Origin of the sequence: Rhodococcus sp. 15-725-2-2b (assembly GCF_002259075.1) — a bacterium.
Taxonomy (GTDB): domain Bacteria; phylum Actinomycetota; class Actinomycetes; order Mycobacteriales; family Mycobacteriaceae; genus Rhodococcoides.
Genome location: NZ_NPFL01000006.1, coordinates 57,672 through 173,014 on the forward strand (window position 1 = coordinate 57,672; position 115,343 = coordinate 173,014).

Annotated in this window: 106 protein-coding genes and 1 tRNA gene (2 of these 107 cut by a window edge); 60 read left to right on the plus strand and 47 right to left on the minus strand. The window is 65.3% G+C overall.

The annotated features are described in order from the left end of the window. The 3 genes in view from CH306_RS06045 to CH306_RS06055 are tightly spaced (each overlapping or abutting the next) and all read right to left on the minus strand, a layout consistent with a single transcriptional unit that may run on beyond the window. A protein-coding gene (locus CH306_RS06045) for an NAD(P)/FAD-dependent oxidoreductase (protein ID WP_094646013.1) crosses the window boundary here: on the minus strand, positions 1-264 show its start. It extends 879 nt beyond the left edge of the window; the window shows 264 of its 1,143 coding nt (coding positions 1-264); the start codon lies at positions 262-264; its stop codon lies beyond the left edge, outside the window. Continuing rightward, positions 261-458, minus strand: a complete 198-nt coding sequence (locus tag CH306_RS06050; protein ID WP_094646014.1) for a ferredoxin — start codon at positions 456-458, stop codon at positions 261-263. The genes CH306_RS06045 and CH306_RS06050 overlap by 4 nt, the downstream gene beginning before the upstream one ends. Further along, complete coding sequence (locus CH306_RS06055; RefSeq protein WP_094646400.1) at positions 455-1,657, minus strand: cytochrome P450; 1,203 nt, start codon at positions 1,655-1,657, stop codon at positions 455-457. Before CH306_RS06055 ends, CH306_RS06050 begins: the two co-directional genes overlap by 4 nt. A 158-nt stretch (positions 1,658-1,815) precedes the next feature. Between CH306_RS06055 and CH306_RS06060 the strand changes: the two genes are divergently transcribed. Continuing rightward, a complete protein-coding gene (locus tag CH306_RS06060; protein WP_094630495.1) occupies positions 1,816-2,484 on the plus strand; it encodes a TetR/AcrR family transcriptional regulator in 669 nt (222 codons plus the stop codon). 10 nt (positions 2,485-2,494) lie between these two features. Here CH306_RS06060 and CH306_RS06065 read toward each other — a convergent pair whose 3' ends face one another. The 3 genes from CH306_RS06065 to CH306_RS06070 all read right to left on the minus strand — a co-directional run bounded on the left by CH306_RS06065 (position 2,495) and on the right by CH306_RS06070 (position 4,137). Next, positions 2,495-2,707, minus strand: coding sequence for a hypothetical protein (locus tag CH306_RS06065; protein WP_032405338.1), 213 nt, complete (start codon positions 2,705-2,707; stop codon positions 2,495-2,497). A gap of 4 nt (positions 2,708-2,711) precedes the next feature. Further along, positions 2,712-2,855 carry a hypothetical protein gene (locus CH306_RS28990; RefSeq protein ID WP_179272789.1) on the minus strand — a complete coding sequence of 48 codons (144 nt, stop codon included), beginning with the start codon at positions 2,853-2,855 and terminating at the stop codon, positions 2,712-2,714. 520 nt (positions 2,856-3,375) lie between these two features. Then, complete coding sequence (locus CH306_RS06070) at positions 3,376-4,137, minus strand: lysophospholipid acyltransferase family protein (protein ID WP_094646015.1); 762 nt, start codon at positions 4,135-4,137, stop codon at positions 3,376-3,378. A 158-nt stretch (positions 4,138-4,295) separates the two neighbouring features. On the opposite strand from CH306_RS06070, the gene CH306_RS06075 reads away from it, so the two are divergent. Beyond that, a complete protein-coding gene (locus tag CH306_RS06075; protein ID WP_094646016.1) occupies positions 4,296-5,210 on the plus strand; it encodes an alpha/beta fold hydrolase in 915 nt (304 codons plus the stop codon). 70 nt (positions 5,211-5,280) lie between these two features. Here the strand turns inward: CH306_RS06075 and CH306_RS06080 are convergent, their stop codons facing one another. From CH306_RS06080 to CH306_RS06090, 3 genes are read right to left on the minus strand one after another with little or no spacing between them, the layout of a single operon-like run. Beyond that, the gene (locus CH306_RS06080; protein WP_094646017.1) at positions 5,281-7,071 is read right to left on the minus strand and encodes an FAD-dependent monooxygenase; all 1,791 of its coding nucleotides are present in this window, start codon (positions 7,069-7,071) and stop codon (positions 5,281-5,283) included. Further along, the gene (locus CH306_RS06085) at positions 7,068-7,994 is read right to left on the minus strand and encodes a fumarylacetoacetate hydrolase family protein (RefSeq protein ID WP_094646018.1); all 927 of its coding nucleotides are present in this window, start codon (positions 7,992-7,994) and stop codon (positions 7,068-7,070) included. The genes CH306_RS06080 and CH306_RS06085 overlap by 4 nt, the downstream gene beginning before the upstream one ends. 40 nt (positions 7,995-8,034) lie before the next feature. Next, on the minus strand, positions 8,035-8,670 hold the full coding sequence (locus tag CH306_RS06090) for a VOC family protein (RefSeq protein ID WP_032397229.1): 636 nt from the start codon (positions 8,668-8,670) through the stop codon (positions 8,035-8,037). Between the two features lie 118 nt (positions 8,671-8,788). On the opposite strand from CH306_RS06090, the gene CH306_RS06095 reads away from it, so the two are divergent. Next, the gene (locus CH306_RS06095) at positions 8,789-9,397 is read left to right on the plus strand and encodes a TetR/AcrR family transcriptional regulator (RefSeq protein WP_032396596.1); all 609 of its coding nucleotides are present in this window, start codon (positions 8,789-8,791) and stop codon (positions 9,395-9,397) included. Between the two features lie 271 nt (positions 9,398-9,668). After that, on the plus strand, positions 9,669-12,023 hold the full coding sequence (locus CH306_RS06100) for a transketolase-like TK C-terminal-containing protein (protein ID WP_094646019.1): 2,355 nt from the start codon (positions 9,669-9,671) through the stop codon (positions 12,021-12,023). A 165-nt stretch (positions 12,024-12,188) separates the two neighbouring features. On the opposite strand, the gene CH306_RS06105 is transcribed toward CH306_RS06100, so the two are convergent. After that, positions 12,189-12,620 (minus strand): type II toxin-antitoxin system Rv0910 family toxin, encoded by a 432-nt coding sequence (locus tag CH306_RS06105; protein WP_032396598.1) that lies wholly within the window; start codon positions 12,618-12,620, stop codon positions 12,189-12,191. Positions 12,621-12,760: 140 nt separating this feature from the next. Here CH306_RS06105 and CH306_RS06110 point away from each other — a divergent pair, with 140 nt between their 5' ends. Continuing rightward, a complete protein-coding gene (locus CH306_RS06110) occupies positions 12,761-13,963 on the plus strand; it encodes an oxidoreductase (RefSeq protein WP_094646020.1) in 1,203 nt (400 codons plus the stop codon). Positions 13,964-14,033: 70 nt separating this feature from the next. Then, the gene (locus CH306_RS06115; protein ID WP_052049861.1) at positions 14,034-14,699 is read left to right on the plus strand and encodes a TetR/AcrR family transcriptional regulator; all 666 of its coding nucleotides are present in this window, start codon (positions 14,034-14,036) and stop codon (positions 14,697-14,699) included. Here CH306_RS06115 and CH306_RS06120 read toward each other — a convergent pair. Next, on the minus strand, positions 14,696-15,451 hold the full coding sequence (locus tag CH306_RS06120) for a TspO/MBR family protein (RefSeq protein WP_094646022.1): 756 nt from the start codon (positions 15,449-15,451) through the stop codon (positions 14,696-14,698). The two genes, CH306_RS06115 and CH306_RS06120, sit on opposite strands and share 4 nt — an antisense overlap. 69 nt (positions 15,452-15,520) lie before the next feature. Here CH306_RS06120 and CH306_RS06125 point away from each other — a divergent pair, with 69 nt between their 5' ends. The 3 genes from CH306_RS06125 to CH306_RS06135 are packed head-to-tail and all read left to right on the plus strand — an operon-like array spanning position 15,521 to position 18,661. Next, positions 15,521-16,717: an alpha/beta hydrolase family protein gene (locus CH306_RS06125; RefSeq protein WP_094646023.1), complete on the plus strand. Its 1,197-nt coding sequence runs from the start codon at positions 15,521-15,523 to the stop codon at positions 16,715-16,717. Then, complete coding sequence (locus tag CH306_RS06130) at positions 16,711-17,574, plus strand: alpha/beta fold hydrolase (RefSeq protein ID WP_094646024.1); 864 nt, start codon at positions 16,711-16,713, stop codon at positions 17,572-17,574. Before CH306_RS06125 ends, CH306_RS06130 begins: the two co-directional genes overlap by 7 nt. Beyond that, the gene (locus CH306_RS06135; protein ID WP_094646025.1) at positions 17,564-18,661 is read left to right on the plus strand and encodes a M20 family metallopeptidase; all 1,098 of its coding nucleotides are present in this window, start codon (positions 17,564-17,566) and stop codon (positions 18,659-18,661) included. Before CH306_RS06130 ends, CH306_RS06135 begins: the two co-directional genes overlap by 11 nt. Here the strand turns inward: CH306_RS06135 and CH306_RS06140 are convergent. Next, entirely contained in the window at positions 18,622-19,647 is a 1,026-nt protein-coding gene (locus tag CH306_RS06140) for a LacI family DNA-binding transcriptional regulator (protein ID WP_094646026.1), read from the minus strand. The two genes, CH306_RS06135 and CH306_RS06140, sit on opposite strands and share 40 nt — an antisense overlap. 201 nt (positions 19,648-19,848) lie before the next feature. On the opposite strand from CH306_RS06140, the gene CH306_RS06145 reads away from it, so the two are divergent. From CH306_RS06145 to CH306_RS06180, 8 genes are read left to right on the plus strand one after another with little or no spacing between them, the layout of a single operon-like run. After that, complete coding sequence (locus CH306_RS06145) at positions 19,849-20,715, plus strand: BtpA/SgcQ family protein (protein ID WP_230596918.1); 867 nt, start codon at positions 19,849-19,851, stop codon at positions 20,713-20,715. Positions 20,716-20,718: 3 nt separating this feature from the next. Continuing rightward, the gene (locus CH306_RS06150) at positions 20,719-21,615 is read left to right on the plus strand and encodes a carbohydrate kinase family protein (RefSeq protein ID WP_094630510.1); all 897 of its coding nucleotides are present in this window, start codon (positions 20,719-20,721) and stop codon (positions 21,613-21,615) included. Next, on the plus strand, positions 21,612-22,625 hold the full coding sequence (locus CH306_RS06155; RefSeq protein WP_094646027.1) for a substrate-binding domain-containing protein: 1,014 nt from the start codon (positions 21,612-21,614) through the stop codon (positions 22,623-22,625). The genes CH306_RS06150 and CH306_RS06155 overlap by 4 nt, the downstream gene beginning before the upstream one ends. A 4-nt stretch (positions 22,626-22,629) precedes the next feature. Then, a complete protein-coding gene (locus CH306_RS06160; protein ID WP_094630512.1) occupies positions 22,630-23,412 on the plus strand; it encodes an ATP-binding cassette domain-containing protein in 783 nt (260 codons plus the stop codon). Further along, positions 23,409-24,443: an ABC transporter permease gene (locus CH306_RS06165; protein WP_094646028.1), complete on the plus strand. Its 1,035-nt coding sequence runs from the start codon at positions 23,409-23,411 to the stop codon at positions 24,441-24,443. The genes CH306_RS06160 and CH306_RS06165 overlap by 4 nt, the downstream gene beginning before the upstream one ends. Before the next feature lie 11 nt (positions 24,444-24,454). After that, entirely contained in the window at positions 24,455-25,468 is a 1,014-nt protein-coding gene (locus CH306_RS06170) for a phosphotriesterase family protein (RefSeq protein ID WP_256981065.1), read from the plus strand. Positions 25,469-25,477: 9 nt separating this feature from the next. Further along, on the plus strand, positions 25,478-26,230 hold the full coding sequence (locus CH306_RS06175) for a glutamine amidotransferase (RefSeq protein WP_094630515.1): 753 nt from the start codon (positions 25,478-25,480) through the stop codon (positions 26,228-26,230). Further along, the gene (locus CH306_RS06180) at positions 26,227-26,853 is read left to right on the plus strand and encodes a TenA family protein (protein WP_094646030.1); all 627 of its coding nucleotides are present in this window, start codon (positions 26,227-26,229) and stop codon (positions 26,851-26,853) included. The genes CH306_RS06175 and CH306_RS06180 overlap by 4 nt, the downstream gene beginning before the upstream one ends. Positions 26,854-26,951: 98 nt before the next feature. Here CH306_RS06180 and CH306_RS06185 read toward each other — a convergent pair whose 3' ends face one another. After that, positions 26,952-28,121, minus strand: coding sequence for a thiolase family protein (locus CH306_RS06185; RefSeq protein WP_094646031.1), 1,170 nt, complete (start codon positions 28,119-28,121; stop codon positions 26,952-26,954). Positions 28,122-28,214: 93 nt separating this feature from the next. Between CH306_RS06185 and CH306_RS06190 the strand changes: the two genes are divergently transcribed. The 4 genes from CH306_RS06190 (at position 28,215) to CH306_RS06205 (ending at position 29,822) form a co-directional block, all read left to right on the plus strand. Then, positions 28,215-28,682: a winged helix-turn-helix transcriptional regulator gene (locus CH306_RS06190; RefSeq protein ID WP_094646032.1), complete on the plus strand. Its 468-nt coding sequence runs from the start codon at positions 28,215-28,217 to the stop codon at positions 28,680-28,682. 61 nt (positions 28,683-28,743) lie between these two features. Next, on the plus strand, positions 28,744-29,280 hold the full coding sequence (locus tag CH306_RS06195) for a hypothetical protein (protein WP_094646033.1): 537 nt from the start codon (positions 28,744-28,746) through the stop codon (positions 29,278-29,280). Positions 29,281-29,313: 33 nt separating this feature from the next. Then, positions 29,314-29,430 (plus strand): CGNR zinc finger domain-containing protein, encoded by a 117-nt coding sequence (locus CH306_RS29825; RefSeq protein ID WP_217901388.1) that lies wholly within the window; start codon positions 29,314-29,316, stop codon positions 29,428-29,430. Continuing rightward, on the plus strand, positions 29,427-29,822 hold the full coding sequence (locus CH306_RS06205; protein ID WP_045200503.1) for a VOC family protein: 396 nt from the start codon (positions 29,427-29,429) through the stop codon (positions 29,820-29,822). The genes CH306_RS29825 and CH306_RS06205 overlap by 4 nt, the downstream gene beginning before the upstream one ends. Positions 29,823-29,991: 169 nt before the next feature. On the opposite strand, the gene CH306_RS06210 is transcribed toward CH306_RS06205, so the two are convergent. The 7 genes from CH306_RS06210 to dcd all read right to left on the minus strand — a co-directional run bounded on the left by CH306_RS06210 (position 29,992) and on the right by dcd (position 37,651). After that, positions 29,992-31,107, minus strand: a complete 1,116-nt coding sequence (locus CH306_RS06210) for a fused (3R)-hydroxyacyl-ACP dehydratase subunits HadA/HadB (RefSeq protein WP_032396614.1) — start codon at positions 31,105-31,107, stop codon at positions 29,992-29,994. A gap of 50 nt (positions 31,108-31,157) precedes the next feature. After that, positions 31,158-32,126, minus strand: a complete 969-nt coding sequence (locus CH306_RS06215) for an Hsp70 family protein (protein WP_032396615.1) — start codon at positions 32,124-32,126, stop codon at positions 31,158-31,160. 141 nt (positions 32,127-32,267) lie between these two features. After that, positions 32,268-32,555 carry an ANTAR domain-containing protein gene (locus CH306_RS06220; RefSeq protein ID WP_032396616.1) on the minus strand — a complete coding sequence of 96 codons (288 nt, stop codon included), beginning with the start codon at positions 32,553-32,555 and terminating at the stop codon, positions 32,268-32,270. A gap of 150 nt (positions 32,556-32,705) precedes the next feature. Then, entirely contained in the window at positions 32,706-33,788 is a 1,083-nt protein-coding gene (locus tag CH306_RS06225; RefSeq protein ID WP_094646034.1) for a hypothetical protein, read from the minus strand. 82 nt (positions 33,789-33,870) lie between these two features. After that, positions 33,871-35,313, minus strand: a complete 1,443-nt coding sequence (locus tag CH306_RS06230) for a CYTH and CHAD domain-containing protein (protein WP_045197225.1) — start codon at positions 35,311-35,313, stop codon at positions 33,871-33,873. Between the two features lie 55 nt (positions 35,314-35,368). After that, the gene (locus CH306_RS06235) at positions 35,369-36,967 is read right to left on the minus strand and encodes an Hsp70 family protein (RefSeq protein WP_179272788.1); all 1,599 of its coding nucleotides are present in this window, start codon (positions 36,965-36,967) and stop codon (positions 35,369-35,371) included. Between the two features lie 105 nt (positions 36,968-37,072). Continuing rightward, complete coding sequence (gene dcd, locus CH306_RS06240) at positions 37,073-37,651, minus strand: dCTP deaminase (protein WP_032396620.1); 579 nt, start codon at positions 37,649-37,651, stop codon at positions 37,073-37,075. Positions 37,652-37,791: 140 nt separating this feature from the next. Here dcd and CH306_RS06245 point away from each other — a divergent pair, with 140 nt between their 5' ends. From CH306_RS06245 to CH306_RS06270, 6 genes are all read left to right on the plus strand, one after another. Continuing rightward, the gene (locus tag CH306_RS06245) at positions 37,792-38,505 is read left to right on the plus strand and encodes a hypothetical protein (RefSeq protein ID WP_052049869.1); all 714 of its coding nucleotides are present in this window, start codon (positions 37,792-37,794) and stop codon (positions 38,503-38,505) included. Next, on the plus strand, positions 38,502-40,631 hold the full coding sequence (locus CH306_RS06250; RefSeq protein ID WP_094646036.1) for an Rv1355c family protein: 2,130 nt from the start codon (positions 38,502-38,504) through the stop codon (positions 40,629-40,631). Before CH306_RS06245 ends, CH306_RS06250 begins: the two co-directional genes overlap by 4 nt. Positions 40,632-40,748: 117 nt before the next feature. Next, positions 40,749-42,530 (plus strand): putative bifunctional diguanylate cyclase/phosphodiesterase, encoded by a 1,782-nt coding sequence (locus tag CH306_RS06255; protein WP_094646037.1) that lies wholly within the window; start codon positions 40,749-40,751, stop codon positions 42,528-42,530. Between the two features lie 31 nt (positions 42,531-42,561). Beyond that, positions 42,562-42,635 (plus strand) — tRNA-Gly (locus tag CH306_RS06260). Between the two features lie 374 nt (positions 42,636-43,009). Further along, positions 43,010-43,861: a glycoside hydrolase family 16 protein gene (locus tag CH306_RS06265; protein ID WP_032396624.1), complete on the plus strand. Its 852-nt coding sequence runs from the start codon at positions 43,010-43,012 to the stop codon at positions 43,859-43,861. Between the two features lie 168 nt (positions 43,862-44,029). Beyond that, positions 44,030-44,986, plus strand: a complete 957-nt coding sequence (locus CH306_RS06270) for an esterase/lipase family protein (protein ID WP_094646038.1) — start codon at positions 44,030-44,032, stop codon at positions 44,984-44,986. Between the two features lie 3 nt (positions 44,987-44,989). On the opposite strand, the gene CH306_RS06275 is transcribed toward CH306_RS06270, so the two are convergent. Next, positions 44,990-46,177: a PucR family transcriptional regulator gene (locus CH306_RS06275; protein ID WP_032396626.1), complete on the minus strand. Its 1,188-nt coding sequence runs from the start codon at positions 46,175-46,177 to the stop codon at positions 44,990-44,992. A 188-nt stretch (positions 46,178-46,365) separates the two neighbouring features. Between CH306_RS06275 and CH306_RS06280 the strand changes: the two genes are divergently transcribed. The 5 genes from CH306_RS06280 (at position 46,366) to CH306_RS06300 (ending at position 51,776) form a co-directional block, all read left to right on the plus strand. Next, positions 46,366-48,084 (plus strand): aldehyde dehydrogenase family protein, encoded by a 1,719-nt coding sequence (locus CH306_RS06280; RefSeq protein WP_045200508.1) that lies wholly within the window; start codon positions 46,366-46,368, stop codon positions 48,082-48,084. 32 nt (positions 48,085-48,116) lie between these two features. Further along, positions 48,117-49,703 (plus strand): GMC family oxidoreductase, encoded by a 1,587-nt coding sequence (locus tag CH306_RS06285; RefSeq protein WP_032396627.1) that lies wholly within the window; start codon positions 48,117-48,119, stop codon positions 49,701-49,703. A 163-nt stretch (positions 49,704-49,866) separates the two neighbouring features. After that, positions 49,867-50,553 (plus strand): hypothetical protein, encoded by a 687-nt coding sequence (locus CH306_RS06290; protein WP_045197236.1) that lies wholly within the window; start codon positions 49,867-49,869, stop codon positions 50,551-50,553. Between the two features lie 90 nt (positions 50,554-50,643). Then, complete coding sequence (locus CH306_RS06295) at positions 50,644-51,114, plus strand: hypothetical protein (RefSeq protein ID WP_094646039.1); 471 nt, start codon at positions 50,644-50,646, stop codon at positions 51,112-51,114. Then, complete coding sequence (locus tag CH306_RS06300; RefSeq protein ID WP_094630529.1) at positions 51,111-51,776, plus strand: methyltransferase domain-containing protein; 666 nt, start codon at positions 51,111-51,113, stop codon at positions 51,774-51,776. The genes CH306_RS06295 and CH306_RS06300 overlap by 4 nt, the downstream gene beginning before the upstream one ends. Here the strand turns inward: CH306_RS06300 and CH306_RS06305 are convergent. After that, positions 51,763-53,112, minus strand: a complete 1,350-nt coding sequence (locus CH306_RS06305; RefSeq protein WP_094646040.1) for a hypothetical protein — start codon at positions 53,110-53,112, stop codon at positions 51,763-51,765. The genes CH306_RS06300 and CH306_RS06305 overlap by 14 nt on opposite strands. A gap of 45 nt (positions 53,113-53,157) precedes the next feature. Between CH306_RS06305 and CH306_RS06310 the strand changes: the two genes are divergently transcribed. From CH306_RS06310 to CH306_RS28995, 5 genes are all read left to right on the plus strand, one after another. Then, positions 53,158-53,955 carry an S-methyl-5'-thioadenosine phosphorylase gene (locus CH306_RS06310; RefSeq protein WP_032397237.1) on the plus strand — a complete coding sequence of 266 codons (798 nt, stop codon included), beginning with the start codon at positions 53,158-53,160 and terminating at the stop codon, positions 53,953-53,955. After that, a complete protein-coding gene (locus CH306_RS06315) occupies positions 53,952-55,010 on the plus strand; it encodes an NAD-dependent epimerase/dehydratase family protein (RefSeq protein WP_045197241.1) in 1,059 nt (352 codons plus the stop codon). The genes CH306_RS06310 and CH306_RS06315 overlap by 4 nt, the downstream gene beginning before the upstream one ends. After that, positions 55,003-55,656 (plus strand): glycosyltransferase, encoded by a 654-nt coding sequence (locus CH306_RS06320; protein ID WP_094646041.1) that lies wholly within the window; start codon positions 55,003-55,005, stop codon positions 55,654-55,656. The genes CH306_RS06315 and CH306_RS06320 overlap by 8 nt, the downstream gene beginning before the upstream one ends. Next, positions 55,653-56,303: a TIGR04282 family arsenosugar biosynthesis glycosyltransferase gene (locus tag CH306_RS06325; protein WP_094646042.1), complete on the plus strand. Its 651-nt coding sequence runs from the start codon at positions 55,653-55,655 to the stop codon at positions 56,301-56,303. The genes CH306_RS06320 and CH306_RS06325 overlap by 4 nt, the downstream gene beginning before the upstream one ends. Positions 56,304-56,498: 195 nt before the next feature. After that, entirely contained in the window at positions 56,499-56,660 is a 162-nt protein-coding gene (locus CH306_RS28995; RefSeq protein WP_179272787.1) for a hypothetical protein, read from the plus strand. A gap of 3 nt (positions 56,661-56,663) precedes the next feature. On the opposite strand, the gene CH306_RS06330 is transcribed toward CH306_RS28995, so the two are convergent. Beyond that, a complete protein-coding gene (locus tag CH306_RS06330) occupies positions 56,664-57,098 on the minus strand; it encodes a MarR family winged helix-turn-helix transcriptional regulator (RefSeq protein WP_094646043.1) in 435 nt (144 codons plus the stop codon). Between the two features lie 159 nt (positions 57,099-57,257). On the opposite strand from CH306_RS06330, the gene CH306_RS06335 reads away from it, so the two are divergent. From CH306_RS06335 to CH306_RS06345, 3 genes are all read left to right on the plus strand, one after another. Then, positions 57,258-58,346 (plus strand): DUF4185 domain-containing protein, encoded by a 1,089-nt coding sequence (locus CH306_RS06335; RefSeq protein WP_094646401.1) that lies wholly within the window; start codon positions 57,258-57,260, stop codon positions 58,344-58,346. 23 nt (positions 58,347-58,369) lie between these two features. Beyond that, entirely contained in the window at positions 58,370-58,993 is a 624-nt protein-coding gene (locus tag CH306_RS06340) for a class I SAM-dependent methyltransferase (protein ID WP_094646044.1), read from the plus strand. A 79-nt stretch (positions 58,994-59,072) separates the two neighbouring features. After that, a complete protein-coding gene (locus tag CH306_RS06345) occupies positions 59,073-60,908 on the plus strand; it encodes an acyl-CoA dehydrogenase (protein WP_032396636.1) in 1,836 nt (611 codons plus the stop codon). A gap of 304 nt (positions 60,909-61,212) precedes the next feature. Here CH306_RS06345 and CH306_RS06350 read toward each other — a convergent pair whose 3' ends face one another. The 4 genes from CH306_RS06350 to CH306_RS06365 all read right to left on the minus strand — a co-directional run bounded on the left by CH306_RS06350 (position 61,213) and on the right by CH306_RS06365 (position 67,180). Then, positions 61,213-62,199, minus strand: a complete 987-nt coding sequence (locus CH306_RS06350) for a hypothetical protein (RefSeq protein ID WP_094646045.1) — start codon at positions 62,197-62,199, stop codon at positions 61,213-61,215. A gap of 510 nt (positions 62,200-62,709) precedes the next feature. Continuing rightward, on the minus strand, positions 62,710-63,201 hold the full coding sequence (locus CH306_RS06355; protein WP_045197252.1) for a flavin reductase family protein: 492 nt from the start codon (positions 63,199-63,201) through the stop codon (positions 62,710-62,712). Positions 63,202-63,351: 150 nt separating this feature from the next. Further along, complete coding sequence (locus CH306_RS06360) at positions 63,352-65,646, minus strand: VanW family protein (RefSeq protein WP_094646046.1); 2,295 nt, start codon at positions 65,644-65,646, stop codon at positions 63,352-63,354. Between the two features lie 229 nt (positions 65,647-65,875). Then, the gene (locus CH306_RS06365) at positions 65,876-67,180 is read right to left on the minus strand and encodes a PucR family transcriptional regulator (RefSeq protein WP_303396049.1); all 1,305 of its coding nucleotides are present in this window, start codon (positions 67,178-67,180) and stop codon (positions 65,876-65,878) included. A 148-nt stretch (positions 67,181-67,328) separates the two neighbouring features. Between CH306_RS06365 and CH306_RS06370 the strand changes: the two genes are divergently transcribed. Genes CH306_RS06370 through CH306_RS06390 form a run of 5 tightly spaced genes read left to right on the plus strand, consistent with a single transcriptional unit; the run spans position 67,329 to position 72,161 of the window. Next, entirely contained in the window at positions 67,329-68,183 is an 855-nt protein-coding gene (locus tag CH306_RS06370; protein WP_256980375.1) for an ABC transporter ATP-binding protein, read from the plus strand. Beyond that, positions 68,173-68,895, plus strand: a complete 723-nt coding sequence (locus CH306_RS06375) for an ABC transporter ATP-binding protein (RefSeq protein ID WP_032396639.1) — start codon at positions 68,173-68,175, stop codon at positions 68,893-68,895. Before CH306_RS06370 ends, CH306_RS06375 begins: the two co-directional genes overlap by 11 nt. 26 nt (positions 68,896-68,921) lie before the next feature. After that, entirely contained in the window at positions 68,922-69,800 is an 879-nt protein-coding gene (locus tag CH306_RS06380; RefSeq protein ID WP_032396640.1) for a branched-chain amino acid ABC transporter permease, read from the plus strand. Between the two features lies 1 nt (position 69,801). Then, the gene (locus CH306_RS06385; RefSeq protein WP_094646047.1) at positions 69,802-70,845 is read left to right on the plus strand and encodes a branched-chain amino acid ABC transporter permease; all 1,044 of its coding nucleotides are present in this window, start codon (positions 69,802-69,804) and stop codon (positions 70,843-70,845) included. Positions 70,846-70,859: 14 nt separating this feature from the next. Beyond that, a complete protein-coding gene (locus tag CH306_RS06390; protein WP_235386923.1) occupies positions 70,860-72,161 on the plus strand; it encodes an ABC transporter substrate-binding protein in 1,302 nt (433 codons plus the stop codon). Positions 72,162-72,297: 136 nt separating this feature from the next. On the opposite strand, the gene CH306_RS06395 is transcribed toward CH306_RS06390, so the two are convergent. Next, on the minus strand, positions 72,298-73,641 hold the full coding sequence (locus CH306_RS06395) for an acetyl-CoA C-acetyltransferase (protein WP_045197258.1): 1,344 nt from the start codon (positions 73,639-73,641) through the stop codon (positions 72,298-72,300). 83 nt (positions 73,642-73,724) lie between these two features. On the opposite strand from CH306_RS06395, the gene CH306_RS06400 reads away from it, so the two are divergent. Next, the gene (locus CH306_RS06400) at positions 73,725-75,071 is read left to right on the plus strand and encodes a 3-oxoacyl-ACP reductase (RefSeq protein ID WP_094646403.1); all 1,347 of its coding nucleotides are present in this window, start codon (positions 73,725-73,727) and stop codon (positions 75,069-75,071) included. Next, positions 75,068-75,925, plus strand: a complete 858-nt coding sequence (locus tag CH306_RS06405) for a MaoC/PaaZ C-terminal domain-containing protein (RefSeq protein ID WP_032396645.1) — start codon at positions 75,068-75,070, stop codon at positions 75,923-75,925. The genes CH306_RS06400 and CH306_RS06405 overlap by 4 nt, the downstream gene beginning before the upstream one ends. A gap of 77 nt (positions 75,926-76,002) precedes the next feature. Here the strand turns inward: CH306_RS06405 and CH306_RS06410 are convergent, their stop codons facing one another. Continuing rightward, a complete protein-coding gene (locus CH306_RS06410; protein ID WP_032396646.1) occupies positions 76,003-76,605 on the minus strand; it encodes a TetR/AcrR family transcriptional regulator in 603 nt (200 codons plus the stop codon). A 62-nt stretch (positions 76,606-76,667) separates the two neighbouring features. Then, positions 76,668-77,843, minus strand: a complete 1,176-nt coding sequence (locus CH306_RS06415; protein ID WP_094646048.1) for a glycoside hydrolase family 3 N-terminal domain-containing protein — start codon at positions 77,841-77,843, stop codon at positions 76,668-76,670. A 135-nt stretch (positions 77,844-77,978) separates the two neighbouring features. Here CH306_RS06415 and CH306_RS06420 point away from each other — a divergent pair, with 135 nt between their 5' ends. From CH306_RS06420 to CH306_RS06430, 3 genes are all read left to right on the plus strand, one after another. Then, positions 77,979-78,464 (plus strand): universal stress protein, encoded by a 486-nt coding sequence (locus CH306_RS06420; protein WP_373453549.1) that lies wholly within the window; start codon positions 77,979-77,981, stop codon positions 78,462-78,464. 103 nt (positions 78,465-78,567) lie between these two features. Then, positions 78,568-78,738 (plus strand): DUF2613 domain-containing protein, encoded by a 171-nt coding sequence (locus CH306_RS06425; protein ID WP_082073827.1) that lies wholly within the window; start codon positions 78,568-78,570, stop codon positions 78,736-78,738. Between the two features lie 22 nt (positions 78,739-78,760). Beyond that, positions 78,761-83,008: an alpha-(1->3)-arabinofuranosyltransferase gene (locus tag CH306_RS06430; RefSeq protein ID WP_094646049.1), complete on the plus strand. Its 4,248-nt coding sequence runs from the start codon at positions 78,761-78,763 to the stop codon at positions 83,006-83,008. On the opposite strand, the gene CH306_RS06435 is transcribed toward CH306_RS06430, so the two are convergent. After that, the gene (locus CH306_RS06435; RefSeq protein ID WP_179281798.1) at positions 82,986-84,131 is read right to left on the minus strand and encodes an acyltransferase family protein; all 1,146 of its coding nucleotides are present in this window, start codon (positions 84,129-84,131) and stop codon (positions 82,986-82,988) included. The genes CH306_RS06430 and CH306_RS06435 overlap by 23 nt on opposite strands. Positions 84,132-84,297: 166 nt before the next feature. On the opposite strand from CH306_RS06435, the gene CH306_RS06440 reads away from it, so the two are divergent. Beyond that, on the plus strand, positions 84,298-85,422 hold the full coding sequence (locus CH306_RS06440) for a DUF3068 domain-containing protein (RefSeq protein WP_094630542.1): 1,125 nt from the start codon (positions 84,298-84,300) through the stop codon (positions 85,420-85,422). Positions 85,423-85,494: 72 nt separating this feature from the next. Here the strand turns inward: CH306_RS06440 and CH306_RS06445 are convergent, their stop codons facing one another. The 3 genes from CH306_RS06445 to CH306_RS06455 form a co-directional block, all read right to left on the minus strand. After that, positions 85,495-87,213: a nitrilase-related carbon-nitrogen hydrolase gene (locus CH306_RS06445; RefSeq protein WP_094646050.1), complete on the minus strand. Its 1,719-nt coding sequence runs from the start codon at positions 87,211-87,213 to the stop codon at positions 85,495-85,497. Next, the gene (locus tag CH306_RS06450) at positions 87,210-88,652 is read right to left on the minus strand and encodes a purine-cytosine permease family protein (protein ID WP_094646051.1); all 1,443 of its coding nucleotides are present in this window, start codon (positions 88,650-88,652) and stop codon (positions 87,210-87,212) included. The genes CH306_RS06445 and CH306_RS06450 overlap by 4 nt, the downstream gene beginning before the upstream one ends. Before the next feature lie 170 nt (positions 88,653-88,822). Next, positions 88,823-89,260, minus strand: coding sequence for a MarR family winged helix-turn-helix transcriptional regulator (locus tag CH306_RS06455; RefSeq protein WP_094630545.1), 438 nt, complete (start codon positions 89,258-89,260; stop codon positions 88,823-88,825). Positions 89,261-89,353: 93 nt separating this feature from the next. Between CH306_RS06455 and CH306_RS06460 the strand changes: the two genes are divergently transcribed. Next, positions 89,354-90,430 (plus strand): substrate-binding domain-containing protein, encoded by a 1,077-nt coding sequence (locus CH306_RS06460; protein WP_094646052.1) that lies wholly within the window; start codon positions 89,354-89,356, stop codon positions 90,428-90,430. Here the strand turns inward: CH306_RS06460 and CH306_RS06465 are convergent. Beyond that, positions 90,411-91,625, minus strand: coding sequence for a polysaccharide biosynthesis protein (locus CH306_RS06465; RefSeq protein ID WP_179272786.1), 1,215 nt, complete (start codon positions 91,623-91,625; stop codon positions 90,411-90,413). The genes CH306_RS06460 and CH306_RS06465 overlap by 20 nt on opposite strands. 25 nt (positions 91,626-91,650) lie before the next feature. Here CH306_RS06465 and CH306_RS06470 point away from each other — a divergent pair, with 25 nt between their 5' ends. Continuing rightward, positions 91,651-93,387 carry a hypothetical protein gene (locus CH306_RS06470; RefSeq protein WP_373453967.1) on the plus strand — a complete coding sequence of 579 codons (1,737 nt, stop codon included), beginning with the start codon at positions 91,651-91,653 and terminating at the stop codon, positions 93,385-93,387. On the opposite strand, the gene CH306_RS06475 is transcribed toward CH306_RS06470, so the two are convergent. Further along, positions 93,334-94,554, minus strand: coding sequence for a glycosyltransferase family 4 protein (locus CH306_RS06475; protein WP_094646405.1), 1,221 nt, complete (start codon positions 94,552-94,554; stop codon positions 93,334-93,336). The two genes, CH306_RS06470 and CH306_RS06475, sit on opposite strands and share 54 nt — an antisense overlap. 82 nt (positions 94,555-94,636) lie before the next feature. Between CH306_RS06475 and CH306_RS06480 the strand changes: the two genes are divergently transcribed. Together CH306_RS06480 and CH306_RS06485 are read left to right on the plus strand one after the other, a co-directional pair. Next, positions 94,637-95,407 carry a class I SAM-dependent methyltransferase gene (locus CH306_RS06480; protein WP_256981069.1) on the plus strand — a complete coding sequence of 257 codons (771 nt, stop codon included), beginning with the start codon at positions 94,637-94,639 and terminating at the stop codon, positions 95,405-95,407. 9 nt (positions 95,408-95,416) lie between these two features. Then, positions 95,417-96,295, plus strand: a complete 879-nt coding sequence (locus tag CH306_RS06485) for an ROK family protein (protein ID WP_094646055.1) — start codon at positions 95,417-95,419, stop codon at positions 96,293-96,295. Positions 96,296-96,361: 66 nt separating this feature from the next. Here the strand turns inward: CH306_RS06485 and CH306_RS06490 are convergent, their stop codons facing one another. The 4 genes from CH306_RS06490 to CH306_RS06505 form a co-directional block, all read right to left on the minus strand. After that, positions 96,362-98,191 carry a phosphoenolpyruvate carboxykinase (GTP) gene (locus tag CH306_RS06490; RefSeq protein WP_032396654.1) on the minus strand — a complete coding sequence of 610 codons (1,830 nt, stop codon included), beginning with the start codon at positions 98,189-98,191 and terminating at the stop codon, positions 96,362-96,364. A gap of 310 nt (positions 98,192-98,501) precedes the next feature. Beyond that, positions 98,502-98,807: a DUF6802 family protein gene (locus CH306_RS06495; RefSeq protein ID WP_094646056.1), complete on the minus strand. Its 306-nt coding sequence runs from the start codon at positions 98,805-98,807 to the stop codon at positions 98,502-98,504. A 38-nt stretch (positions 98,808-98,845) separates the two neighbouring features. Then, on the minus strand, positions 98,846-100,381 hold the full coding sequence (locus tag CH306_RS06500) for a hypothetical protein (RefSeq protein WP_094646057.1): 1,536 nt from the start codon (positions 100,379-100,381) through the stop codon (positions 98,846-98,848). Then, positions 100,378-101,406 carry a hypothetical protein gene (locus CH306_RS06505; RefSeq protein ID WP_094646058.1) on the minus strand — a complete coding sequence of 343 codons (1,029 nt, stop codon included), beginning with the start codon at positions 101,404-101,406 and terminating at the stop codon, positions 100,378-100,380. The genes CH306_RS06500 and CH306_RS06505 overlap by 4 nt, the downstream gene beginning before the upstream one ends. A gap of 211 nt (positions 101,407-101,617) precedes the next feature. Between CH306_RS06505 and trmB the strand changes: the two genes are divergently transcribed. The 4 genes from trmB (at position 101,618) to CH306_RS06525 (ending at position 108,441) form a co-directional block, all read left to right on the plus strand. Then, a complete protein-coding gene (gene trmB / locus CH306_RS06510) occupies positions 101,618-102,376 on the plus strand; it encodes a tRNA (guanosine(46)-N7)-methyltransferase TrmB (protein ID WP_094630552.1) in 759 nt (252 codons plus the stop codon). Positions 102,377-102,390: 14 nt separating this feature from the next. Continuing rightward, positions 102,391-103,077, plus strand: a complete 687-nt coding sequence (locus CH306_RS06515) for an NYN domain-containing protein (protein WP_230596976.1) — start codon at positions 102,391-102,393, stop codon at positions 103,075-103,077. Continuing rightward, positions 103,078-106,203 (plus strand): MMPL family transporter, encoded by a 3,126-nt coding sequence (locus CH306_RS06520; RefSeq protein WP_094646059.1) that lies wholly within the window; start codon positions 103,078-103,080, stop codon positions 106,201-106,203. An 84-nt stretch (positions 106,204-106,287) separates the two neighbouring features. Then, on the plus strand, positions 106,288-108,441 hold the full coding sequence (locus tag CH306_RS06525) for an MMPL family transporter (RefSeq protein ID WP_094646060.1): 2,154 nt from the start codon (positions 106,288-106,290) through the stop codon (positions 108,439-108,441). A gap of 157 nt (positions 108,442-108,598) precedes the next feature. Here the strand turns inward: CH306_RS06525 and CH306_RS06530 are convergent, their stop codons facing one another. The 3 genes from CH306_RS06530 to CH306_RS06540 all read right to left on the minus strand — a co-directional run bounded on the left by CH306_RS06530 (position 108,599) and on the right by CH306_RS06540 (position 112,378). Further along, a complete protein-coding gene (locus CH306_RS06530) occupies positions 108,599-110,518 on the minus strand; it encodes a DUF2339 domain-containing protein (RefSeq protein WP_179272784.1) in 1,920 nt (639 codons plus the stop codon). A gap of 75 nt (positions 110,519-110,593) precedes the next feature. Further along, positions 110,594-111,244 carry a DUF1707 SHOCT-like domain-containing protein gene (locus tag CH306_RS06535; RefSeq protein WP_094646061.1) on the minus strand — a complete coding sequence of 217 codons (651 nt, stop codon included), beginning with the start codon at positions 111,242-111,244 and terminating at the stop codon, positions 110,594-110,596. Between the two features lie 21 nt (positions 111,245-111,265). Further along, positions 111,266-112,378 carry a glycosyltransferase gene (locus tag CH306_RS06540; protein ID WP_094646062.1) on the minus strand — a complete coding sequence of 371 codons (1,113 nt, stop codon included), beginning with the start codon at positions 112,376-112,378 and terminating at the stop codon, positions 111,266-111,268. Positions 112,379-112,487: 109 nt separating this feature from the next. Here CH306_RS06540 and CH306_RS06545 point away from each other — a divergent pair, with 109 nt between their 5' ends. Beyond that, positions 112,488-112,877, plus strand: coding sequence for a hypothetical protein (locus CH306_RS06545; RefSeq protein WP_032396662.1), 390 nt, complete (start codon positions 112,488-112,490; stop codon positions 112,875-112,877). A 2-nt stretch (positions 112,878-112,879) separates the two neighbouring features. Here the strand turns inward: CH306_RS06545 and CH306_RS06550 are convergent, their stop codons facing one another. The 4 genes in view from CH306_RS06550 to CH306_RS06565 are tightly spaced (at most 37 nt apart) and all read right to left on the minus strand, a layout consistent with a single transcriptional unit that may run on beyond the window. Beyond that, positions 112,880-113,101: a hypothetical protein gene (locus CH306_RS06550; RefSeq protein WP_032396663.1), complete on the minus strand. Its 222-nt coding sequence runs from the start codon at positions 113,099-113,101 to the stop codon at positions 112,880-112,882. A gap of 37 nt (positions 113,102-113,138) precedes the next feature. Next, entirely contained in the window at positions 113,139-113,798 is a 660-nt protein-coding gene (locus CH306_RS06555; RefSeq protein ID WP_032397249.1) for a response regulator, read from the minus strand. Next, complete coding sequence (macS, locus tag CH306_RS06560) at positions 113,795-114,964, minus strand: MacS family sensor histidine kinase (protein ID WP_094646063.1); 1,170 nt, start codon at positions 114,962-114,964, stop codon at positions 113,795-113,797. The genes CH306_RS06555 and macS overlap by 4 nt, the downstream gene beginning before the upstream one ends. Next, on the minus strand, positions 114,951-115,343 hold the 3' portion of the coding sequence (locus tag CH306_RS06565) for an AI-2E family transporter (RefSeq protein WP_094646064.1). Its footprint extends 816 nt past the window's final position; the window shows 393 of its 1,209 coding nt (coding positions 817-1,209); its start codon lies beyond the right edge, outside the window — the gene reads right to left on this strand; the stop codon is at positions 114,951-114,953. The genes macS and CH306_RS06565 overlap by 14 nt, the downstream gene beginning before the upstream one ends.

The following is a 115,343-nucleotide window of genomic DNA, read 5'->3' on the forward strand; positions in this document are numbered from 1 at the left end:
CACGGTGCGTCGATCGGTGTCGACCGATACGGCGCGATCGACGACGGCAGTGATGTCGAGATCGGACAGATCCCACGTTTCCGCCTCGGCCCCATCGCCTTTGAGCACGTGCTTCGACAGCGGCGGCCTGGCGTAGTAGCCGTCGGCGTCGGCACCGATCACGGTGAGTGCGCCGTCATGTCCTCGCGCGCGCACCTCACGGGCTGCGGTGCAGCCCGCGATGGAGTCTCCGACGATGACGATCCGACGTTCTGTGGTGCTCACTTGCTCTCTCGGAGCGCGGCCACCGGACAGACGCCGACGGCCGATCGTGCGGCAGCCTGTTGATCGTCCGGAATGTCGTTGTCGTCGAAGGCATAATGAAGCTCGCCCTCGTCATCGAGGCTGAAGACCTTCGGAGCTTGATCGGCACAGATTCCATGACCTTCACATCGATCCCAGTCGACGTCGATTCTCATTGCGGTGTCCCTTCTGCAGCCACCAATTTCAGCGGCAGGCGTTCGTATCGGTGAATGACGTTGTTGACGGCCCGTTTCGGTGTTCCCGAGGGGACGAATCTTTCGACCCTGCGCGCCAGTACCCGAAGCATGGTCTGCGCCTCGAGCCGAGCCAGACCCTGACCTGCACACCCGTGCACTCCGGATCCGAATCCGAGTTGCCGAGCGGCGTCACGGGTGACGTCGAATGCATCGGGGTTGTCCCACTCGCGTTCGTCCCGGTTTGCCGACGCGTAGATGACCAGCACGCGTGCACCTTTCGGGATTCGCGATCCATCGATCTCGACGTCGCGCACGGCCCGACGTGAGAACGCTCGGATGGGTGACTCGTATCGGACGACCTCGTTGACGGCGTTGGGGATCAGGTCCGGGTCCTGTCGGATGGCCTGCCATTGCTCGGGGTGGCGAGTGAACAGAGCGAGTGCGCCGGAGATCGCTCCGATCGTCGTATCGAGCGATGGGCCGAGGTAGTCGATCATCAATGCCGGACATGCGGACTTGCCGATCCTGTTCTCGTCGGCGGCTTTCAGCACGTCGTCGCCCATGCTCCCGGGGAGCACCGATCTCTGCCGCACCACCTTCTTGGAAAACGCGAGCATCTCGGTGGCGGCCTTCACGGCCGTGACGGAGTGACGATTGACGGGCCCGAGCGAGTCGAATGTTGCTCCAGCCCAGCGGAGAAGCTCCTCGCGACCGTCTTCGGGCCACCCCACGAGGTCGGGCACGACGGACATCGGCAACGCCGTGGCGAGATCGTCGACACCGTCGACGAACGTCTTGCTCAGGGCCGCATCGACGATGCTCTCCGCCTTCTCCTCCACTGCGGCCGACATCTTTCGCACGGCCTTCGGCGTCAAGCGGTGCGCGAGGACCGCACGCTTGGTCGCGTGCTCCTCACCGTCGCTGTTGAGCGTCGTGCCGCGTCCGAGCCTGTTGGCAACCGGATTGAGTGCGACTCCGTCGCCCGAAATGAAGGTCTCGTCGTCGAGCAGCACTGCCTTGCACTCTGCATAGCGTGAGATGGCGAACGCCTGCTGCCGTGGTAACCACACCACTGGGCCGAGCGCCCGGAGCCTCGCGTAATGCGGGTACGGATCGAGGATCGCATCGGTGGAGTAGATGTCGGTGCGGTACTCCGGGATCGTTGCGTTCGTTGTCATGGGGTCCTTCGCCAGGAAGAGTAAGTTCGCGCTGCCCAAACGGGTTATTGACGATATCGTCACCCATGACACAGCCGCCCGTCAAGCTTTTTGACGAATTCGTCATGATTCGAACGCGATAGGCTACCCTCACGCACACCGCAGAGCAGGAGCAGACCGTGACCGAAGGCAACCGCGTCGAGCGCCGCAAGGCACGCACCAGAGCCGCGCTGGTCCGCGCAGCTCAAGGGCTTCTCGCCAGCGGAAACACCAACGCACCGGTCCTCGAGATCACACAGGCAGCCGACGTCAGCAACGGATCGTTCTACAACTACTTCGAGAGCAAGGAAGAGCTGTGGCAAGCGGCCATCGACTCCGCCCTCGAATCGGCAGGTGACTATCTCGACTCGCTCACCGTCGACCTGGACGACCCGGTCGAAAAGTTCACCCAGTCCTTTCGATTGTCCGGACGGCTCTTCCGCCTCGAACCGGAACTGAGCCGTGTCCTGCTCAACTCCGAGGCCGCGGCGTTCGCCGCAGCCGGGGGCCTGGCCCCGCGTTCGCGTCGTGATATCGAATCAGCCGCCGCACAAGGACGATTCGATGTGGACGACGCGGATGTCGCACTTGCCATCGTGGCCGGTTCTCTGCTGTCGATGGGCCGACTGCTGCTCGCCCAACCCGAGCGCGACGAAGCGGCAACCGTGGACGGCACGACACAGCGCGTTCTACGGGCACTCGGAATCTCTGCAGACGAAGCCGAAATCCTCTGCAGCCGAGAACTTCCGACGTCGTACAGCGGCGGAGTTCACGCAGCGATCGACCCCTCGGGCCAGCCGATCACATAGCCGACCAGAGTCAGTCGTCCACGGCCCTGAGCGCGACGCTCAGCGCCTCTTGCGCCGATATGTCCGCGTCGATCGCACTGCGCAACTCGGCATCGTCGAGGTCGACCGACAACGGGACATCGGTGTCGGACTGTCCACGTAGATCGGCCAGTACGTGCTCCCGATCCTTTGCTCGCCGATAGTCGGCAAGGGCCTCGTCCTGCTTCTCTCGTGCGGTGGCCACGACGTCAGGCCCGGTGGTGTCGCGCGGGGACGTGTGCAGGCATCTCGACAGGCAACGGTGCGGCTCCGCGTTCGACCTCACGATCACTACCTCGCGTGCTCATCTTCATGAAGTTCTGCAGTTCGTCGTGGATAGGTGTGTCGGTCATGAGACTCGACCTTCTCGACCTACGTTGCGCAGGTCGGTTCGGTTTCGCTGAACCATTGTGTGCGCTGAACGAGCGGCGTGACACCGACCCTACGGCCTTTCCTCCAACTCGGTCCACGCTGCGCCGAACATCGTCGACCGGAACTCCGTTGCTATCGACGAGCGAGGGGCTCGGAGTCTACTGTCGTTAACACGTCGACTAGGTCGATCGCGAAGAAGCGGCAGTCGATGGCCGACCCTCCGTACACGGCGGACGGTAGCGGCGACTCGAACCTCGGCAAACCTTCCTACCGAGGACACATGCTGTTGGCCCGGCGCACGTGCGGCAGCGGCATTCGACGTACAGGATCGAGTCCAAGTGCTCACCTACAGTTTCAACCTCGATTACCGCGGCATATGCCCGATCTGTGAGCAGATCACGTTGGGAGAGAACGTCATCGATTCGCAGGCGGTCGGACCGACCAACAGCCGCATCTATGCCTTCTGTGACGCCTGCGGATGGGAAGGACCTGGCTGACGGCTCAGCCGATCACCGGCTTGCGGTCCTTCGTCAATTCGTCGAGCTCTGCCTGCATCGCCGAGTGAACTCGGTGCGCGAAATCCTCTGCGGACTCGTCGGGCTCGGGACGCATCGGCGCCAGAACCGACGTCTGAAGCTTCGTCGGTAGAGGTAGATACGGAAGCAACCCGACCACCCCCACATTCACGCCCCAGGGAATGGATACCGACAGCGGCAGCGTCTTGACCCGAAATGCCGTCTTGTCCAATCGGAGCGCCTTGGCGATACGACGTCCACTGCTGAGGACGAGGAGTGACTCACCCGCGCCCGCGGTCACGACCGGAACTATCGGCACCCCGGCTTCCATTGCGAGACGCGCGTAACCACTGCGTCCGGCGAAGACGATTTCGTTTCGGTGCCGCCACGACTTCAGCGCATCGAGGTCACCGCCCGGAAAGACCAGGACATTGTGCCCCTCTTCGAATGCGTCGAGAGCATTCTCTCGAGCGGCCGGCCGCGCGCCGAAGGGCTCGAGCAACTTTCCTGCACGCAGTGTCCACGCGATCTGGTGCGTCAACGCGATCACTTCCCTGGACAGGCCCAGATCGTCGTACGCTGCCGCGAACGCGAACACGTTCAGATCGATCACGCCCCCGAACCCGTGATTACACACGAACAACACCGGCTCATCGGGAACCGGTTGCGCGACGGACACTTCGAGGCGGTTGTAGAGACGGACCGCATTGATTCCCATGGCCCGAATCGCGCGAGGTACTTTGTGCATGCGCGCACTCTAGCGGGCGCCCACGCATTTCCGGGTTGGATCCATCGGAGTTCGGACCAGCCGGCGGCGACGAAGTGGCCCGCGAGCTCACGACGCGACGCACCGGAGCCTGGATCGAGTACTGCATCCGACGACACCCTCGACTAGAAAGTAGCGAAGTGACCGATTCCGAAATCCAACGATGGCAAGACATGAAGTGGAACAACCACACTCGTGACTTAGACGTGGACGGATCGCGTATCCACCTCGTCGACCTGAATCCGACCGCAGACGAGGTGGTGATCTTTCTGCACGGCATTTCGGCTAGCTGGCGCTGGTTCATCGAGATCCTGCCCGAGGTCGCGCGGTCGCGTCGAGCCATCGGCATCGACCTCCCAGGCTTCGGTGGCTCGCGATTCTCACGAGGGCACAGCAGCTTCGCCGCACTCGCCGACTCTGTCGCCGCAGCGTGCGCGAGCCTCGGTATCACGCGCGCAACGTTCGTCGGACACTCCATGGGTTCGATCGTGGCGACGCGGCTGGCGGCGGATCACCCCGGGCTGGTCGAGCGGCTCGTCGTCACCGGCGGACCGATCCTCTCGCTCACCGGCCTCACACGACGTCCGATCAGCACCATCCGTGATCAACCACGCGCGGTGGCGACCCTGTTGGCAGAGTTGGTCACGATCGGCCTCCCCATGCCGAACTGGTTGGCGCACAGGGCCGCACGATCACCCCTGCTCCTCAAGGCCGCCCTCGGACCGTTCGTGAACCGGACCGACCGACTCGACCCCGAGCTCATGGACCAGGTGATGTCCACACTGGGCGCACCCGGATCGTTCCCGGCGCTGCTGTCCACCGCATCCGCCGACCCGAGTGCCGGTCTGGACCGCATCACCTGCCCGACGCGGATAATTCGTGGACCGGGTGATCCCCTGTCGCCACCCACCGACGTTCAGCGGTTCCTCGACGCCGTTCCGACCGCCACCGCAGTCGAGATCGAGGGCACCGGACATTGGCCGCACATCGAGAAACCGACCGAGTTCCTGACCGAACTGACTGCCTTCCTGGACATTCCGACACAGCAGCGCTGACCGCTTCGTCGAGCACGACCGATGGTGCCCTGCCGAACGTAGGGCACCATCGGTTCGTGTCGCGCGAGGGCTACACGCCGGCGGACACCGCGAAGTAGTGCCCCCATTGCCGGCTCACGAACTCGCTCAGCTCCCGCCTGGCGTCCTCACCCGATGCCGATGAGCGCCAGGCGACATGACCGTCGGGCCGCACGAGCACCGCTCCGGTCTCACCCACCTCGTACAGTCCGATCAGCTCGTCCCGAGCGGCACCTGCCGGTAGTTCCGCAGAAATCAAGGTGACGCCGGGTCCGACCTTCTCGAGCTCGGACACCACGCTTGCCCACCTGTCGCCATCGAAAGTGAACAGCGACAGCGTGTTCGGGTCGAGTGTCTCGTGCACCGCCACCTGCGCACCACCCACCGAGACCATCGCGTGGGGGAGTCTTGCCCCCGGGTAGGTCGTGGGCAGGTAATCCACCACGTCTTCGGCTGGCTTTGCCGACGGGTCCCGTGCGATCAACGGACTGGCGTAGAGGTAACCGAACTGCAAGCCGATCGACACGAAATGCTCGACCTGAAGCGGGATGGCGTCGGCGATCTCGCGACGAAGCTGGGCGGACCCGGGTGCGTCGGGATCGACTTTGTGCGATCGCGCCATCTGCTTCCGGGTGGCAGCGGCAGCCAGTGGCGCGATCAACTTCCCCGGAACCTTGTTCAGCGGCGGCCGACCCACCACCTGAGTCGCTTTCGCCAACATCTTGTTGGTGATGCCCACCCTCTTCCCGATGTCGTCCATCCGGAAGTGGTTCGCCACACTCTGCTCGGCGAACTTCTCCACCACCGGACGACGCTCGGTCTCGTAGGTGTCCAACAGAGACGGGGACGCGCTGCCGGACAGAACGGCGTCGAGCTTCCAGGCCAGATTGTGGGCATCCTGAACACCCGAGTTCAGCCCGAAACCACCGGTGTGCGGAAACCTGTGCGCCGCATCGCCGAGCAGGAGCAGACGGCCACGACGGAACGCATCGGCGGTCTGCGATGTCATCACCCAGGTCCCGGTCGACTCCAGATCGAAGTCGTGGTCTCCCAACACCTTCGGCAGCGTGCGTGACCAGTACGCTCCACTGTCCTTGGCGATCTCCTGGTCGGGGTGCAGGTACGCCGTCATCAGAATGTATCGATGGTCGGCATGCGCGATCATCACTCCGCACAGGTCCGGCGTGTAGATCCAACTGAGCAGCGGCCGAGCATCATCGGGGAAGAGTGTCTTCGAGGTGAAGAAGGCACTGCCCATGTTCGCCAGGACAGGTCCGGTCAGTCCGACCCCGGTACCGTCTCGCGTCGCGCTGTTCGCACCATCGCATGCCAGCACGTACTCGGCCTCGATCTCGGCCACTCCGCTTGCGCAACGCCCACGCACACGTGCACCGGACGAGTCGGTGTCGACGGACTCGACAGCGCATCCGCGGCGAAACTCGATCAGCGGTTCGGCGTCGAGCGCATCCCACAGTGCCGGCATCAACAGATGCTGACCTATGTGCGAGACCAGGAACGGACTCTGACTCTCGACGATTGCCTTGCGCTCGGGGTCCGAGAGCAGGTCGATCGAACCGATGGCCTCGTCCGCGAGATTCCCGAACCAGCTGATGAGATTGACGGTCTCGTGCGGCGGCGACATCGCAGCGATCGAGCGCGCCAACTCGGAGCTGTATTCGTTCCAGATCTCGAGAGTGCGGGCGTTGATCACGTGCGCGGCGGGATGAAACAGCGGCGCGTTGCGGCGCTCGAGCACGACACTGCGAATCCCTCTGCGTGCCAACAGCAACGCGGCGGTACAACCGGCCGGTCCGGCTCCGACCACGGCGATCGGCACGGTCATCGGACCACCGTCTCCTGCATCCCCAGATCGATGGCTCCGTCGGCGGTCCTGATACCGGCAGTGATCACATCGTCGACCGAGAGGTAATCGGGATTCTTCGCCTGCCGGGCGAAGAAGAACTTCCACTTCAGCGCCGGCGGAATCAACTCACCGATCTTCTGCACGATCTTGGGCGGCGCGGAAATGGCGGTGCCGATCGGTGTTCCGGTGAGGAGTACGTCGCCGGCAGTCATGTTCTGGAAGCGGGCCAGCCTGGTGAGCGCCTCGGCCGGCGGAGTGATCAGGTCGTTGCCGATCGTCTGGTCCTGGCGCGTCTCGCCGTTGACCGCCAGCGTCATGTGCAGCTCGGGGATGCGGCGGAGCTCGTCGTTGTCCAACAGCACCAACCGAGGCCCCAACGGGGTGAACGTGGGATACGACTTGCTCTCGTACACCTGAACTTTCGTCAACTGGATCTCCCGCGCGGACACATCGTTCGCTACGATCACCCCGGCTACGTAATCCGAGAGGTTCTCGTCGGTGACCGTCGTACCGATGGGAATCTCGGCACCGACGACGATCCCCAGTTCGATCTCGTAGTCCAACAGCGCCACCTCGGGTGGCTGGCGGATGGGATCGAACGGACCACTGATCGACGCCGAGGACTTACGAAAGAACGTCGGCTGCAACGTGTTCGGATCGGAACCCGCATCGATCGCGTGCGACCGATAGTTGAGCAGCTGCGCCACCACCCGGCACGGTGTGGTGACCGGAGATACGAGCTCCAGCTCGTCGACACTCGACCCCGCACCCGACGCGCCGGTGATGGCCTCGCGGTCGGCAAGAAGTTCGCGGGTGGTCTCGGCCGTCGTCTCGATACGAATTGCACGGTCGCCGTCGAGGCGCCACCAACCGTCGATGGTCCGGACTACGTTGACTGACATGTGAGTCTCTATCCCCCTGGTTCGATCGAAATCGGCGCGGTCACAATGTTTTCGGTGTGATGGTCTTCTTGTTCGCGACCACCGGATGGCCCGGCCGAGTTCCGGCCTCGCGTCGGCGAAGCTCCTCGTGCGGCACGCCGTTGCGCAGCTGGCTGAGCAGGTAATCGGGGTCGATGTTGACGCCGATCGGGTTCTGGGCGAACTCCTCGGTGAAGAAGAACGCCGCGGTGTTCTCGGCGTCGAAGTTCTCGACCTGGAACTCGAGGCGCACCCCGTCGGGATCCTCGTAGTAGAGCGAGATCGTCGGTCCGTGATTGATCGACCAGACGGGGAGGATGCCCAACCGCTTGAGCCGCACGTAGTTCTCCAACAACCGCTCGAGCGAAACGAACGTCAACGCGATGTGATCGATCCCGTATGCCTTGCGCTTGAACTTGGAGAACGGGAAAAGGAACCTGACGGGCTTCGGAACGGCGATGATCGCCAGTCGATGCGACTCGTCGTCCCAGGTCAAGAACGTGATTCCCTCGTCCTGGTAGACGATCTCGGCACCGAACACCGCTCCGTACCAGCGCACCATCTCCTCGGTGCGAGCCGACTTGACCACCCAGTGGGCGATGAGATCGGGCGCAACCCTCGGCGCTTTCCGACTCCCTGCATCCTGCGTCGCACTCATCGAACGAGCCTTTCCTCGGGTCACCTGTTGTGACCTACGCTACGACCACTTTGACTGGCAGTCAAGAAATTGATCGACCGTCAGGAGAGATCGCGCCGCGTGGGCTAATGTCGGATCGGTGTCGAACAACTCGCCCACCGGTGCCGAGCGGTCTCGCCGTGCCCGCCCCCGACTGGACCGTCGGCAGGCCTTGATCGACGCCGCCATCGAGCTGCTGGCCGAGGGCAACAGCGCCGACATCAGCGCGGCCGCGATCTCCCGTCGAGCGGGCGTCGCACACGGACTGCTGTTCTACTACTTCACCGACAAACAAGGCCTGGTCGCGGCCGCCCTCGCCGACGTGCTGTCGAAGCTGGCCGAATTTCAGGAGCCCGCCGCCGACGAGACATCCGTGCGCGCACGCATGGAAGGTTTCGTGCGACGCCACATCGAATTTCTCGAGCGCCACCGTGCCCTCTACGTCCGAGTGGTCCGGGAAGGTGAATTGGGCGATTCCGTCGTCGAACATGCCGTCCGAGAGGCACGGGCCGAAGGCGCACGTCAGGTCGCAGCCCTGGCCGAGCTGCCCGATCCACTGTCCCCACTCCAGGCGGCCGCGATCTCCGGATGGACCGGCTTTCTCGACCGCACAGCAGACGCCTACTTCGACACTCCAGGGCTCGAACTCGATGCGATCGTGGCGCTGGTGGTCGACGCCTTCGAAGCGGTCGTCGACGCATCGAAGTAGACCCACCGGCGTCTCGGAAGAGGTCAGAACGACCATATTTGCCCACGCTCCTGCACCTGATATTGAGCAATATGCACCCTGCGGGGCTCAGCACTTGCGCAACAACGCAGGCTGCTGGTGCACTGTCTCCCATCGCAGCTCAGTTGCATCCTCTCGGCGATTCGAAACCCGAACGCCCGCCCGGACTGCAGAACCGCACTCGGTTCTCCCTCGTCCGCTCTACTTTCTTCGTGCCCCCGGCACATTCGACGTCGATTCAGGAGCACCTGTCATGACCAGCATCAGTCCCGCCGATCACCGCTCACCCACCGGTGATCACCACGATCTGCACGAGCTCGCCCAGCGGGTGCTGTGGCTGTCGACGTCGATGATTCACCATGCCAATCGAATTCGGCCCAACCCGACCGGACTCAAGGTCGGCGGCCACCAAGCCTCCTGCGCGTCGATGGTCTCGATCATGACCTCGCTGTGGTTCGAGCAGCTGCAGCCAGGCGACCGCGTGTCGGTCAAGCCTCATGCCTCGCCGGTGCTGCACGCGATCAACTACCTGCTGGGTGAGCTGGACCAGAAGTACCTGACGACACTGCGCGCATACGGCGGTCTGCAGTCCTACCCTTCGCGGGCCAAGGACCCGGACACCGTCGACTACTCCACCGGATCGGTCGGCATCGGTGCCACGGCACCGATCTGGGGAGCGATGTCCCGACGCTTCGTCGAGGACCGGTTCGGCCCGGAGGAATCCACACCGAAGACGCCCGGATTCAGCGGACGGCAGTACTCGTTGGTCGGCGATGCGGAACTCGACGAAGGCGCGGTCTGGGAGGCGATCATCGACCCGGGCATAGCCGAACTCGGCGAGATCGTCTGGATCGTCGACCTCAATCGTCAGTCGCTGGACCGAGTGGTCCCCAACATCGCCGCCCGTCGCCTCGAGAAGATGTTCGACGCCGCCGGCTGGCAGGTCATCACCGTCAAGTTCGGCCGGTTGCTCGAAGACCTGTTCGCCAAGCCGGGCGGCGACGCATTGCGCACGCGCATTCTGGACATGCCGAACCCGGAATACCAACGTCTGCTGCGCTGCACCGCCGAGGAGGTGCGCACCAGACTTCCGGGATCGGGTCCCGACGCCACCGCCATTGCCGACCTGATCGCCGATCTCGACGACACACTACTGACCGAGTCCATTCGCAACCTGGGTGGACACGATCTGGATGCGTTGCGCGAGGCCTACTCTCGCATCGACGACACCCGACCCACCGTGATCGTCGCGTACACGGTCAAGGGATTCGGCCTGCCGACCCAGGGGCATCCGCAGAACCACTCCTCGCTGTTGACCGTCGAGGAATACGCAGAACTCGCACGTACCCTCGGCACCGATCCCGAACAGCCCTGGGGACGCTTCGATTCCGACAGCGGACCCGGCCGGCTGTGTGCTGCCACCGCCGAACGGCTACGCCGCGAACCGATTCCGGCGTCGACGCCACCTGCCGTCCCCACCGACATCGGACGCACCCCCAAGGGCACGGCCACCACGCAGGCCGCGCTGGGACGCACCCTGATCGACCTCACCCGAGAAGCCCCCGACGCGGCTCGTCGTGTCGTCACGGTCAGTCCCGACGTCAGTTCGACCACCAACCTCGGTGGGTGGGTCAACAAGGTCGGCGTCTGGTCGTCGTCGGATCGCCACGACTGGTTCGGCGACGACGCCGAGACGATCATGCACTGGCGCGAAGGGCCGTCCGGTCAGCACATGGAACTCGGTATCGCAGAGACCAACCTGGTCGGCCTGATGGGCGAGCTCGGTGCCACGTGGAGCCGGTGGGGAGAGCCGCTGTTCCCGATCGGGGTCATGTACGACCCCTTCGTCGAGCGCGCACTCGAGCCGTGGTCGTACGGCATCTACGCGGGTGGTCAATCGATTCTGGTCGGCACGCCGTCGGGAGTCACCCTTGCCGCGGAAGGTGGTGCGCACCAGTCGATCAAGACCCCGTCCATCGGACTGGAGCAGCCCGGCTGCATCACCTACGAGCCCGCATTCGCCATCGACGTCGAATGGACACTGCTCGCCAGCATCGGCCGACTCGGACGCCCCGACGGCTCCTCGGCATACCTGCGTCTGTCGACGCGTCCGGTGGACCAGTCGAAGGCGGACGTCCCCAGCGATCCGGCTGCCCGGGAACGCAGGCGTCGGCAGGTCGTCGCGGGCGGCTATCCGCTGGTGCGTCGAGACGGAGCAACGGTGACCATCGCCGCCATGGGCGCGTTGATGACCGAAGCCCTGGACGCCGCAGAGCGTTTGGAGCGAATCGGTGTCATCGCCGACGTTCTCTGCATCACCAGCCCGGGCGAGCTCTACCGCGCGCTGCAGGCGCGGCAAGGACACCACGTCGGCGAATCCTGGATTCTCGATCAGCTGCTGCCCGCCGACCGAGCGACCCCGATGGTGACGGTGCTCGACGGGCATCCACACACCCTCGCGTTCCTCGCCACCGTCAACAGGGTTGCGTCGACATCGTTGGGCGTGAGCAGTTTCGGACAGGTGGGCTCACTCGACGAGGTGTACAAGCACCACCGAATCGACACCGATTCCATCGTGGGCGCAGCTCTCGATGTGACCGGTCGGTGACAGGGCTCCTTCGACAGCGAACGCAGCCATGACCGCATCGTCGACGGTGCCGCTTGCCACCTCGGCGATGTCGGGCTTGCTCGAAAAGTGTTACACAGCAGATCGTCTCGACTGATCAGCGAACATCTCGATCGCCCCGCTCGCACGTGCGGGGCGATCGGCGTTTCACGCGAGGTACTCCGCGAGTCCGTTCAGGGTGGCGGTGAGCTTCTTCCTGAACGTGCCCTGCAGCGCCTTGCCCACCACTCCGAACAACAACGGACTGGTCACCTCCAGCTCGAGGGTGACGGCGGAGCCGCCTCCGCGAGCGGCGCAGTTCATCGTCAGCCGAATCTTCGATCCGGTCGACCCGGCACCCACCAGGACCAATTCCTCCGGCGCACGCAGACTTTCGACCTGGAACTCGATGGTGTCGATGATGCTCGCGATCTTGATCTTCTCGACCATCGTCGACCCGACTTCGAGGTCCCTCGGGGGCGTCTCCACCCACTCCTCGTGCAGGGCATGCCACTTCTCGAAGGTGCTGACGTCGGACAGAGTTGCCCACACGTCGTTCTGCGAGGCAGGCAGTTCCTGCGTCATGGTGATGTTCAGCATCGGAGGTTCCTTCGCTCGAGGACGGTGTTTCACCACTACGCCTTAGGATTGATCGGAAGTCAATATTGACCTCAAGTCAAGTACCGTTTAGTTTCGTGACACACGCCTCACAGCCACGGGGCCGAACCGGAAGACGAGCCATGACGACGACCGAAGCGCTGCCCATTGCAACCGCCACCGATGTGATCGCCAACCTTCGAGCCCTCGTGCCCGACCTGAAGGCCGGAGCCGCCGAGAACGAGAAGGCACGACGCCTCTCCGAGGACACCGTCGACGCCCTCCGCCGCGCTGGCGCTTTTCGAGTCGCAGCACCGGCGAAGTTCGGCGGACTCGAAACCGACCTGCGCACCATGCTCGACGTGTCCGCGATCATCGCCGAAGGTGACGCCGGTGCCTCCTGGGTGACCACCTTGTCCAACGTGAACAACTGGGCTGCAGGCCTTTACAGTGACGCGGCTCAGGCCGAGATCTACGCCGACGGCCCCGACGCCATCATTTCCGGCGTCGTCACCCCGGGCGGCACCGCCCGGAAGGTCGAGGGCGGCTACCGACTGACGGGAACATGGCCCTACGCCTCGGCCAGCCTGCACTCGCAGTGGTTCACCGGCGGAATCATCGTCAACGACGACGACGGCGACATGCTCGACCAGGGAATGGCGCTGCTCCCGCGCACGGACTACCGCATCGACGACACCTGGTACGTGGCAGGCATGCGCGCATCCGGGAGCAACACCGTCGTCGCCGAGGACGTGTTCGTCCCCGAACACCGGATGCTGTCGATGATCCCCGCCTTCAGCGGTGCCAACGTGGCCGAACGTACCGACTCCGCCTTCGCCCGTTCGGCCTTCGGACCCATGCTCGTCATGGTCCTCGTCGGTCCACAGCTCGGAATGGGCCGCGCTGCAGTGGAACTGGTACGAAAGAAGGCCGCAGAGAAGGCCCTCGCCTACACCGTGTTCGACCGTCAGGCCGATTCGGTGGCATTCCAGATGCTGCTCGCCGAAGCAGCGCTGAAGGTCGACACCGCGCACCTGCACGCCTACCGCGCAGCAGAGGACGTCAAGCGGTGGGCCGAGGCCGGCGAGTACCCGGACCTGCTCTCCCGTGCGCGTGTTCGCGGCGACGCAGCCGTTGCACTACGGAGCATCAACGAGGCGCTGAACATGCTCGTCGACGCCACCGGTGCCGGAGCCTTCGCCGAAGTCAATGCTCTGCAGCGCATTTGGCGCGACTCCAATGTCGGGGCCCGCCATGCCGTCATGCTGCCACGAGTGTCGATCGAGACCTACGGCAAGGCGCTGCTCGGTTTCGATCTGCACGACCACATCACCCCGATCATCTGATGACGTCCTAGGCTCGTACCGAGCCCTCGGTGACAGCCGGACGGGCAGGCCAAGGCAGATAGGACTTTCGGTGCCAGATCGTTCCGCCAAACCGGTTGCCCGAGCCAACCGGGCCACCGCCCGAGCGGCCGAGACCCGGCAGCGAATCGTCGACGCAGCGGCGAGCCTGTTCGCCGAGGCCGACTACGACAAGGTCGCCGTCTCGGACATCGTCGAGTCGGCCGACGTTGCCCACGGCCTCCTGTTCCACTACTTCGGCAACAAGAGGGGCATCTACCTCGAGGCGATGCGGGCCACCGCCGCGGCCATGTCGGAGGCCTTCGCGGACATTCCCGACTCGACACCCGACATCCAGATTCGGGCTGCGCTGACCAGCCACCTGAACTATCTCAGCCGGCACCGAGGACTGGCGTTACGAATGGTGTTGGGCGGCAGAGGCGCAGACCCCGAAGCCTGGGAAGTGTTCGAGAACGCGCGAACCGCAGTGCTGGAGGCGGCGGCCACGCAACTCGGACTCGACGCGGAGAACGCAGGCGTCGGACTCGTCGGGCACAGCATCGTCGCGGCAATCGACGGCGCGACGGCCCGATGGCTCGAACAGGACGCCAGAATCGACGTCGAGCAGATGGTCGAATGGTTGGTGCACATCATCGTCGCGTGCCTGCGTACCGCACCGGTCCTGGACCCGGCCCTGAACGTCGACGACGCTGTCGAGGCGATCCTCGGACGCGGCTAGGTTACCGACCGACGCCCGCGAACCCTGGTCACCACAGTCGATACGACGACCACGAGGGCTGCGAGAATTGCGGTGTATCCCACCGTGGAGTTGGTCAGCTCGCCGGACAGGCGACCCTGCGCCAGCCATCCCAGTCCCCACCCGATCGACAGCATCGGAGCGATCGCTCCGCGCGAGTAGCGGGCGAGCAGCAGCCCTACTGCCGCTGCAACGACGAGCACCACGATCGCCCAGACGGTTGCACCTGCACCGCCGGTGAACCCGAGGCTCACCAACCAGGCAGAGATGTTCGCGATCGTCGCGACACACACCCAACCGAGGTAGAGGCCCATCGTGCCGTCGGTGATCACTGCGTCGGCGACGCCCTCGGGCCGGAACTGCTGCATCAGTACGAACACGCGCACGAGCGCCGCCAACAGCGCCACGATGACCAGCACGCTCAACCACACCTGGCCGAACTGGACCGCGAGAATCCAGGCCGGATTGAGCAACATCGACGCGATGATCGGTGCCCGCAGCGCATAGTGGCGTGCAGTGCGCCCGGGCAGCAGCTGCCAGACGGCATAGACGATCAACCCCGCGTAGATCACCGACCAGATCGAGAACGCGGGCCCTGCGGGTGCCACCAGAGTCGACGTGGCACTGAGCGCTCCGTCCGCCGCTTCGGCGATGGGCGTCCCGATCCATGCGCCCGACCCGAGAAAAGACACGACAACGGCCACGACCGCACTGAGAACGACGCCGATTTTCACAGTCGAGTTGATCCCCGATCGACGTGCAGTGCAAACACAGCAGCAGCCCGGTTCTGGTAGACACGCGGTGTGCATTCCTACTCGCGTTCGATCTCTGCTGCCGTCTGCTGCCTCGCGGTGGCCGTGACCGCCGGATGCAGTTCCACGCCGGAGCCCGCTCCCACGGAATCGACGTCTGCTCCGGAACCGCAGTACGAGTTCACAGGAGTGCCCGGCACCGTTCTCGATTCCGCGGACTTCGGTGATCGATCCCCCGCCCTCGCCGCGACCGGTGCCACGCTCTACCGATTCGTCTACGAATCGACATCGGGCGTCGACAATTCCCCCACCGCGGTCTCCGGGGTGGCAGCCGTTCCGGCGGGCACGCCGCCCGAGGGCGGGTGGCCGATCATCGTCTACGGGCACGGCACCACCGGTGTGCAGGCCGATTGCGGACCGACCCTGTATCCCGATCTGCTCGGATACCAATTTGCGGTGCAGGACTTCACCGCACTCGGGTACGTCACCGTGCTACCCGATTACCAGGGCCTGGGCACCGGCGGTGGCACCCACCCGTATCTGGAGCCGCGAACCACCGGAAACAACATGATCGACGCGGCTCGCGCGGCGCACACCGCGCTGCCCGACGTCTCCACGCGCTGGGCTGCCGTCGGCCTGTCGCAGGGTGGTCAAGCCGCCTGGGCTGCAAACGAACTCGCCGCTTCCTACGGTCAGGGCCTGGACCTGGTGGGATCGGTGTCGCTCTCGCCCCCGACAGATCTGAAGCCGCTGATTCGATCCAGCAACGACGGCACCCTGACCAGGCCGCAGAAGGAACTGTTGCCGTACCTGCTCTACGGCGCTGAGCAGGTCGACCCCTCGATCGATCCGACGGACTACAGCGGCAGTGTCGCCGAGAGCAACAACGAACTGCTGCTCACCTGCTCGGGCGGCGACACCGCAGGCAAGGAGCGAGCCGTTCAGGCGATGGCACCCGACGAGTTCGCGGCCGACTCCACCGAATCCGAGCAGAAGCTGATCGACGTGGTCGATCGCTACACACTCCCGCAGGTGCGAACGGAGGTACCGCTGTTCGTGGCGTACGGCGCGAAAGACGACGTCGTTCTGCCGCAGTGGACTGCCGACGGTGTCGAGAAGGCCTGCGCCCTTGGCGATTCGGTCGTCGCCCAGGAACAGCCCGAACAGGGCCACGACGTCAGCGACGAAGCGGCAATGCAATTCCTGGCCGCCCGGTTCGCAGGACAGACGGTACCCAGCACATGCTGACGAGTGGCTCTGCACCCGAACGAATCACCGAGTACACCCACGCCGGTCTCGTGTTCGACGTCCTCGACCAGGGACCGCTCGACGGCCCGGTCGTGTTGTTGCTGCACGGATTTCCCGAACGTGCATCGTCGTGGTCCGCGGTGATGGAGATACTCAACGAGCACGGGATGCGCACGATCGCACCGGATCAGCGCGGATACTCCCCACGCGCCCGGCCCAGGAGGCGACGAGACTATCGCGTCGGCGCACTGGTGGGCGATGTGGTCGCCCTGATCGACCTCATCGGAACGCCGGTTCACCTGGTGGGACACGATTGGGGAGCGAACATAGCCTGGGTCACCGCCGGTCGTCGTCCCGACCTGGTCTCGTCTCTGACGGCGCTCTCGGTACCCCACCCCGGCGCATTCATGACCGGCCTGCTCAGCTCGAAACAGATACTGCATTCCTGGTACTTCGCGTTCTTCCAACTGCCGGTGCTGCCCGAGAAGTGGATGACGCAACCCGGCCGCAGGGCCGAAAGATGGTACGAGAAAAGCGGAATGACCGAAGCCGATCTCGAACGCACGCAGACGGAGATCGTCGACTACGGCGCGCTGCCCTTCGCCGTCGACTGGTATCGGGGCCTACCGTTCTCGAGCCCGGGAATCGGCCGCCTGCGCATCACCGTGCCGACGTCGATGGTCTGGAGTGACGGTGACACCTTCATCGGACGCTCCACCGTCGAGAGTGCCCAACGGTACGTCGATGCGGCCTACACACTGACCGTGTTGCCCGGCGTCTCGCACTGGATTCCGACACAGGCACCCGATGCGGCTGCCGCTGCAGTGATGCGATCGAGTGCTCCCCATGGCACTTGACCGCACCACTGCCGTCGGCATGCTCACCGAACTGGTCACGCAACGCACCGTGTCCGGCGACCCTGCGCCCCAACGCTCCTCGATGGACGCCGTCGTATCCCTTCTGAGGGCGCGGACGACCGGCGTTGCAGTCGAGGGCGATCGAGACGGTGCGCACCCGTGGCTGCTGATCACCAACGACGCCCCTCCCACGACCACGCGACTGATGTTCGCCTGCCACGTCGACACCGTTCCCGCGGGCGATCTTTCGAACTGGCAGTTCGATCCGTTCGGCGCGGACGTCGAGGGCGGAGTGATGCGAGGCCGGGGTACGTCCGATATGAAGGCAGGCCTGGTGGCCGCCACGGCCGCCGTGCTCGCCGCCTTCGAGAACGGTGTTCCTGCAGCACTGTTGCTCACGAGCGACGAAGAGATCGGCTCACTCGGAGCGCTCGCCGCCCGTCACGCCGTCGCCGAATGTTCGGTGGGTGCCGTGGTGGTGCCCGAGGCGACCGGAAACCAGGTGCATCTGGGCCACCGCGGAGCATTGTGGGTCGATGTCACCACCAAAGGCATTGCAGCACACGGCAGCACACCCCAGCGAGGCGAGAGTGCAATCATGAAGCTCGTCGACGTCCTGGCACGGGCACGCGACGAGCTCCCGCTGTCGACGGATCCGTTCCTCGGTGCCGAGACGTTCAACGTCGGGTTGATCGACGGGGGTTCGGCCCCCAACATCGTCCCGGACACCGCACACGTCGTCGTCGATCACCGGACCGTCGGTGACGGCTCGGCACTGCTGTCGTGGTGGCGGGATCAACCCGAGGTCGACCACATCGAGGCACGGATCGACCTGCCCGGTGTGCGGACGGCCGGTGGCAACAGCTGGATCGACGAGCTGCCGCATTCCGTTGCGAGAGAACCGGTCACGTACTTCACCGACGCGTCCATCATCGCCGCGGCGGCTCCCGGTGCGCCGATCGTCGTGTGGGGACCGGGGACTCCGGCCCTGATGCATGCCGCCGACGAAACCGTCACGCTCGACGAACTCGATGCGGCCATCACCGCCTACACCGCAGTGACACGCGCCTGGCCGACCGTCGACTGACGGACCACCAACTCCGCCTGCAGAGCGATGTGCGCGGTGCCCGTCTCGTCACTGTTCATCGCCTGATCCAACAGCCGAGTGGCCTCGGCAGCAATCCGTTCCTGCGGCTGCCGGACGGTCGTCAGCGGCGGATTGCTCAACGCGGAGAACGGAATGTCGTCGAACCCGGTCACCATGACATCGGTCGGAACCGACAGTCCGAGAGCCTGGCAACTCTGCAACACACCGAGCGCGATCAGATCGTCGGCACACACCACCGCGTCGGGACGAGAGGCCGCTTCGAGTATGGGCCGAGACGACTCACGGCCCCAGTCGATCGAGTAGTCGCCCAACAGCGTCCACTCCTCTCGCGTCTCGATACCCACTCGCTCCGCGTGGCGAAAGAAGCCGGCTCGACGTAGCTCGGTCGACGAATTGGTCAGTTCGGAACTGATGAATGCCGCGCTCCGAACACCGAGACCGGCCAGGTGGTCCATCACCAGCGCCTGTGCGGCATCGTCGTCGACCCCGACCCAGTCGGTGTGGGTGTCGAGCGCGAACCGGTCGAGTTGAACGACAGGGATCGCGCGAGCCGTGGTGCGCACGGCCTCTGCGGACCGCTCGCCATGGCACGGGCTGATGATGATGCCGTCGACCTGACGCGAGACCAAGCTGCGCAGCCTCTGCGCTTCGACGTCCGGGTCGGATCGGGAGTCGCACAGAAACAACTGCAAGCCGCGCTGTGACAGCACATGCTCGACGTTGACCACCAGCGAGGTGAAGAAGGGATTGGCAATACTCGGCACCACCATGCCGACGGTGTCCGTTCTGTTGCGGCGCAGGGAACTGGCGATGATGTTGCCCGAATAGCCCAGATCCTCGGCCGCCCGTCGGATGGTGGCAGCAACGTCTTCCGAGACCGGACGTGAACCCGAGAGCGCTCGAGACACCGTGGCTGTCGAGACGCCTGCGCGCTCGGCAACGTCGCGAATGGTTGCTTTACGCATCCAACTCCTACTCTCACGTGTGGACCCGAGGCTATCGAACCGCGCGGTCGCTTGCGTTGCTGTTTACACAGTAGAGGCAATCGTTTACATAAACGACTCCGAAATTCCTTGACACGAACGGATACCGATCCCTTACGGTGCATACATGCGAGGTAATCGATTACATCATCTCGCCCGACGATCACCCGAGGAGTTCCCTACGTGAGTACGTCCCTGTCGGACCAGCACCCAGAGCAGTCGCTGGGAGTCTTTCCGACCAAGCCGTCGGCCCTGGCCGCGATGTTCACCTCGGCACCAGCACTCATCGGTGCCATCCACCTGCCCGCCCTCCCCGGCAGCCCGCACTACAAGGGCCGGCCCGTCTCGGAGATCTCCGAGTTCGCCCTGGCCGAGGCGCACGCATACATCGACAATGGTTTCGACGGAGTCATCGTCGAGAACCATTGGGACATACCCTTTCTCAAGCCGGGTGAACACGGATACGAAACCGCGGCCAGCATGGGCGTCGTCACCGCCGCCGTCGTCGGCGACTTCGGCGACCGCGTCGGCGTGAGCATCCTGTCCAATGCCGGCGAATGCGGCGTGGCCGCAGCGTGGGCAGCGGGCGCGAGCTTCGTCCGCGTCAACCAATGGGCCAACGCGTACATAGCCAACGAAGGATTCATCGAAGGCCAGGCCGCCAAGACCACCCGCTTCCGCCACCGCATCGGTGCCGACCCGGTCAAGATCTTCGCGGACGTGCACGTCAAGCACGGCGCGCATGCCATCGTCGCAGACCGCACGATCGCCGAACAGACCGAGGACGCCGAGTTCTTCGACGCCGACGTCCTCATCGCCACCGGCTCCCGCACCGGAGACGCCGCCTCCGTGGACGAGGTCTCGGTGATCAAGAACAACACGATGCTTCCTGTGATCATCGGCTCCGGAATCACCGCGGCCAACGTGGGCGAGCTGATGAAGGAATGCGACGGGGCCATCATCGCGTCGTCGGTGAAGGAGAACGCCCGCTGGTGGGGACGCGTCGCAGGCGAGAAGGTTCGCGCCGTCGCCCGCGCAGCTGGGAAATAGCCGATGATCGTCTTCTTCGGCTACGCCAACAACGATGTGACGGTGCATGTTCCGCATGTCCCGGTGCTGGGAGAGAGGGTGCAGGCAACGGCGATCGACACGATCGACGGCGGCATGAACGCCAACGCCGCGGTCTCCGCAGCCCGTATGGGTGCCCGCGTGGCCTTCGCCGGCGCAGTGGGCCCCGACGCCAGGTCCACCGAGTTTCTCGCCGGACTCGAGCACGACGGAGTAGACACCAGCTGGGCCCCGCGTGACGCTTTCCTCTCCACCGCAGTCGTTCTCATCGCCGAGGGCGGTGATCGATCGATCATCAGCCAGGACGACGCCAACGACGCACAACGGCTGGCAGCAGTCCTCGAGGCCCTCTCCTACGACGGCGGCCGACTGTTCGTCGACGGCTACCGAGCAGAGATGCTCCCCGCCGAACTGCCCGACAACGTCAGCCTCGCCATCGATCTCGACGGCTGCGACGATCTCGACGCCGCACTCCATGCGTTCGCCCTCGCCGATCACGTCATCGTCGGACGCAGCCTGTGGCAGAACAGCTTCGGCATAGATGCCGAACGGTGGTCGACGATGACCGCCGAGCACGACACTCACCTCGTCGTCACCGACGGCGAGCACGGGTGGACCCTGGTGACACCCTCGGGTGAGACGATCACCGAACCCGCAGTACAGGTCGACGTCGTCGACGCCGTCGGAGCCGGAGACTGCTTCTGCGGCACCTACATCGCCTTCGTCGACGCAGGCGAACCCCCGGCTCATGCAGCACGCCTCGCCGGGGCGTCCGCTGCTCTCGCATGCGCCACGGCCGGACCACGCGGCTGCCCCAGCATCACCGAACTCAACGAATTCACTGCCACCCTGGCCACTGTCGATCTTCAGGAGACCCGATGATCAAACGCGCACTCCCCCTCGTCCTCGGCACAGCACTTGCCCTCGGTCTCACCGCATGCGACTCCGCCGCCCCCAGCGACACCACGGGCGGCACTGACGCCTCCGCGTCGTCCATTCCGGATCCGTCCCGCGTCGCCGACACCTGCGACGGCAAGAACGGCACCCTCAAGGTCGGCCTGGTGACCATCAATCTGCAAGCTCTGTTCTTCAACCAGATCAACAACGCCGCCCAGAAGGTCGCCGACGAAGCCGGTGTCGACCTCCAGATCATCAGCGGCAACGACGATTCGGTCACCCAGGCCAACGCATTCGACAACCTCATCGCTTCCGGCGTGGACGCCATCATCGTCGACGCCATCGACACCGACGGCATCAAGCCATCCGTGTCCAAGGCCGCCGCAGCAGGTATCCCGGTGGTGGCCGTCGACGCCACCGTCGACGACCCGGGCATCTCGACCCAGGTGGGAACAGCGAACGCCGAGGGCGGCGCTCAGATCGGTAACACACTCGCCGAGCTGGCGAACGACACCGGCACCGTCGGTATCGTCGGCGCACTCAACAGCACGATCCAGCTCGAACGTCAGAAGGGCTTCACCGACACGGTCTCCGCCGCTGGCATGACCGTCGGCACGGTCGTCGACGGTCGCAACATTCAGGAGAACGCGCAGACCGCCGCAGAGAACCTGCTCACCGGCAACCCGGACATGGAATACGTCTACGCCACCGGCGAACCCGCACTCATCGGGTTGGTCGCGGCAGTGAACAGCCAGAGTGCACAGGACCGGATCAAGGCCGTCGGATGGGACCTGTCGGATCAGGCTGTCTCCGCCCTCCAGGCGGGCTGGCTCGAGGGCGTCGTGCAACAGAACACCTTCGAATTCGGCTACGAGGCAATGAACGCCGCGATCGATCTCGGTTGCGGTCGCACCGCACCCGCGGACATCCCGGTCCCGACGCAGATCGTCACCCCCGCCAACGTGGGCGACTACATGTACTACCTGGAGAAGTAGCCTTATGGCACACCATGATCCGACAACACCGTTGATCGAACTGTCGGGAATCACCAAATCGTACGGCCCGGTGAAATCGTTGCAGGGAGTCGACCTCCGGCTCTCACGCGGCGAAGTACTCGGAGTCGTCGGAGACAACGGCGCCGGCAAGTCGACGCTCATGAAAATCCTTGCCGGCGCCGTTCAACACGACGGTGGTGAGATGCGAGTCAACGGGGAACCGGTGCGCTTCTCGACACCGCTCGATGCGCAGCAGCAGAAGATCGGCATCGTCTATCAGGATCTGGCGCTGTGCGACACCCTCGATGTCGCGAGCAACCTGTTCCTCGGCCGTGAACCCCGCAAGGGACCGTTTCTGGACCGGCACGGCATGCACGAACGCGCCGCGAAGATCCTCGCGGACCTGCACGTCAAAGTGAAGTCGACGTACCAGGAGATCGGCCAACTCTCGGGCGGGCAGCGGCAGACCGTCGCCATCGCCAGGGCCGTCTCGTTCCGGCCCGACGTGTTGATCCTCGACGAGCCAACGGCCGCACTGGCCGTCGCCGAGGTGGAATCGGTCCTGAAACTCATCACGGACGTTGCGGCCCAGGGCGTCGGCGTCATCCTCGTGACGCACCGCCTGCAGGATCTGTTCCGAGTCTGCGACCGCATCACCGTCATGTACGAGGGACAGAGCGTCGACGACGTTCCGATCGGCGAGCTGAACATCGAATCGCTCGTCGGACTGATCACTCGCACTCCGGTTCCCCAGCGCTCACCGTCCTCGCCGGAAGGCCGCCCATGATCACTCTCGACAAGAACGCACAGCCCAGCGTCGCGAAACTCGCTGCGCGACCGACATTGTGGCAACAGACCAACAAGCCGACACTGGCCATGCTGGCCGTCACCGTCGCGGTGGCCCTCGTCTTCTCGGTGACCACGTCGTCGTTCCTGACGTTCACCAACATCTCCAACCTCGCCACGCAGATCGCACCGGTCCTGATCATCGCCGTCGCGATGACGTTCGTGATCACCACCGGCCAGATCGACCTCTCCGTCGGAGCGACGGTCGCATTCGTCGCCGCGATGAGCGCCGAGCTCATCCAGGCAGGCGTCGACTCCTCGGTCGTGTTCGTCGCGGCTCCACTGATGGGTGCGGCGTGGGGACTGGTCAACGGCTGGCTCGCTGCCTACCAGGGCATTCCACCGTTCATCGTCACACTCGCCACGCTCTCGATCATCCGCGGCATCGCGCTGTACCGCACCGAGGGCTTCTCGGTTCCCATCACCCCAGGCACCGCGTTCGCCAAGCTCGGCACTGCGTCGTGGCTCGGGTTCTCGGCGAGCGCCTGGATCGCCCTCGCCGTGGTCGTCATCGGCGCGGTTGCGCTGGGTCGCACCCGCTTCGGCCGCTACGTCACCGGAATCGGGTCCAACGTCGAATCCGTCCGACGCTCCGGCGTCAACACCCGTCGCGTGTTGATGATGACGCTGGTGTTCACCGGTCTTGCCGCCGGCATTGCCGGCCTGCTCATCGCCGCACGACTGGGATCGGGTTCCGCCAACTCCGCCAACGGTTTCGAGCTGACCGTCATCACCGCGGTGGTGCTCGGCGGAACCAACCTGTTCGGTGGACGAGGAACCGTGGTCGGTACCGTGATCGGTGCGGTCCTCACCGGCATCATCGCCAACGGCCTGACGCTGCTGGGCGTGAGCCCCTTCCTCACGCCCATCATCACCGGAATCGTTCTGCTCGTCGCCATCTGGATCAACATGCCTGGGCACTCGTTGGCGTCACTGTTCAAGCACCTGCAGAGCGCACCGGGCAAACAGTGATCGTCCGGACGGTGACCGGTCCGGTCGACTCGAGCGAGCTGGGGTTGGTGTTACCGCACGAGCACCTGCACAACGACGCCTCGGTGGCGTACTCGGAATCGCCCGATCCCGCTGTGGCGCAGGTTCTCTCCGGACCGATCTCGGCCTCGGACGCCTGGCTGTTGCACGACAATCCGTATCACAGCGCCGACAATTGCCGGATCGACGACGCGGCGGCCGTGTTGGCGGACCTGAAAACCTTTGCCGACCACGGCGGGACGACCGTCGTCGATCTGACACCACCGGGCATCGGTCGTCGACCCGAGATCCTGGAACGGTACTCCCGAGACTCGGGGGTCCGGGTCGTCATGGGCTCGGGCTGGTACCTCGAGGCCACGCACCCGGCCGAGGTCGCCTCGCTGAGCGTCGACCAACTCGCGTCGGGACTCGTTGCCGAGTTCTCCTCGAACGACGGGCCTCGCCCCGGGGTCATCGGGGAGGTCGGAGTCTCGCCGTCGTTCACCGCCGCCGAGAAGAAGGCGTTACGCGCCGCATGCGTCGCGCAACGAGAAGTCGCTGTACCACTGTTCGTTCACCTTCCGGGGTGGCAGCGGCGTGGGCACGAAGTGCTCGACATCGTCGTCGAGGAGATGGGTGTCGACCCGAGTGCTGTGGTGCTCTGCCACATGGACCCGTCGGGCAACGATCCCGACTACCAATGCGCTCTGGGTGATCGCGGGGTGTATCTGGAATTCGACATGATCGGCATGCCCTTCGAGTTCCCGGGTGAGGGTCAGTCTCCATCGCCCGCCGACACCGCCTTCGCGGTCGCCGGTCTCATCGGCGGCGGATACCGACGGCAATTGCTCCTCAGTCACGACCTGTTTCTCAAGTCGATGCTCCGCACATTCGGTGGCAACGGTTTGGCCTACGTACCAGTCTCTTTCGCAGCACGACTCGTGCGCAGCGGAATCGATCCCCAGCACGTGTCCTCGCTCATGCGAGACAACCCGAGGTCGCTCTTCGAGAGCGCCGGAAAAGGATAGAGAACCACCATGGGTAAGAAAGTTCTGATCGCCGGTGAAAGCTGGATGACCACCTCGACGCACGTCAAGGGCGTCGACGAATTCACCGTGCACTCCTACGTGGAAGGTGTCGGACCACTCAAGGACGCCCTGGCTTCCCGCGGACACGACGTGGTGCACATGCCGGCGCATCTGGTGCCGACACAATTTCCCGGTAACGCCGAGGCTCTGTCCGCCTACGACGTCATCGTCCTCTCGGACATCGGCGCCAACTCGATTCAGCTCGCACCCAGCGTCTTCGATCGTTTTCAGGCAGGCGAGGACCGCCTGGTCGAGCTCCGGAACTGGGTGCACGACGGCGGTGCGCTGCTGATGATCGGCGGATACCTTTCGTTCTCCGGGTTCCAGGCCCGCGCTGCGTTCCGGCAGACAGCACTCGCAGACGCTCTGCCGGTGACGATGCTCGCCGAAGACGATCGCGTGGAGACCCCAGGTGGCATGGTCCCCGTGGTCGTCGACGACAAGCACCCCACCGTGAGCGCCAGTGGGATCGAGTGGCCTGCACTCCTGGGCTACAACCGAGTGATCGCCAAGGACGGAGTTGCCGTCCCCGCCACCATCAACGGAGATCCGCTCGTCGCTGCGGGCACCTACGGCAAGGGCCGCTCGGCGGTCTTCACCTCGGACTGCTCACCGCACTGGGCACCGCCGGAGTTCTGCGAGCAGTGGCTCGGCTACACCGATCTGTTCGACGGCCTGATCACCTGGTTGTCCGCGGAATGAGTCGCTCCGCCGAACTGATTGCGCGGCAACAACGCAACCTCGTTGCAGCGCAGCGCGTCCCCTTCATCGTCGAATCGATCGACGGCACACTACGCGACGACCACTTCCGGCGTTACCTGGTGATCGAGGAGGCGTTCGTACTCACCGCGGTGCGCATCCTGGGACTCGTCGTCGCAGAGTCCGAGTCCTTGGACGACGCAACCGATCATGTGGTGTCACTGTCGAATCTCGTCGGTGAGCAGCGGGAGTACTTCGCCGGGCTACGTGAGCAGTTTCCGTACGACGGCGATACCGACGAGTTGATCGAGAGATCGTCCGTACTGTCCGACTACGCACTGGGACTTGCCCGTCGAGACGGCAGGGCCGCAGCACTCGTGGCGATGTTCGCCGCAGAGACCCTGTACCTGTCCTGGTGCCGCGCAGCACTCCATACGTCAGCCGATCGCGAACCGGCGCTGCAGGAGTGGATAGAAATGCATACCCGACCTGCTTTCATGGCGCAGGTCGACGCGTTGGCCCGAGAGGTCGACGCCATGAACGCTGTGGACGATGCAAGGCTGGACGAGTGGTTCGCAGGAATGTTGGCCGCCGAGAACGAATTCCACAACACGGCGATGGACTAGTGCCTGCGGCAGCGGTGTGACAAGGCCTGCGGGTCGTTCCGCAGGCTCCACTCCCATGTGCCGCCTGGGGCACTCGACCGCACCACTGCCGCAGGCATTTACAGGCGTTCGACGATGGTGGCGTTCGACAGGCCGCCCGCCTCGCACATCACCTGCAGCCCGAAGCGTTGCTCACGTTCGGCGAGGGCGTGGACCATGGTCGTCATGATGCGCGCACCGCTGCCGCCGAGGGGGTGACCGATGGCGATGGCTCCGCCGTTGACGTTCACCTTGCTCGGATCGGCCCCGGTCTCCTTGGCCCATGCGAGCACCACGGAGGCGAATGCCTCGTTGACCTCGAATAGGTCGATGTCGCTCATCGTCAACCCCGCCTTGGCGAGCACCTTCTGCGTGGCCGGGATGACGGCGGTGAGCATCATCAGCGGATCGTCACCGACCACGGCGAAGCTGTGCAGCCTGGCCATCGGCGTGAGGCCGAGCTCCTTCGCCTTCTCGCTGGTGGTGATCATGACCGCGGCGCTACCGTCGTTGATCTGGCTTGCGTTGCCCGCGGTGATGTTCCATTGGATTTCGGGGAACCGCTGCGCCATGGCGTCGCTGTAGTACGCCGGACGCAGCCCTGCCAGGGCCTCCAGCGTCGACCCGGTGCGGATCCCCTCGTCACGGTCGAGCCCGCGGATGGCGCTGATCTCCCTCTTGAAGCGTCCCTCTTCGGTTGCCGCCGCGGCCTTCGCGTGACTGGACAATGCGAATTCGTCCATTTCGGTCCGGCTGATACCCCACCTGGCCGCGATCAGTTCGGCACTGATGCCCTGCGGCACCAGACCGTCCGGATACCTCTCGGCGAAACCGACACCTGCCGGGTCCTCGGTACCGATCATGTTCGAGCCCATCGGGATTCGACTCATGGACTCCGACCCGGCCGCAATCGCCAGATCGTAGGCACCGGAGATGACGCCCTGAGCGGCGAAGTGAATCGCCTGCTGGCTGCTTCCGCACTGACGGTCCACCGTGGTCGCAGGCACGGATTCGGGATAGCCCGCCGCCAATGCAGCACGTCGAGTCATGTTCGACGCCTGATCCCCCACTGCGGTGACGACACCACCGATGACGTCGTCGATCTGGTTCGGGTCGATTCCACTGCGCTGCACAACTTCCCGAAGACTGTGGGCCATCAGGTCCACTGGATGTTCGGGATGCAGAGTGCCGTTTGCCTTGCCCCGTCCGACCGGGGTTCTGACTGCCTCGACGATGACTGCGTCTCTCATGACGGCTCCTTGTCCGATCGACCCGTTCCTATCGGATCGCTGACACCACGGTACGAGCTGGCTATAGTTTTGTAAAGTCAGTAGTATCGTGACATGCCCCTCCACATGGACGGCCCACTGTCCGACCTCGACTCCTGGACGGCCGGCGACCGCTGCTCCATTGCGCGCGCCTTGTCCGTGGTCGGAACCCGATCCGCCATGCTGATCCTGCGCGAGGCCTTCTACGGCACGACGCGATTCGACGACTTCAGCCGACGCGTCGGCATCACCGACGCCAGCAGCGCCGCCCGACTCAAAGAATTCGTCGACGCGGGCATCTTCGTCAAACAGCCCTACCGCCCCGACAAAGGACGAACACGCTACGAGTACATCCTGACGAAAATGGGGGAAGACCTGCTGCCCGTCGTACTCGGGCTGATGCAATGGGGCGACGAGTACCTACAGGATGATGACGGGCCCCTCGATGTGGTTGATGGACAAGGAAACCCAGTGCACGTCCGGATCACCGACAACAACGGTGCGGAAGTGCCGGTGGACGAACTGAGAGTGCGCATCGCCTAGCCTCCGGTGTTCGACTCGAAGAGACGCACACACAGCGGGCACGACGCGTAACCTGCTGCACGTGGGCAACGATCTACAGCGCGGCACCGGAGGCCGACCCGACAGGGCCTGGACCGCACTGGTTTTCGGTCTCACCCTGGCCGCCGCCCTGTCATCGCTGTGGCACTTCGCCGCGCCCCTCGCGCCCTTCGACCCGGCGGCTGTATCCGGCGAGACCGGAAGCGTATCGATCATTGGTTACGCGCAACTGTTCACCGAACAGGGGCCACCATGGTTTCCGTCGTCGCTCGTCATCGGCGCACTGACACTGTGCGTGGTCGCTGCGGCAGCACGGATTCGAGGATCTCGGCAGTCGCTGTTCTGGTGGCCCTTGCCGACGTCGGTGTTTCTCGGAGCTTCCTTGTGGGCCTCCGCCGCCGTCGGACCGCCGCAGGTCTCGGCCATTGCCTTGGTTCACCCCGACTCGATGGCCGCGCAGATGTCGGAGTCGCCGCTGTTCCGAGAATCGAGTCTCGTGTTCCTGATCGAATGCTTGGCAGTGTCGATCGTGATCGGCGCAGTTTTCGCGGGTGTTCAACACAGGGCCGACCGACGCTGAGGCCGAGTACGTTCAGGCCGTGACCGCCTGGCGTTGTGCGATGCCCCGCGATGCGGTCAACTGTTTCTGCAGGATCGATGGTGCTGCAGCGCATGCGGCAATCGGGCGCGCGCTGCACGACACCACGCCGTCAAGAAGGGCAGATCATGAACATTTCGGTACATCAAGTGGTCCTCGACTGCACCGACGCCCGTGAGTCCGCCGAGTTCTACCGGCAACTGCTGGGTTTCGAGTACATCCCCGGTGACGCCGAGACGATCGATCCGGATTGGCTCGCGATCACCGCGCCGGACGGTTCGTGGCGAATCGCGTTTCAACAGATCGACTCACTACCTGCCGCAACATGGCCGGACGGCGAGCACCCTCAGATGTTGCACCTGGACTTTCGCGTCGACACCGTCGAGCAACTCGACGAAGAGCACACGCGCGCACTCGAATTGGGTGCGCAACTATTGCGGGACCTGCGGGACGACCCGGAAGAGCCGATCCGAATCTATGCCGACCCGGCCGGCCATCCGTTCTGCATCTTCGTCGGGACGTGAAACGGCGCGCCCCGCACATCAGCTCCCCACATTCGGATACCCGACGCCGATCGGAGTCACATATCCACAACCGAGGAGCCGATCCGCGGACTACGGACGCCAACCGAGCATCCGAGTGGTGTGGTCGAGTGCCGCCCGGGGCACACAACCACACCACTGCCGCAGGCACTCAGCCCAATTGCACTGTGACCGTGGCGCGGTGACCGAAGATTCGCTTGCCCTCGAACGTGGCACCCAGTGAGATGACCGCAGTACGCGTCGCCTCGTCCTTGGACTTGATCTTGCCGGTGAAGACGATCTCGGCGGCCTTGTGGGTGTCCACCGGGATGGGGGTGGTGAAGCGGACGGTGTAGTCCTTCACAGCGCCCGGGTCGCCGAGCCACTCGGTGATGTACCCGCCGCCTACGCCCATCGTAAGCATCCCGTGGGCCAGCACGTTCTCGAGATCGATCAGCTTGGCGAACTGCTCGCTCCAGTGAATCGGGTTCGCGTCGCCGGCAACACCTGCGTAGTTGACCAGGTCACCGCGGGTCAGGCGCACCGTGCGGGGCGGCAGTTCGTCTCCGACGTTCACCTCGTCGAACTTCTGTGTGGGCCGACCCCGGTACTCCTCGACGACCAGAGGTTCGTGTTCCTGCGGAGTGGACAGTGTGCCGCTCTCGCCGGAATCGGCACCGCTGACGTCCGTCGTCGCGCCGAACATCACCAAGTTCTTCGCAGACTCGGCGATGGCCGGATCGATCTCGCCGGACCGACCGACGAGCAGCGTGGTGTACGTGGTCTGCACCAGTTCGTTCTTCTGGTTGGACACGACGTTCTTGGTGACCATCATGTCGCGTCCCATGACCGTCTTGAACGAGTCGAGCGAGACATCGCACGTCAGTTGATCGCCGGCGAGGATCGGCTTCTGGAACACCAGCACCTGATCGGTCTGGAGGATCTGGCTCAGGTCGTAGCCCTCGGCGATGGACTGGAGAAGCTTCTTCTGCGCAAGGGTGCCGACCAGCGACATGAACGTCAGAGGCGCGACGAGGGCACTGTGACCCAGCGCGGCCGCGGCATCTCCGTCCCAGTGGGCGGGGTGGAAATCCTGGACGGCGCGGGCGTACTCACGGACCTTCTCGCGGCCCACCTCGTAGTAGTCCTCGGTGCGGTAGTGATAACCGACCATGCTCCGAGCATGTTCCGCCGGATCGAATGCTTCACCGTCGGTTGCTGCCGTACCGGACTCCGCTACCTGCTCTGCCACTGTTGTCCCACCGTCTCGTACCCCACTGTTCACCATTACCCGAGCAACCTACCGAACAACGGCGTTCGTTGGCCAGGCCGGCGGGTTCAAGCCGAGCGGTGTCGCGGTGAGTCGTGGTAGCCCACCATGCCTACCATCGAGGCATGTTGCGACGGCGCGACGTTGGCGATCGTGGCACCCCGCGGGCGGTGTCGACGCGACGCGACCGCGTCGACGGCCATCAGAGCCGCACCGTGCGCGGTGAGAGACTCCGGATTGGCGGGTGCGACGACCGGCAGCATCAGATCACGACGGAACAGGCGCCGCAGCGTCGGAATGTTGGCGCAGCCACCGACCATCACCAGGGCGTGAACGGCACAGGGCGCGTCGACGATCACACTGGCCACCCAGTCCTCCAACGACCGAATGCTGCGTTCGAGAACATCATCGAAAGTGTTGCGCCACAACCTGACCGGACCACCGACGAAGGGTCCGGCAACTTCGGCCACCCGCAGTCGAGAAAGCTGCTCACGCGCCGTTCGGACCGATACCGTCAATTCTGCCCGTGCCCGATCGGACGCCAACTCGTCCGCTCCGTACGTCGAGAGCAGGTAGCGGGAGAGTTGCTCGTCGCAGCTGTTGCCTCCGAACAACGTGGTGCGCACCGAACTGAAGACCGTACCGGTGGCCGGGTCTGCCACGGACACCGTGGTGCCCGAAGCCCCGATGTCGCAGACCGCGACCGTACGAGCGCCCTCGAGCTGGCCCGTTCCCTGCAGATACCGCAGCTGAGCTCCGAGTTCGGAGGCGACCAGCAGTCGATCGGCCTCGTACGTGGAGTAGGCGGACGTACGCGCGCGAGCACCGGGATCGTCGGGTACCGCCAACACGATGTCCGTTCGGTCGACCATCTGATCGCGCGACATGGAGTCCAGCAAGTCGATGGCGACCTGAAGGTGATCGTCAGGATCGAACGAGTGAACGATGTGGGCCGACCGCACCGACTCGTCGATCGCATCGACTGCGACCCCTCGGGCAGTGGCAGAACCCACCGAAACACCAAGGACTGTTCTCATGATTCCTCGACTCGACTGGCTACTCCGACCTGCCGATAGTAGACCGCCGAACCGTCGTCTGGACAGCAATCTCGGTATCTGAATGAACTTTCGGTTTGTTTTGGGACATATAACAAGCAGCGAAACTTGAGCCGGCCGATCTCAGGCGACGTGATCGAAAGGATCTCGACGGTACGCCAGCAGCGGACCCCACTCCTCCTGCGCCGAGGTCATCGCCGCACAGGCGACGCCGTTGGCCGAGTCCATTCCGCGCGCGGCCGCGACGATGGACCGAGCCGACTGCACGAGGGAGACATCGAATCGGAAGCTGTGCGCCGCCAATTCGGCGAACGCGTCCTCCGGACTACAGCCGCGCAGCGCGATGAGAACACCCACCGCCCTGTCGATAGTGGTGCGAGTCAACGGTTCTGCTGCGGGATTCTCGGTCATCGAATACTCACCGTCTGCTGGTCGATGACTCGATGGTAGCCACGCATGAGCAGAAGTTCAGGTGTCGGAGTCGAATTCACATACCCGTCACGAGAAGGACTTGTCCAAGTATCAAAAATGCACGCTCACAAGGGAATCAACGAATCGATCTCACTCGACCGGACTCGCCGCCGGTTCTTCGTCGACGGTCGTGGGTTCGGTGGTGACCGGAACCTCCGTGGTGGTCTCGATCGGGCTCGTGGTCGTCGGAGGATCGGGGTCGGGTTCCGGCTCGACGGTCGTCGTTTCTTCTCCACCCGAATCACCACCGCCACCCGAGTTGCCGCCGCCCGACGCCCCGCCGTCCGCATCGCCCTCCGTGTCGCCACGACCTTCGCTGCTGCCGCCGCCGGAGACCACGCCGGGTCTGCCGCCACCCGATCCGGCCCGGGAGTCCCCACCCCCCGACGAGCTCATCGACGTGGGGACCGGACTCGCGGGGAGCGCTTCACTCCAGGTACCGACCGGCACCGGCCCGTACACAGGTGCCTCGAACACCCCGGCCTCGATGGACGGAACAATCGACGGCGCAGGCGGGGGGACCGCCGAACCCGCGACCACCGCCACCGACGACGACGCGACCCCGCTGCCCCCGGCCGACGGCATCTCGGTGCGATCCGCGCTGTCGACCACGGAATTCTGGGTCGGACCGGCCGCCGACAGCGCCCACACCGTGGCTCCGCTCAGCGCGGCGAGAACCGCGACGCCCAAACCGATCATCGTCAGTCGCGCACCGCGTGGAGTACCGGCCGCATCGCTGCCGGAACCGTTCCAGACCTCGTCGACCGACTCCGCAGGGACGTCGACCGGCCCGCCTGCCCATGCAGTGAGGGCGTCGACGGTGCCGATCAGTGCTGCTGCAACTCCCAGCGGAACCTCGGCGTTCAACCGCGGATCTCCGGCGTCGACCACCACGACATCGCGAACCTCATGGGCGGCGAGCGCTGCACGGACGATCCCGCAGAGCGCGATGCTGTCGCACACCACTCCGGAACCGCTGATCCGCAGATCGTTCTGGGCCGCTTGCACCCTCATGATTCCGAGCATCGTGGTGACGGCGTCACCCACGCCGCCGGGAACCGCCGCAACGGACACGGTGCGCGTGGAGATGGCTCCCAACTCGGGTAGATCGGCCTCGACCAGCACGGCCGACACTTCCTCGGCACCGACGTGTATCCCGAGCGCAATGGCCATGGTCGTCGACTCCCCCCGACTTCGATTCGGGCTCAGAGTACCCTTCGAGCCCGAACTCGGGGAAACAAATTGTTTTGCTCGATCAGAACTCCAACCTGCTCGCCTCGTCGCGGGCCGTCTCGGCGGCCCGGCGCTCCCGCTCGAAGAGCAGGCCGAAGGTGAATCCGTTCTCCCCCGCCGTCGTGCCTGCTCGCGCGCCGAGGGTACGCAGAATGTCCGCCGCGATCACCGCGTCCTGATGCTCTCCCAGCACCTCCTGAATCGTCTTGAAGTGCTTGATGTTCGCTTTCGAGACCTTCTTGTCCACCACCGGTGCAACCAACTCGGCCGCATACCGTGCTCGTTTCGATGCCTTTCGTGCCCGATGCAGCGCCTCGTCGTCGGTACCGCGCACGGCACTCTTCGTCCGATCGATCGCTTTCTTTCCTGCCTTGCGTGCCAGCTTGACCAACACGCGGTCGGTGACCTCGCCGTCGATCGGTAGCCCGCGCGACCACTCCGCCAGCGTCGTGAGCAGCGCGCGGTAGCGCTCTCCGTCGAGTTCGGTCATCGCCGCCTCGCGGTACCGAATCTGCTCGGCGAGCAGGTCGTTCTCGATGCGCGACGCGACCGGCCCGAGCACCAGTTCGGGCGGTAGTTCGCGCAACGCGGCGGCGAACCGGGCACGTTGCACCTGACGATCGCGCACTTCACCGAGAATGCTTGCATACCAGGACAGTTCGGCCTCGAGCTGGGCGGCGGGCTCGTCCTCGAACAGGCTACCGAACACACGAAGGGTACTGCGGTATCGCCGAATCGCCACCCGCGTGGAATGAATCGGATCCAGCCCTCGACGCAGATACACATCGCCTGCGACGATCGCCTGCGCCTGCGCGTCGAGATAGTCCGCCAACAGCACCACCCCGGGTTCGGCGGGTACCTGACGCACCACCGACAGCGCCCGATCCAGCTTCGACGGATGCGCCGACGGCCGGGCACCGGCAGCCCGCAGCACCTTGCCCGCCTTCTTCAGAAACGACTCCGACCCTGCGGGTCCGAGTTCCACCTCGACCTCCCGCCACCGCGGACCGGTCGCGCCGCCGATCAGGACGACGGAGACCTCGTCGTCGGCCACTTCCGCGACCACAGCCCCGTCGGCGTCGGACACGGTGTGAATCGTGCGATGCGTCGTCAGAGTCGCGACCGCAGACAACTCCGCGCCCATCACCGCACCGCGCAGCACGTCGTTCAGCTCGTCCGGCACCGCACCGTGCGCTCCGTTGCCGAGAGGGAGCCGAATCTCGGTCCGCGCCTTCTCCGCCGGGACCTTCGCATGCCAGCCGTTGTCGGAATCACCGGTACGACGCCGAACCGTGATTCCGCGTCGCAACAGGTCGTGGCCGGTCGTGTCGAAGTACTCACTGCTCAGGTCGGTCTCGCTCGACGCCAGAGCGCCGCCGGAGGGCACCAGTGAAGCGAGAGTGGGCAATCGGAAATCTGCGTCGACGTCGAACTTGTCTTCGCGCTCGGTCTGAATCGACTCCATACCTGTCATCCTGCCTCGAGTACCGGGGCCGATGGAGTCCGAAACTGCAGACCGGTCAGCGTCGCGGAAAGTCGAAGTCCGGCAGCGGAAAATCGAACGTCCGAGTGGACCGTGTGGTGGTCGGCGGACGCGTCGTCGTCGTGGCCCGGGTCGTCGTGGCGGGGCTCGTCGTGGTCGGACGAGTCGTGGTGGCAGGCGGGACAGCCGTCGGTACAATGGTCGACCGATCGGGGGTGAGCGTGTCGGGTGCCGTCGTCTGCTGAATGTCGGACGGGGCAGTGGTCGTGGCCACGGTGCGCCGCGCTGCGGTGGTGCTCGCCGCGTCGGAAGTGGTCGGCGCTGGGGCCGAGGGCGACGTTGCCGACGGGTCGACCGGAGGCGAGGTCTGCGCCGTCGTGATCGCGGGCGGCAACGACGACCCGGTGGGGTCGGCGGGTGATCCGTCTGCGGCAGGCACCACGAACTGCGACCGAGCGGTCGGTGAGGCGTCCTGCGAACTGTTCACCGACGGAGACGGCTCGTCGCCGCTGGTGCGTGCGGCCGCAGTGACCACGGTGCCGGCTGCACACACCGCCACGATCGCCGCGAGTGCGCCCCCGAGATGCCGAGACTTGTTGACCCTGGTCATCCGCTTGGAGGAGGTGTCGCTGTGCCGTGGGCGCTTGGAGACCACCGGGGCGACCGCACCCACCTCCACGTCTGCGGAGTCCCGATCCACGGCAGCGAACCGATCGGTAAGCACCTCGGGCGGTGCCGGGGTGGGCCGCCGACCCACCGTCCGAGCGATCCCGGCAGCGCCGTGCGCCGCCAGCAGTTCCGGCTGCTCGGGCACGTAGACCGGCATCGACACCGCGTCGAACAGGACCTGCCGAATTATCTGCATGTTGGCACCACCACCGACAGCGACGATGGCGTCGACGTGGATGCCCTGTGCACCGACCTCGTCGAGCACGTCCACGGCCATCGAGACGGCTCGGCGCACCGCGTCGCCGATGAGCTCGTCGAGATTGCCACGCCACAGCGATGCACGTCCGCCGACGAACGGTCCGATGATCGACACGCTGCGAAGCAGTGCCAGTTCGTGTTTCCCGGCGCGGACGTCGTGAACGAGCCGCCGCCGAGCCTCGACCGTCAGCGCCTCGGCCGCACCGAACGTCGCGATGAGGTGATCGCACAGCACCCGATCGCAGTCGTCACCACCGAGGGCGTCCGTACGACGCGACGCGAGGACATCACCGCTGTCGACATCCACCACGGATACCGAGGTACCGGATGCACCGACGTCGAACAGAGCGACGCAGCGCTCACCGGCGAGCACCCGCGTCTCCCGCAGCGCACCCAACTGGGCACCGAGTTCGGAGACGAGCACAACGCCATCGGAGAAGTCCTGGTCGTAGGCCGTCTTGGGGTCGCTTTCGCGCAGTGCGAGCACCGGATGGAAATCCGCGGACGCATACTCGCTCGCCAGATTGTGAACCGACGTGATGACGGCATCCCACGGATCGGGAGCGAGGCCGTTGGGTGCCGGCCGGGATGCGACGGGCTCGTGTACTTCCAGGACAGCACCGGAGCGAGCGTTGTCGCTGATCACGCTGCGCAGACCACTCGACCCCAACGAAGCGCCGAGTACGGACACATCGGGAACCGCGGACACTAGAAACCTCGCTCTGGTAGGCCCCAACCCACGTCGAGTTACCAGAGTACCGCTACAACCGGACATTCACCACGTTTCGCGGTGAGAAACAGACCTCGGGATCGTTTACTCGACGCTGGAGCGAACGAAGTTCAGGTAGGCCTTCGACGGTGTCGGCCCACGCTGGCCCTGATACTTCGACCCCACCGCGGCGCTGCCGTACGGATTCTCGGACGGCGAAGACAGCCGGAAGAGACACAGCTGCCCGATCTTCATGCCCGGCCACAACGTGATCGGCAGGTTTGCGACGTTGGACAACTCCAGCGTGATGTGGCCACTGAAGCCCGGATCGATGAAGCCTGCGGTCGAGTGCGTGAGCAGACCCAGCCGCCCGAGCGAACTCTTCCCCTCGAGCCGACCGGCCAAGTAGTCCGGCAGCGTCGTCAATTCCAGCGTGGAGCCGAGAACGAACTCCCCCGGATGAAGAACGAACGGCTCACCTGCGGCAGGTTCGACCAGCGTCGTCAATTCGTCCTGCTGTAGCGACGGGTCGATGTGGGTATAGCGGGTGTTGTTGAACACCCGGAAAAGCTTGTCGAGCCGCACATCGACACTCGACGGCTGAACCATCGACGGGTCGAACGGTTCGATCGCGAGGTTTCCCAAGGTCACTTCGGCACGGATGTCACGGTCGGAGAGCAGCACCTCTGCAGGCTACTGGTCCCGGGCGGTCCCTCGCGACACACCCGAACCCCGATCACGTTACGTAGCTCCACAAAGGAAAAGCCGGACAATCGAGCGGCACGACCATTCACATTCGGGCAACTCCTATCAGGAAGAGTGAAATGACAATTCCGTTCGACGTCCCCTCGTACTGGGACGACAGATCACAATGCCTCGTTCTGGCCACCACTCCCGCCGAGAATCCGACCTTGTGGGAACAATTCCTGGACGGCGCAGAGGAAAGCTATATGCGACACGGTGTGACCACCGCACTCGAAATGTCGACCATTCGCGACGGCAGCACCACCTCACTGTTCTTCGCCGCACTCGACCGAACCGGGCAAATAGTCGGTGGAGTACGAGTGCAAGGACCGTATTCCTCGGTCGATCAATCTCACGCACTGATCGAATTCGCCGAGTACCCCGACGGGCTCCGGCGCGTGCACACCATGCTCGACGAACGCATCGGCCACGGAGTCGTCGAACTCAAATCTGCGTGGGTCGCTCAGGGCGCACCCCACGGCCGGGCCGTCACCGCGATGATCGCGGAATCACCCGCCTACAGCACCGCGCTTCTCGGCGCGCGCTACGCGTTGGCCACCGCGGCATCCCACGTGCGCGCCGCATGGCTCGACACCGGAGCGGTCATCGCCACCCAGATCGCACCGATCCCCTACCCCGACGAGCGCTATCGAACCGAGGTGTTCTGGTGGGACAGAACCACACTCGCATTCAACGCCGATCTGGCCACCTGGCGCCGGATGCGGCAGAACACCGTCACCCTGCTCGCGCACCGCCGCGCAGCCGCCGAACTCCCGGAAGCAGTCGCATCATGAACGATCAACACCTACCCGGCCACCACTGGAAGCCTGTGATATTCGACGAGACGGACGCCACACAGCGCGCCGCTCTCGACGAACTCAGACGCGATCCGACCCTCACATTTCTGGACGAGAGGAAGACGCAGAGAAAAGGCCTCCTCTCACTTCTTCCCAGCCCTGAGCAGAGCCTTCTCGACGAAAACGACAGGTGGGTCTTCTTTCCATGGCGGAAAACCGTCGTCGCGGTACTCGGACCGAACTCGTTCCGACACCTGAGGCTCGACAGAAACCGAAACAAGATAACTCTCGCGGAACAGAATTCTTTAGGAGATCTCACGATAGGAATCATCGGGCTCAGCGTCGGACATGCCATTGCCCACACCCTCGCACTCGAAGGAATCTGCGGGACGCTTCGCCTCGCCGATTTCGACGAGATCGAACTTTCCAACCTCAATAGAATTCCCGCGTCCATCCTCGATCTCGGCGTCAACAAAGCGGTCGTCGCTGCCCGACGCATTGCCGAAATCGACCCGTACCTACGCGTCGAAATCGCCGAGGACGGAATCACCGAGAACACCATCGACGAGTTCTTCGACGGACTGGACCTCCTCGTCGAGGAATGCGACTCCCTCGATGTCAAAGTCCGGGCCCGCGAGGCGGCCCGGTCGCGACGCATCCCGGTACTGATGGAGACCTCCGACCGAGGGCTTCTCGACGTCGAACGCTTCGACCTCGAGCCCGAACGCCCGGTGTTCCACGGCGTGCTCGGCGAGATCGACTCTGCGAGTCTGCGAGGGCTCGGCACGCGCGACAAGATCCCGATCGTTCTCGATCAGCTCGACGCCTCGCTGCTCTCGGCGCGCATGGCCGCTTCGATGGTGGAAGTGAGCGAAACCATCGAGACCTGGCCGCAACTGGGGGGCGACGTTCAACTCGGCGGTGCCACCATCGCCGCAGCCGTTCGACGCCTCGGCACCGGAGCGCACCTGCCGTCCGGACGAATCCGCATCGACCTCGACACCCATCTCGATGCGCTCGTGCCCCCGAACCCGACGCGTCGGGTGCAGGAGACCTCGGTCGATACCGCCGTCGACGCCCGACGGGCCTGCGTCGATCCCGACGCGCTCGTTCTCGAGGCTGCCCGTCGAGCGCCGTCCGGTGGAAACAGTCAGCCGTGGACCTTCACCCGCGACGGACGCACCGTGCGGATCGAAGTCGATCGTTCACGAACCTCGACGCTCGACATCGCCTTCCGCGGCAGTTGCGTCGCCGTCGGTGCAGCCGCCTTCAACGCCCGAGTGGTGGCCACCGCGCAGGGCAGGCTCGACCGCACCGACTACGGCGAGAACGGAGTCGAGATCACGCTGGGCGCGGGCGACCCACAACCCATCACCGATCGACGCCTGCTCGACGGCGTTCTCGAGCGGTGCACCAACCGGGAGTTGGGTACCGGCGCGCCGTTGGACGCGGACATCGCCGCCGACATCGCCGCTGCAGCGGCCGCAGAAGGTGGACGGGCAGTGCTGCTGACGACACCCGAATCCATTGCCGCGGCCGCGGATGTCCTCGCCGCCGCGGATCGCATTCGGTACCTCACACCGCACCTGCATCGAGACATGTTCTCCGAGTTGCGTTGGCCGGGTGATCTCGATCCCGATCGGGGCATCGAGGTATCGACTCTGGGGATCGACGACGCAGACCTGTCCAAGCTGGAGATCGTCAAGCGGCCGGACGTCATGGAGCTCGTGCAAGTCTGGGACGCCGGCGCGGCACTGGGGACCGATATGCGGGATCGAGTGCTGTCGAGTTCGGCACTTGCCGTGGTGGTCGTACCCGGATCGACCGCGGAACATTACATCAGAGGAGGATGTGCAACAGAGAACGTATGGGTAACTGCGCATTTGCGTGGATTGGCGGTGCAACCGGTTTCCCCTGCGTTCCTCTACGCCCGAAGCGCGGAGGAGTATCGGCAACTGTCGACGCACCACGCAGAAGCATTGCAGCAGTTGAGTTTTCGGTTCCGCGCACTGCTTGAAATGGAAAGCACCGAATCCGTTGCACTGGTGTTGCGGCTCAGTTGCGCCCCGAAAACAGCCATACATAGTCGCAGACTTCCTGTTTCAGCGTCTGTATCGGGGTAGAGTTCCGGCGAAGACCAGGGGGAACAGTCCTGCACTGAGTCTACGAGAGGCGGGAGTAGGGCCCTGGAGCACAAACGGACGCTCGAGGTCCTCGTCACCGGCGTCGCGACCGAACTCATGGGAGTCGATGCGGCGACGGTGCGCGAGGCCTACGAATCCGTGCTGCGGCAACTCGTGGACTACCTCGGCATCGACTTCAGCTTCCTCCGACACAACGACTTCGAGGCCAGGGCCACCAGACTCACCGCGGAATGGCCACCGCGACTGAGCGTGCCCGATCCGGATCCACTGGCTGTGGTCTACTTCGACGACGCAGACTCGGTATTCCGCCTGGCCGAGACACTGACCGAACCGGCAGTGTTTCGGCCGGATCCGGAACAGGAGGACTACCGTCGACGCGTCGAGCAGGGGTCGGGATTCTCCGCGACCTCGATGGCCGTCGTGCCACTGCTGCACTCCGAACGCACCACCGGCATCCTCGGCTTCATCAAGATCGGTGACCGAAGCTGGTCCGAGGCAGAACTCAACGCGCTCAAAGCAATTGCGGCACTGCTCTCTCAACTGCAGGCACGGGTGATCGCCGAGGAGCAACTCCGATTCTCGGCACAGCACGACCCGCTGACCAAACTGCCGAACCGCACGGCTCTCGCACAACACCTCCGCGAACGACTCGACCCGTCCATGCCCGGCCCCGTCGCCGTGATGCACATCGATCTCGATCGACTCAAAGCACTGAACGATTTTCTGGGCCACCTGGCCGGAGACCACTACCTCGAGACCATCGCCGATCGACTGCAGAGCTTCGTCGGCAGGTCGGCCGGTCTCGTCGCACGCCTGGGCGGCGACGAGTTCCTGGTGGTACTGGCCGGGCCGTGCTCGGCCCGCGTCGCAACACACCACGCCGAGATGATCGCCGAAGCCGTGAACGCCCCCGTCACCCTCGGAGTCGAACGCATCAGCAGAAGCGCGAGCATCGGAATCGCCTTCGGCCAGCCCGGCAAGCACACCGCCGAGTCGCTTCTGCGGCAGGCAGATCAGGCCGCCCTGGTGGCCAAACGCGCAGGCGGCCACGACATCGCCCTGTTCACCGAAGAGATGCACGCCGACGCCGAACTCCGCAACGACGTCGAGATCCACCTGCGCGAAGCCATCGCGGGCGACTCGCTCACCCTGCACTTCCAACCCGAGGTGGACCTGGTGACCGGACGCATCACCGCGGTCGAAGCCTTGGTCCGATGGCAACACCCCACCCGCGGACTGCTCCCCCCGTCCGCATTCATTCCGGTTGCCGAGGAGACCAACCTCGCCGGTGAACTCGGTCGCTGGGTCCTCGACCACGCCTGCCGCACCCTCGCCGACTGGCAACGCGAGATCCCCCACCTCGACATCGCGATGCGCGTCAACATCTCCCCCGTCCAACTCGTCACCAACGGATTCGTCAGTGCCGTCGCCAGAGCACTCACGGAATTCTCGATAGCCGGGCCCGACCTGTGCCTCGAGATCACCGAAGTGGCAGTGGTACAGGACCTTTCCCGCACCCGCGTGACACTGAGCGAACTCCACGAACTCGGCGTGCAAGTGGCGATAGACGACTTCGGCACCGGATACAGCTCCCTGTCACACCTCAAGGAACTCCCCGTCGACGCACTCAAGATCGACCGTGCCTTCGTCACCGACCTCGGCAACGAGAACACCGGCGACCTCGCGATCGTTCAGTCCATCATCGGACTCGCCCGCGCCTTCGGGCTGACCATCATCGCCGAAGGCGTCGAAACACAGAGCGCCAGAAGAACCCTGATCGAACTGGGATGCACCCGCGCGCAGGGATACCTGTTCTCCAAACCGGTGCCGGCCGACGACGCACTCGAACTCCTCCACGGCGTGCGCATCGACATCTGACCATCCTGATAACCTGACATCCGCACCACACGCCGGTGTAGTTCATTGGTAGAACGCGACCTTCCCAAGGTTGAGAGGCGGGTTCGATTCCCGTCACCGGCTCCACCGACCGCCCACCTCGGGCCGTCCTCCTGCAGGCTCCACTCCTGCCCATCCCGGTCGTTCCTGCAGGCTCCACTCCTGCCCATCCTGGTCGTTCCTGCAGGCTCCACTCCTGCCCATCCGATTTGCTCCCGTCTCGTCCGTATCGCTGAACTCACAGACGCTGCACAGTCACTGCGGTCACTCCTGAAACAAACCGACCACCGCTCAATATTGGTCGATACCCTTGCTACCGACCGGTAGCATGTGCGAATTCATTCATTGTATTCGCAAGAATTCCTGCATTTCCGAAGAAACTTCTTCCGCCTTCTTCGCCGTGCTAGAAATCAAATGTCGACATCTTTTCACCGACAAATGACCTGACAGGAATCCCCCTCATGCGATCACTTTCGACAATTGTCGCGGTCACCCTGACGACGATGGCCGTGGCCGTCTCGTCGGCGACCGCCGCCCCGTCACTGGCCACACCTCCGAGAACCCAAGGCGGAGCCGGAACCCTTCTGTGGGAGGATCAATTCAACGGATACGGTGGACCCGACCCCGCCAAATGGGGATTTCAGACCGGCCGCTGGGGCGCGAGTTCCGGTGAGCAGCAGTACTATACAGATTCCTGGAACAACGCCAACCAGTTCAACGGCTCACTGAACATCACCGCGCGTCGGGAGAACGCACCCGACCGCAAGCGGGCACCGTACAACTTCACCAGCGCCCGCGTGGTCAGCATGGGCAAGCAATCGGTGACGCCGCCGGTGCGCATCGAAGCATCGATCAAAATGCCGAGCGCCCAGGGTCTGCTACCCGCATTCTGGACCCTCGGTCTCCAACCCGGTGGCGAATATTCATGGCCCAGCCAAGGGGAAGTGGACATCGTCGAAATTCCCGGGCTGTACGGGCCGTCATTCAATTTGCACGGCCCCTCCAAGTGGAACTCCAATCAAGATACGAAGACCGGCGGAAGTATGAATCCGGTCAACAACGGATTCCACACATACCGAATCGACTGGTTGCCCAACAGCATCACCTGGTTCGTCGACGGAGTCGCTCGGTTCTCCCTCACCCAGGCCCAGTACGAGGCGAAGGGCGGCAACTGGAAAGCGTTCTCGGGCTCGTGGCCGCACTACATCCTCTTCAACGTCGCCGTCGGCAACAACTGGGTCGGCAAGACACCGAACAGCACGCCGTACCCGCAGACGATGAGTGTCGACTGGCTACGCGTGAGTCGCCTCTGACCTGCAGAGCAGCACTTCCTGTCCACACGGGGCCCAGCCACCACGGCTGGGCCCCGTGCGGTGTGCGCAATCGGCACGGTTTCGACGGCAGAACAATTCTTGTGACTTTTCTCAGCGACGTCGTCTCGTCATAGGGACATTCCACAGTCAGGGGAATATCGTCTGTTCATGCGCGGGCCACGGCGGAGTCTGATCACCCTCGTCATCGCCGCTGCCACCGCACTGCTTGCGCCTTCCGCACACGCCGGGCCCGTGATGCCCATCGCCGCCGCCCCCGAGCAACCCGACCACGCCGATGCCATCCGCTACTCGGCATCGAACCGCGACGCCGCCCCGCCCGGAGCCAACGACATGAGCTGCACACCCACCGCAGCCCACCCGAATCCTGTCGTCCTGGTGCACGGCACCGATGCCACCGCGTACGCCGACTGGGCAGGCTTCGCGCCGATCCTGAAAGCAGCAGGCTTCTGTGTCTTCGCCATCAACTACGGCACGTCGCCGGACGGCAGATCCAACGGGTACGGCGTCATCGAAGACAGTGCAGCGCAACTGAAGGCGATGACGTCGTCGATACTCCAGGCAACCGGTGCCGCCGCAGTCGACGTGGTCGGCTACTCCCAGGGTGCCGCGGTGGCTCGATACTTCGTCAACAGACTGGGCGGCGCCGACGTCGTCGATCGATGGGTGGGAATCGCATCGCCGACGTACGGCGGCACCATGTACGGAGTAGCGCCCGTCGTGCAGGCGGTGCCGGGTGCAACCGGTGTCCTGGCAAGCGAATTCGGTCCTGGCCTCGCCCAACTGATGGCCGGATCCGACTTTCTCGATCGGCTCAACGCCGGCGGCGACACCGTGCCCGGGGTGGAGTACACCTCCATCGCAACACGGGTCGACGAAGTGATTCAGCCGTACACCAATGCGCTGCTTCGAGATCCGGGAGCGCACAACATCGTGGTGCAGGACGTGTGCCCCGATACCGAGGTAGCGCACTTCACGTTCACCTACGATCCCACCGCGCTGCGGCTGGCGCTCAACGCCCTCGACCCGGCGAACGCGCGTCCCCCGACCTGCGTACCGGTGCCGCTGGGAGCCGGAATCCTCGACGTCGTCCTCGCCAGCCACTGATCCTCAGGTCAGGAGCTGATACGCCCTGAGCCCGACGTACAGTTCGGCGGCCTGGATCGGATCACGAAAGTCGCGACCGGTGAGCTCGGCGATTCGACGTAGCCGATACAACACCGTGTTCCGGTGGTAGTGCAGCGATTCGGCGGCATCGCGGGTGGAACCGCCGCAGGAGAACCAGGCGTCGAGAGTATCGAGCAGGCTCTGCCGTTCGGCTCGCGGCAACGCCAGCAGATCGCCGAGTATCTGACGGGAGGCGATCCGGCCCGATTTCGGATCGCGGACCAGCAGCAGCGGCACCGGCACCGAGTCGTAGCGCACCGGTGCGGGCGGTGATGCCTCGCCCGAGGTGCACGACCGCGCCAGCCGGGCCTGGCCGACGGCGTCACCGATACCCGACGGCGACCGGAACACCGAGCTCACCCCGACCCGCCCCGGACACAGCTCGCTCAGCGTGACCACAGCGGAGTCGATCTCCGATTCCGTTGCGGCACAGATGAGCCCGACGGTACCGTCCACCTCGGCGTCCCACACCGATTCGGCACCCGCGGTACGGAGGCGGGCGATCAATCCGTCGATCCCCATCGCTGCGGTCAACGGCTCCTGCGAGACCACCGCGAAGTAGCCGTGGTCGGGAATGCGGAACGTTCGCAACGCGTCCGCCGCCGCAGTCGGATTCGCGCCGTGATCGGCGAAGAGCACACGGATGAGACGTCCACGAGCTTCGGCGCTTTCGCGCGCACGCATGTCGGCGCTCTCTCGATAGGCTTCCGCTGCCTCGTCGGAGTACACGTCGACCAACGCCCAGACCTGAGCGGCCATGTCCAGCAGCGCATGACTCGCGCGGCCGTCCGAGCGTTCCATCAACTCGTCCCAGACCAACCTGCCGCCCAGCCGAAAGGCGTGCAGCAGGGCAGCCAGCGGTACCCCCTGCTCGGCCTTGAGCCGGCCCGCGTCCCGCGCCGACTCGAGCCGCATGGGAGCACGACCGGACAGCTTGCCCAACATCGAGGCCAGATTGCTCCGCGACGCCTCGTAGAGCTGCTCGGTGGTGAGCAGCGTCGATTCGAGGTAGGCGTGCTCGGCCCCCAGGATGCGTCGCACCAGCTCGGTCGCGAGATCGTCGACGCCGTCGAGCATCGTCGCGGCCAGATCGGTCGGTGACGGATGCACATCGAACTCGGTCGCGGTCATGACCGAACTCTAGCCGTACCCGTGTAAGCCACGCCACAGCGAAATTGTGCGGTGGCACAAACTGTCGCATCCGATTGAGGCCCCCGGCCCATAGCGTCCCGCGCCCGAGTGCGACCACAATCACAGTGAAGCCGTGTACCCGAACGACGAGTGGAGCCGAGAAGTTGACCAGCGACGTCACCCCACACCTGCAATCCGTACCGACGACGGGACCCACCGAGGCAGTCGACTCCGCACTCGCCGATCTGTCCGCGGGAGAGAAGAACTGGGAACGCCTCACCCTGGCCGAACGCCGAGCGCTCCTCGAACGTGTGCATGCACTGACCACAGCTCACGCGCAGGAGTGGGTGACGGCGGCAACGTCGATCAAGGGACTCGACGCCTCGTCCAGCCTCGTCGGAGAGGAATGGCTGTCGGGTCCGTACTCGTTCCTCAACGGACTCGGCACCGTGGCGCACACACTCGCGGCGCTCGAAGCAGGCACCAGCCCACTGGCCGGTGCGAAGTTCGGAACGGCACCCGGTGGGCGCACGACGGTGTCGGTGCTGCCCCTCAACATCTTCGAGCGACTCCTGCTCAACGGGTTCAGCGCCGAGGTGTGGCTGAAGCCCGGAATCGACCGTGCGACCGCACAGCGGACCGCGGGTCTCGCCCAGCTCGACCCCACCCGCACCGCAGGCATCGGAGTGGTTCTCGGCGCAGGCAACATCACCTCGATCGCGCCGCTGGACGCGTTGTACGAACTGATCGCGTTCAACCGGGTCGTCGCACTCAAGCTCAACCCCATCATGGATCCGCTGCTGCCCGTGTTCGAGAAGATCCTCGCCCCGCTCGTCGACATCGGCGCACTGCGTCTGCTCACCGGAGGAGCCGACGTGGGCACCTACCTGGTCCAGCACTCGTCCGTCGACCACGTCCACATGACCGGCAGCGCCATCACGCACGACGCGATCGTCTTCGGTCCCGGCCCGGACGGAGCTGCGCGCAAGGCAGCCAACGACCCGATCCTCACCAAGGAGATCTCCAGCGAACTCGGCGGAGTCTCGCCCACCATCGTTCTGCCCGGTGAGTGGAGCCGTGCCGACATCGAGTTCCAGGCCGAACACATCGCCACCCAACGCCTGCACAACAGTGGATACAACTGTGTCGCTTCGCAGGTCGTCGTACTGTCCTCGGAATGGAAGCAGCGCGACCAATTCGTCGCCGCCCTGCGCGCCGCCCTCGACCGCGCTCCGGCACGAACGCCCTACTACCCCGGCAGCGACAAGCGAGTGTCCGACGCCACCGCCACCTACCCGTCCGCCGAACGCCTCGGTGAACGCGGCGGCCGCGTGCTCATCACCGATCTGAACCCAGGCGAATACGCACCACTGCTGCAGACCGAGTACTTCGCACCGGTCATGGGGATCATCGAATTGCCTTACAGCGGAGCAGCATTCGCCGCCAAGGCGGTACAGGCCGCGAACGAGGAATTCACCGGAACACTCGGCATCAACATCATCGGCACCCCCGGCACCATCAAGGGACTCGGGGAGAAGTTCGACACCATGCTCGCCGACCTCCGGTACGGCACCATCGCCGTCAACGCCTGGACGGCCATCGGATTCCTCACCGCAGCGGCCACCTGGGGCGCATTCCCCGGCCACACCGTCGACGACGTGCAGAGCGGAATCGGCGTCGTGCACAACGCATTACTGATCGACGGGGCCGAGCGAACAGTGGTGCGCGGGCCTTTCCGGCCACTGCCGCGCTCGCTGGTCAACGGCGAACTCTCCATCTCGCCGAAGCCACCGTGGTTCGTCACCAACAAGACCGCAGCATCGACCGGCAAGCTGCTCACCGCATTCGCGGGCGCACCGTCCTGGTCCAAGCTGCCGGCAATTTTCGCCTCCGCCCTGCGCGGGTAGAACCCAGCGTCGACGACGATCGAAGGACAATCATGAGCTCTCAGCGCACGACGGCCGACTACATCGTGGTGGGCGCAGGTTCGGCAGGCGCGGTGGTGGCCAATCGCCTCAGCGCAGACCCACGCAACGAGGTGATCCTGCTCGAGGCCGGCCCCGAGGACAAGAACAAGTTCGCCCACATTCCCGCTGCATTCTCCAAACTCTTTCGCAGCGAGGTCGATTGGGACTACCTCACCGAACCGCAACCGGAACTGCGTGATCGCAGCATCTACTGGCCGCGCGGCAAGATGCTCGGTGGCTCGTCGTCCATGAATGCCATGATGTGGGTGCGCGGATTCGCCGCAGACTACGACGACTGGGCGGCCGTCTCCGACGACTCCTGGTCGTTCCGCAACCTCGTCGGCTACTTCCGCAAGATCGAGAACATCGAGGGCACAACCGAACTCGACTCCGGTACGGACGGCCCGCTCGTCGTTTCGCACCAGCGCAGTCCCCGTGCCCTGACGTCGTCCTTCCTCGACGCCGTCGAGGAGGCCGGTTATCCGGTGGAGACGGCCAACCTGCCCGAACCCAGGGGCTTCAGCCGCACGATGGTCAACCAGAAACGCGGCGCACGGTGGAGCACCGCCGATGCGTACCTACGACCGGCGAAGAAGCGCAAGAACCTCACCATCCTCACCGATGCGCAGGCCACTCGCGTCCTCTTCGAGGGCAGTGCCGCGGTGGGCGTCGAATACACCTCGGGCGGCGCAGTACACACCGTTCGTGCACGCAGAGAAGTCGTACTGTCCGGCGGAGCGATCAACACCCCGCAACTGCTGATGCTCTCGGGCATCGGCGACCAGGAACAGCTGAAGTCGCACGGCATCGCCGTCCGGCATCACTCACCCGGAGTCGGACAGAACCTGATCGACCATCTGGCCGCACTCATCGGCTGGAAGACCGAAACCGACTCGCTCTTCCACGCCGAGAAGATCCCGGAGCTGGTCAACTACCTCGCACGCCGACGCGGCATGCTGACCTCCAACGTCGCCGAGGCCTACGGTTTCGTCAAGAGCCGCGAGGACCTCGCCCTGCCCGATCTCGAAGTCATCTTCGGCCCGGCACCCTTCTTCGACGAGGGACTCATCGCGCAGGACTCCCATGCCGCCGTCATCGGAACGGTGCTCCTCAAACCGGAGAGCCGCGGCGAGATCACCCTCCGGTCGTCCGACCCGACGGCCAAGCCCATCGTCGAACCGCACTACCTGGGCGATCCGGAGGGCCTCGACCGCCGGGCGATGATCGAAGGCCTTCGGGCATGCATCGCGATCTCCGAAACACCCGCTCTGAAGGGACTGCTCGGCGACGTCGTACGCCCCAGGGTGGCGTCGAACATCTCCCCGGCGGACCTGCTCACCGAGGCTCTCGAGCAGAATGCGCACACGCTGTATCACCCCGTGGGCACTGCCCGTATGGGCAACGACGCCGACAGTGTCGTCGATGCCGAGTTGCGGGTACGGGGCGTCGACCGCCTTCGCGTCGCCGACGCGTCGATCATGCCGAGCATCATCCGCGGACACACGCACGCGCCGTCGGTGGTGATCGGCGAACGAGCAGCGGACTTGATCCTTCGTTGATCCGCGAGTGAACCTTCGGAAAATTTCCGGTTTGGCAGTCCGGTTTGTCGGGTAACAGGTGGACACGCTCCCTTGCAGGGGATCGAGATGGAACCCATCCGCTCGGCAAGCAGCGCCGAATGACCCACAACGCTCGAGAGACGAGCACGGAAGGTTGACCGACATGTTCACTGTTCGTAAAGCTTTGGCCGCCACCGCAATCGGTGCACTCACCATCGTCCCGCTTGCCGCATGCTCCAGCGAGGAAGCGTCCGACACCGTCGACGCAGCCACCTCTTCGGCAGCAGAAGCAGTGGAGAGCACCCCCGAGCCCGCAGCCGAGGTCGACAACCTCACCGGTGTCGACACCGCAGTAGCGCTCGATCCCGGCTTCACCGGTGCACTGACCACCCTGGGCCTCACGCCCGGTGTCGTCGGAACCGCCACTCTCGCAGACGGATCCATCCGCTTCCCGATCACCGGCGGAGACGTCAAGTACTGGGAGCCCGGCACCGTCGATCCCTACGTCCAGGGCGAGATCAACCACGACGGCAGCGGCCTTTCGCTGACCGCAGGCGAGACCGTCGTCGAGCTCACCAACTTCGACATCGACCCGGGCACGTCGCTCCTCACCGGTGACGTCTTGGTCAACGGCGAAGAAGCAGCCGCAGACGCAGTGCTGTTCGATCTCGACGGCCGCACCCTGCAGCCGCTCGCTACCGGACCCGACAACACTGCAATCCTGCAGGGCACCCAGGTGAAGATCTCGGAGACCGCTGCCGGACTGCTCAACAGCACCTTCAACACCGATGCTGTGACCCCGGGACTGCTCGTGGGCGTTGCGACCATCACCATCAACACCGCTGCATAACAGTTTCCTGACCCCGTGCGCGAGGCGTCACCGTCGACGGCGGTGGCTCTCGCGCACGGGTGTTTGCATCGCAGGACCAGGAGCCGACCGATGAGAGCGTTCACGAAGATCTACGGCGGGCACCCGCTGCATGCGGTCGGTCTGCTGCTCTCGTTCGCCCTCGTCGGCTACGTCGTCACACTCGCAGGGCCGCAGACTCTGTGGAACAGCGACGTGTGGTGGAAATCCGTTCTCGTGTGGTTCTTCGGATCGGTACTGCTGCACGACGCAGTACTGTTCCCGCTCTACTCACTGGCCGATCGGCTCCTCACCAGCATTCCGAGCCGCCACCTGGCCGTGTCACCGGTGAACTACGTTCGCGTTCCCGCTCTCGGGACAGCACTGACGTTTCTGATGTTCTTCCCCGGGATACTCTCCCAGGGTGCGGAATCCTATCGGGCCGCAACCGGTTTGACCCAGGAACCCATTCTCGGACGTTGGCTCGCGCTGACCGCGGTGTTGTTCACCGTGAGCGCCGCCGCCTACTTCATCCGATGGACTCTCGTACGGAGCCGAGCATGAGCGTCACCGCCGATACACTCTTCAACCGCGCAGCAGCCGGACTACCCTGCTGGATAGGCGATTCCGACGGCAGCAGGGAGCAACTTCCCACCGCGCGGTGGATGGGCGGCAGCGCCTCGTCAGCCGAGGATCGCCGCGCGGATCACGCCATGCTCAGCCGATGTACCGGCCCCACCATCGATCTCGGCTGCGGGCCGGGTCGACTCACCGAAGCACTTGCGCGACGCGGCGTCTCGGCACTCGGTGTCGACACATCCCGAACAGCAGTCGATCTGACCATCGGGCGCGGCGGCAACGCCGTTCTCCGCGACCTGTTCGAGCCACTGCCCGACACCGGCAACTGGTCGTGTGTCCTCCTCGCGGACGGCAACATCGGCATCGGGGGCGACCCGGTGCGTCTGCTCCGCCGGGCGGCCGACCTGCTCGCACCCCACGGAGCCGTCATCGCGGAAGTGGATGCGCCCAGCGACACAGGAATTCGTCACCGCACCGTTCGGTGGGAAACCGACACCATGGTCGGTGATTGGTTCGCCTGGTCGAGCGTCAGCGCCGACGCCACAGCGGATCTCGCCAATGCCGCCGGCCTTCGAGTGGTCGACGTGGCACCGATCGACGGGCGCTGGTTCGCTCAGATGACGCTGGCTCCGCTCACCAGTTCGTGAACAGCAGATGATTGATCGCCAATGCACCGATCACCTGCAGCGCCAACCAGAAGCGATGCGTCCTGATCGGCAACACAGCGGGCGCGATCAGCATCCACATCGCGAAGGGCAACCAGATTCTCTCGGTCTCGGCCTTGCTCAACTGACTCAGATCCGCCATCACCACCGCAGCGACACCGCCGATCACCAACAGATTGATCGGTTCGAGCCGGGTGAGAATCCGCGGGAACGCCGCGGGCACAGCAACACCCAGCGCACAGAACAACGCCGCGAAATTCGCCCAACCCCAGTACTCGAACGGACGGTCCTTCGCGATGCCCTGGTAGTAGCGCTCCTGCACCAGCAAGTAGCCGTCGTACCACCAGAATCCGTACGCCGTGAAGATCCCCGCGACGATCAGTGCACCGATCAGCGCGCCCACCAACGGCAGAATCCTCCGCCCGGCAATCAACACCGCGACCGCAGGCAGGCCCATCAGCACCAGCCCGTAGTTGAGGTAGATACCGAAACCGAGCAGCACTCCAGCACCGATCGACGCCGGCCACAGGTACCGCTTCGTGGAGATCGCCAGCAGCGCAACGCCCCACGCGGCAACACCGGCATAGAACGCATCCGCCGAGACGGCGATCCAGATCGCCGCCGGGGCGATCGCCACGAACGGTGCTGCACGCCGCGCGATGTTCTCGTCACCGAGCACCTTCAGTGTCAGCACCAGCGCGACGGCGGCACTCGTACCGACCAGCACGCACAGCGTCGCCGCCCAGGCTCCACCGCCGAGGCCGAGACGATCGAGCCACACGAAGGTGAGCAATGCGCCCGGTGGATGACCCGACACATGCGTCGTCCACGAATCGGCCTGGTAGTCCAGGATCCGCTCGGAGAACCCGCGGAGCGTGGCCGGAATGTCGGTGACACCGGGCACCTCGTGCAGGTACTCGTCCGTCGACGCCAGCCGGTCGACGAAGCCGCGCTTCCAACCGTCCACCATCGCCAGCGACATCGTCCAGGCCGCCGACGCACCCCACACGAGGAACAGCAGTCGCGTCCACGACAGTCGACGTGCCACCGTCGGCCCCCACAACACGGTGGCCACGGCGATCAGAACGGCGACGGGAGTCCCCCATCCCACGTGAATCTCACGGAAGCCGAACAGCGGTGCCGCATCGGCGAAATCACGCACCTGCTGCGGAGTTCTGTTGATGATGGGAGTGACGAGTTCGTTGCCCAGGTACGGAACGATGAACGCGACCACGACGAGCACGACGGCCAACGTGCCGGCGACGGCTTCTCTCCAGTAACGGATAGTCTTTTCTCCCTGCGGACTCGAGGCGACCACGACTTCGGACCAGCATATCGACCGACGGTGATGGAGGATGAGCAGATGAACAACGACGCGAAGGGACGGGCCGAGATAGCCGTCATCGGCGGCAGCGGCTTCTATTCGTTCTTCGCCGACGATGCCGAGGAGGTCGTGCTCGACACCCCCTACGGCGCTCCGAGCGCCCCGATCACGTTGGGTGAGGTCGAAGGTCGGCGAGTCGCGTTTCTGCCCAGACACGGCCGGAATCACGAGTACTCACCGCACACGTTGCCGTATCGCGCCAACATGTGGGCGCTGCGGATGCTCGGGGTGAGCCGAGTGTTCGCCCCCTGCGCGGTCGGATCCCTGGTGTCCGAATACGGTCCGGGGACAGTCGTGATCCCCGATCAACTCGTCGACCGAACCTCCGGGCGTGCGCAGACCTACTTCGACGAAGGCGGAATACACGTCGAATTCGCAGACCCCTACTGCCCCACGTTGAGGAAGTCCGCTGTCCAGGACTCGGCGATCGACGGCGGCGTCATGGTCGTCGTCGAAGGTCCTCGGTTCTCCACGCGCGCCGAGAGCCAATGGTTCGCCCGCCAGGGTTGGACGCTGGTGAACATGACCGGCCACCCCGAGGCGGTCCTGGCTCGCGAACTCGAACTCTGCTACGCGCCGATCGCATTGGTGACCGACCTCGACGCAGGCATCGAGTCCGGCCAGGGCGTCAAGGCAGTGGACGTGTTCGCCGAATTCCAGAAGAACATCGAGCCGCTCAAAGCACTGGTGCGCTCGGCCGTCCGCGACGCTCCCACCGGTGACTGCCCGACGTGTCGAGTGCACACCGGCCTCACGCTGCCGATCGAACTGCCATGACGCGGGTACTGCTCACCGGCGCAGCCGGATTCATCGGTGGCCACATTCTCGACGCCGCCCGCGATTCCGATCTCGAGATCGTCGCCGTCGACGCCATGCTGGAGTCGGCTCACGGCCCAGGAGCGCGAGCCGACGGGATCATCGATCTCGATGTGCGCGACAAGGACTCGCTCGTCGACGTATTGCGCGGGGTGGACGTCGTGTGTCACCAGGCCGCAGTCGTCGGAGCGGGCGTCGATGCCGCAGATGCCCCGGCCTACGCCAGTCACAACGACTACGGGACGGCGGTTCTGCTCGCGGCAATGTACGAGGCGGGGTGTTCGCGCCTGGTTCTCGCGTCGTCGATGGTCGTCTACGGCGAAGGGCGGTATCTCAACTCGTCCGGTGAGACGGTGATTCCTCGGCCCCGCACCCGAGCCGACCTCGACGCGGGACTGTTCGACAATCGCGACCCGATATCAGGCGAGCCTCTCGATTGGCTTCTGGTCGAGGAGGATTCGACGCTCGAGCCCAGAAGTACCTACGCCGCGAGCAAGCTGGCACAGGAGAACTACGCCTCCGCATGGGCGGTCGCCACGGGCGGCTCGGTGATCGCACTGCGGTACCACAACGTGTACGGACCGCACATGCCGCGAAACACCCCGTACTCCGGTGTGGCGGCGATGTTCCGGTCTTCGCTCGAGCTCGGTCGGGCCCCGACGGTCTACGAGGACGGCAAGCAGGCCCGCGATTTCGTGCACGTGCACGACGTGGCGGCCGCGAACATCGCATCGATCGAGGCGGAGCTGGACGGCTTCACCGCCCTCAATGTCTGCTCGGGACAACCGATCACCATCGGTGAGGTCGCCACAATCCTCGCCGACGCACGCGGCGGGCCGACGCCCGAGATCACCGGACGCTACAGGGCGGGCGACGTACGGCACATCGTCGCCAGTTCCGCGTTGGCCGAACAGACCCTGGGATTCCGCGCGACGATCATGCCGAGGGACGGTCTCACCGCCTTCGCCGACGCACCGCTGCGCGACGCCGAAGGCACGGGACCGCCCCGTGTCTGAACCGAAGTCCGTCACAGTCGTCATCCCCTGCATGAACGAGGCCGAATCGCTTCCGGCAGTGCTCGATTCGGTCCCGGCGGGCTACCTGACGATCGTGGTGGACAACAACTCGACCGACGCCACCGCCGCCGTCGCCGCTGCCCACGGAGCAACGGTGGTCTCCGAATCGGCGCCCGGTTACGGTGCAGCAGTTCATGCAGGCGTCGTCGCGGCCGACACCGACATCGTCTGCGTCCTCGACGGTGACGGTTCGATGGATCCACTCGACCTACCGACCCTCGTGGCGGCCCTGGATCACGCGGACCTCGCCGTCGGTCGCCGCCGACCGGACAGGGGAAGCTCGCCCCTGCACGCCAGGATCGGCAATGCCGTTCTCGCACTTCGACTTCGCACCAAGTACAAGCTGCCAGTGCACGACCTGGGAGCGATCCGCGCAGTACGCCGTCAGGCACTGCTCGACCTGGACGTCACCGACCGACGCTCGGGCTACCCGCTGCAGTTGCTCGTACTGGCGGCCGAAGCCGGCTGGACCGTCGTCGAACACGACGTGGTCTACCGGCCACGGACAGCAGGTACGTCCAAGGTCTCCGGCTCGGTGAAGGGGACGATCGTCGCCGTGCGAGATTTCTGGAAGGTGCTCTCGTGACCGTCACCGCTCTCGTCGTCGCCAAAGCCCCCGTTCCCGGGCTGGCAAAGACACGCCTCGCCGCCACGATCGGCGACGAAGCTGCCGCCGAGCTGGCCGCAGCCTCGCTGCTGGACACCCTCGACGCCGTTGCGGCCGCCGACGTCGACCGCCGTGTCGTGGCCCTCACCGGCTCCCTCGCCGACGCGGCCCGCGCGGACGAACTCACCCGTGCTCTGGCGTCGTTCACCGTGATTGCACAGCGCGGCGACGGGTTGGGCGAACGACTGGCGAATGCACACGCCGACGCAGCCACCTCCGGTGCCGTACTGCAGATCGGTATGGACACCCCCCAGGTCACGGCGCGACTGCTCTCCGACGCGGCGGCGCGACTGGGCAGCAGTGACGTACTGGGCTCGGCCGAGGACGGTGGCTGGTGGGCGCTGGGCCTGCGTGACCCCGACCTGGCACGGTCCCTGCTCGACGTGCCCATGTCTGCGCCCTCGACGGGCACCGACACGCTCGATGCTCTGACCGCCGCAGGAGCGTCGATCACGATGCTCCCCGAATTGCGCGATGTCGACTTCGAGTCCGATCTCGACCCGGTGGCACAATTGTGCGCACCGAACAGCAGATTCAGTATTGCTGTCATGGCAATGGGTAATTGATCCGGTTTCGATCCGTTCCGAGAGGTCTGTTTCCACCCGAGCTCGGCCGGTTTCACCAAATCTCCACATCCGTTGTGGAACAGCACGTTCGATCTGCCCGAATTGCCGGACCGTAAACAACCAATATCGAATCGCAACAAATCCGAACCACCGTTTCACGGCGATTTCACAGACACAGGTGCTAGAAAGTGTGACATGACCGGGTTGTTGATAGGCGTAGCCGTATGGATGGTGATCGCGACAGTCGTCGCGACCGTCCTCGGCCGCGTCGTGCGCCGGGGCGACTCCGAAGAATTGGGGTCCACCATCGAATGGGACGTCGAGGCTCTCGATCACGAAGTTCACCACGAGAACTGACGGTCAGTCGACGCGTTCGACGATCTCCGTCAGAATACGGGCCGCCGCGGCCAGTGTCTCCCGCTGCTGCGGCGTCAACTCGTCCAGTTGCTCTGCGAGCGCGATCTCCCGAGCTGCGACCTCCTGACGCGCAGTCGCAGTCCCGGCATCGGTCAACCGCAGAACCACCTGCCTGCCATCCGTCGGATGGGGCTCCCGGCATATCAGCCCCGACTCGACCAAGGCGTGCGACGACCTGGACACCGACGGTGGCTTGATCCGCTCCCGCGCCGCCAACTCGCCCGTCGTCATCGGTCCCTCACGGAGCAACGTCGTCAGAATCGACAGGTGAGCGACGGGCAATCTGTCGCTGGAATGGCGCAGCCGGAGTCTCCGATTCAGCCGCATCGCGCTGACGGACAAATCCCTCGCCAGCCGGGAATCGGGCAGATCACTCACGCTGTCCAGATTACGACACCGAGGTGCAATCGCCCGATTTCCCGAAACAGCGGATACCTCGTCTTATTACCTCTCGAACAAACCGCTGATATGGTTCTTCCCGGTTGTCGGGGAGAGAATCGAAATGGGGAGAACGTCGTGAGTCGCGTGGGTTCCAGAATGTTGACCGTTGCCGTCATTTCCGTGGCCACATCGCTGCTGGTCACCGGCCCCAACGCACTTGCCAATCCCAACGCGGTCAATCCCATCGCCGGCCTCAACGGCACGTTCGGGCTGCCGCAACTGAACGGCCGCGCACAAGCCGTCGCTCAGGTGACCGGGATGTCGAGCCCCAACAACACCCAGAACGTCAACATGATCGGCACCGACCTCGGCATCATGTGGGACAACGGCCGCGGCGAGGTACTGACGGCTTTCGGCGATACCGCCGGACTCGGAGTACCCAACCTGCTGCAGGGCAGCCTGTGGTCGTGGCGCAGCAACGCCATCGTGCGGAGCAACGACCGAAACCTCGCCGACGGCATGAACTTCGACAGCGTCGTACTCGACCCGATCGGCCAGACCAAAGAGGTCGTCCCCAGCCCCAAGATTCCGTTCGTCGAGATCAGCCGAATCCCGACAGCAGGCGTGGCCGTCGGCGACAGCCAGTACCTGAACCTGATGTCGGTGAAGAACTGGGGACCCGCAGGAACCTGGGAAACCAACTTCTCCGGCCTGGCAGTGTCGAACGACAACGGGGAGAACTGGGCAGCGCTACCCGAGACCCAGCGGCCGAGCGTCGGCGGCGATCGCAACTTCCAGCAGAGCGCGTACCTGAAGGACGGCGGCTACGTCTACCAGTACGGCACCCCGCCCGGCCGCTTCAATCTCGGTCACGTGGCTCGCGTCAAGGAGCAGGACATCGCCAGGCTCGGCGAGTACGAGTACTGGACCGGCCAGGACTGGAAGAAGGGCGACCCGGCGGCAGCCGCACCCATCGTCGGGGGCGTCGGTGAACTCTCCGTCGCGTACAACGCGACCCTCGGTCAGTACCTGATGCTGACCACCGACAACGCCAACTCGATCGTGCTGCGACGCTCGCCATCGCCCGTCGGGCCGTGGAGCGCGCCGGAGGTTCTGGTCGACACCCGCGAGGTCAGCTCCATCTACGCGCCGTACATCCACCCCTACTCGACCGGCCGCGACCTGTACTTCCTGGCGACGGTCTACCAGAACTACAACGTTCTGCTGCTGCGCGCGACCTTGTAGGAACCCCCACTAGGCTTCCCCGGGTGGACGCCGCAGACTGGGATCGCAAGTACGAAGGCCGAGAACTCGTGTACGGCGAGGCACCGAACGCAACGCTGGTGGAAGTCGCGACGACGCTGAAACGTGGTCGGGCACTCGATCTCGCGTCCGGTCAGGGCCGAAACGCCATCTGGTTGGCCACCCGTGGCTGGACCGTCGACGCCGTCGACTTCTCCTCTACGGCACTGGACAGGGCCAGCCGTGTCGCCGCCTCGGCACCTCGGTCGGTGCGCGAGCGCCTGACCTGGGTGCACGCCGATGTGACGCAATTGTCAACCGAACCGAACTATGACCTGGTTCTCATGTTGTACCTCCACTTGCCCCCGGAGGCACGTCGCACGGCCGTGTCCGCCGCAATTTCGGCGCTGAAACCTGATGGAATCCTCATGATTCTCGGGCACCACACCGACAACATCGAGACCGGCACCGGTGGACCACAGGAATCCGAAATCCTTTACACACCTGAGGATTTGACGGCGGACGTCGACTCGCGATTGACCATCGTCACTGCCGAGAACCGCTACCGCGACGTGAGCGAGGGCACAGCCGTGGACGCACTGCTACTGGCGAGTAGGTCTCCCCTTGGCAGCACAGCGGATCGGGGGTAACATCCCCTATGTTACCGACGAGTAGCTAACTTGGGCGGTACTTACGAGACCGCACCACCGACTGGAGAGCGAACGAGCAATGGGCCATTACAAGAGCAACCTTCGGGACCTCGAGTTCAACCTCTTCGAGCTCTTCGGACTCGACGAGACCCTCGAAGGCGACAACTTCGGCGACATGGACGGCGAAGTTGCCCGCGACATGCTGCGCGAGGTCGTTCGCCTGGCCGAGGGACCGCTGGCCGAGTCCTTCGCGGACGCCGACCGCAACCCGCCCGTGTTCGACCCCGAAACCCACAGCCTGAAGCTGCCCGACTCCTTCAAGAAGTCGTTCAAGGCGCTCTACGACGGTGAGTGGTGGCGTGTCGGCCTCGACGAAGAAGTCGGCGGCATGGCAGCCCCTCGCAACCTCCTGTGGGGCATCAACGAGATGCTTCTCGGCTCGCAGCCCGCAGCATTCATGTACTCCGCAGGCCCCGGCTTCGCGAACATCCTGTTCCACAACGGAACCGATGAGCAGAAGGAATGGGCCAAGGTCATCGTCGAGCGCGGCTGGGGTGCCACCATGGTGCTCACCGAGCCCGACGCCGGATCCGACGTCGGCGCAGGCCGCACCAAGGCCATCAAGCAGGACGACGGCTCGTGGCACATCGAAGGCGTCAAGCGCTTCATCACCTCGGCTGTCTCCGACGACCTGTTCGAGAACATCTTCCACCTCGTACTCGCGCGTCCCGAGGGTGCCGGACCGGGCACCAAGGGCCTGAGCCTGTTCTTCGTACCGTCCATCCTCTTCGACTTCGAGAAGGGCGAACTGGGCGAGCGCAACGGCGCATTCGTCACCGGCGTCGAGCACAAGATGGGCCTCAAGGCCTCCGCCACCTGCGAGCTCACCTTCGGTGGCCATGGCGTCCCCGCCAAGGGCTGGCTCGTCGGCGAGGTCCACAAGGGCATCGCGCAGATGTTCGACGTCATCGAGCACGCTCGAATGATGGTCGGCACCAAGGCAATCGGCACTCTCTCCACCGGCTACCTCAACGCACTCGAGTACGCCAAGGAGCGCGTCCAGGGCGCTGACCTGACGCAGATGACCGACAAGACCGCCCCTCGCGTCACCATCACCCACCACCCCGACGTGCGTCGCAGCCTCATGATGCAGAAGGCGTACTCGGAGGGCCTGCGCGCGGTGTACCTCTACACCGCCGCACACCAGGATCCGATCACCGCCAAGCAGGTCTCGGACGCAGACACCGACATCGCGTACCGCGTCAACGACCTCCTGCTGCCCATCGTCAAGGGCGTCGGCTCCGAAATCGCCTACCAGGTACTCGCGGAGTCCCTTCAGACCCTGGGCGGCTCCGGCTTCCTCCAGGACTACCCACTCGAGCAGTACATCCGTGACGCCAAGATCGACTCGCTGTACGAGGGAACCACCGCCATCCAGGCGCAGGACTTCTTCTTCCGCAAGATCGCCCGCGACCGCGGCGTGGCGCTGGCTCACGTTGCCGGACAGATCAAGTCGTTCATCGACAGCGAAGCAGGCAACGGCCGACTCAAGGCCGAGCGCGCACTGCTCGCCACCGCACTCGAAGACGTGCAGGCCATCGTCACCTCGATGACCCAGCACCTCATGGGCGCACAGGACCAGCCCACCGAGCTGTACAAGGTCGGCCTGGCATCGGTGCGCTTCCTCATGGGCTTCGGTGACCTGCTCATCGGCTGGCTGCTGCTGCGTCAGTCCGAAATCGCCATCGCCGCACTCGACAACGGTGCAGAGGGCAAGGACAAGGCGTTCTACGAAGGCAAGGTCGCCGTGGCCTCGTTCTTCGCCAAGAACATCCTCCCGCAGCTCACCTCCACCCGAGCAATCCTCACCAACATCGACAACGACATCATGGAACTCGACGAAGCAGCATTCTGATTGCCTGACATCGTCAACGGCCGCACCTGTTCTCGGGTGCGGCCGTTGCCATGTGATGGGGATGGTGGGGTGGGGCCCGGTTGCCGCAAACGCGCGCGCATTCGTCAGATGCACGCGAATTCTGCAGGATCCTGAGGCAATTTCGCGCGCGTTCAGCAAAAGCGCGCGCGTTTGTCAGGGTTGCGCAGTTGCGGGTCCCGGCTGCCGCAAACGCGCGCGCGTTCGTCCGGGTTGCGGAGTTACGGGTCCCGGCTGACGCAAACGCTCGCGCATTCGTCAGATGCACGCGAATTCTGCAGGATCCTCAGGCAATTTCGCGCGCGTTCAGTAAAAGCGCGCGCGTTTGCCGGCCAGTCGGCGTACTCCGCACGCTCCCTCGCGGTGGCGGCAGGGCAGCGGCCCGCTCCACGGCTCGAGCAACGCGTGCCACCACCTCCGCCGGATTCGCCAGGTCTGCCCAGGTCCAGCGCACCACGGGATAGCCGAGATCGCGTACGGCGTCCTCCCGCACCTTCTCCCTGAACACTACGTCGCCGGGGTTCTCATCCTCCCGTAGGTACTTGGTGTACTTGGCTTTACCATCGAATTCGCACACAACAACGCCATTGACCAGCCAGTCGATTCGCGCCAGCGCCCGCCCATCCGGATCCAGGATCTCCACCTGCGACTCCACAGCGAATCCGTTCTCGCGCAGAATGATTCGACTCTGAGATTCGCCAGGGTTTTCGCTTCGCCCGTCCATGACAGAGACGGCTCGCCGCGCCTGCGCCACACCTTTCCATCCCCGAGCACGCTGCAACTCCGCGTCGAGCTCCTGTGGATCGCAGCGCTTCAGAGCCGCGTCACCGGCAATCACCGCCGACACAAGGGGCTCGGTACGAGCAAGGTCGACAACCGTCCGCGCCAGCGAGGTCACGGAAATTCCGTCGACGGTCGCGTACGGCACCCACGGCGCACAGTGTACGATCACCGCTGCGTTCGCGCGACCTCCGCCGCGGCGATGTCGAGTGACGTGCACCTTGTCGAATCCCCCTGCGGGTAAGGGTAATTCGTACAGCAGTGCTGCAGATCGATGACTGAGGGCGCTGCCCTCGGCAATTGTCGGAAGTACGGCGTCGATCAACAGCCGATGACGTCCCTGCTCCGAAAGGCCGGCAAGCCTGGACGACGGAACGTAGACGCCGTTCACCAGACGCTCCCAGCCCCCGCGTTCGTACAGCGCCCGCAACTCGTGATCGGCGTGGCCATCGGCGAGCGCCTCCGAGCGTCGCACCATTCGGTGATCCTTCATTCTGCGAGTTTCGACTACGCGCGCGACGTCTCGAGAAGAAAAGTAGCCACCTGTGCACAAGTACGGACCTGTGGATGAATACAGGTACGGGGGTACCAGTTCGCCCGACCGTTCGTTGCGCAAACGCGCGCGCGTTTGCGAAATCCCGAGGCGAGACGGTACGCAACCCAGGGCCAGCAAGGCCGAACCCGCGGGGCCGACCACAACAAACGCGCACGCATTCGTCAGACGCGCGCACAATAGCCCCCGATCAGGCCACCAATTCGCGCGCGTTCGGCAAACGCGCGCGCGTTTGCGAAATCCCGAGGCGAACAGGTACGCAACCCAGGGCCAGCAAGGCCGAACCCCCGTGGCCGACCACAACAAACGCGCGCGCAGTCGTCAGATGCGCGCACAATAGCCCCCGATCAGGCCACCAATTCGCGCGCGTTCGGCAAATGCGCGCGCGTTTGCGAATTGCAGAGGCGAGAACAGCGAGGCCGAACCCCCGGGGCCGAGCGAAACGAAGGACTATTGCTGCAGTTTGCGAAACTTGCTGCCGTGGAACACGATTGGGTTCACTTCGCTTTGCACGTCCAGGGAATGTATGCGCAGCAACACTATTGCGTGGTCGCCTGCGGGGATTTGCTGTTCGATGGTGGTGTCCAGCCAGGCGGTGGCACCGACGATGAAGGCTGCGCCCCCGTCGGTGACGGTGAGATCGAGGCCGGCGAAACGGTCACCGGTCTTTGCGGCTAGCGTACGGACGGCGTCGTTGTGTGCCTCGCCGAGAACGCTGACGCCGATGTTGGGTGCCAATTCGAGTTTCGGCCAGGTCGTCGATGTGTTCTGGATACACACCGCGACGAGCGGCGGGTCGATGGACACCGAGACGAAGCTGCTGGCCGCCAAACCCACCATGACACCGTCGATCTTCGCGGCGATTGCGACGACGCCGCTCGGGAACTGCGCGTACGCCTCGCGAAGCGTCTGCTGATCGAGGACGGTACGTGTGAGCGACATTGGACGAAGCTCCCCTTCCGATCTAGTGGTGCACCCCCGCGTGGGCGCAATTCTGACGAGCGAACACCTAGTGCAAGCAAACACCCGATCGGGCGGCGACGCCACAGTCCGAATCGCCATGATTCGAACCGTCGGCGCGCGGTTGCGGCATCACTCGTCTTCGTCCGGTTCCGGAGCTGGGTCCGCTGCGGGTGCCGGAGCGGGGTCCGGGCGATCAGGCTGAACGCACCGCACGATGGGGATCGGGTCGTACTTCACCGTTCTGGTGTTCCGTGAAATTTCCCTTCCCGACGCGGCGTCGCTGATCACCCTGGTATCGCTGGCGGTGAATCCCTGGCCCCCGCCGGAGGCGACGCAGCCTGCGCCTGCAGGCAATGTCACCGTATTCGGTGAGGTGAAATTGGTTCGCGAACCGGTGATCGATTCGACGTCGACCGTTTTCGTTCCCCACAGTCGGACGGTGACGCTGGACGAGTCGGCGAACGATTCGATGACCACGCCGGTGTCGTTCGGGTTGGTGAACTTCAGGTCGATGGCACCTTCGAAGACCGTCGCTTCGCGCGCCTCGGGGTATCGGCTGATGTAGTAGCTGTGTTCGGTGTGATCGGTGTCTTCCATACCGGCGAAGTACGACGCGTTGTAGAGCGTCGTCGCGAATTGGCTGATGCCGCCGCCGATTGCGCGATCGGGTCGACCGTTGTCGATGATCCCCGACTCCACGAAACCCTGCGCGCTTCCTCGCGGACCGGTGTACCCGTTGAGCGAGAACGTCTCTTTCGGCTTCACGAGCGCACCGTTCACGATCTGCGCCGTCAGCCCGATATTGACACCCGACGCGTACTCGAACCCGCCGGTGGTGTACTCGGCGATCACTTCTCGCACCCCGAGGTTCTGAGCGGCCTCGGTGGTGAGAGCGGGCGGGGCCGGTTCGTAGATCGCCTCGGTGGTGCGCGGTCCGTCGGCGGACAGCAACGCGGGCAATTGTTCGAGAGTCTTGCGCCACTCGACCAGCTCGCCCATCTCTCCGGGAACGACGGTCGGGGCACCACCGGAGAAAGTGAACGACGCGTCCTTCGGCGGCGTCTCGGTGCGCACGAGTTGCGGCGCGAGAATGCCTGTGGCGACGTCGGTGTCGTAGATCGGAGTCAGTCCGCCCTGGCCGTCCGGGTCGAAACGCAGAACCTCGCCCACACGATCCGTCGGAAGGATCGCGTCGACGTTCTGCCGGCCCGCTACGGTCACCGGTGCCTCGACCGCAGGAACGGCGATGTCGGCGAAGGCGCGATCCACGGCGTCCTGAGTCACCGTGACGGGTGTTGTTTCGTAGGCCGCTTCCGTTGCGCCCGAGGCCCATTCGGCCTGCAGGTTTCGACGCGTGCCGTCGGCGTCGAGCACCCGGCCGGACAGCGGCGCGACGGCAATCGGTGTGCTGCCGTCGAACACCACGTCGCCCTCGACAGGATCTCGGTCGGTCTCGACGCGCAGTCCGTCGACGGCAGCGGTGAGCGCTTGCTCGTCCGTGGTCGACACGACGCCGATCTCGCGGCTACCGAACAACGACGTCAGCCGAGTGATCGGATTGATCGGCTGCGATCCGGCTCGGTCGAGCGTCGCGTTCCAGTCCACACCGAGGCCGGCAGCGGCCGGGAGTACCTCGACCTGTCGATCGCCGACGTCGACCGACACAGGCTGCTCGGCGCGCGCACCCAGCTCCGAGCGCAACAGGGCTTCGGCGTCGGGGTGACTCTTGCCGCCGACCTCGATCCCGGCGACGGTGACGCCGCGGGGCACTCGGTCGCTGGAGGTGATCCAATCCGCCGCGTACAGCAGCGTGAGAACGGCGACCACCGCGCCGGTCCCGATCGCGATCTTCCGCCACGGCGGCACGAATCCGGACCCGTCGGCGGACTGCGGCGAGCCGTCCTCCGGCGGAATCACAGGTGGTCCGGCCGGCGACTCCGGTTCGGGAGAAACAACGGTCTCGGGAGGAGCACCAGCTTCTGCAGCAGCAACAGGCTGCGCAGGAACGACAGGCTGCGCGACGGTCGGCGATTCGTCGGCTGCGGGCGGCGGTTGCGGGGCCGGGATCTGATCGGGCGCGGCGTCCCCGGGAACGACGTCGTCGGCTTCGGTGGACTCGGCCTCGTCGCCGACCGGATCTGCGGCCACTGTGTCTGCATCGACCGAACCTGGATCGACCGACCCAGCATCGACGGACTCAGCATCGACGGACTCGGCGTCAGCCGACTCGGCATCGTCCGACCCCGGATCGACGACATCGGATGTCGCGTCGGAAGGCTGCTCCGCCTCGGAGGAATGCTTCGGACCGTCGGTCTCGTCGCGGATCGCACCGAAGATCTCGGTGGGAGCGTCGTACGGCGGTACGTCGGGTTTCGGTTCGGCACCGTTGGGCGCGTCACCCGACCTACTGTTGCCCTCGCTCACGTTCGACCCTTCCAGGACCACCGTTGGTTGTGTTCCGCCCTTCTGCCCGGCGTACCCCTCGCACGAGCTTACGCAAACCGAACGGTGCCGCTCACTTCGGAGACCATCGGCACAGAGACGAGTAAAGGCCCCGTGCTGCTGCCGGGTCGGGGGTCAGGCAGCAGCACGGGGCCACTGGGAATATAGGCCCACTGCGGCACGCCGTTACAACGACCGCGAAATTGTCTCGTCATTTCATTCGGTTGAATGATCCAGGGGTCGTCGAGCTGTCCCCTTGCCCGACGGCCCGGGCCCAATGTCCGGTTCTGACCAGCGCGAGAGTGAGGAGAAGCCGATCTCGCGGATCGGTCAGATCCTGACCGGTCAACTCCTCGATTCGGTGGACCCGGTAGATCACGGTGTTGCGGTGGCAGTAGAGCGCCTTGGCGGCGTTGGTGGGCGAGCCGTCCGACGCGAGCATGTGCGCCAGGGTGTCGAGCAGAGTTCCTCGGTGCGGCTCCGGGTGCGTCCACAGCTTTCCCAGAGCATGGCGGACCAGCAATTCCGACGATCGATCGTCGGCCGCCATGATCACGCGGGGCAGTCGGTCCGTCGCCAACGCCACGCCACTGTCTTCGGTGATGGTCTCGGCCGTCAATGCCGCGAGGCGATACGCCGCAGCGAACGACGACAGGCCCTCCGGCGAATGCGCGACCCCCACGGGCCCGACGGCCCGAGCTGCGAGTGCGTCGACGACGGAGTGCCACGATCCCGTTCCGAGTGCGACGAGCGCGAACTGGTGACCGTCCCTGGTGTTCCAATGCGAGACCGCACCGATCTGATCCATCGCGTCTTCCGGTGCCGGGAGCGGCGGCGACCCTTGATCGTCGAGCGGACCGACGACACACGCAATTTGCTGCGATGCCGAAAGGCCAAGGGTGGCACGCGCTTCCATGACGAACGCTGGATCACCGCCCCGCCCCGATCGAAGGCCGTCGAGTATCACCAGCACGTTGGCGAGATCGCGCTGCTGCATCCGGGCGCTTTCCTGCCGGTATGCCTCGACGAGTGTTTCGTACTGGCTGTCGAGCGCGCGCCACAGCTGTTGCCCGGCCACGAGCAGCAGATGCTCGTCGATGCTGGTTCGGCACTGCTCGCGCTCGAGCATCAGCTCCTCCCACAGCGTCCGACTCCCCAGCGTGTACGCCTTGAGCACCAACTCCATCGGAATCCCCTGGCGCGCACGCTCTCTGCCGGTACGGCGCCATACCTCGCGCGCGTTGTCACCCGCGGCGGTCAGCCCCGACAGGGTGCGGAGCCCCTGATTGATGTGCTCGCGAGTGCTGCGACGAATCTCGCCCGCGATGTCCGGAGTGGAACTGGCCAAGTAGCCGGGTTCCTGCTCGATCAATGCGAGCGTGATGGAGTCCGCGATCGAATCCGCCCGTGACGTCAGGGCTGCCCATGCACGTCGAATCTGCTCCTGGTCGGCGTCCGTCACCGCTCCCCGGGCAGCCGAACGCGCGGATCCGCGTCGACCATCGGGAGCTCCCACCTGCACAGTTTTGCGCACTGAGCCCACATGGCAGGTCGATTTGACCGTTACTGGTGCCCAGGGACCCAAACATTCTGTGCGCAGCGCCCATATCGCCCGTTGTGCGAAACGCACCATAGTGAACGCAACAGATTGTGAGGTGGATCACTTGAACTCTCTCGACACGTTGGACCCGGTCCTCACCATGACGGACATCGAAGTGTCGTTCGGCGGAATCGTCGCGCTGTCCGGAGTCAGTCTCGAGGTGCGACCCGGCGAAGTCCTCGGCGTCATCGGACCCAACGGCGCAGGCAAGACGACGCTGTTCAACGTTGCGTGCGGACTCGTCCGACCGCAATCGGGAACACTCGGACGACACGGCGACACGCTGACTCGACTACGACCGCACGACCTCCCCCGACTCGGTATGAGCCGAACACTGCAGGGACTCGGACTGTTCGATCGGATGACAGTTCTCGACAACGTCATGGTCGGTGCAGATCGAACAGCGCACACCGGAATCCTCGCGGGCCTGCTCGGCCTGCCGTCGAGTGCATCCGACGATGCCGCGGTCCGCTCGACCGCAATGGCCACCCTCGAACGCCTGCGAATCGACGACTACGCGCACCGATTGCCACCGAGCCTGCCGTACGCGGTGCGTAAACGCGTCGCACTGGCACGCGCCCTGGTGAGCGAACCGACACTGCTCCTGCTCGACGAACCCGCCTCGGGACTGTCCAGTGACGAGATGAGCGAACTCGGCGACGAGATCCGTGCGCTCGCAACGTCGACGGGTCGTTCCGCAGGCCCCACCCCTGCGGCATCCACCGGCTCCGAACCGGAAAGACCCGCAACATCGGTCATGCTCGTCGAGCATCACATGGATCTGGTCATGAGTGTGTGCGACCGGATCTACGTGCTCGATTTCGGCAAGGTGATCGCTCAGGGAACGCCCGACGAGATTCGCGAGGATCCGGCCGTGCTCGCTGCTTATCTCGGAAACGAAGTGGCACATGAAGACTGACGCGGCGCACCTGACGATCACCGATCTGACCGTTCGATACGGACCGGTCACCGCCCTCGACTCGGTGTCGATGACCGTCACGGCGGGAGCTGTCACCGCCGTGCTCGGCGCGAACGGAGCAGGGAAGACGACCCTGCTGCGCACCATCTCGGGGTTGCTGAAACCGGTATCGGGGAGGATCGAACTCGCCGGCGTCGACATCGTCGGCGTTGCACCGGATCGGATGTCTCGCAAAGGTCTTGCGCACGTTCCCGAGGGTCGGGGCGTGATCGCCGAGTTGACCGTCGACGAGAATCTTCGACTCGGCGCGATGGGACGCAACCGAAGTCACGACGCCGTCACCCTCGACCGCATCTACGACATGTTTCCGCCCCTGACCGGTCGTCGAACATCCTCGGCGCACACCCTGTCCGGCGGCGAGCGACAGATGCTCGTGATCGGCCGGGCGCTGATGGCGACACCGTCGGTACTTCTGCTCGACGAGCCGTCACTCGGACTCGCACCGAAGGTCGCTGCGCAGATATTCGAGACGTTGCGCGGACTCGTCGACTCCGAGTCGATGACCGTCGTACTCGTCGAACAGAACGCCCGCAGCGCTCTGTCGATCGCCGAACATGCCGTCGTACTCGATCTGGGCAAGGTCGCGGTGGAAGGCCCCGCCGACACCTTGGCCGGGGACGACGCCCTCCGACACGCCTACCTCGGGTTCTAGAGCAAGCCGAAAGGACGCCAGCCACAGTGCAACAACTGCTCACCATCCTCATCAACGGCGTGACCACAGGCATGATCTACGCCGCGTTCGCGCTCGCCCTCGTACTCATCTGGCGATCGACCCGCATCGTCAACTTCGCACAGGCCCCGATGGCCATGATCACCACGTACGTGGCACTGGTCGTCATCGACGCCGGCTACTCGTACTGGATCGGATTCGGGGTCGCGCTCCTGTGCGGCCTGCTCCTGGGAGCCTTGACGGAGCGACTCGTCATCCGATTCGTCGACAGCTCGTCGCACATCAACCCGGTCATTCTCACGCTCGGGTTGTTCATCATCATCCACGCGGTGGCCGCCATCGTCTTCGGCAACCAATTCCGTTCGTTCCCTGCGCCGTTCGGCCTCACCGGCCAGCGGATCGGCGACGTGAACGTGGCGTTGACCGGGTACGACATTTTCAAGATCCTCGCCGTCCTCGTGGTCCTGGGATTGCTGATCCTGCTCTTCCGGTTCACCGATCTGGGACTGAAGATGCGTGCGAGCGCCTTCGAGCAGGAGGTCGCCAAACTCCTCGGCGTGCGCGTGAGTCGAATGCTCACTCTCGGTTGGGCGCTGGCCGCAGTGGTCGGTTCGCTGGCCGGACTGCTCATCGCAGGCGGCTCGCTGGTGCACCCGGGCTACATGGACTCGATCGTCGTATTCGGTTTCGTCGCAGCGGTTCTCGGCGGACTGGACAGCCCGGCGGGCGCAGTCGTCGGTGGCCTGCTGATGGGCGTAGGGCTGAGTTTCGTCAGTGGTTATCTCGGTCAGGATCTGGTCTCCAGCGCAGCATTGGTGATCCTGATCGTCGTTCTTCTGTTGAGACCGAGCGGGTTGTTCGCCAGCTCCGCGGCCAGGAGGGTGTGACATGAACGCGACTCTCACTCGCCTCACCACAACACCGGTTCGACGCCACGTGCTCGGTGCCGTCATCGGGCTGGTCGTCATCGTCCTCGCGCTCGAATCCCTGAGCACCTTTCGTCAGAGCCAACTCACCTCGGTGGCCTACCTCGCCATCGCGGCCGGCGGCCTGACGGTGCTGACCGGGCTGAGCGGCCAGCTGTCACTCGGGCACGGCGCGTTCATGGCGGTCGGTGCGTACACCGCGGCATTGATGTTGCGGGCCAACGATTCGGGATGGTCGGTCCCCCTCGTCCTGCTCGCCGCCACCGTGAGCTCGGCGGTGGTGGGTGTCGTGGTCGGTGTGGCGGCCGCCCGACTGCACGGGCCGTACCTGGCCGGCGCGACTCTGGCGCTCGCCGTCGCGGTACCGGGCCTCGCCCTGTATTTCTCGGACTACCTCGGCGGCGAACAAGGACTCGTCGTACCGGCACCGAAGGTGCCCGAGCTGATCGACGACATGATGTTCTTCGTCACCGGAAACGAGCTCAGCGGAACCAAATTCGTCGCCTATGTCAGCTGGATACTGCTGGTGCTCGTGTTCTTCCTGTTGGCGAACGTCTCGTCGAGCCGAATCGGCCGTCGCTGGCGGGCCGTCCGGGACGACGAAGTGGCCGCCGAGTTGTCCGGAATCGATCTCGGCCGCGCACGCATTCTCGCGTTCGTGGTCAGTGCGGCCTGTGCGGGAGCGGGCGGTGCAGTCCTGGCGATGTCGGCACGAATCGCGGCACCGAGCGGATTCACGCTGACTCTCTCGCTGACCTTGCTCTCCGCCGTCGTCATCGGCGGGCTGGGAACCCTGTCCGGCGCGTTGATCGGGGCGGTTCTGCTGACCTACATCCCGCCGGTGGTCACCAACTTCGGGCTCGATGTGGGTCTGAGCAGTCTGCAATCGGCAGAACTCGCACCACTGGTGACCGGAATCTTCACCGTCCTCGTCATCCTGTTCGCCCCACTGGGTTTGGTGGGCACGTATCGCAAGTTACGTACAACCAGAAAAGGAATGAAATGAAAAAGTTCGGATCGGTGGCTTTCAGAACGACCGCGCTCGTCGCCGTCGTGTCGTTGGCCGCGGCGTGCGGTGCTGGTGGCCGAGAAGAGACGACGGAATCCTCGGAAGGGTCGACGGTCGGCATCACCGACACCTCGGTGAAGATCGGTGCCCACTTTCCGTTGACCGGGGTCGCAGCGCCCGGATACAGCGAAATCCCCACGGGCGCGCAGGCCTACTTCGACTACGTCAATGCCGCAGGTGGCATCAACGGCCGACAGATCGAGTACGTGGTTCGGGACGACTCCTACGATCCGACGACCACCACCCAGGTCGTCAACGAACTGGTTCTCCAGGACGAGGTGTTCGCGGTCGTCGGCGGACTCGGCACCGCGACCCACAGCGCCGTCATCGACTTCCTCAACGAGGAAGGTGTGCCCGACCTGTTCGTCTCCTCCGGTGCGATCATGTGGGGCAACGATCCGGAGAAGTACCCGAACACCTTCGGGTGGCAGCCCGACTACCAGGTCGAGGGCAAGATCATCGGCGACTGGGTGACCAAGAACCGGCCCGACGCCAAGGTCGGACTCTTCCTCCAGGACGACGACCTCGGCCGGGACAGCGAGGCCGCAGTGCGCCAGTATCTCGACGATCAGATCGTCGAGGTCGTGCGCTACACCTCGGGCAACACCGACGTCGCACCACAGATCGCTGCTCTGCAGGGTGCCGGAGCGGATCTGGTCCTCGGCTTCAACGTCCCCTCCTACACCGCACTGAGCCAGCTGACAGCCATGCGACTCAACTACGACCCCGAGTGGTTCTACAGCTCCATCGGATCCGACGTCGACCTCGTCGGCTCCCTGCTCGGACGGTTCTCTCAGGGCGCGGTCACCGACGGCGCGCAATCGCTCGAAGGGATGATCTCGCTGGAATACATCCCGGGCGTCGACTCTCCGGAGAATCCGTGGACCCAACTGTGGCAGAAGGTCTGGGCCGAGAACGGAACCGGTGACCCGTTGACCAACTACCGCATCTACGGACTGAGCCAGGCATACGCCTTCGTACAAGCCCTCCAGGCGGCAGGCGAAAATCCCACCCGTGAGGGCATCGTCGCAGCCATCCAGGAAGGCGGAATGGACTTCGAGGGACCGCAGTTGGCCCCGTTCCGATACTCCGATTCGAGCCACCTCGGAATCTCCGGTGCCAGTGTCTTCCAGATCCAGGGAGGCGTGCCCGAGTACCTGACTCCGGTGCTTCAGACCGACATCGGGGATTCGGCGGTGGAGGAATACACCGGCGAGGAGTCCACACCACCGGAAAGCGGCATACCGGGCTGATCACACGTGAAAGGGCACGCAGAGCGAACTCTGCGTGCCCTTTCCCACGTTGTGGTCGGCAGATCCGAAAACCCCTCGATTACCGGATCCACCGACCCTATGACCCCCGGTCGGAGAGCAGCCGAAGCTGCAGTGATCAGCGCTCGATGATGGCGGTGACGCCCTGGCCACCGGCCGCGCAGATCGAGATCAGGCCACGGCCCGAGCCCTTCTCGGCCAACATCTTCGCCAGTGAAGCCACGATGCGTCCACCGGTCGCGGCGAACGGGTGGCCCGCCGCGAGCGAGGATCCGTTGACGTTGAGCTTGCTGCGGTCGATGGAACCGAGAGCACCGTCGAGGCCGAGACGCTCCTTGCAGTACGCGTCGCTCTCGAAAGCCTGCAGAGTTGCGAGCACCACCGAGGCGAACGCCTCGTGGATCTCGTAGTAGTCGAAATCCTGCAACGTCAGGCCGTTGCGTGCGAGCAGACGCGGAATCGCGTAGGTCGGTGCCATCAGCAGACCGTCCTTGAACGACCCGTTGCCGTGGACGTAATCGACGGCGGCGGTCTCGGAATCGACCAGGTGCGCCAGCACCGGCAGGTTGCGCTCGGCAGCCCACTCGTCGCTCGACAGCAGCGCAGCCGACGCACCGTCGGTCAGCGGCGTCGAGTTGCCTGCCGTCATGGTGGCGTCGCCCAGCTTGGTTCCGAAGACCGGCTTGAGCGTCGCGAGCTTCTCCACGGTCGATCCCGGACGCAGGTTGTCGTCGCGAGTGAGTCCGAGGAACGGCGTCACCAGGTCGTCGAAGAAGCCGCGATCGTAGGCCGCTGCCATGTTGTGGTGGCTCGCTGCGGCCAGTTCGTCCTGGTCCTCGCGGCGGATGCCGAATTCCTTGGCCGTGATGGCGGCGTGGTCACCCATCGACAGGCCGGTACGCGGCTCACCGTTGCGCGGGATCTCGATGCCGAGCATGCCGGGACGAACGTTGCCGAGCAGCTTGATGCGGTCGGTGGTGCTCTTGGCCCGGTTCAGGGAGAGCAGGAACTCGCGCAGTTCGTCGTTGACGCCGATCGGAGCGTCGGACGTGGTGTCGACACCACCACCGATGCCGGCATCGATACGGCCCGACGCGATGGCGTCGCCGACGGCGATGATCGACTGGAGGCCGGTGCCGCAGGCCTGCTGGATGTCGAAGGCCGGGGTGTACGGGCTCAGTGCACTACCGAGTACGACCTCGCGAGTGAGGTTGAAGTCGCGGGAGTGCTTGAGCACGGCACCGGCGGCGACGAGGCCCAGGCGCTCGCCCTGCAATCCGAATCGCGAGACCAGCCCGTCGATGGTCGCGGTGAGCATGTCCTGGTTGGACGCCAGCGCGTACTTCTTGTCCGAGCGCGCGAACGGAATGCGGTTGCCACCGACGATTGCGACCGGTCGTAGCTGCTTGCTTGTCACTGACGTCTCCAAACATCGTCGAATAAGGCCCTGGTGGAGTTTCATCTTACTGGCGAGTAAGTTGGTTGTCGACACCCGGTCGTGCGCCTCGCTCCTCGAGCGAGCAGCGCTGAATGAAAGGTACGACAGTGGCAGCCTCCAAGGGAGCCCCAGATCTCTACTCAACGTTCCTCGCGTCCGCGCCGGGAGCCTTCATCGCCAAGCAGGCCGGCCTGCCGCAGCCCGAGAAGCTGCGCCGCTACAAGGCGGGCGAGCCGCCGCTGGCCGGACCGGTCCTGATCGGCGGTAGCGGTCGCCTCGTCGAGCCCCTGCGTGAGCTGCTCTCGGACTACCCGCAGTCGCAGCCGCACGACGACAAGCACGGCGGACTGGTGTTCGACGCCACCGGCATCGGCAACGTCGCCGAGCTGGAGCAGCTGTTCCAGTTCTTCCAGCCGGTCATCCGCAACCTGGCACCGTCGGCGCGCGTCGTCGTCATCGGTACGACGCCGGAGGAGACCTCGAGTGTCGACGAGCACGTCGCTCAGCGCGCTCTCGAAGGCTTCACCCGCAGCGTCGGCAAAGAGGTCAAGCGCGGAGCCACGGCGCAGCTCGTCTACATCTCCCCCAAGGCGTCGACCGGCTTGTCCGGACTCGAATCCACCCTCCGCTTCCTGCTCTCGGCCAAGTCCGCGTTCGTCGACGGCCAGGTCATCACCGTGGGTGACGCGGACTCGCAGGCCCCGGCCTCGTGGGACAAGCCGCTCGCAGGCAAGGTAGCCGTCGTCACCGGAGCCGCACGCGGTATCGGTGCCACCATCGCCGAGGTCCTCGCCCGCGACGGAGCCACCGTCATCGCAGCCGACATTCCCGCTGCCGGAGAAGCGCTCTCGCAGACGGCCAACAAGGTGGGCGGCACCTCGCTCGCGCTCGACGTCACCTCGCCCGACGCCGGAGAGGTGCTCTCGAAGCACCTCCTCGAACGTCACGGCGGCGCAGACATCATCGTGCACAACGCAGGCATCACCCGCGACAAGACACTCGCCAACATGGACGAGAGCCGCTGGAACTCCGTCATCGGTGTCAATCTCGCTGCGCCGCAGCGCATCACCGATGAGCTCGTCAAGTCGGGTGCACTGAAGGAAGGCGGCCGCGTCGTCGACGTCTCCTCCATCGCCGGCATCGCGGGCAACCGCGGCCAGACCAACTACGGCACGTCCAAGGCAGGCGTCATCGGCCTGGTGCACGCGTCCGCACCGGTGCTGGCGAAGAAGAACATCACCATCAACGCCGTCGCTCCCGGGTTCATCGAGACCGCGATGACGGCTGCGATTCCGTTCGCCACCCGCGAGGCCGGACGACGCATGAGCTCGCTGCTGCAGGGCGGCGAGACCGTCGACGTCGCAGAGTTGGTCTCGTACTTCGCTTCTCCCGCATCCAACGCCGTCACCGGCCAGGTCGTGCGCGTGTGCGGCCAGAGCCTTCTCGGCGCATGAGCACCGTCACGCTCACCGCGCAGCCGAAGACCTCCGACATCTACACCTCGGCAGCGCTGGGCGCACTGCCGTTCTTCGGATCCAGGTCGTCCTCGGTTCCCAGCACGGTGTACGAGCTCAAGGGTCTGCGAGTGGACCCCGACAACCTCGCCGGGTACTGCCGGGCGACGGGGCTGCGATTCGGCGACCAGCTCCCGGTGACCTATCCCTTCACCCTCGTCTTCCCGACGGTGATGAAACTGATGGTGTCCAAAGGTTTTCCGTTCGCCGCCATCGGTTCGGTACACGCCGAGAACGTCATCGAGCAGTACCGTGGCATCTCCGCGTCCGAACCGCTGGACGTGCGAGTGCACGCGGAGAATCTGCGCGAGCACCGCAAGGGGTTGCTCGTCGACCTGATCAGTGAGGTCAAGGTAGGTCGCGAACTGGTCTGGAAGCAGACCTCGAGCTTCTTGAGCCTGCAGAAGACGTCACTGTCCGGTGGCCCCCGCGAGGCACCGCCGGCCGACGAGGTTCCGCCGCCCCCGACCCGCACACTGCGCGTCGACCAGCGGATCATCAGCCGGTACGCGGCCATCTCCGGAGACCGCAACCCGATTCACGTATCCTCGCTGGGCGCAAAGGCATTCGGGTTCCCGAAGACCATCGCGCACGGAATGTGGAGCGCGGCAGCCGTGCTGCAGACCGTCGAGGGCCGAATTCCGGAGGCTGTGAACTACAGCATCCGCTTCGGCAAGCCGATCATCCTGCCCGCGACGGTGAACGCCTACGCCGAGGCCGTCGGCACCGGCTGGGACCTGTCACTGAAGAACCCGAAGAAGGGCTACCCGCATCTGACGGGAACCCTGCGGTAACCGCCTCACCCTCGAACTCGAAGTTGTGGACGGATTTCTCCGGATTTCCGTCCACAACTTCGAGTTGGGCCCGAGGCTCAGGTGGTGGCGGTCTTCTTTCCGGCCAAGCCGCGCCAGGCCAGATTCTCCAGTAGGTCCGCGGCCGCGTCGACCTCGATTTCGCCGCCTGCCACTCTGTCGGCCACAGCCTCGCCCGCCCCGACCAGCGCGACGGCCATCAGCCCGAAATTCTGTGACTGCTCCGGATCTCTCGTACTCATCGCGAGCAAGCCGGCCGTCAACTCGATCAACCGATCTCGGCTGCTCTGCACCTGCGAGGCGAACGCCTGCTGACCGATGGCCTGACGGTAGAGCACCATCCACGACTTGCGGTTCTCGCCGACGAATCCGAGGAAACCGATCAGGGCCTTGCGCAACTGCTCGCGCGGCGTCAGCGTCGGATCTGCGGCGGGAGTCAGGGCCTCGACGAACTTGACGCCCTCGCGGTGGATGCAGGCTGCGAACAACTCGTCCTTGGACCCGTAGTACAGGTAGAGCATCGGTTTGGAGATGGCCGCCTTCTTGGCGATCGAATCCATCGATGTCTCGTGAAAACCGTTGTCGGAGAACACATCCACCGCCGCGTCGAGCATCTGCTGCTCACGGACGGCGCGGGGCAATCTCTTCGTGCCACCAGCCATGGATCCTCCAATACGTACGAACTACTAGACCTTACTCCACAGTAAGGTCCAGTACCGCACAATCAGGACCCGCACGCCCCCTTGAACCGAGCAACCGTAGCAGCGGCCTCGTCCACCTGAGCCGCCGGCAGACGTCCCGTCGCCACCGCGTCCTCGAGATTGTCCAACACCGCGGGCACCTGATCGGTGGTCAGCCACAGCGCCACATCGGCTCCCGCGACCAACGCCGCCTCGACCGCGTCGACGATCCCGAGCCTGGCCGTGATCGCCGCCATGCCGCTGAGGTCGTCGGTGAAGATGGGGCCGTCGAACGGCGCGGCACCGTATCCGACGCCATCGCGCAACAACGCCATCGCCGCCGGGCTGATACTCGCCGGCACCCCCGGCTCGGTCAGTCCGGGCACATCCAGATGCCCGACCATGACACCGACGCCGGTGTTGTTCAGCGCCGCGAACGGCAACAGATCCTTGGTTTTCAACTCGTCGAGCGACGGGGTCGTCACCGCGCCGGTGTGCGAGTCGCCCGAACCCGAACCGTGCCCGGGAAAATGCTTGATGACGGGCTTCACACCCGCGTCCTCCAGACCCCGCGCGTACGCCCCCGCGTAGTCGATGACGGCCTGCGGATCGTCGGAGAACGACCGATCGCCGATGACGGAATCGTCGGGCTGACCGCTCACGTCGACCACCGGAGCGAAGTCGACGGTGACACCGAGATCCTTCAACCCCTGGCCGCGCGTCAACGCCATCGAATACGCCTCGTCCACCGACACCGTCTGCGCCAGTTCCCGCGCCGACGGTGCGGCACCCAGCAGATCCGCGACCCGCGAGACCCGTCCACCTTCCTCGTCGATCGTGACCATCGGAGCCACCGCGGAGGCGGCCAGCACCTGCGGTACTTCTCGATTGCCGAGCATCGACTCGTCGGTCCAACTGCCGACGAAGATGCCGCCGACCTGCTCGGTGGACATGATCTGCACCGCGTCCGCAGTTCCGGTGACCCCGACGGTGAGCAACTGAGCCAGCCGCTGCCGCTCCGACAATCCGTCGACGAACGCAACGCAGCCGTCGACGGGCGGTACCGGTTGCGGCACCGTCGTGTCGACTGCAGTCGTCGTCGGAGCAGCCGGTGCCGTCTGCGTCGACGCGACCGGCGCAGACTCGGTGGAGCACGAGACCAACAAGCCGACACCGACGGTCATCACCGCAGCGGACCGAACCGAAAACCGAAGTCGCATGGAATACGACGGTAGCCCAGATCGTCGGTGTCGCTGCCGACCCGGGGTCCGGATCGATGCGCCTTCGTTGCACTCCGACCGACCGAAACCCACATCGATCCGACGAGGGGTGAGGGTAATCTGGACGAACGCGACATGAGGAGGAGATCGACCGTGACCGCAGACCTCATACTCATTGCCTACGACGGATCCGACAACGCCAAACGCGCCATCGACTATGCCGGACGGTTTCTCACCACCTCACGCGCGATCGTCGTCACCGCATGGGAGCCGATGGTGCGTCAGGCCGCCCGCATGTCCGGCCTCTCCGGTGTGATGCAGCCCGAATGGGTGCCCGACGACGAGGCCGAGGACGTGGCGCTCACCGACGCGAAAGTGACCAACAGCGAAGGCGTCGCGCTGGCCGAGGCCGCAGGCCTGAAAGTGGAGGGTCAGTGCACCGAATGCACCACCGCCATCTGGGCCGCGATCGTGGAGAAAGCCGACGAGATGAACGTCGACATCATCGTCACCGGTACGCGAGGCACCACCGGTCTACGTGCGCTGCTCCAGAGTTCGGTGGCCGAGCACGTTCTTCGGCACAGCCATCGACCCGTCCTGATCGTTCCGCCCGGCAAGTAGAGCGTCCGACGGCTGTTTTCCGTGACGCAGGTGATACCGTGATGCCCGCGTGGGGGTCCACCTCGCCCGCTACCGTTCTGAGCCGACTGACTGGAGAACCGAGATGAAGTTTGCTGTCCCGGGTGTCATTGCCGCCGTCGTCGGAGCCGTACTGGGTGCGGGCGTCGTCTTCGGAGTCACCGCAGCTGCAGCCGACAACTCTCGTCCGGATATCGATCGCTCCGGAAACGCCGACTCGTCCTTGCTGAACCAGGTTGAGTACGGCAGCCGCTGACGCTGGTCGCTCTCGTGAATCGGTGATCTCGGCCGAGCCGCTCGGCCGCAAGTGGCTTCTCGGCGTCTCGATCCTGGCGTTCCTCCTCACCTTTCTGCAGGTCCCCGGCTTCACCGTCGCCGACACCAAGTACGACCTGGCACAGAACCCTCTCGGATTTCTCGAACGCGCCTCCCGTCAATGGAACAGCGCAGCCCCGCTCGGCCAGGTGCAGAACCAGGCCTACGGCTACTTCTTCCCCCACGGTGCGTTCTTCGCCGGCGGTGATCTGCTGTCGATCCCGCCGTGGATCACTCAACGCATCTGGTGGGCGCTGCTGCTCATCGCCGGGTTCTGGGGAATCGTGCGGCTCGCCGAAGCTCTCGGTGTCGGCAGCCGTAGTTCCCGTCTGATCGCAGCGACGGCCTTCGTTCTGTCTCCGCGAGTGATCACCACCCTCGCGTCGATCTCCTCCGAGACGATGCCGATGATGCTGGCACCGTGGGTGCTGGTCCCGATGGTGCGGTATCTCGCCGGCGACGATGCGAAACAGACGGTTCGGCGCTCGGCCGCGCAGTCTGCACTGGCGGTGGCCCTGATGGGCGCGGTCAACGCCGTCGCCACCGCCGCCGCCGTTCTGGTCGCCGTGATCTGGATGCTCACGCATCGGCCGAACAAGCGGTGGTTCGTCTTCGGTGCCTGGTGGTCGGGCTTTCTGGTGCTTGCGACGCTGTGGTGGATCGTTCCACTGCTGTTGCTGGGCAAGGTCTCTCCGCCGTTTCTCGACTACATCGAATCCTCCGGCACCACCACGCAGTGGACGTCACTGACGGAAGTGCTGCGCGGTACCGGCAGCTGGACGCCGTTCGTCTCTCCCGAGCGAGTGGCCGGTGCCGTTCTGGTGACGCAGCCGGCGGCCGTCATCGCAACGGGCTTGATCGCGGCCGCTGGAATCGCGGGCCTGGCCATGCGGTCCATGCCCGCCCGCGGTCGGTTGACGATCATGCTGTTCGTCGGTCTTGTCGGCCTCGGTGCCGGGTTCGTCGGCGATCTGGACGGCCCGTTCGCTGCCGCCGTTCGAGTGTTCCTCGATTCTGCAGGCGCACCGCTACGCAACATCCACAAACTAGAGCCGGTCATTCGAATTCCGTTGGTGCTCGGGCTGGCTCATCTGTTGGCCCGGGTACCGCTGCCGGGTTCCGCACCGCGATCGCAGTGGAAAACGGCCGTCGCGCATCCCGAGAAGCACCCGATGATGGCGGTGACCGCGTTGGTGCTCGTCGCCTTGACGCTGTCCACCTCGCTGGCGTGGACGGGCAAGCTCGCGCCCCGCGGTGCGTACGAGGCCGTTCCGCAGTACTGGCACGACGCGGCGGATTGGCTCACCGAGAATGCGTCGGGATCGAGTCCCGACGGTTCCGACGCGCAGCGGGCCCTGATCGTGCCGGGCGCACCGTTCGCTCTGCAGACCTGGGGATTGACCCGAGACGAACCGCTGCAGGCTCTGGCCACCACGCCCTGGGCCGTCCGCGACGCCGTACCCCTCACCCCGCCGGGTGCCATCCGGGCACTGGACTCCGTGCAACGACTCTTCGCCGACGGTCGGCCGTCGGCCGGATTGGCCGATACCCTTCTGGGCCAGGGCATCAGCTACGTCGTCGTGCGCAACGACCTCGATCCCGAGAACTCCCGGTCCACCCGTCCGGCATCGGTGCACCAGGTGCTCGACGGTTCCGCGGGACTCGAGAAGGTGGCCGAATTCGGTGAGGACGTGGCCCCCGGTCAGGTCGACGGCGTTGTGCTCGACGGCGATCTTCGACCGCCGTATCCGGCTGTGGAGATCTATTCGGTGCGTGATTCGGCGGGCATTCCCGCGTCCGGCCCCTACACCGTCGATCTCGATCGTGTCCCGGTGGTTCAGGGTGGGCCGGAGTCCATTCTGCGCTCGAACGAGTTGCGGAACAACGGGATTCGCAATCCGGTGCCGTCAGGCCCCACTCTGCTGGCTTCGGATGCGGCCGCGGCCGGCATTGCCGTGGACTCGGTGACGGTGACCGACACCCCGATGAACCGTGAGACCGACTTCGGCCAGGTCGACAATCACAGTTCTGCCCTGCGGGCCGCCGACGAGCCACGGCGTTCGCTCAACGAGGTTCCCGACTACCCGGTGTACGGGGCGAAGACCGTCGACGCCGAATGGGAGGGCGCGACCCTGACGGCGTCTAGCTCGGCGTCGGACGCCACCCAGATCGGCGGCAGCGCTCCCGGCAGCGGTGTCGCCGCCGCGGTGGACGGCGACCTGGCCACCAGCTGGATCAGCAACGGCATCGAACGTGCTGTGGGGCAATGGCTTCAACTCGACTTCGATACTCCCGTGCGCGGCGGGCTCTTGCACATGCGCACCAGCCCCGGGACGATCGGCGACCCGGTGAAATGGGTGGAGATCACCACCCCGAACGGCTCGACGGCGGCGCGCGTCGACGAGCCGGGTGAGCCGATGACGGTGTCACTGCCGGGCGGTGAGACGCCGTGGCTGCGCATCACCGCGAAGTCGACGGTCGACGGAACCCGAGGCAGCCAGTTCGGCATCAGCGAGGTGTCGGTGGACGACTACTCCGACCGGGACAACCCGAAGCAGGTACCGATCGTGCACCGCGCGGTGCTGCCCGAGACTCCCGCCGGGGCGAGCGTCGACGCCTGGGAACTGGGCCAGGAATTCCCAGGCCGCTCCGGGTGCCTCGACACCGAGGATCGAATCCGTTGCAGCAGTGGACTGTCCAAGTCACCCGAGGAACTCGGGCGCTTCTCACGCACGATCGACGTGCCGATGGGCACCGCGGTGATCCCCGATCTGACGGTGCGTACGCGGCAGTCCCCCGAACTCGAAGCGCTGCTCGCGCAACCGGGGCGGCCGTTGGCCAGCGGGGCATCGGACGTCGCGGACCTGCATGGCTCGGCGTTCGCGGCGACCGACGGCGATCCGCGCACGTCCTGGACAGCGCCGGAGAAGTCGATCACCGACCGAGCGGGGACCAACCCGACCCTGACCATCGAATTGCCAGCTCCCACACTGGTGGACGGGCTCGAGCTCAGCCCGAGCCTGGGTGCACTCCCGGCCCATCCCACTCGGGTCGCGGTCAACCTCGGCAACGGGCCGATGGTGCGCGACATCGACACCGACGGCTCGACGACCCTCGAGCTGGCACCGCAGGTGACGGACAGGATCGTCCTGTCGATCGTGGACTGGGACGGGGTGTTGGACCGAAACTCACTGGGTTTCATCCAGTCTCAGCCGCCCGGCTTCGCCGAAGTGACACCACTGTCCGGTGGTGAACCGATCGGCGCACCGTACGACGGCGATCGCGAGATCACGGTGGACTGCTTCGACGGCCCCATCGTCTCCATCGCCGGGCAGACGGTGCGCACGTCGGTGACGGCCACCGCAGACCAGTTCCGATCCGGTGAACCACTGAAGGCCTCGGTGTGCGACGCCGACACTCCGGTGAACGAGAACTTCGTCAACCCGGTCTCGCTGCCCGAGGGACACCAGGACGTAGTGGTCGAGCCGGGAGCATCGTTCTTCGTCGACGGTATTCGATTGCGCACCATGCCCATTCCGGCCGACTGGCCGACGGAATCGGCCCCGCAGTCCGCCAGGACCACCGCCTGGAGCCCCGATCACCGCGAGGTGACGCTGACGTCCACGACGGAGGACCGCTTGCTGGTCATCCCGGAGAGCAACAACAGTGGTTGGCGCGCAACCACTCCCGGTGGCGTCGAACTGTCCCCGGTGGTGGTCGACGGGTGGCAGCAGGCCTGGATCGTTCCGGCCGGGGCGTCGGGCACGATTTCGCTGGATTTCGCCACCGACCGCTGGTATCGGCTCGGCATCTTCGGTGGGCTGCTCCTGCTGATCCCGCTGCTGTTCGCAGCGCTGCGTCGGCCGCGCAGTATGCCCGATCTCGGGCCCTCGCCGCGGCCGTGGCGGAGCGGTTCGGCTGCCCTGGTGGCACTGCTCGGGGCGACGATCGTGTTGGCCGGAATTGCCGGTGCGATCACGGTGGCCGTGATCGGTTTGAGCGCGGTGTTCCTGGACCGCCGTTACGGTCGCGCGCTCTCCTCACGCGTGTTGGTCGGCGCGGCAGGCGGATTCGCGTTGCTGGGCGCGGCGCTGCTCTCGCTCGGGCCTTGGCGATCGACCGACGGGTACGTGGGCGAATCGTACGGAGTGCAGCTGGCCGCGCTGATCGGCATCGTCGCGTTGGCGATCAGTGCGATGCGGAAACCGTGATCGGCTTCTTCGGTGCGAAGCGTCGTCGGGCAGGTTCTTCGACCAGCGCGTAGCTGGCCGCGGCCACCGGAATCGACAGCGCGAGAGTCACCGTCAGTACGAACCACATCCCACCCGAGAACGGGATGATGCCGAACACCGGGAACACCACGGCCAGGACGGCCAGGTGCCAGATGAAAATTCCGTACGACCACCGCCCGAGCGTGAGCATCACCGGATGCTCGAACACTCGGTGCCGACGACCGGTGTCGGCCAACACCAGTGGCGAGAGCATCGCGAACGCGAGCACGGCGCCGAACACGATCTTCAGCTCGAACTGCCACGGCTCGGGACGTACCAGTCCCTGTGGGCCCGCCAGCGGAGTCGCCGACAGCACGAAAGCCGCGACCGCGATCGACGGCATCACCCATCTGCGCCGAGCCCACCGATGCACCCATGTCTGCGGGCCCACGGACACCTCGGCCAACACCATTCCGGCGGCGAACCACGGAACGTACCCGGGCAGCCAGTTGTCGTGATGGATGGCGTCCGCGGTCGTGATCGGGACGAAGGCCCAGGACAGCGTCACCGCAGATGCACCGAGCAGCACCGAGATCCGGTGCTTGGCCGAGGCCCCACGCAGTCGAACCATCAGCCAGGCGAACACCGGTAGCAGCAGGTAGAAGGCCACCTCCACCGACAGCGACCACATCTGCGTCATGCCCTCGGTCAACGTCAGGGGCACGAACACCTGCGTCAGAGACAGATTGGCCAACCACACCCGGTAGTCGCCACCCGCATTCGGTAGAAACAGCAGCACCAGCACGACGACGACCCAGTAGGCGGGCAGGATGCGCACTGCCCGCGACCAGAAGTAGCGACGAGCCGGCTGAGCAGGCGCGAGTCCGCGGGCCTGCGCGGCATGGGGGCGCCACAGCAGAAACCCCGACAGCGCGAAGAAGATGGCAACGGTCAGATCGAACCTGCCCCAGATACGCCCCATGAGCGGGGAATTCGCGGCACCGGTCTGGAATGCGACGTGGGTGACGACGATGCCGATCGCGGCCAGCGCGCGCATTCCCTCGAGCGCAGGGACGAACGCGCGCAGCGGAACGACGGAGGGCGAGTGGACTCGAGTGCTCATGGTGGTCTCAAGTGTGCCGTGTCGAACCGGCGCAGACGAGACCGGTGCCACTGTCTGCTGTTACTGTCACCTGCGACGTGTCGTATCAAATCGGGCATCGGGTCGGGGCTGACGTCTTTCCCGACCGCGGTGTCTTCCATGAAGCGGTCAACTAAGGAGATTCAGCATGGCGGAGCGCTCAGGGCCGAGCCGGATACTTGCCCTCGTACTCATCGGCTTGGGCGCGTTTCTGGTGGTCGCCGCCATCCTCATTCCCACGTACACCATCTCGGCGCTCGAGAAGACGCCGTTGGACCTCGAAGTCACCACCGTCTCCACCGGTGAGGGCAGCGTCCTGAATGCGAGCTCGCTCGCGGCCGGTCGCGCAGTCGTCGACCAGAACGTTCCTCTCGTCTCGCAGCGATTCGTCACCGTCGAGGATCCCTCCGACGCCGACATCATGACGCTGCAGGCAGGCCAGACCCTGCGACGCAGCGACAAGCAGGCCGATACCGGGCTGCTGACGGCGAGCGTCGATCGCGTCACCATCGACCGCAAGACGTCGATGCCCGTCGAGAACCCGATCGGCACCATCCAGGTGGCAGGCAACGCGCCGGCCGACGAGGTGGCCCACACCGGACTGCAGTACAAGTTCCCGTTCAACGCGGAGCAGAAGAGCTACCCGTACTTCGACGTCAACGCCCGCGCATCGAAGGACATCGACTTCGTCGAGGCAACCGAGATCAACGGAACGCCGGTGTACCAGTACCAGCAGACCGTCGGCCCGGTCGACCTGTCGACCGTGGTCAACCTGCCGACCAACAAGGTGACCCTGCCCGCCGACACCTGGGGTGTCGAGGGTGGAGCCGCTCCGGTGACGATGACTCGCTGGTACGAGAACACCCGCACCCTGTGGGTCGAACCCGAGACCGGCGTCGTCGTCAAGGGCGAAGAGCAGATTCACCAGTACTACGCACGTGAAGCAGGCCGGCCCGAGGTCGACGTCCTCAATGCTCCGATCACATTCGACGAGAACACGGTCGAATACCAGATCCAGCAGGCAAAGGACGGCCAGGACCGGATCTCGCTCTTCGGCCGCACCGTCCCGATCATCGCCGGAATTCTCGGTGTCATCTCGCTGATCGCCGGAGTGTTCTTGCTCCTGCGTGGCGGCGCAAACGGCGGACATCGTCAGCCGGCCCGAGCGGACAACACTCCGCGACCGACCCCCGGCGGCGGAACCGCGACGAACCGCGACTGGACTACCGACCGCACCGAGGAAATCCCGAGGACGAACCTGTCCAAGGAGTAAGTGCCCGGAGCAACCGAAACAACCCGATGGCGTGGTCATGTGAGAACACATGACCACGCCATCGGTGTTTTCTCACGCGGTCGACAGAATCCCGTAGTGGTGGGGTTGACGCATCAGGACGAGGTCTTTGCGTCGCACGACATTGGTCGGATAGGGCCCGCCGAGATTGGTGGTGTCGACGACACTCGTCGCGTGGCCGGGTTCGGGCCCGTCGACGATGGCCTCGGTTCGGGGGAAGGCAAACGTATCCGGTCCGAACACGCCGCTGTGTCCGACGATTCCGCGACCCGGGTCCACTGCGTTGGCGAACGCGAAGTAGACGTTGTTCTCGCCGGCACGCACGCGCATGTGGTGCCAGTGGGTCGCATCGGGCCCGGTGAGAACCTCGGCGGCAAGAGGAATCTCGGTTCCCGGGTGTGATCCCACGAACGTTCCTGCCAGTGCGGACGGGCAGGCGATCAGATCGCAACCACGCAATGCGAGTACTCGCCCCGATTCCGGCAGCAGCGCATCGTTGCCGATGAGAAGCCCGACTCGTCCCAGAGGAAGATCGACCACCGTCCAGGTGTCGCCGGCGTCGAAAAGCGGAGTGTGCTCCGTGGACAGGTGTATCTGTCGGTAGGAAGTGCGGACCCCGTCGGTTCCGAGCAGGACGGCGGCGTTGTACACCCGATCGTCGTCGGTGTCACGCTCTGCGATACCGACGACGATGGACAGGCCGTGCCGGACCGCGAGGTCGGCGATCCGAGTGAGCGAGGGTCCGTCGAGGGCTTCGGCAACGTCGCTGGGTGGTCGATCCGCGGAGACGGGACCGGTGATCGACAGCTCAGGGAATACGACGAGATCGGTTGCACCGGCTACTTGTCGGACCCTGGCCTCGATCTCGGCAAGGTTGCTCTCGATCGAGGCACTCGGCGTGCACTGCACCACGCTCACAGCAGACGTGCCACCCGCGGGAAGCGGCGAGTGGCCGTACAGGGTGAAGAAATCGAGAGGGTTCCAGCTGTACGTGTTCGTCTGCAGCTCGCGGTACAGGTCCGGTCGACGCGTCGGACCCAACTCGCGGGTGCGTCGAACGTCGATCTCGCCTGCGACGATGCCGTTGCCGACGTCGATTCGACCGGTGACTGTGCCGTCGGGCTCGATGATGCATGTGCCGCCACTGAATTGGACCGTCCGTTCGAGTCCCCATCGATTGCTCTCGATGACGTAGCAGTTGTTCTCGAAGGCTCGGCTGATCCAATACGGTGCCGGAGTTCGTTCTGCGAGCCAGTTGCTGATGTGGCAGATCACGTCTGCCCCTTGCAGGGCGACCACCCGAGCAGTCTCGACGAAGTGCAGATCCATGCAGATCAGCATCGCGATTCGGCCGAGACGGGTCTCGAACACCTGATGGCCCAGGTTTCCCGGTGCCGCCCATTTGGGTTCGGCGATGTACGGGTGGGTCTTGCGATGGGTTCCGACGATTCCCTCCGGTCCGACGAGAACTGCACTGTTGTAGAACAATCCACTCGTCGGATCGACCTCGGGCATGCCCAGCACGATGTAGCAGTCACGCCTGGCGGCAATCTCGACGAACGTATCGGTGGTGGGCCCCGGAATCTGTTCGACGACGGTCGCTGCTTCCTCGGGATCGTGGAAACAGTAACCGGTGGTGGCCATTTCGGGTGTGGTGATCAGCTCGGCCCCGTCGGCGGCGGCCTTGTCGACCAGGTCCGCCAGGGCAGCGATGTTCGCGTCCTTGGCGAACAACGTGGGCTCGAACTGGACGGCCGCTGCAATGAATGTCATGACGCTACTGTCCTTTCGGTTGCCGGAGCTTCGGCTGAGACCGGCGGTTCGTAGTACTTCCCTCGTGTTGCCACGGTGAGCGGGATGTAGATGATCGGTCCGAGGATCATCGCGATGAACGAGGCGTAGTAGGACGGGTAGAGACCGAACACACCGATGCCGCCCACGGCCACGCCTGCTGCCATGGCGAAGATTCCGCAGGGGTTCCAATTACGGACTCGTCCTTCGCGAAACTCGATGTCGTTTCGCGGAGCGAGGCCGAGCATCCGCCTGCAGACGAAGTAATCGGTGAGCAGAATGAAGATCCAGGTGTTGGTCATGATCCCGGTGACGGCCAGGAATTTGTCGGTGTACTGCAGGATGTTGACCGGGTAGCAGAGCACGCCGACGACGAGCAGCGCCACCATCCACCATTGGCGTCCGACCTTGCGAGGCGAGAGCACGTCCCAGGCATTGGACAAGGCGAGGGAGCCGGAGTACAGGTTCATCACGTTGATGCGAACCTGGGTCACGACGGCGAAGATCACTCCGAGCAGTCCCATCACGACAGCGAAGTAGAGTCCCGGATCGGTGGCCGAAAGTTCGGGTGTCGCAGTAGTTCCGGTGAAGTGACGCAACATGGTGAAGCCGAGGAAGACGCCGAGAATCATCACGACGACAATCATCAGCAGCTCGGCGAGCATCAGTCCTGCGGTGCCGACGTAGCTGACGCTCTTCTTGACGAACCGTCCGTAATCGGTGGCGATGAGCGCCTGGAACACGACCTGCCCGTTGGCGAGACTGAATGCCTGCCACATCGCGGTGGCGGTGAGCCCGCCGGTGGCCTCCCACTGACCGAGACCCACCAGAACGTATCCGCTGGCGAGCATGTACATACCGATGGCGAACAGAATGAGGAAGATCGGCATACCGAATCGCTGCAGAATGTTCATCGAGTGCATCCCGCGCCAGGAGAAGAACAGCGCAACCAGGGCTACCAGTGCGAATACGACTGTGGCCCAAGCAGAGTTGATGTCGATTCCGGCCAGTTCACTGAGGCCGTGCGAGACGATGCTGCCCTCGAAGATGAAGTAGAAGACGTAGTTCACGGCGTAGACGAGCGATGCCACGGCCGAGCCTTTGGTGCCGAACCCGAGCCCGCGAGTGAGCAGAGGGAGCGACAGGCCCTCCTGGCTGGCGATCCGCATGATCAGGCTGCCGACGAGCGTCGCGCCGATCACCATGTAGGCGACGGGGATCAAGAACATCGGCCACCCCACCAGGAAGCCGATCTGGCCACCGAGGGCGAACCAGAACATCGCGGTGACGTTGCCGGTGAGGACCAGCAGGATCGCCGGCCGTCGCCAGCGTTGATCGTCCGGCACACGAGAGGTTGCATAGCTTTCGATCTGGTCGTCGAGGCTGGTTGCAGGCCCCTCGAAGTACTTCTTCATGTTCATGAACGTGTGTCCACTTCGGTTCGCGGCAAGAGCGCTGATTGCGCTGCATCGGAACAATACTTTCCGTGGACACTATTGCAACGTGAAACATGTTAATTGGAGATCACGAAAGTTCACGACCACGCACAGGGGCAGCACACAGAGGGGGGACAGCCGGAACAGTAAGCCGCTCAGTGAGCGAGCGAGGACGCCTTCGCAGTGGCCTCGAGCGAGCGCAGCAAGGATTGCAATTGCTCACGGTCCGACTCGGACGCGAACACGGCCGCTGCAACGGCTTCCATGACCGGGGCAGCCTCGTCGTACTTGGCCCGCCCGCGCGCGGTCAGTCGTATGAGCACCTGACGACGATCGACCGTGCCGGTGCGACGGTGCACGAGATTGTTGGAGACCAGCCGATTGACGGCTTTGGTCAGAGTCGGGGGCGCGAGCAAGGCGAACTCTGCGGTTTCGGCCATCGTGTGGCCCTCGCCGTCGGACAGCAACGACAGCACTCGCCACTCTTCGAGATCGAGTTCCCACGGTACGAGCGCACCGCGCAGCCGATCCGAGACGGCACGCTCGACCACCGTGAGCAAACGAGCCGCCGAACCAGCCTCGTCGTGATTCACGCGATCATGCCCCTCTGCTCTTACCTTGCCACGGCGCTACAGTCTCCCTCAGCGATTCTAGAGCGAATCGACACGGATCGGACGGACAGCACGATGAACAGCGATCGGGTCGGCACGTTTCGCGTCGGTTTGATCTTTCCGATGTCCGGGCCGTTCGGCCTGGTCGGGCCGTCGAGTGAACTGTCGGCGCAGTTGGCCAGGGACGAACTCAACGCCGCGGACGGCGTACTCGGTCTACGCGTCGAGCTGATCTCGATCGACGGTGGTCGCGACCCCGCTGCCGTGGCCCGTCAGGTGGCGACTCTTCTGGACGCAGGTGCTCTCGATGCGGTTGCGGGGATGCACACCTCGGCGGTGCGACGAGCCGTGATTCCGGTGACGGTGAATCGAATTCCCTACGTCTACACGTCCCTGTACGAGGGCGGCGATCGCTATCCGGGCCTGTTCATCACCGGTGAGACTCCCACCAACCAACTCGTCCCTGCCCTCGACTTCCTGGTCCGCGAATTCGGACGCAGGCGCTGGGCGATCGTCGGAAACGACTATGTCTGGCCACGCAAGAGCGCAGCCATCGCTGCCTCCCGCCTCCGGGAGCTCGGGGCGAGCGTGGTGCATGCCGAATTCCGGCCGGTGGGCAGCACCGACTTCGCCACCTCCGTTGCCGCGTTGGAACGGTCCGGAGCCGACGGTGCCGTCGTTCTCCTCCTTGGCGACGACGCCGTGTACTTCCATCAGCAGTTCGCTGCGGCAGGGCTCGACGCGCGATGTGTTCGGCTCAGTCCGTTGATGGACGAGAACATGTTGATCGCGGCCGGCGGCGACAGTACACACGGGCTCTACATGGCGTCGGGATACTTCGAAACACTGGCCACCGAGGACAGTTTGGGGTTCTCCGCTCGTTTCGCCCGGGCGTTCGGGGTCGATGCGCCGATCGTCGGTGCTCTGGGTCAATCCTGCTACGAAGGCATCAAACTGCTGGGAGCACTGGTGAACAGGGCAGGCACCGTCGATGTCGGCGTCATCGAATCGATCTCCGATTCGGTGTCGTTCACCGGGGCCCGCGGGCGGCTCTCGCTGTCCAACGGCCATGTGGCGCAACCGATCTACCTGGCGCTGGCCGGCGAGGTCGACTTCGAGATCCTCAGCGAGATCAGGCCCGTCGCCGACTGATGTCCTTTCCCCACAGGGCGAGTCCGCACACCACCACCATCGTCACCGCGGCAGTGGCTGCAGCGACGGTGACGAATTGCGCGAGAGTCGACGCCACGAACAGCAACAGCAACACCTCTGCGGCCAGGGCGATCCAGGCAACGACGGCGAGGTGGGTGCGCTCACCTGCGATGGCCCACAACAACGCGCTCTGCAGCACGGCCAGACACGCACCCTGCAGCACGAACAGCCAGACGTAGTTCTGCACACCGGAATACGTATCGCCCACCACCAACGGCAACAGTGGAGACGCCAGTGCACCGCCGATCACCAGAACCGTACCGAGCCCTGCGACGACGGCCAGCGCCGACCGCACCGCGGCAGCAGAATGCAGAGGGTTCGCCATCCGTGGGTACAGCACCACCCCGACGGCCTGCGGCAACCAGAACGCCGCTTTGGACGCAACGGCCCCGACGGCGTACAGCCCGGCCTCGTTGGAGCTGAGCAGCGTGCGTGCCAGCACCAGATCCAACGCGGACATCGCGATCAACACCAACTGCACCTGCGACGCCTGCAGTACGGCCAGCACGGTGACCTTGGTTTCCGACACCGAGTTCACCGGCACCCCGGCCGTCCATCGCGCACCGAGGGCCACAACGCCGATGCCCGCGGCCGTGGCGAGAAGAACCGAACCAGGACCACCGCCGAGCACCAACACCAGCACGGCCGGAGCCACCTTGCCGAACCCGGCGGCGGCCAACACGATGCTCAGGGCTCCGAAACGCCCCCGTCCCTGCAGCAAACCCTGTTCGGCGGCCAACAGCACCAGCACCGGCGCAGCGATGACCGCCGACACGGTCGCCGCCATCGAGACGTCCATGGCCGCGGACAGTGCGGGTGACAGTGCCAGAGCGAGCACCCCCACCACCGCCGCGCACCGATACCCCACCGTGCGTAGTTCACGAGAACTGCGCCCGCGCACCACCTCACGCGCGACGACGGATTGCAACGCCAACGCCGGAACCGCGAGAACCAATTGCGCAGCAAGCAGACTCGCGAATTCTCCGTAGCCCTCGACGCCGAGCATCCGGCTCGCCAGAACCTGCAGCAGGTACGCCGCAACGTTCGCGAACATCGAACCGGCCGTCACCATCCCCATCCCGGCGACCGACGCACCCGCGGTGTGCTCTGCCTCGGACGAGGCACGGAAAGACATGAGCCCACGGTATAGGGTGCCGATCATGGCGTGGTCGAGGTCGAGGTGGACACCGCCGCTGTACAGTCTGCTGCTCGCGGTCGTGATTGTCGGCCCGCTGCTCGGCCCCGGCCATCTCCTGCTGCGCGACGCCGTCAGCACTCCCCGTTCCTACTTCACCGACTCCGCCTGGGGAATCGCCGACGCGGCCGCGAGGGCAGTACCGCAGGACGCCGTTATCGCCACGCTGTCGACAGTGTTCGACGGTGGCCTGGTCGTCAAGACCATTCTGCTGCTGGCCCTGTGGCTGACCGGGTGGGGTGCCGCGATCATGGCACGAACAGTTCTGCCGACAGCCCCACTACCCGCACTGCTCGTGGCATCGACGGTGGCCGTGTGGAATCCGTACGTCGCCGAGCGGCTGCTGCAGGGACACTGGAGCCTGCTCGTCGGATACGCCGCCCTTCCGTGGACCGTGGTCGCTGCGCTCGCGGTCAGAGAGGGCCGTTCCTGGTGGGCGCTCGCAGCCTGTCTCGCCGCGGCCGGGCTCACCCCCACCGGCGCGTTGCTCGCCGCAACCATCGCCCTGGTGGTCCTCGCCCTCCCCGGGGGTGTTCGACGCGGCCTGCGCGTGGTCGGCGCCGTCGGGCTGGCGGCGGTGGCGTCGGCGCCGTGGCTGGTGGCGACGGCGGTGTCCGGCGGTGGCGTCGAGCAGGCGGATCCGGCGGGTTGGGCGGCGTTCGCAGCGCGGGCCGAGCCGGGTCTGGGCACCCTCGGCAGCCTCGCCGGTCTCGGTGGAATATGGAATTCCGATGCTGTACCCGCTTCTCGCACAGGTCTTTTCGCGTTCGCGGGTACGGCGCTACTGCTGACCGTTGTCGCGTTCGGTGTGCGTCCGTTGCTCAGGCGTCGAAGAAATCCGGTGATCGTAGGGCTCGGTGTTGTTGCCGTGCTTGCCATCGCAGCCCCTGCGCTGGCAGCGACGGGACCCGGTCTGGCAGCGGCCAGGGCGCTCGGCGAGACGGTGCCCGGTGCCGGCCTGCTCCGCGACTCCCAGAAATGGGTGGCGCTGGCCGTGCCGATCTACGTGTTGGCCGCGGCGGCCGCTTTCACTCCCCGGCATCGACCGAATCCGGTGCAACCAACCGCGCTGACCGCGGTCCAGCGCACCCGATTCGGCAGCGCCGTTGCAATCTCGGCCCTGCTGATCGCATTGCCCGACCTGGGCTGGGGCGTCGGGAACTCGATGCGACCCGTGGCGTATCCGGCGTCCTGGCAGGCGGTCGCAGCCGAATTGCAGGGCAGCGACGGCGATGTCGCGGTACTACCGGCCGGGATGTTCCGCCGCTTTCCCTACAGCGGGAGCGCTCCCGTTCTCGATCCCGCGCCGCGCATGCTGCCACTGGACGTACTGCAGACCGGCGAGCTCATCGTCGCGGGCGGCACGGTGCGGGGCGAGGGGGCGCGCGCGACCGAGGTCCAGAATGCCCTGCTCGCAGGTGAACCCACGAACGTGATCGCAGAGCTGGGCGTCGGCTGGGTACTGGTGGAGAACACCACCCCCGGCGAACTCGGGCGGTCCGAGCAAACACTGGATGCACTGGACGTCGTGTATTCCGACGACCAACTCACGCTCTACCGGGTACCCGATCCCGTGCCGACCGAGAACCGGCCGGCAGCGGCCGTCGTCGTTGCCCACCTCGCCTGGGCAGTGCTGCTTCTCGGGGGTCTAGCGGTAGGACTGCTGGGCCGAATCCGAGTGCTGCGCACCCACCAGACCTGACGACCACGTGCCGCGCGTCGTCGCGTCGAGCACCGAGTAGACACCCTGCGCGCACTGCTCCCAGGAGAATTCGGCCGCGCGCACTCGGGCCTTCTCGCCCAGGCGAGTTCGGGCTTCGGTGTCCTGCAGCAGCTCCGACACGGCAGCGGTCAGGCCGGAGACGTCCCGGTCCCCCTCGGCATCGGAAAGCCCGCCCACCAGAACACCGGTGACGCCGTCGATGATGGAATCGGTGAGCCCCTTGGAACTTCGGTAACCGACGGTCGGCACGCCGTGCTGGGCCGCCTCGACGACCGCGAGACCCCAGCCCTCCTTGCGGGAGGGCATGATGTGCACCCAGGAGCGACCGAGCAGAGCGTGCTTGCGGTCCTCGTCGACGTGTCCGTGGAAGGTGACGTACTGCTCGATGCCCAGTTCTCCGACGTAGTCGCGGAGGTTCTGTTCCCACCAGCCGCCACCGATGACGTCGAGGTGGATGTCGGGGATACGGCCACGCAGCGCGGCGACGACGTCGAGTGCGTCCTCGATCTGCTTGTGCGGAACCAAGCGGGACAGGACGGTCAGCGACGGATGGGCGGTGCGGGTGCTCTCGTCACCCTCGGGCACCGACTGCGGAATCTCGTCGGCTCCGTTGCGCACCACGGCGATGCGCTCGCGGTCGACGCCCAGTGCGACCAGTTCGTCCGCGGACGGCAACGACACCGTCAGGTACTGATTGCGGCGGTGGACCCTCGGCGACACCGTCGATTCGAGCCACCAGCCGAGCTTGGCCATCATCGGCCCCGCGACCGGCCACTGCTCGCGGTGGCAGTGGTGCACCAGCAACGTCACCGGAACGCCGAGCGCCGCCCGTGAGAAGAAGGGAATGCCGTTCTGGGTGTCGATCACCGCGTCGGGTGCGATGCCCTTGAGCGGGCCGAAACCGAGCCGTCCGGCTGCGATGGCGGCCAGTGCGCGGGGATACACCGACAGGCGTCCACCGCCGCGACTGATGCGGATGCCGTCGACGATTTCCTCTGCGGGAGCTCCGGGGTACGACGCAGTCCTCAGCGTGACGCGGACGCCGCGTCGAGCCAGACCCGCGCCCACCTGCTCGAGGTAACGCTCGCTGCCGCCGCCCTGCGGGTGCCCGGTATCGCGCCAGCACAGCAACAGAACCTCGCGCACAGCTCGCTTCACCCAATTTCCGCATGCTCGTCTCGACCGCAGTCGATTACCGCTGCCACAGTAACCGCTAGGGTTCGTTTTCGTGACTTCCGCCGTGACACGTCTGTTCGCCTCTCGCGCGACACTGCGCCGCTCGGTGAGTCTGCTGAAGGACTTCGGGCACGAGCAGAGTGCTCCCGACATCTTCTACGGCGCGCTCGCTCGCGATTCCGTGGAGCTGATCGGCGATCTGTATAAGGGCCTGACCGGCACCGACATGTCCGCGGCGACCGTACTGGACGTGGGCGGTGGACCCGGATACTTCGCCGAGGTCTTCGGTGCGAGCTGCGCGCGCTACCTGCCCGTCGAGCCCGACGCGTCCGAGATGCACGCAGCGGGACTGCAGATACCGGGCTCGGTACGCGGCTCCGGGATGGCGCTGCCGTTTCGTGACGACAGCGTCGACATCTGCTTCTCGTCCAACGTCGCCGAACACGTCCGCGAGCCGTGGACCATGGCCGAGGAAATGCTGCGAGTCACCAAGCCCGGCGGGTTGACCGTGCTCTCGTACACCATCTGGTTCGGTCCGTTCGGCGGCCACGAGACCCGACCCTGGCACTACCTCGGCGGCGAATACGCAGCCCGCCGCTATGCCCGCACCACCGGTCACGAACCGAAGAATCGATTCGGCGAATCACTGTTCGACATCAGCGCGGCAGACGGATTACGTTGGGCGCGAAGCACACCCAACGCAACACTGCTGGCCGCATTCCCGCGCTACCATCCCCGCTGGGCCTGGTGGATGATGCGAGTACCCGTTCTCCGAGAGTTCCTGGGCAGCAACCTCGTCCTCGTCCTGACACCGAACACATAATCTGGACCGATGACGGCACTCGCGCTCGACATCGGCGGCACCAAGATGACAGCGGCACTCGTCGGCGACGACGGGCGGCCACAGAATCCGGTGACGGTGCCGACTCCCGAGTCCGGGGTGTGGAAGGCGTGCGCGTCGTTGCTTCGGAAGATGGCTCCCGGACAGCACATCGACCGCATCGGCGTCGCCTGCTCCGGTCCGGTGAACCTCGAGACCGGGTCGGTCGCACCGATCAACATCGACGAGTGGAAGAACGGTTTCGGCCTGCGCGATCACATCGCCGTGGTCTTCCCCGAGGCCGACATCCGCCTCGCGATGGACGGCAGCGCAGCGGCACTCGGCGAGCACCGCTACGGTGCGGCCGTAGGTGTGCCGGATGTGCTGAGTCTGGTGGTGTCGACCGGGATCGGCGGTGGGCTGGTGCTGGGCGGGAAGATCGTCGCCGGTGCCAGCGGCAACGCGGGCCACATCGGCCACATCGTCGTTCCCGGTTCGACGACGCCCTGCGCGTGCGGCGGAATCGGCTGCGTGGAAACCGTCGCGAGTGGGCCTTCGGCGGTGCGGTGGGCGCGTGAGCTGGGTTGGACCGGCAGCAGCGGAACCGAATTGGCCGCCGACGCCGCCGCCGGGGAGCCGATCGCCATCACCTCGTTGCAGCGCGCTGGGGTGGCGCTGGGCCAGGCGATCGCGTCGGCCGTCGCCCTGGTGGACGTTCGCATGGTGGTGATCGGTGGTGGCTTCGCCCAAGCCGGCCCGCCGCTGTGGAATCCGATTCAGGAGTCGATCGCGCTGCACGCACGCCTGAAGTTCCTCGACGGCCTGCAGGTGGTGCCTGCTGCGTTGGGTGGCCTCGGCACCCTGGCCGGGGCGGCCGCGCTCACTGCCTGAGCGTCCATATCCACACAGCCAGAACGGGACCCACCCCTCGGTGAGTCCCGTTCTGTGTCGTGAATACTACGCGCCCAGGCGCTGCTTGAGGGCGTCGAATTCGTCCTGAATTCCGGTGGGCAGTTTCTCGCCGACGAAGTCGAACCACTCCTGGATCAGCGGGATTTCGGCCTTCCACTCGTCGGAGTTCACCGCGAGTGCCTCGGCCACGTCCTCTACGGTGGTGTCGAGTCCGTCGATGTCGAGTGCCTCGGCGGTGGGGACCACACCGATCGGCGTCTCGATGCCGGCGGCCTTGTGCTCGATGCGCTCGACGATCCACTTGAGCACGCGCGAGTTCTCACCGAATCCGGGCCACAGGAAGCGCTTGTCCTCGCCGCGACGGAACCAGTTGACGTAGAACACCTTCGGCAGCTTCGACTCGTCGGCATTCTTGCCCAGGTCGATCCAGTGCTGGAAGTAGTCGCCCACGTTGTAGCCGAGGAACGGCAGCATGGCCATCGGGTCGCGTCGGACGGTTCCGACGGTGCCCTCGGCGGCAGCGGTCTGCTCGGAGCCGACGGTGGCTCCCATGAACACGCCGTGCTGCCAGTCGCGAGCCTCGGTCACCAACGGAACGGTGGTCTTGCGGCGTCCACCGAACAGGATCGCCGAGATCGGGACACCCTTGGGGTCGTCCCACTCGGGAGCCATCGACGGGCACTGCGCCATCGGCACGCAGTAGCGCGAGTTCGGGTGCGCGGCATCGGTTCCGGACTCGGGGGTCCAGTCGTTGCCCTTCCAGTCGATCAGGTGATCGGGCTTGCCTTCGAGGCCCTCCCACCACACGTCGCCGTCGTCGGTCATGCCGACGTTGGTGAACACCGAGTTGCCCTGATCGATGGTCTTCATCGCGTTGGGGTTGGAATCCCAGTTGGTACCCGGTGCCACACCGAAGAAGCCGTATTCGGGATTGACGGCGTAGAGGCGGCCGTCCTCACCGAAACGCATCCACGCGATGTCGTCACCGATGGTCTCGGCACGCCAGCCCGGGATGGTGGGCTGGATCATCGCCAGGTTGGTCTTGCCGCACGCGGACGGGAACGCCGCTGCGATGTAGTACGCCTTGTCCTCAGGGGAGATCAGCTTGAGGATCAGCATGTGCTCGGCGAGCCAGCCCTCGTCGTGGGCCATGGCCGAAGCGATGCGCAGCGAGTAGCACTTCTTGCCGAGCAGGGCGTTGCCGCCGTAGCCGGATCCGTAGCTCCAGATCTCGCGATCCTCGGGGAAATGCGTGATGTATTTGGTGTCGTTGCACGGCCACGGCACATCCGCCTGGCCCTCGGCGAGCGGAGCGCCGAGCGAGTGCAGCGCCTTGACGTAGAACCCGTCGTCACCGATCTTGTCGAGTGCGGCCTGGCCCATGCGGGTCATCACGCGCATCGAGACGACGACGTACTCCGAGTCGGTGAGCTCGACGCCCAGCTTGGGGTCGGCCGCGTCGAGAGGGCCCATGCAGAACGGCACCACGTACATGGTGCGTCCGCGCATGCAGCCGCGGTAGAGATCGGACATCAGCGTCCGCATCTCGGCGGGGTCCATCCAGTTGTTGGTGGGACCGGCGTCGATCTCCTCCTTGGAACAGATGTACGTACGCGACTCGACGCGAGCGACGTCCGACGGATCGGAGTTGCCGAGGAACGAGTTGGGCTTCTTCTCGTCGTTGAGACGAGTGAAGGTGCCTGCCTCGACCAGCTTGGTGGTCAGGCGCTCCCATTCGGCGTCGGATCCGTCAGCGAACACCACGGATTCCGGTTCGGTCAGTTCGGCTACCTGGGCAACCCAGGCGAGCAGTTCTTTGTGTCGAGTCGGCACGTTGTCGGTGCCGCTCAAACCGGGAATGGTGGCTGAGGTCATCTAACTCTCCTGGGGTGAGCCGGAACCGGGAAGTACTCGCACGATCACTGTTGGGCAAACATGCGCGAGCAGATCTCGGTTTTCCCCTCTCGGCGGGGCGCTGCTCGACCGTTCGAGCCGCAGTACACCATCGTAACGGGTACAGCAAGCCGAGCGTCGAGCGCCGGGTGTCCTGGTACTCAGGTTAACGCCGAGCGACGTAAATCCGGAAACAGGGTGTTGTCCGATTAGTCACAGGACCGATTCAGATAGGGAAAGATCCGCGCAAGAAGGCGTCTACCAGCACCGACGTCCACTCGGGACGGACCGACTACAGCTCGCCCGATTCGGTCAATTCACCCCGGCCGATACCGTTCGCTTCTCGAAAAATTTCCCAGGATCGGTACTGCCCGTCACGTCCGAACGATGTGAACTTGTCGGTCACACCATCGCCGTCGACGTCGGTCGCCACGGTCATCCCGGCGTCGGTACGGCGTACGGTGGTCTCGAAGTGACCGTCTCCGTCGAGATCGAACAGGTCCGTCGAGACCGTGGGCTCACCCGAATCCCCGACGTCGTGAGGTTCGGCCTCCTCCGCGAGGAACCCACCTGCTGCGAAGCCATCCACCGCGATCATCGACGCTCCTCACCTCGCTCAACGAACCGATACTGCACCTACTGACTCCGACGCACCGGCTCGTCGAACGGTTCCACCTGCTCCGCAGAGAAATGGACGGGTTCACGGGCTACGAACACACCGCGATCGAGCCCGCGGAATCGCTCCAACCCCCGCTCGAGTGCAGACAGATCGCGATCGCAGGCAGACAGCAGTGCCGATCGATGGTCGGCAAGCCGACGAAGCTCGGCGTCCACCTCGGCGAGTGCGACGTCGATGCGGGCCACAGCATCGCGATCCGCAGTCGCGACGGCGGACGCGAGCATCGACTCGGCATCGAGAATCCGCGAGAGCACGTGCTGCTCCACCGACGATCTCACCCGGGCCAGGCTTTCCTGTGTCCAGCCGCGCAGGCGGGCCCGATCGGCCACCAGCGCCCGTGACCGCGTGATCCACCAGGCGAGCGCACCTCCGAGGACGAGTGCAATCACGGTGTTGGCGACTGCCCAGGCCGGCACCAGCGCCATCGGCGACACCACCAGCCGCCCGAGTCCTACCCCCGCCGACGCACCGACGACGATCATGACCGCATCCTCGATCCCACGCCGCCGGGACGGCTCCCCGATGTCGAGCGGGGAGTCCTCGACATTCGATTCCGCCTGCGCCGGCGTGACCCCGAGATCGGTCTCCACTGCCCGCAATCGCGCTGTGAGCGCCGCGTCGGCCCGATTGCGGGCTCCGCGCGCGGACTCGGCGACATGTACGGGAAGGTGAGTGAGTTCGGCACGCCCCGACCCGTCGATCGTGCGCTTGAACTCGGCGAGCAGGGCGCGAAAATCTTCGGCGGCAGCATGGAGGGACTCCACCCGCACCCGTTGAATTCGATTGTGCAGCAATGCCCGTCGGTCGCCACCGAGATTGTCCCGTTCGCCGACGAGCTCGGCTCGCCGCGCACGGAGTTCGGCCGTGTCACCTCCCCCGGTCACCGCGCGCGCTCTCGCCACGATCGACGATTTGGCTCCGGCTGCGCAGTCCTGCACTGCCGCAACGTATTTGCGCTGGGATCCGATAGCTGCGGCCTGCAGCAGCAGCGCGCCGAGCCGGTCCGCCACCGCTCCGAGACCCGACTCCGCGGACATCGCGGCGTCACCGCTGTCTCGGCCCGTCCGCGCCGACCGAACCGAGATCGGGTGGAACGTGCACTCCACCGCCCGTGGGACACACTCGGCCACGACATCGCTGTCGGCGGAGACCACCTCACGCCAGTCTCGATGCACGTCGATCTTGTTCACCAGGAACAGGACCGGCGTGGATTCGAGGGCTGCTCGCCATTGCTCGACCTCGACGCGGCCCACCGGAGCCGACGCGTCGACGACGACCATCACGACCGCGGCATCGGACATCGAGTCCGTGAAGCCGATGGTGGAACCACCGAGTCGGGATAGCTCCCGGCGGAGTTCGGACTTGCCCGATCCGGGGGTCCCGGTGAGATGAACCCCGGCGGGTCGAATGACCCTTGCCCGTTCGATCTCGTCGAGTGCACCCGAATTCCAGCGTCGGAGAACGCTTTTCATGTCTTCCGACAGGGGCGTCATCGGCGCAGCATTCGTACGTGTCCTCGGCACAGCGCGAGTGCCGCGCGACGCACGTCGGGGTCCCTGGCAGCAGCCGCACGCTGTTTCCACAGCACCGCCTGTTCCAGCGCGACCTCCTCCGAACCGGTCTCGATCGGCACCCCGAGACGTAGAGCCGCGTGGCGCATCTCGGCAGCTACCGCCTCGTCCGAGGCCAGGTACGACTCGACGGCGGCACGAGCCCGCCGGTTCCGGGCGGAGATCCGGTGCAGTCTGCGATGCAGCTCGACGTCTCGAGCCGCCGCGGCCGCCGAGACGGCGGTGGAGACCGCGGCGATGACCGCGTCGGCACCGGTGGCATCGGCGAGCATCCGTACGGCATCACCGTCGGACACAGCCGTTGGTTGCCGCAGCAGGTCGACGAGCAGGACGAGACCTCGAAGTTCGATGCATTCGATCAGCGCTTCTCTTCGAGACGTAGACACCGCGAGGTCGGCGGCGCGAAACCGATCGACGGTCATCAGGTCGGTCGGACGCAGATCGGCCGCTGCGACGGCGCGCACGTCGGACATGTCCAGAGGTGCGCCGGCTCGGCCCACTCCCCGCAATCCCGCCGCGGTGGTTCCCATCAGAGGCAGAACCGTCCGCCCCAGCTGCTCCGACGCCGCTGCGGCCGCGGCTGCGGGATCGTCGAGTGTGTCCGCCTTGGTCAGCACGACGACGGTCCCGTCCGGAGGATCGCTCGGCCGAGAACTCAGCAGTGCAGTGTCGACCGGCGACACCGCACCCGCGATCACGTGGACGAGCACCTCGCCCTCGCTGCTGTCCGCTCTGCCCTCGTGCCATCGGACATCGAGGCCGTCGGCATCGAGCGGTGCCGCGTCGAGAACGGCGAGCACCGCGGATTTCCCGACGCCGGAGCGGCCGGTCACCCGTGCGGTCATCGGCCGTAGGCGATCGTGGACGACGGTGTCGACGGACTCGCGTGCGTCGCTCGACGCAACGCGGTCACGCAACAGGCCAAGACCGACCTCGGCGACATCCATGATCGATTCCCCCACCGACGACCCGCCGCCCACGTCGAGAGGCGACGCACAGCCCCCTGCTGCGGCACCGATTCTGGCACATGTGGGCGCTCACGAGCCGACCGTCGGGAATTGCATCGTTGTAATTAGCCGGGCTCGTCCCACCGCTGATCAGCGGTGGGACGGTAAGTCTCAACTTCAACTCGAGACCCACCTGTCACACGCCCCGTCGATGCGCGACAATGGACCGGTGAACGAGCCCCAGGACCCCTCTGTCGACACCGAGGACAATGCCGTGAAGACCCAGGAACGGGGCTCACGGCTGTACCCCCGCGTGACGAGTTTCCGCTCTCGGCGCGGAGCGCTGACCGAAGCGCAGCAGACCACCTGGGACAACCTGTGGCCGCGCATCGGCCGCGACGTCGCCGACGAGCAGATCGACATCGACGCCTGGTTCGGCCGCAGCGGTCCGGCGATTCTCGAGATCGGCTCGGGTACGGGCACCGCGACCACGGCGATGGCCTCGGCCGAGCCGCACGTCAACCTGATGGCCGTCGAGGTCTACCGGCCCGGCCTGGCCCAGACACTGCAGCAGATCGAACGCGAAGGCATCGAGAACGTTCGGTTGCTGCGCGGTGACGCGATGGACGTGCTCGAGAACATGCTGACCTCGGAATCGTTGACCGGCGTCCGCGTCTTCTTCCCCGACCCGTGGCCCAAGGTTCGACACCACAAGCGTCGCCTGCTGCAGGGTCCGACGTTCGCGATGATCGCGGATCGATTGAAGCCCGGCGGCGTTCTGCACGTGGCAACCGATCATGCCGAATACGCTGAGTGGATTGCCGAGGCCGGGAACGCCGAGCCCGGTCTGACCGTTCTCGATTGGGAGTCGCCCATGACACACGAGCGACCGGTGACCAAGTTCGAGGGCAAGGCACAGCTGGTCGGTAGCTCGGTGACGGAATTGATCTGGGGAAAGAAGACAGCATGAGCGTCAGTACGGACATGCCCGACACCGTGGTCGACCCCTCAGAACTCGGCGCACTCGGTGAATCGCGCCACAGCAAACGCGTCCTGCTGGTGTGGGACGCCCCGAACCTGGACATGGGACTCGGCGCAATTCTCGGTGGCCGACCCACCGCTGCGTACCGTCCGCGCTTCGATGCCCTGGGCCGATGGCTGCTCAGCCGCACTGCCGAGCTCTCCACCTCCGGCACCGCGACGCTCGAACCCGAGGCCACGGTGTTCACCAACATCGCCCCCGGCAGCGCAGATGTCGTCCGACCCTGGGTCGAAGCATTGCGTAACGTGGGTTTCGCGGTGTTCGCCAAGCCCAAGGTCGACGAAGACAGTGACGTCGACGCAGACATGCTCGACCACATCGACTTCCGCAACCGTGACGGCGGCCTCGCCGGTGTCATGGTCGCGTCCGCCGACGGTCAGGCGTTCAAGGGTCCACTGGAGGCCATCGCAGCAACCGGAGTGCCCGTGCAGGTGCTGGGCTTCCGGGAGCACGCAAGCTGGGCTGTCACGTCGGACATCCTGGAGTTCCTCGACCTCGAGGACATTCCGGGCGTCTTCCGTGAGCCACTGCCACGGGTGAGTCTCGATTCGCTTCCCGACGAAGGTGCGTGGCTGCAGCCCTTCCGACCGCTGTCCGCCCTGCTCGTCGGGCGCCAAGGAGTTTCTTAAGTGTTCGCCAGATGGGGAGACATCGTCTACCGCCTGCGGTACACCGTTATCGGTGTCATGGTGGCCGGACTGCTGGGCTTCGCTGCCTACGGTCTCGATCTCAACAGCCATCTCAGTCAGAGCGGTTGGGACGATCCGACGTCGGAATCGGCCCAGGCTGCCCGTTTGGCGGACACGACGTTCGGTCGCGACAAGCAGGGTGACGTCATCGTCCTCTACACCGCACCCGAGGGCTCGACGATCGACGATCCCGAGTTCCAATCCAAGATCGTCGCCAACCTCGATTCGCTCGCCGCCGACCACCCGAACGAGATCGAGAAGGTCAACGGCAGCTACTTCCGCACGGCAACTGCCCCGAACCTCGCCGCCCTCGGTACCACCGACAAGCAACACGCGATCGCCAGCATTGCGATCGCCGGTGCCAACGACACCGAACTGACCAACAACTTCCAGGCCGTCAAGGACGTCTTCTACATCGACGGTGTGAACGTGCAGGTGACCGGCTTGCAGGCCGTCGCAGGCGCGTTGCAGTCGACGATGGCAGGCGACATCCACCGGATGGAATTGCTGGCCATCCCGGCAGTGGCCGTACTGCTGTTCTTCATCTTCGGTGGCGTCGTCGCGGCTGCCCTCCCGCTGATCATCGGTGGCCTGACAGTCGTCGGCGCCAACGGCATCGTGAAGGTGTTCACCAACTTCACCGAGGTCAACTCCTTCGTCGCACCCGTGGTCTCACTCGTCGGCCTCGGGCTGGCCATCGACTACGGATTGTTCATCGTCTCGAGGTTCCGAGAAGAACTGGGCGACGGCTACTCGACGCCACAGGCGGTGCGCCGCACCGTCATGACGGCCGGTCGCACCGTGGTGTTCTCCGCGACGATGATCGTCGCGTCCCTCGGTGGTCTGCTGCTGTTCCCGCAGGGCTTCCTCAAGTCGGTGGCCTACGGCTCCATCGCAACAGTGGCTCTCGCAGCTCTGACGGCCATCACGATCCTGCCCGCGATGCTCGCCATCCTGGGACCCCGCGTCGACGCCCTCGGTCTGAAGTTCATGCGCAAGACCAAGTCCAGCGAGGAGATCGAGAACGGCATGTGGGGCCGTCTCACTCGTTGGGTGATGCGCAACCCCGTCAAGGTCACCGTCCCGATCGTGCTCGGCCTGGTGCTCCTGACGCTGCCGGTCGGCAACATCAAGTTCGGCGGCATCAACGAGACCTACCTACCGCCCGACAACGTCACCCGCGAAGCGCAGGGCGAGTTCGATTCGCTCTTCCCCGGCCAACGGACCGAACCCATCAAGCTGGTGATCAGCAACGCGCAGGGTGCCAACCTCGCCGCGATCACCAATCAAGCGAACAATGCTCCCGGCCTGGTCGAGCAGTTCTCTCCGGTCGGTGCCAGCAAGGACGGGATCATCGTCTTCAAGGCAGGACTGGTCGATCGCAACGACTCCAAGCCCGCCATCGACTTCCTGCGCAGCATCGACGTGCCGGACGGAGCGTCCGTTCTCGTCGGCGGTACCCCTGCCATCGAGCAGGACTCCATCAGTGCGCTCATCGACAAACTTCCGCTGATGGCCGTGCTCGTGGTGTTCATCGTGACCCTGCTGATGTTCCTGACGTTCGGATCGTTGGTGCTGCCGATCAAGGCGGTGCTCATGACCGTCCTCGGTCTCGGGGCCACCATGGGCATCCTGACGTGGATATTCATCGACGGCAACGGTGCGGGGCTGATGAACTTCACTCCCGGGCCGATCATGGCTCCGGTCCTGGTGCTGATCATCTCGATCGTGTTCGGCTTGTCCACGGACTACGAGGTGTTCCTGCTCTCTCGTATGGTCGAAGCGCGCGAAAAGGGCGCGAGCACAAGCGAAGCCATCCGTATCGGAACCTCGCATACCGGACGCATCATCACCGCAGCGGCCCTGATCCTCATCGTCGTGACCGGGGCGTTCGCGTTCTCCGATCTGGTGATGATGAAGTACATCGCCTACGGCATGATCGCGGCCCTCATCATCGACGCCACCCTCATCCGCATGTTCCTCGTGCCCGCCACGATGAAACTGCTCGGCGACGACTGCTGGTGGGCCCCGCAGTGGATGAAGCGGATTCAGCAGAAGCTCGGACTCGGCGAGACCATCCTCGAGGACGAACTGCTCCCCATGGCGGACGTGCCCGAGCTCGCTCTCGCAGGCGGTGCACCGTCGAGTACGGTCGCGCCGCCGATGCGTCCGGCACCGCGCCGCAGCGAGCCGCTCACCGAACCCATTCCCGTGGTCGCACCGCACGGCGGGGGCCCGATCCGAGCGACCCACGCGGCGAAGGAAGAATCCCGACGCAGTGTGACAGGGCGTCCGGCCACCCCACCCGAGCCGACCCGTGCGGCTCCCGCCACGCCTGCGGCACCGGCTGCTCGACCTACCCCGACTCCCCCTCGGACCCAGGCCGCTCCGCAGGAACGACCGGCTCCCAGGCCTGCCCCGAGCCGGCCGGTTGCGCCGCGGCCGACCGTCGAACCGGAACCGACCCAGGCAGCGGAGGTCGTCCGGCCCGCACCGCCGGTCAACCCGGTGGCAGCTCCCCCGTCGGCGGAGCCGCCCCGCGCACCGAGCGCACCGCGTCCACCCGTAGCGCCGCCGAGCCGAACCCGGGCCGCACGCGCGCCTCGCGCCGAGGAACCGGATTCCCGTTCCATCGAGAGCTGGCTCGCCGACCTGCGAGCACCCAGCGCATCACCACCCCCGAGCACACCGCGCAACGGTTCGACCGCCAACGGGTCCGATCACAACGGATCGAACCACAGCGGTGCGAACCACGGCGGTAGCGACGAGACCGGCTCCCGGCAGAACGGTTCCGATCGCAACGGCCACAGCAACGGGTCCGAACGAAACGGCACCGACCGAAACGGCACCAACGGGTCCGATCGCAACGGCACCGAGCAGACCGGAACCGAACGCAACGGCAGCAACGGATCCACGTCGAGCGAGCCACGGTCCGAGAAGCCGTCGGGCCGCCGATCCGCACCGACCACCGAGGGTGGCGACAGCGGTCGTCATCGCGGCGGCGAGAACGGACAGGTGCTCAGCGTCAGCGAATTGCTCGCACGCGAGCGCAACCGTTCACGCTGACGCTCGTGTGATCGGCTAACCTCCCTGAGCCGAGGTTCACTCACGTGGCGGCGGTAGTCGCGTGCATCCAGGGGGAGTACACACGTGTTCGTTCGATGGGGAAAGTTCGTCCACCGACTCCGGTACACCGTTCTCGGTGTCATGGTGGCCGGACTGTCGCTCCTGGCCGCGTACGGCTGGGATCTCACCGACCACTTGAGCCAGAGCGGCTTCGACGATCCGACGTCGCAATCCGCGGCTGCGAACAACCTTGCCGAGGCGACGTTCGGCCGTAACACCGAGGGCGATGTGATCGTCCTGTACACCGCGCCGGAGGGCTCGACCATCGACGACCCGGCGTTCGACGCTGCGGTCGTCGGCAGTCTCGATTCGCTGGTGGCCGATCACCCGGACCGCATCGCGAAGATCAACGCCAGCTACTTCCGAACTGCCGAGGCCCCGGTGCTGGCGGCGCTCGGAACCACCGACAAGCAGCACGCCATCGCGAGCATCGCCATCGTCGGTACCGACGACACCGAGCTGACCGAGAACTTCCAGGCCGTCCAGAACGCGTTCTACATCGACGGCGTCGACGTACAGGTCGCCGGCCAACAGGCCGTGGCGGCCGCCCTGCAGTCGACGATGACCGACGACATCCATCGAATGGAAATCCTTGCCATCCCGGCGGTGGCAGTGCTGCTGTTCTTCGTGTTCGGCGGCGTCGTGGCCGCTGCGCTGCCGCTCATCGTCGGCGCGCTGACCGTCGTCGGCGCCAACGGCATCGTGAAGCTGTTCACCCACGTCACCGACGTGAACACCTTCGTTGCACCGGTGGTGTCGCTGGTCGGACTCGGCTTGGCGATCGATTACGGACTGTTCATCGTGTCGCGTTTCCGAGAGGAACTGGGCGACGGCCGGTCGACGCCTGATGCCGTCCGTCGATCGGTCATGACGGCCGGTCGGACGGTGGCGTTCTCGGCGACGATCATCGTCGCGTGCCTCGGTGGTCTGTTGCTGTTTCCGCACGGGTTCCTGCGGTCGGTCGCCCTGGGTTCGATCGCGACGGTCGCTCTCGCGGCACTGAACGCGATCACCATCCTGCCGGCCATTCTGTCGATTCTCGGCCCACGCGTCGATGCCCTCGGCCTGGCGTTCATGCGCAAGACCAAGTCGTCGGAGGAGATCGAGAACGGCATGTGGGGCAAGCTCACCACCTGGGTGATGCGCAACCCCATCAAGGTGGTCGTCACCATCGTGCTCGGGCTGCTGGCGTTGACGCTTCCGATCGGGAACCTCGCGTTCGGCGGCATCAACGAGACGTATCTGCCACCGGACAATCCGACGCGGGTGGCGCAGGAACGGTTCGACGAACTGTTCCCCGGCCAGCGCACCGAGCCGATCGAATTGGTCATCCAGAACGCCCAGGGGTCGAACCTGGCCGCCATCACCACCCAGGCGAACAACGCACCGGGCCTGGTCGAGCAGTTCACCCCGGTCGGTGCCAGCAAGGACGGGATCATCGTCTTCAAGGCCGGACTCGTCGATCGCAACGACGCAGCGCCCGCCATCGAGTTCCTGCGCAGCATCGACACTCCTGAGGGCACCTCGATGGAGGTGACGGGAACGCCTGCGATCGAACGGGATTCGATCGATGCGCTGGTCGATCGTCTACCCCTGATGGCGGTGCTGGTCGTCATCGTCGTGACCGTACTGATGTTCCTGACGTTCGGATCCTTGGTGTTGCCGATCAAGGCGGTGCTGATGACGACCCTCGGGCTCGGTGCCACGATGGGCATCCTGACGTGGGTCTTCATCGACGGCCACGGCGCGGCGTGGCTGAATTTCACGCCCGGGCCGATCATGGCGATGATTCTGCTGTTGATCGCCGCCATCGTGTTCGGGCTGTCCACCGACTACGAGGTGTTCCTACTCTCCCGCATGGTCGAGGCACGCGAAAATGGCTCCAGCACAAGCGAAGCCATTCATATCGGCACTTCGCACACCGGTCGCATCATCACCGCGGCAGCATTGATCCTCATCGTCGTCACCGGAGCGTTCGCGTTCTCGGATCTGGTGATGATGAAGTACATCGCGTACGGCATGATCGCTGCCCTCATCATCGACGCCACCGTCATTCGCATGTTCCTGGTGCCCGCGACGATGAAATTGCTCGGCGACGCAAGCTGGTGGGCACCGGCGGGTATGAAGCGCATGCAACGCAGACTCGGACTGGGCGAAACGGCTCCGAAAGACGACTGACGCGCCGCCGCCCCACCACGCGTCAATGGACCATTGCACCGCCGAGACGTATGCAATGGTCCATTGATGCGGTGTGGCCGGGCTCGGGTCGGACGCGTGAATGGACCACTGCACTCCTCAGACGTATGCAATGGTCCATTCACGCGGTGTGGGGAGGTCAGGAAGACACTGCCGCATTCTCTCGGTCCGCGAACACCTTCGCGTAACGGGTGCCCGCGATCAGCAGCAGTAGTCCCACTGCGATGAAGGCGATGACTCGGAACAGTCCGTCCAGGGCGACGAGGTCGAACAGGAACAGTTTTGCGATGGCCGCCGCGGTCAAGGACAGTCCGGCCAGCAGTGCCAGATGCGCGTGGGTGACACTGCGCAGCCCGAATGCCAGGAGTGCGAAGGCTGCGATCATCCACTCGATGGTCGCCGCGGTGTGGCCTGCAGTGAATCCCGTTGTTTCGCCACCGATTCCGATGCCGAGGGTCACCGTTGCCGCCGTCAGGCCGTACAGCGCGAGTACGCCGGAGACGATGCCGAGGGTCCGCAGTCCGTCGTCGACCGGTTTCAGTTCGGCCAGCACGTACGCGAAGGCGAATGCCGTTGCAGCGAGCAGGATTCCGCCCAGGGCGATACCGACGCTGCCCACTGCGTGATCGGAGTCCAGCAGCGCCTGCGGCGGACTGACCGAGACGAACATCAGTGCGCCGATCACGCCGAATCCGCTGCCGATCGAGTATGCGAGTGTCGAGCGGGTGCTGTGGGCCACCGCGATCAGTGCCGACGCGACGGCGAACAGCACCACCGGGCGAATCTCGAGGGTCGTCGACTCGACTGCGGCCTGCAGCGTCGCCAGCGCTCCGATCACCGCGACGGCGATGCGAGCGTGCCCTGGCAACCACCTCACCAGAATTACGATCGCCACGGCTGCAGCAGCAAGAACCAGTTGGACAGAGACGGTCGCGGCGCGATCGAAAACGTCGGCAGAGACCAGCACCGGCACAGACGCGAGAGCGATCATGACGGTGGCGACCACATCGGAGACGTTGCGGCGCAGCAACTCCAGTGAGGTTCCGATCCCGAAGACGGCCACCGACACGACGGCCAGGAGCAGCCAGAGGTCGCCGGTGGATCCGGACAGATCGACACTCGCGATGGCAGCCAGCACCGCACCGACGAGGGGTACGGTCCGAACGACCTGCAGGAGTGGCCAATTGCGGCCGATCTGAGCCGGAAAGCTGGCGACGTACGTGGCGATGAGGAATGCGATCAGGGTCAGGGTGAGGCCGTCGGTCAGCACCGGTCCACACACCGCGACACCGGCGAGAATCAGCACCGCCATCGGCTGCGACGTCCACTGCACTGCGAGTGCCGTTCCGGCTGCGGCAATTCCGAATGCGGTGATCAGCCCGAGTACGGGATCGAGCCAGCCGTACAGGACGGACGTCGCGAGTACATCGAGGTACAGGCCCGCGATGCCGGTGGCGGCGAGGGCTATTCCGCCGATGCGTCCGCCGGAGCGGCCGAACACTCGGACACCTGCACCGATCAGCGCGAGTGAGAACACTGCGCCCGCGGCGACCCGCAGCGTAGGGCCGAACCACCCGGCCTGTGCGGCGAGGACGAGCAGCATCACGACACCGACGAGGGTGACGCCTGCGCCTGCGACAGCCAGCAGACGACTGATGACACCGTCACGCTGCCACCACGGTTCGCGCGGCGGAGCCGGCGGGCGAGGCGCGACGACCGGTCCACTGGGTGGTGCGGGGTAGGTCATGGTGGGCTGGGGCCGAGCTGCCTGCTGCCCCACCGGCTGACGGACGATGTGGCCGAACGGCTGACCGTAGGGCTGCGGAGGCAGCGGTGGCAGCGGTGGCAGCGGTGGTGACGCCACCGGCGGCGCAACGGCAGGAGCTGAGGGTGCCGACGCCTGCCGCGTGGGAGCGGGAGCCGTTGCGGCACCGAGCTGGGACTGCAGGTTCTGCAGGTCGACGGCCACCTGGCGCATGTGGTCGCCCAAGGAATCGAAGCGGCTGGACAGTCGCGCGACGAGTTGCGGATCCAGCCCGGAGCTCTGGGGAGAAGTCATGGGTTAGATCCTGCGACCGTGGCGGCCGGAAAGCGTGAGTAGTGCTACTCGGATTGCTCGAGTAGAAGCGCCTCGCTAGCCGAACATACGACGGATCGAGCTACCGAAGGGATGCTTGGCGGTCACCGAACCCAAGCGAACCTTGCCCGAGACCACGAGATGCAGCGGCCCGTACGGAGGCCCGGTGCGGACCTTGTTGGTGGCGCTACCCGCCACCGTCTCGACGCGGTTGAGATCGACTGTCGCTTCGGTGGGCACGATCAGTGTCACGGTGCTGCAGTAGTCGTCGACGTGGATCTCGACCACCTGCGTGGACATGACCGCCTGGGTGAAGTCGAGTGTCACCGTCGACATGCGGGTGGAGACGCGCATGCTCGGCGGCACGTTCCACGGTCCCTTGCGGGTGATGGTGGACATGGTGCCGCGCAGTGTGTCCGACGCGCCGCTGCCGTGTCCCCAATGCTCGTGAACGACGCGGCGCGCCGTCGGTTGCGAGGTGGGCGCGGGAAAGGGCTTCGGTGCCGGGCGATGTTCCTCGGCGATCTGCATCCCGGGCAGGTCGGCGAGTACCGAGTTCAGTTCACCGCGGGTCTTCGACGCCAGTGCGGTGTCCATTCGCTCGGTGAACTCACCGAGCGACAACATGCCCTGGCCCACCGCGCGCTGCAGAAGCTGCCCGACGTGTTCGCGTTCGGCATCGGACACTCTCAGATCCCTCGCCTCCATGGGTTCAGGGTAGCGAAGATCTCAGGCTGCGCGACCGCCGAGAACGGAGAGCATTCCGGACACCGACGCCGGCCATCCGAACTGTTCGGCGCGCAACCTGGCGGCGGTGCGGCGGCCGTCGACCGGTAGTTCGAGTACTCGTTCGATCTCGGCGGCGAATCCGTCTGCGGTGTTCTCGGAGGATCCGCCGCAGTGTGGGGTGACGATCTGCGCCAACGCCGAGGTCTCGGAGACGACGACGGGGGTGCCCGCGGCGAGCGATTCCAACGCAGCGAGGCCGAACGTCTCGTGTGGTCCCGGTGCGAGAGCGATGTCCGCAGAGGCCAGCAGGGCTGCGACGGCCGCTCTGCCGTCGACGAAGCCGAGGAAGTCGACGGGTAGGCCGCGGGCACGTCGTTCGAGGCCGGCTCGGCGGGGGCCGTCGCCGGCGATGATCAGCCGCGCCCGCATTCCCGAATCACACAGCGCAGCAAGCGAATCGATACTTCTCTCGACGTGCTTCTCCACCGACAGCCGGCCGCAGTGCACCAGCAGGCGATCGGCGTCGCCCAACCAAGCCGACCGGTTGCCCACGTGCCGACGCCGCGGATGGAACAGGTCGAGGTCCACGCCGAGCGGCACTCGGTGCACGTTGCGCACTCCGATGCGTTCGAATTCCTGCTGCGCGAACTCCGTGGTGCACACGACGGCGTCGTACTGCTCGGCCGTACGCCGATTGGCCAGGTCCGCGATGGGGCGAGCACAGCGCATCGGCATCGTCTGCGCGAGCAGACGGTCCAGACGTTCGTGAGAGATCATCACGCTGCGTACGTCTCGGCGCGCGGCCCAGGCACCCATGCCGCGCAGTGTCAGTCGGTCCGATACCTCGATCACGTCGGGCCGCAATCCGGCCGCCACCGAGGACACTCGGCGCGGGTCGGCCACCCGATACCCACCGGTGAGCGGAATCCGCGGTGCCGGCACCTCGATGCGCACCACTCCCGACGGGAGCAGCGTCTCACTCCGTCGATCGCCCGGCACGATCAGAGTCACCTCGTGGCCGCCGGCCACGTACCCCGATCCGAGCTGGTCGACGGCCGTCCGCAAGCCGCCGGACCTCGGTCCGTAGAAGTTGGCCACCTGCACGATGCGCACCCGACCAGTCTCCCCAGCCGAGAGTCCGCCCGACGGCGCGGTGATGGACAGTGGCCGAACCCTCACGTAATTCTGTGTGGGGATCGCTACCAACGGGTAGGTGAGGCAGATGCGAGTAACACTGCAATCGACCGGTAACGCCCCCGCCCCCGAGGTCTGGGAACGCTACATGGAACCGACGGCCTGGAAGACCTGGGCTCCACAGATCATCGGCGTCGAGTACCGCGGTGAGCGCCTGGACGCCGACACCACCGGCCGAGTGCTGGGGCCGCTCGGGCTGCCGATCGACTTCCGGGTGCATTCGGTCGACGAGCGATCGTGGACGTGGGCATGGTCGGCCTGGTTCCAGAATCAGGCCATCGGGGTCGACCTGACGCACGGCGTCGTCTCACGACCCAACGGGACCAGGGCGTGGCTGACGATCGACGGCCCACTGCCACTGGTTCTGCCGTACGTCCCGATCGCCAAGTTCGCGCTCGGCAGGTTGTGCAGTCCGTAGCGCTACTCGGACCGTGTGACGGTCTTCTCCTCGGACTTGTCGGCCACGTCGGTCGGCTCGGGCGTCGGTAGCGAGGACTCCTCGCCCGACCCGTCCAGGTGGCCGTCGAACTCGTCGATAGCCTCGTCGCGCTCGGCACCGGTCTGATCGAGATCGGCGTCGACCCCCTTCGAGTGCTTCGCCGGGTCGACGGTGGTGTCCACTGCATTTTCGTTGTCGGTCATGGAATGCAGAGTGCCCCTCGGCTACCGACGCAAACCCTCACAGCCCTTTTTCGATGACGTATCGGGTCAGTTCGACGCGGTTGGCCAGCTGCAGTTTTCGCAAGGTCGCCTGGACGTGATTCTCGACGGTGCGATGGCTGAGCGTCAGTCGGGTCGCAATCTGCTTGGCGCTCAATCCTTTTGCGACCAGGCGCAGTACTTCGGTCTCGCGGTCGGTCAGCGTCGGGCGAGTGTCGGATGCAGGCTCGGGCGAGGACGACATCCGCCGGAACTCTCCGAGTACCAGGCCCGCGAGGCCGGGAGTGAACACCGCCTGCCCGGCCGACGTGGCACGGACCGCGTCGAACAGTTCTTCGGCCGATGCGCTCTTGACCAGGTAACCGGTCGCACCCGCCTTGATCGCGTCGAGCACGTCGCTGCGTTCGGCGGAGGCCGAGAGCACCAGGATCTTGGTCTCGGGCGAGGCGTCCAGGACGGCGACGGTGGCATCGGCTCCGTTGCCGTCGGGCAGATGCATGTCCATCAGCACCACATCGGGTGTGGTCGCTCGGGCGCGGCGCCCCGCAGCGGCAACGCCGTCCGCGGTGGCGACTACCCGGAATCCGGCGGCCTCGAGATCCCGGGCGACACCGTCGCGCCACATCGGGTGGTCGTCGACGACCATCACCGCGATGTCGGCATTCGCTTCCTCTGTCATTCCGGTCCCTTCGCTCGCGGAATGCGGATCTCCCATTCGGTTCCCTCACCCTCGTCGGTGTCGAGTATCGCAGTACCGCCGAGAGATTCGACGCGGCCGAGGATCGATTTCGAGACGCCCATCCGACCTTCGGCCTCGGCGGCGGCGAGCCGTCCGGCAGGGATTCCGCGGCCGTCGTCGCGGATACTGACGATCAATTCCCCGTCGACGTCCTCGAGCAACACGTAGGCCTTCGCATCGGCTCCCGCGTGGAGTTCGACGTTGGACAGTGCGGTGGCCACGACGGCGGCGAGTTCCTCGGCGACGTCGGATTCGACCAGCACGGGATCGGCGGGCGTCGAGACCGAGATCGATGTGCCCGCCTGAGTTCGCAGCAGCGCCCTGACGTCGACGATCGAGCCGGTGTGGTCGTCCCGAGGAGCTGCCTGTTCCGAGATCAGCACACGCAGAGCCACTTCCTGCTCGCCGGCCAGCTCGGCGAGTTCGGCTGCCGGCCCGCCTATTTCGAGACCACGCCGTCGTACCAGGGCCAGGACCTGCAGCACTCCGTCGTGCACCTGCCGGGCCAGCCGCTCTCGCTCCTCGGTGATCGCGGCCGATAGTGCTGCGCGGCGCAATTCTTCGTGGGCGCGCCTGGCGGTGTTCGACGCCAGTCCCAGTGCCAGTCCGGCCGAGAGCAGGACCGGGGCGGTGGCATCGGACCAGAGATCGGAGTCGAAGCGGTCGCGGACGAGTGCGCTGACCACCGACATCGCCACCCCCGATGCAATTCCGCCCTTGGGGCCCAACAGGATTGCGGCAGAGATGACGGCGTTGGTGGCCCACAGCGTGGTCGGCAGAGTTTGGCGGGTGCTGTACCACTCGTAATCGGCCACCAACCTCGTCGACGCCATCAGCGCGATGACGATGACCTGATCGGCGAGCACCACCTGCCAGCGTGGCAGTGATGCGCGTGCGAGCATCAGCGCCGATGCCCCGGACCACACGGCCATCAGAGCGACGAGGAACCAGCTCAGCCGCGGGTTGGTGTAATTGTCCACGGTCGCGGCCTGATAACTGATCGCGTAGACCAGTGTGATCAGCCGGAAAGCCTGCGAGGCCCGCCAGAGCGGGGTGTCGGGATCGGACGAGGTGAGCGTGGTCCGTACCCGGTCAGCCGTCCGCATCGGTCTTCGGACCTGCTGTCTCGGTATCGGCAGCCTCGGTATCCGGGGTCGTCAACTCTCCCTTGGCAAGCCGCTCAGGCACGTCGCTTCCGGGCGGAGTGTCCGGATTGCTCGGCTCGGCGGAATACAGCGGGTCGGGCACCTCGAGTTCCTCGTAGACCTCGTCCGGGTCGTCGGCGAGCAGCGACCGCACGGCGGTGTTGAGGACGGCGACGATCGGCACCGCCAGCAGGCCTCCGACGATGCCCGCGAGCAGAATGCCGACGGTGATGGACAGGACCACCGCCAACGGGTGCAGTCGCACGGCGCGGCCCAGCAGGAGTGGTTGCAGCACATGGCCTTCGAGCTGCATGACGGCCACCACTATGCCGAGGGTGAT

Excerpts from the sequence above, each read along its gene's own strand:
- CH306_RS06070 (WP_094646015.1), bottom strand. The coding sequence starts at position 4,137 with ATGCACAAAGTACCTCGCGCGATTCGGGCCATGGGAATCAATGCGGTC.
- CH306_RS06300 (WP_094630529.1), top strand. The coding sequence starts at position 51,111 with ATGAGCGTCACCGCCGATACACTCTTCAACCGCGCAGCAGCCGGACTA.
- CH306_RS06265 (WP_032396624.1), top strand. The coding sequence starts at position 43,010 with ATGCGATCACTTTCGACAATTGTCGCGGTCACCCTGACGACGATGGCC.
- CH306_RS06230 (WP_045197225.1), bottom strand. The coding sequence starts at position 35,313 with ATGGAGTCGATTCAGACCGAGCGCGAAGACAAGTTCGACGTCGACGCA.
- CH306_RS06555 (WP_032397249.1), bottom strand. The coding sequence starts at position 113,798 with ATGACAGAGGAAGCGAATGCCGACATCGCGGTGATGGTCGTCGACGAC.
- CH306_RS06310 (WP_032397237.1), top strand. The coding sequence starts at position 53,158 with ATGAACAACGACGCGAAGGGACGGGCCGAGATAGCCGTCATCGGCGGC.
- CH306_RS06050 (WP_094646014.1), bottom strand. The coding sequence starts at position 458 with ATGAGAATCGACGTCGACTGGGATCGATGTGAAGGTCATGGAATCTGT.
- CH306_RS06450 (WP_094646051.1), bottom strand. The coding sequence starts at position 88,652 with ATGAACATGAAGAAGTACTTCGAGGGGCCTGCAACCAGCCTCGACGAC.
- CH306_RS06135 (WP_094646025.1), top strand. The coding sequence starts at position 17,564 with ATGGCACTTGACCGCACCACTGCCGTCGGCATGCTCACCGAACTGGTC.
- CH306_RS06375 (WP_032396639.1), top strand. The coding sequence starts at position 68,173 with ATGAAGACTGACGCGGCGCACCTGACGATCACCGATCTGACCGTTCGA.
- CH306_RS06160 (WP_094630512.1), top strand. The coding sequence starts at position 22,630 with ATGGCACACCATGATCCGACAACACCGTTGATCGAACTGTCGGGAATC.
- CH306_RS06415 (WP_094646048.1), bottom strand. The coding sequence starts at position 77,843 with ATGCGACTTCGGTTTTCGGTTCGGTCCGCTGCGGTGATGACCGTCGGT.
- CH306_RS06345 (WP_032396636.1), top strand. The coding sequence starts at position 59,073 with ATGGGCCATTACAAGAGCAACCTTCGGGACCTCGAGTTCAACCTCTTC.
- CH306_RS06530 (WP_179272784.1), bottom strand. The coding sequence starts at position 110,518 with ATGACTTCTCCCCAGAGCTCCGGGCTGGATCCGCAACTCGTCGCGCGA.
- macS (WP_094646063.1), bottom strand. The coding sequence starts at position 114,964 with ATGCGGACGGCTGACCGGGTACGGACCACGCTCACCTCGTCCGATCCC.
- CH306_RS06500 (WP_094646057.1), bottom strand. The coding sequence starts at position 100,381 with ATGACGCCCCTGTCGGAAGACATGAAAAGCGTTCTCCGACGCTGGAAT.
- CH306_RS06100 (WP_094646019.1), top strand. The coding sequence starts at position 9,669 with ATGACCAGCATCAGTCCCGCCGATCACCGCTCACCCACCGGTGATCAC.
- CH306_RS06440 (WP_094630542.1), top strand. The coding sequence starts at position 84,298 with ATGGCGGAGCGCTCAGGGCCGAGCCGGATACTTGCCCTCGTACTCATC.
- CH306_RS06165 (WP_094646028.1), top strand. The coding sequence starts at position 23,409 with ATGATCACTCTCGACAAGAACGCACAGCCCAGCGTCGCGAAACTCGCT.
- CH306_RS06080 (WP_094646017.1), bottom strand. The coding sequence starts at position 7,071 with ATGACCGTGCCGATCGCCGTGGTCGGAGCCGGACCGGCCGGTTGTACC.
- CH306_RS06505 (WP_094646058.1), bottom strand. The coding sequence starts at position 101,406 with ATGGATGTCGCCGAGGTCGGTCTTGGCCTGTTGCGTGACCGCGTTGCG.
- CH306_RS06515 (WP_230596976.1), top strand. The coding sequence starts at position 102,391 with ATGCCCGACACCGTGGTCGACCCCTCAGAACTCGGCGCACTCGGTGAA.
- CH306_RS06150 (WP_094630510.1), top strand. The coding sequence starts at position 20,719 with ATGATCGTCTTCTTCGGCTACGCCAACAACGATGTGACGGTGCATGTT.
- CH306_RS28995 (WP_179272787.1), top strand. The coding sequence starts at position 56,499 with ATGACCGGGTTGTTGATAGGCGTAGCCGTATGGATGGTGATCGCGACA.
- CH306_RS06245 (WP_052049869.1), top strand. The coding sequence starts at position 37,792 with ATGACAATTCCGTTCGACGTCCCCTCGTACTGGGACGACAGATCACAA.
- CH306_RS06385 (WP_094646047.1), top strand. The coding sequence starts at position 69,802 with ATGAACGCGACTCTCACTCGCCTCACCACAACACCGGTTCGACGCCAC.
- CH306_RS06085 (WP_094646018.1), bottom strand. The coding sequence starts at position 7,994 with ATGTCAGTCAACGTAGTCCGGACCATCGACGGTTGGTGGCGCCTCGAC.
- CH306_RS06180 (WP_094646030.1), top strand. The coding sequence starts at position 26,227 with ATGAGTCGCTCCGCCGAACTGATTGCGCGGCAACAACGCAACCTCGTT.
- CH306_RS06130 (WP_094646024.1), top strand. The coding sequence starts at position 16,711 with ATGCTGACGAGTGGCTCTGCACCCGAACGAATCACCGAGTACACCCAC.
- CH306_RS06290 (WP_045197236.1), top strand. The coding sequence starts at position 49,867 with ATGTTCACTGTTCGTAAAGCTTTGGCCGCCACCGCAATCGGTGCACTC.
- CH306_RS06250 (WP_094646036.1), top strand. The coding sequence starts at position 38,502 with ATGAACGATCAACACCTACCCGGCCACCACTGGAAGCCTGTGATATTC.
- CH306_RS06465 (WP_179272786.1), bottom strand. The coding sequence starts at position 91,625 with ATGTCTTTCCGTGCCTCGTCCGAGGCAGAGCACACCGCGGGTGCGTCG.
- CH306_RS06395 (WP_045197258.1), bottom strand. The coding sequence starts at position 73,641 with ATGAAACTCCACCAGGGCCTTATTCGACGATGTTTGGAGACGTCAGTG.
- CH306_RS06495 (WP_094646056.1), bottom strand. The coding sequence starts at position 98,807 with ATGATCGCGGTGGATGGCTTCGCAGCAGGTGGGTTCCTCGCGGAGGAG.
- CH306_RS06405 (WP_032396645.1), top strand. The coding sequence starts at position 75,068 with ATGAGCACCGTCACGCTCACCGCGCAGCCGAAGACCTCCGACATCTAC.
- CH306_RS06490 (WP_032396654.1), bottom strand. The coding sequence starts at position 98,191 with ATGACCTCAGCCACCATTCCCGGTTTGAGCGGCACCGACAACGTGCCG.
- CH306_RS06545 (WP_032396662.1), top strand. The coding sequence starts at position 112,488 with ATGCGAGTAACACTGCAATCGACCGGTAACGCCCCCGCCCCCGAGGTC.
- CH306_RS06155 (WP_094646027.1), top strand. The coding sequence starts at position 21,612 with ATGATCAAACGCGCACTCCCCCTCGTCCTCGGCACAGCACTTGCCCTC.
- CH306_RS06140 (WP_094646026.1), bottom strand. The coding sequence starts at position 19,647 with ATGCGTAAAGCAACCATTCGCGACGTTGCCGAGCGCGCAGGCGTCTCG.
- CH306_RS06255 (WP_094646037.1), top strand. The coding sequence starts at position 40,749 with ATGGGAGTCGATGCGGCGACGGTGCGCGAGGCCTACGAATCCGTGCTG.
- CH306_RS06355 (WP_045197252.1), bottom strand. The coding sequence starts at position 63,201 with ATGTCGCTCACACGTACCGTCCTCGATCAGCAGACGCTTCGCGAGGCG.
- CH306_RS06460 (WP_094646052.1), top strand. The coding sequence starts at position 89,354 with ATGAACAGCGATCGGGTCGGCACGTTTCGCGTCGGTTTGATCTTTCCG.
- CH306_RS06090 (WP_032397229.1), bottom strand. The coding sequence starts at position 8,670 with ATGAGTGCGACGCAGGATGCAGGGAGTCGGAAAGCGCCGAGGGTTGCG.
- CH306_RS06225 (WP_094646034.1), bottom strand. The coding sequence starts at position 33,788 with ATGGCCATTGCGCTCGGGATACACGTCGGTGCCGAGGAAGTGTCGGCC.
- CH306_RS06175 (WP_094630515.1), top strand. The coding sequence starts at position 25,478 with ATGGGTAAGAAAGTTCTGATCGCCGGTGAAAGCTGGATGACCACCTCG.
- CH306_RS06270 (WP_094646038.1), top strand. The coding sequence starts at position 44,030 with ATGCGCGGGCCACGGCGGAGTCTGATCACCCTCGTCATCGCCGCTGCC.
- CH306_RS06425 (WP_082073827.1), top strand. The coding sequence starts at position 78,568 with ATGAAGTTTGCTGTCCCGGGTGTCATTGCCGCCGTCGTCGGAGCCGTA.
- trmB (WP_094630552.1), top strand. The coding sequence starts at position 101,618 with ATGCGCGACAATGGACCGGTGAACGAGCCCCAGGACCCCTCTGTCGAC.
- CH306_RS06275 (WP_032396626.1), bottom strand. The coding sequence starts at position 46,177 with ATGACCGCGACCGAGTTCGATGTGCATCCGTCACCGACCGATCTGGCC.
- CH306_RS06295 (WP_094646039.1), top strand. The coding sequence starts at position 50,644 with ATGAGAGCGTTCACGAAGATCTACGGCGGGCACCCGCTGCATGCGGTC.
- CH306_RS06535 (WP_094646061.1), bottom strand. The coding sequence starts at position 111,244 with ATGGAGGCGAGGGATCTGAGAGTGTCCGATGCCGAACGCGAACACGTC.
- CH306_RS06055 (WP_094646400.1), bottom strand. The coding sequence starts at position 1,657 with ATGACAACGAACGCAACGATCCCGGAGTACCGCACCGACATCTACTCC.
- CH306_RS06185 (WP_094646031.1), bottom strand. The coding sequence starts at position 28,121 with ATGAGAGACGCAGTCATCGTCGAGGCAGTCAGAACCCCGGTCGGACGG.
- CH306_RS06205 (WP_045200503.1), top strand. The coding sequence starts at position 29,427 with ATGAACATTTCGGTACATCAAGTGGTCCTCGACTGCACCGACGCCCGT.
- CH306_RS06485 (WP_094646055.1), top strand. The coding sequence starts at position 95,417 with ATGACGGCACTCGCGCTCGACATCGGCGGCACCAAGATGACAGCGGCA.
- CH306_RS28990 (WP_179272789.1), bottom strand. The coding sequence starts at position 2,855 with ATGACCGACACACCTATCCACGACGAACTGCAGAACTTCATGAAGATG.
- CH306_RS06335 (WP_094646401.1), top strand. The coding sequence starts at position 57,258 with ATGTTGACCGTTGCCGTCATTTCCGTGGCCACATCGCTGCTGGTCACC.
- CH306_RS06550 (WP_032396663.1), bottom strand. The coding sequence starts at position 113,101 with ATGACCGACAACGAAAATGCAGTGGACACCACCGTCGACCCGGCGAAG.
- CH306_RS06110 (WP_094646020.1), top strand. The coding sequence starts at position 12,761 with ATGACGACGACCGAAGCGCTGCCCATTGCAACCGCCACCGATGTGATC.
- CH306_RS06105 (WP_032396598.1), bottom strand. The coding sequence starts at position 12,620 with ATGCTGAACATCACCATGACGCAGGAACTGCCTGCCTCGCAGAACGAC.
- CH306_RS06435 (WP_179281798.1), bottom strand. The coding sequence starts at position 84,131 with ATGAGCACTCGAGTCCACTCGCCCTCCGTCGTTCCGCTGCGCGCGTTC.
- CH306_RS06190 (WP_094646032.1), top strand. The coding sequence starts at position 28,215 with ATGCCCCTCCACATGGACGGCCCACTGTCCGACCTCGACTCCTGGACG.
- CH306_RS06210 (WP_032396614.1), bottom strand. The coding sequence starts at position 31,107 with ATGGTGAACAGTGGGGTACGAGACGGTGGGACAACAGTGGCAGAGCAG.
- CH306_RS06470 (WP_373453967.1), top strand. The coding sequence starts at position 91,651 with ATGGCGTGGTCGAGGTCGAGGTGGACACCGCCGCTGTACAGTCTGCTG.
- CH306_RS06420 (WP_373453549.1), top strand. The coding sequence starts at position 77,979 with ATGAGGAGGAGATCGACCGTGACCGCAGACCTCATACTCATTGCCTAC.
- CH306_RS06220 (WP_032396616.1), bottom strand. The coding sequence starts at position 32,555 with ATGACCGAGAATCCCGCAGCAGAACCGTTGACTCGCACCACTATCGAC.
- CH306_RS06410 (WP_032396646.1), bottom strand. The coding sequence starts at position 76,605 with ATGGCTGGTGGCACGAAGAGATTGCCCCGCGCCGTCCGTGAGCAGCAG.
- CH306_RS06215 (WP_032396615.1), bottom strand. The coding sequence starts at position 32,126 with ATGAGAACAGTCCTTGGTGTTTCGGTGGGTTCTGCCACTGCCCGAGGG.
- CH306_RS06350 (WP_094646045.1), bottom strand. The coding sequence starts at position 62,199 with ATGAAGGATCACCGAATGGTGCGACGCTCGGAGGCGCTCGCCGATGGC.
- CH306_RS06445 (WP_094646050.1), bottom strand. The coding sequence starts at position 87,213 with ATGACATTCATTGCAGCGGCCGTCCAGTTCGAGCCCACGTTGTTCGCC.
- CH306_RS06315 (WP_045197241.1), top strand. The coding sequence starts at position 53,952 with ATGACGCGGGTACTGCTCACCGGCGCAGCCGGATTCATCGGTGGCCAC.
- CH306_RS06285 (WP_032396627.1), top strand. The coding sequence starts at position 48,117 with ATGAGCTCTCAGCGCACGACGGCCGACTACATCGTGGTGGGCGCAGGT.